This is a genomic window from Georgenia thermotolerans, assembly GCF_009193185.1.
Lineage (GTDB): Bacteria > Actinomycetota > Actinomycetes > Actinomycetales > Actinomycetaceae > Georgenia > Georgenia thermotolerans.
The window spans coordinates 1-114,237 of record NZ_VUKF01000004.1 but is presented as its reverse complement, the minus strand read 5'-3'; the positions used below and the strand labels follow the sequence as shown (position 1 = coordinate 114,237).

Sequence of the window (114,237 nt, the reverse complement as noted above, 5' to 3'; positions counted from 1 at the left end):
GGGACCGCGGGCGTGACGACGTACCTCGCCGCGATGACGATCGTCGGCCTCCTCGCCACGCTGCTGCTGCGTGACCGCTCGGGCATCCCGCTCGGGCCCGACCACGAGGCGGAGCAGCAGGTCAGCCCGATCCGCGGGCTCGCGCAGGCCTGATCCTCCGACGAACCGCGACAGGGGCGGGGCCGACGTCGGCCCCGCCCCTGTCGTTCGTCCGGCGCCGGATCGTGCCGGCGTGGCGCGCGCCCTGACTCTCGGGCCGGTCCCGGCCGCCGTCAGTCGCCCAGCGCCTCGCGGATCGACGTCGCGCTCGCCGCGAGCCGTGCCCCGATCGCCGCCGGCTCGGTGCCGCTGGCGACGTAGACGACCGCGACGGCGGAGGGGGAGCGCCCGCGCAGCCGCAGGGGCACCGCGACCGACTTCACGCTGGGGATGACCTCGTCGTGGCTCTGCGCGTAGCCCCGGGGGCCCGCCGCGGCCACCTCGGCGGCGAGCTGGGCGGAGACCCCGGACGGCCACTCGGACTGGGGGAGCGCCGCGAGGATCGCCTTGCCGGGCGCCCCGACGCTCACGGGGTGCCGCGTCCCCGGCCGCTGCGCCACCGAGGCCACCGCGTGCCGCGGCTCGACGCTGACGAGGGTGACGCACTCGTCGTGGTCGAGCACGGCCAGGAAGCACGTCATGCCGAGCTCGTTGGCGACCGCGGTGAGCTCGGGCAGGGCCTCGGCCTGGAGGTCGGGGGCCACCCCGGCGGCGAGCGACGCCATCCGCGCACCCAGCGCGACCCGACCCGCCTGGTCGCGGGTGACCAGGCCGTGGTCCTCGAGCGTGCGCACCAGCCGGTAGGCGATGGAGCGATGGACGCCCAGGCGCTCGGCGAGCTCGTCGATCGTCAGCGGCTCGCGCCCGTCGGCAAGCAGCTCGAGCACGCGGATGCCCCGGCTCAGCGTCTGCGACGCCGGCGCGCTCGCCTGGCGCACCTTTCCCGGCCCGGCGCTCATCCCCGGCCCCCAGGGCGGTTGCGCGCGTCACACATCATCGTATACGTTTCCGTTCGATAGTAGAGTTGCGTGTTCGACTATAGAACACAGTGGTTCGGTCCGACACACCTCGACACCGATGTCCGAGAGGGAATCGCCATGCAGTTCCACCACTACGGCTATGTCTCCGGCGAGCCGCGCGTCCAGCCCGCCGCGGGGGTCGGCCTCGACCGTCCCGACGAGCTGCCCGACGAGGTCGACGTCCTCATCGTCGGCACCGGCCCGGCCGGGATGATCGCGGCGGCCCAGCTCTCCCAGTTCCCGGACGTCACCACCCGGATCATCGATCGCCGGCCCGGCCGGCTGGAGATCGGGCAGGCCGACGGCATCCAGGCGCGCAGCGTGGAGACCTTCCAGGCCTTCGGGTTCGCCAACCGCATCATCGAGGAGGCGTACCGGATCACGGAGATGTGCTTCTGGCGGCCGGACCCGAGCGACCCCACCCGCATCGTCCGCGGCGACCGCCCCAAGGACGACCCGCACGGGATCAGCGAGTTCCCCCACCTCATCGTCAACCAGGCCCGCGTGCTGGACTACTTCGCGGAGTTCATGGTCAACTCGCCCAGCCGGATGAAGCCGGACTACGGGTACGAGTTCCGCGGCCTCGAGGTCACCGGCGAGGGCGAGTACCCCGTCGCCGTGACCCTCACCCACACCGCGGGCGAGCGACTGGGCCAGGACCGCGTCGTGCGGGCCAAGTACGTGGTCGGCGCGGACGGCGCCCACAGCGGCGTGCGCCAGTCCATCGGCTGCACGATGAAGGGCGACCAGGCCTTCCACGCCTGGGGCGTCATGGACGTCCTGGCGGTCACCGACTTCCCCGACATCCGCACCAAGTGCGCGATCCAGTCGCACACCGGCGGCAGCATCCTGCACATCCCCCGCGAGGGCGGGCACCTGTTCCGCATGTACGTCGACCTGGGCGAGGTGGACCCGAAGGACAACGGCGCCGTCCGCCGCACGACGATCGAGCAGATCATCGCCAAGGCCAACGAGATCCTGCACCCCTACACCCTCGACGTGCGCCACGTCGCCTGGCACAGCGTGTACGAGGTCGGCCACCGGGTCACCGACCGCTTCGACGACGTGCCCGCCGCGGAGGTCGGCACCCGCACGCCGCGGGTCTTCATCGCCGGCGACGCCTGCCACACCCACAGCGCCAAGGCCGGCCAGGGCATGAACGTCTCGATGCAGGACGGGTTCAACATCGGCTGGAAGCTCGGCTACGTGCTCTCGGGCCGCAGCCCGGAGAGCCTGCTGGCCACCTACTCGGCCGAGCGGCAGGTCATCGCGCAGAACCTCATCGACTTCGACAAGGAGTGGTCCACGCTCATGGCGAAGAAGCCCGAGGAGTTCGCCGACCCGGCCGAGCTCGCGGACTTCTACGTCCGGACCGCCGAGTTCCCTGCCGGCTTCATGACCCAGTACCCGCCGTCGATGCTCGTCGCCGAGCCGGTCCACCAGGACCTCGCCACCGGCTTCCCGGTCGGCAAGCGCTTCAAGTCCGCCCCGGTGACCCGGGTGGGCGACGCCAACTCCGTGCACCTGGGCCACCACCACCGGGCCGACGGCCGCTGGCGCGTCTACGCCTTCGCCGACGCCGCGGCCCCGGGCCAGGCCTCGGCCCTGACCGACTGGGCGGCCTGGATGGCCGGCGCGCCGGACTCCCCGGTCGTCACGCACACCCCCACGGGCGCCGACCTCGACAGCCTCTTCGACGTCAAGGTGGTCTACCAGCAGCCGCACACCGCCTTCGACATCACCGCGGTGCCCGACCTGTTCCTCCCGCGCAGCGGGCCGTTCCAGCTCGTCGACTACGAGAAGGTCTACGCCGCCGACCCCGAGCAGGACATCTTCGACCTGCGCGGCATCGACCGCGCCGGGTGCGTCGTCGTGGTCCGGCCCGACCAGTACGTCGCGGCCGTCCTCCCGCTCGACGCCACCGCCGAGCTCGCCGCCTTCTTCCGCCAGCACCTGCTCGTCCCGGCCCCGCAGCCGGTGGGCGCGTAAAGGAGTCCCATGACCGACAACCGCCAGACCCAGCTGCTCGACGCCCGCGAGGCCGAGCTCCTCGCGGGCGTGCCCGACGGCCTGTTCATCGCCGGCCAGTGGCGCGCCGGCGAGCGCGGCACGCTCGACGTCACCGACCCGGCGACCGGTCAGGTCGTCAAGACCATCGCCGACGCCTCGGCCGCCGACGGCCGCGCGGCGCTGGACGCCGCCTGCGACGCCTTCCCGGCCTGGGCCGCCACGCCGGCCCGGGAGCGGGGTGAGCTGCTGCGGCGGGCCTTCGACCTCCTCCAGGAGCGCAAGGAGGAGTTCGCGCTCCTCATGACCATCGAGATGGGCAAGCCGCTCGCCGAGGCACGCGGGGAGGTCGCCTACGGCGGGGAGTTCCTGCGCTGGTTCGGCGAGGAGGCCGCGCGCATCCAGGGCCGCTACGGGCCCAACCCGGAGGGCACCGGTCGCATGATCGTGTCCCAGCACCCGGTGGGCCCGTGCTTCCTCATCACGCCCTGGAACTTCCCCCTCGCGATGGCGACCCGCAAGATCGGCCCGGCCCTCGCCGCCGGCTGCACCGTGGTCGTCAAGCCCGCCGCGCTGACCCCGCTGACGACCCTGTACTTCGCCAAGCTGCTCGAGGACGCCGGGCTGCCGAAGGGCGTGGTCAACGTCGTGACCACCTCCAGCTCGGGCGCGGTGTCGGAGCCGATCATCCGCGACCCGCGGCTGCGCAAGCTCTCCTTCACCGGCTCGACGGGCGTGGGCCAGCGCCTCCTCGAGCAGGCGGCGCAGGGGGTCCTGCGCACGTCGATGGAGCTCGGCGGCAACGCGCCCTTCGTCGTCTTCGACGACGCGGACCTGGACAAGGCGGTCGACGGCGCGATCGCGGCGAAGTTCCGCAACATCGGCCAGGCGTGCACCGCCGCCAACCGGCTGATCGTGCACCGCGCCGTCGCCGAGGAGTTCGCCCGCCGGGTCACCGAGCGTGTCCAGGGCTTCGGCATCGGCCGCGGCACCGAGGACGGGGTGACGATCGGCCCGCTCATCAACCAGTCCGCCGTCGACAAGGCCGCCGCGCTGGTGGACGACGCCGTCGAGCGCGGCGCGAGCGTGCGCACCGGGGGCCGCCCGGTCGAGGGGCCCGGCACCTTCTACGAGCCCACCGTGCTCACCGACGTCCAGCCGGGCAGCGACATCCTGCGCGAGGAGATCTTCGGGCCGGTGCTCGCGATCGTGCCGTTCGACACCGAGGACGACGCCGTGCGCCTCGCCAACGACACCGAGTACGGCCTGGTCTCCTACGTCTACACCGAGAACCTCGCCCGCGGGCAGCGCATGATCGAGCGGCTCGAGACCGGGATGATGGGGCTCAACGTCGGCGTCGTCTCCAACGCCGCCGCCCCGTTCGGCGGGTGGAAGATGTCCGGGCTGGGCCGCGAGGGCGGCGCGGAGGGCATCCACGAGTACCTGCAGACGAAGTACACGCTGACGCCGAACCCGTTCTGAGGGGCCGCAGGGGCCGTCATCCGCGCCCCTGCGTGGCCGTCATCCGCGCCCGGCGCTCGCCGGCGCGGATGACGGCCACCCGGCGTCCGGCCGGTCGCGGGGTCAGGCGGGCGCGCTCTGGGCGGCCCGGGCGGCCAGGTACTCGTCCAGCGTGCGGAGCTTGTGCGCCCGGGCGGCGCGCTCGACCTGGTCGACCGGCGCGCCGGTGCTGATCAGCCGCAGGATCTCGTCGTGCTCGGCCACCGAGGCGTGGCTGCGGTTGGGCATGATGACGAAGCTCGAGCGGCGGATGAAGGACATCCGCTGCCACTCCCGCTGCAGCAGCTCGAGCAGGCGCCCGTTGGGGCATGCACCGCACAGCACCTGGTGGAACTGCTCGTTGAGCTCGGTGAAGCGCACCGGGTTGAAGTCGGCGCCGCGCAGGTCGCGCATCCGCTCGTTGAGCTCGCGCGCCCGCTCCAGCTCCTCCGTGCCCAGGTGCGGCGCGCCGACGCTGGTCGCGGCGCCCTCGAGGTAGGCGAGCACCTGCATGGTGTCCGCGTAGTCCTCGGTGTCGATGCCGGCGACCTCCGCGCCCACGTTCCGGGTGAAGGTCACCAGGCCCTCGGCCTCGAGGCGTCGGACCGCCTCGCGCACCGGCACCGGGCTGACACCGAGGTCACGGGCCACCTGGTCGAGCACGAGCCGGTATCCCGCGGAGTACTGCCCGGAGAGGATGTGGGAGCGCAGCTCCCGGTAGACCATCTCCGACTTCGACACGGTTCCCGGGGCAGTCGCCTGCGCCATGGTTCATTCCCATCTGGTCGTGCTCACAGCACCGGCCATCTCTGGTCGTGCTCACAGCACCGGCCATCGTATCCGACCGCGTCCGGGCGGGGACGGGCGGGGCCGGCGTCGTCCGGCTCGCCGCGCACCGCCCGCGAGGTGGCGCGGTGAGCGCCGGGGGAGAGGACACGCCCGGACGGCGGACCGGCCGCGGCGGGGCGACGTCGTCCGCCGCGGAACAGACGCCGTCCCTCCGGTGTTGGGATGGACACGGGGCGTCGCCACGATGGTGAGATCCGCGACCGCAGGCGGATCTGGCCGGTCGACGCGCTAGCATGGACGTGTCAAGGGCTTTCCGCCGTGCTCGTCTCTCGACGCCGTCGCGTGTCGAGGCCGGTGAGCGGCCCTTGGTCGGAGGAGCTGCGGCTCCGGGATGGCCGGCTCGGGTGTGCGGTGATCGCGCGTCGACGGTCGGTTCACGCTCCGGCGGACCCCGCGGGTCCCGCCGAGGGCCCCGCGCCGCTCGCTCCGGTGTGCGTCCGTGCCCCGCACGGGCGCCCGCGTCAACGTCTCTGGCGTCCGTCGCCAGACCTAGAGGAGGACCGTTTGGGTCGAGCAGCCCAGAAGGCAGGCACACGCCGCCCCGCCACACGTCAGCGGCGGGCACGTCACCACGACGAGGACGGCATCATGCCGGTGCTCGCGCGGGTCGTGCGCGAGGTCGAGGCGGCCGTGCAACGCCGCCGGGTGGCACCGTCGGTGCGCACCAAGTTCCAGGTGGTCGCGCTGCTCGTGCGCGAGGAGCGCGCCCGGGTGAAGGCGGACGACACCCTCACCGAGGCCCGACGCGCCGAGCAGCTCAAGCGCCTCGACGGCATCGCCGTCATCCTCGCCAAGACCGCGGCCCGCGACACGTCCCTGCTGGGGCTGCTCGACGACGACGCCGTCGTCTCCGAGCACGCCCGGGCGCTCAAGGTCGAGCTCCTGCACGACGCCGGGCTGGACCCGGCGCCCGAGGACGTCGCGCCGCCGGAGCCGGTGGAGACGGTCGAGACCACGGGGCGCCAGGTGGTGCCGCCGTCGGTGGTGTCCCGCCAGCTCGCCAACCCCTTCCTGGCCCCGGACTTCTCCGCCGTGCAGAAGCGGCTGAGCCGGCCCCGCCGCCTGGCCGGCTGGGAGCTGCTCGGGCCCCTGTTCCGGGCGTTCGAGCTGGGCGGGGCGTCGTCGTGCATGGACCTGCCCGAGCCCACCGCGGGCTTCGCGCCGGCCGGCCTGACGCTCATGCCGCACCAGGCGCGCCTGGTCGCGGCCGCCGCGGCGGGCCAGCGGACCTTCCTGCTCGCCGACGAGCCGGGTCTGGGCAAGACGGCGCAGGCGCTGCTGGCGGCCGAGGCGGCCCACGCCTACCCGCTGCTCGTCGTCGTCCCGAACGTCGTCAAGACCAGCTGGGCGCGCGAGGCCGGGCGCTGGACCCCCCAGCGCACCGCCAGCGTCATCGACGGCGACGGGGAGAACGTCGACGGCTTCGCCGACATCATCATCGTCAACTACGACGTGCTCGACCGGCACGCGGGCTGGCTCGGCGAGTTCGGGTTCCGCGGCATGGTGGTCGACGAGGCGCACTACATCAAGAACAAGAAGTCCCAGCGCTCCCAGCACGTGCTGCACATCGCCGACAACCTCCGCCTCCGCGCCGGCGACCCGCTGCTCATGGCCCTGACCGGCACCCCGCTGATCAACGACGTCGAGGACTTCCGCGCCATCTGGCAGTTCCTCGGCTGGATCGACGACACCAAGCCGGTCGGTGAGCTCATGGAGGCGCTGGAGGAGACCGGCCTGAGCCCCGCCGACCACGGCTTCTACGCCGCGGCCCGCACGTGCGTGATCGAGCGCGGCATCGTGCGCCGGCGCAAGATCGACGTCGCCGCCGACATCCCCGCCCGGCGCGTCGCCGACCTGCCCGTCGAGCTCGACGGCGAGGCCGGGCGCTCCGTCCGCGAGGCCGAGCGCAAGCTCACCCGGCGCCTGGTGTCGCGCTACGAGATGGCGCTCGAGGCCCGCCACCCCGGCGGCCTCGTCGACGGCATCGACCACGACCTCGTGCTCCAGGTCGCCCGGTGGGAGCGGGCCGGCAAGTCCGGCCCGGAGTCCGGCGAGAACGTCTTCAGCATGATGCGGCGCATCGGCCAGGCGAAGGCCGGCCTCGCCGCCGACTACGCCGCGGAGCTGGCGCACAACGTCGGCAAGGTGGTGTTCTTCGCCAAGCACGTCGACGTGATGGACGCCGCCGAGAAGGTCTTCGCCCGGCGCGGCCTGCGCTTCGCGTCGATCCGGGGCGACCAGACGCCGTCGGCCCGGCAGAAGAACATCGACGCCTTCACCAAGGACCCGGACGTCGCCGTCGCGGTGTGCTCGCTGACCGCCGCCGGGGTGGGGCTCAACCTGCAGGTCGCCTCCAACCTGGTGCTGGCCGAGCTGTCGTGGACCGACGCCGAGCAGACCCAGGCCATCGACCGCATCCACCGCATCGGGCAGGAGGAGCCGGTCACGGCCTGGCGCATCATCGCCGCGCAGACCCTCGACGCGCGCATCGCCGAGCTCATCGACAGCAAGGCCGGGCTCGCCGCCCGGGCGCTCGACGGGTCCGACGAGGAGGCGTCCGCCTCCGCCGACGTCCAGCTCGACGCGCTCGTCGCCCTGCTCACGGACGCGCTCACGGAGTCCGCGGCCCTGGTCGCGGTGTAGCCCGCGCCGCGGCGCGGGCGCAGGGCGACCGCCCGCATCGCGGTGCAGGCGCGTGGCAGGGGCGCCGCCGCGGCCGCCGCGGCCGCGCGTGATGTTGGCGACCTCCGCGTGCCCGGGCGCCGCCGACCGCGTCGGCATGTGGTGGTGTGTGAGGAGCTGAACGGTCGAGCGGTGAGGAGGCACGCCCATGGCGCACGTCGGCGACGTGGAGCTCGAGCAGGTCACGCGGGACGTCGAGCGGGCCCTCCGGGAGCCGGACCTCGGCCAGCTCACCCGGGTGCTCGCCCCGCTGCCGGTCCCGGAGGTCGTCGGCGTCCTGGAGCGGCTGGGCCGGCGGGACGGGGCGGTGGCCTACCGGCTGCTGCCCAAGGACGTGGCGCTGGAGGTCTTCGAGGGGCTGGACCCGGCGCTGCAGGGCGACCTCGTCCACGGGCTGCAGGACGAGGAGGTCGCCCAGGTCTTCGCGCGGCTGAGCCCGGACGACCGGGTCGGCCTCCTCGACGAGCTCCCGGCCTCGGTGGCCAGCCGGCTGCTGCGCGGGCTCGCCCCGCGCGAGCGCGAGCTGACCGCCGTCGTGCTGGGCTACCCCGCGGGCTCGCTCGGCCGGCGGATGAGCCCGGGCTACATCACCCTCCATCCGGAGATGTCCGTGTCCGCGGCCCTGCACCGCGTCCGCTCCCGCCTCGACGACGCGGAGACGGTGTACACCCTGCCTGTCGTCGACGACGAGCGACGGCTGGTCGGCGTCGTCAGCCTCCGCGACCTCATGCGGGCGGAGGGAACCGAGCGCGCGGTGGGCGAGCTCATGCAGCCGCCCTACGCCGCCCTCGCCACCGCCGACGCCGAGACCGCGGCGCGGCGCTGCGCGGACCTGAAGCTGCTCGCGCTCCTCGTCGTCGACGAGGAGGGCCGGCTGGTGGGCATCCTCACCGTGGACGACGCCCTGCGGATCCTCGAGGACGCCGAGAGCGAGGACCAGGCCCGCAGCGCCGGGTCCGAACCGCTGCGCCGCCCCTACCTGTCCACCCCGGTGCGCACCCTGGTGCGCTCCCGGGTGGTCTGGCTGCTCGTGCTGGCCGTCGGCGCGACGCTCACCGTCCAGGTGCTCGAGGTCTTCGAGGCCACGCTCTCGCAGATGGTGGTCCTGTCGGTGTTCATCCCGCTGCTGATCGGCACCGGCGGCAACACGGGCAACCAGGCGGCCGCGACCCTGACGCGGGCCCTGGCGCTGGACGACGTCTCCCCGCGCGACGCCCTGCGGGTCGTCGCCCGGGAGGTGCGGACCGGGCTGAGCCTCGGGCTCATCCTCGGCGGCGTCGGCTTCGCCGTGACGTCGCTGTTCTACGGCGCGTCGGTGGGCGCCGTCGTCGGGCTGACGCTGCTGGCCATCTGCACGCTGGCCGCCACGGTGGGAGGGGTGATGCCGCTGGTCGCCCGGACGCTGCACGTCGACCCGGCCGTGTTCTCCAACCCGTTCATCACCACCTTCGTCGACGCCACGGGGCTGATCATCTACTTCCTCATCGCCCGGGTCGTGCTCGGCCTCTAGGCCTCCCGACGGCGCCCGGCAGGCAGGCCGACGGCGCTCGGCACGCGGGCCACCGCGAGGCGCCCCGGCATGCAGGCCACCGGCGGGCGAGAGATGCTGTCGTCGCCGTCCCGCGCGGCCCTGCCCGGAACGCGGTCACGCGGTCGAGGTGTCGAGAGGATGTCGAATGAGTGCTGCGCCGACCGTCGAGACGGTTCTCCAGGGACAGGCGGACCTCAAGGAGTGGCAGGAGGGGGTGTACCGCGACCTGCACGCGCACCCTGAGCTTGGCCACCAGGAGACCCGGACCGCGGGGATGGTCGCCGCCGAGCTGCGCGAACGGGGCTTCGAGGTGCACGAGCGGGTCGGCGGCACCGGCGTCGTGGGCGTGCTGGCCAACGGCGACGGGCCGGTGGTGCTCATGCGCGCCGACATGGACGCCCTCCCCGTCGCCGAGGCGACCGGGCTGCCCTACGCCAGCACCGTGCGCACCACCGACGCCGACGGCCACGAGGTGCCGGTGATGCACGCGTGCGGGCACGACGTCCACGTCGCCTGCCTGCTCGGCGCGGCCCGCCTGCTCGCGGGGGCCCGGGACGGGTGGTCGGGCACCTTCATCGCGCTGTTCCAGCCGGCGGAGGAGCTCGCCGACGGCGCCGACCGCATGGTCGACGACGGGCTGGCGCGACTCGTCCCCAAGCCGGACGTGGCCTTCGCCCAGCACGTCCTGGCCTATCCCGCCGGCACCGTCGGCGCCCACCCCGGCCCGTTCCTCTCCCTCGCGGAGAGCATGCGCGTGACGGTCCACGGGCGCGGCAGCCACGGGTCGATGCCGCACCTGGCCGTCGACCCCGTCGTCCTCGCCGCGATGATCGTCGTCCGCCTGCAGGCGGTGGTCTCCCGCGAGCTGCCGCCGGGGGAGTTCGCCGTGCTGACCGTGGGCAGGGTCGCCGTCGGCTCGAAGAGCAACATCATCGGTGACCACGCCGTGCTCGAGCTGAACCTGCGGGCCTACAGCGAGGAGACGCGCTCCCGCATGGTCGCCGCCATCGAGCGGATCGTCCGGGCGGAGTGCCAGGCGTCGGGCTCGCCGAAGGAGCCGGAGTTCGAGACCTACGACCGCTACCCGCTGACCGACAACGACCCGGCGGTCACCGCCCGGGTCGCGGCGGCGTTCCGGGCGCACTTCGGGGACGCGGTGCAGGACTACGGGCGGCAGACCGCCAGCGAGGACTTCTCGGCCGTGCCCAACGCCCTCGGCGTGCCCTACCTGTACTGGGCGATCGGTGGCATCGACCCCGACCTCTACCGGGACGCGGCCGCCCGGGGGGCGCTGCTGGAGGAGATCCCGGGCAACCACTCGCCGAAGTTCGCGCCGGTGATCGAGCCGACGCTGGAGACGGGGACCGCCGCCGCCGTCGTGGCGGCCCTGGCCTGGCTGGCGCCGTCCGGCCAGGATGGAGACACGTCGTCAGCCGAGAGCTGAGCGGCGTCACCCACGGCGCCGGGCCGCGACGTGCCGCGAGATCGCGGCGGCTGCCTCGCCGGCGGTCCCACAGTTGTCGACGGCGGTCCCGCAGGGTCGTCGTCCCAGGAGATGGAGGTCGTGTGGTCCTGCACGTCGCTGAGGTCGCCCGGGCGCTGGACCTGCTCGGCGTCTTCGCCTTCGCCGTCAACGGCGCGTTCACCGCGGTGGAGAAGACCCGGGTCGACATCGTCGGCATCCTCAGCCTGGGCATCATCACCGCGCTGGGTGGTGGCATCATCCGCGACCTGTGCATCGGCTCCGTCCCACCGGCGGCGTTCACCGACCGCTACTACCTCGGCATCGCCGCCGGGGGCGCGCTGCTCGCCTTCTTCGTCAGCAGGCTGCCCCGGCTGCTGCAACGCCCCATGCTCGTGCTCGACGCCATCGGCCTGAGCGTGTTCGCCGTGTCGGGCGCCCAGAAGGCCCTCGCCTTCGGGCTCTCTCCGGCCCCCGCGATCCTCCTCGGTGCCGTGACGGCGGTGGGCGGAGGGACCATCCGCGACGTCCTCATCCGGGAGGTCCCGTCGGTGCTCAGCAGCGGCCTGTACGCGATCCCGGCCATCATCGGCGCCACCATCACCGTCCTGACCGTCGCGTACGACCCACGCCTGGCGGTCTGGGGCGCGGTCGTGGGGGCCGTGGTGTGCTTCGTGATCCGGATGCTCGGCCTGCGGTACAACGTCGACGCCCCCACCGGCCTGCGCCGCGGGGAGCGGCACGGCTGACCGGCGTCAGCGGGCCGGCCGGCGTCGAGGTCCGCGACACCCGCCGGCCGGCACCGGCGTCAGCGGGACCGGCCGGACACCACCGGGACCACGGCGCCGACGACGATGAGCCCGGCGCCGAGGACGGCGAGGAGGGAGAGCGGCTCGCCGAAGGCCGCCGTACCGATCATCATCGCCACGACCACCTCCCAGTACGACAGCCCCGAGAGCTCGGCGGCGCGCAGGTGCTTGCCGGCGACGACCAGCAGGGCCAGCGCCACCAGCCCGCACACGAGGAAGAACCCGACGGCCCACATCCAGTTGGCCGTCGTCATCCCGGACAGGTCGGGGCGGGCGAGGGCCACCATCGCCGCGGTGGCCAGCGTGCCGAAGGCGAAGTTCCAGAAGCTGCGCACGTCGGCCGGCATGTCCGTGCGGTAGCGGTAGCACAGCAGGGCCGCGCCGTAGAAGATCCCGGAGACGGTGCCGAGCACCACGCCGAGCGCGTACTGGTCGGAGACCACCGTCGGCTCCCCGCCGACGAGGCCGGCGGCGAACATCATGCCGAGGAAGCTGGCGCCCAGGGAGACGAGGTCGGGGCGCGAGACGCGCTCCTTGAGCAGGACCCGGGCGAGCAGCGTCGCGAGGACCGGGCCGATGTAGTGCAGGACGACGGCGAGCGAGAGATCGATGAGCACCGTCGCGGACAGGTACGTGGCGAGGGAGACGCCGAGGAAGACCCCGCCGAGCACGACCGACCAGGACAGGCGGGTGCGGCGCAGCAGGCCGAGGTGCCGCGACAGCGCGAGCATGACCAGCATGCCCAGCGCGCCGACGAGCATCCGGCCCAGCGTGAGGGCCTCGCCGAGCACCGCGCCGGGCGGGGTGGCCATCCGGCCGAAGAGCCCGGCGGCGCCCATGGCGGTCGCGGAGACGACGATGGCCACGACGCCGAGACGACGGCTGGTCCGCGGCGCGGCGGGGGCGGTGGAGACGGCACGAGGTGCGTGGACGCGCGCGGGCGCGTCGGTGGAGAGAGCCACAGAACTCCTCGGGACAGGGTGCGGCGAGCGCACCGGGGGATGGTGTCTCCCCGCTCTGTCATCGGACCTGAGAGCTTTCGCGGGCCGGACCCGCTTACACCGTCGGTGAACCCCGCAGGGTTGCTTTCCAGAGGAGCCTCGCCGGCGGCGGTCTGGGGGCCTGAGAGATTCCCGGGGAGGTTGCTCCTTCGGCGCCCGCTCGCGCGGGACTCTCCCGCCGCGGTTCGGTGGCATGTTCACTTGTCGCTCATCAGTATGCCTCATCGGACGGCATTGGTTCACAACGGTGCGGTCTCTCGGCCCGCGGCCCTCGGCGCTCGGCCCCTCGGCGCTCGCCTCGCCGGCCGGCGGCTCGCAGTCGGGAGGCCGGCCCGTCCTCGGTCGGGGACAATCGCGGCATGGCCACGGAGACCGACCACCTCGAACGCTGCATCGAGCTCGCCGCCGAGGCGGTCGCGGCCGGGGACGAGCCTTTCGGCTCCGTCCTGGTCGGCGGGGACGGCCAGGCCCTGGCCGAGGACCGCAACCGGGTGGTCACGCGGGCCGATCCCACGGCCCACCCCGAGCTGGCGCTGGCCCGGTGGGCCGCGATCCACCTCTCGCCCGCGGAGCGCGCCGCGGCGACGGTGTACACGTCGGGCGAGCACTGCCCCATGTGCTCGGCCGCGCACGGTCTGGTGGGCCTCGGGCCGATCGTCTACATCCACTCCTCGGCCCAGCTTGTCGAGTGGCGGCGGGCCTTCGACCTGCCGCAGCCGCGCGTGAACCCGCTGCCCATCCAGGAGGTCGCCCCGGGGGTCCCGGTCGAGGGGCCGATGGCCGGCCTGGACGACCGCATGCACCTCCTTCACGCGAAGTACCTGCGCGCCCTGCTCGACGAGGCGTGAGCACCGCTCACCGCCGCGGCAGCGCCACGGCCAGGGCGGCGGTGACCAGGGCGACCACCGCGGCGGCGGTGAAGGCGGCGGCGAACCCCGGCGCCGACAGGCCCGCCGCCGGGCCCGCCCCCACGCCCCCGGCCGCCGTGGCCACGGCCGTGAAGGCCGCCAGCCCCAGGGCGGCGCCCACCTGGGTGCCCGAGCCGGCCAGCCCGGAGGCCAGGCCAGTGTGCGGTGCCGGGACGCCGGCGGCGATCACCATGGTGGTCGGGGTGAAGCTCAGCGCCACACCGGTGGCCACGAGCAGCAGCGCGGGCAGCACGTCGACGGCGTACAGCGCCTCCACGGGCGAGCGGGCGAGCCACAGGTGGCCGGCGGCCAGCACCACCAGGCCGACAACCATGCTGCGCCGCGGCCCGAGCGCCCGGAGCACGCGGGGAAGGAGGGCGAGCGAGACCGCGAACCCGGCGAGGGAGGTCGGCACCATCGCCAGGCCCGCCACCGCGGGCGCCATGCCCAGCGCCTGCTGGAGGTAGAGGGCGACCAGCACGAACGTCGTGGCGCGCGCCGCCCCGCCAAGGACGCCGAGGGCGACGCCGAGGGAGACCGTGCGGGAGCGGAAGAGCTCCAGCGGCACGAGCGGGTCGGCGACGACCCGCTCGACGAGCACGAACGCCGCCAGCAGCACCGCGGCCAGGGCGGCGCTGGAGAGCACCGTCGTGGAGGCCCAGCCCTGCTCCGGGACGGCGAGCGCGGCGCGGATGAGGGCCAGCACGGCGCCGGTGATCGTGGCGGCGCCGAGGGCGTCGAAGCGGCGGCGGGCCCCGCCGCGGGTGCCGTCGAGCAGGCGGGGCGCCAGGACGAGGCCGGCCAGGGTCACGGGCACGGACACGAAGAACACCCACGACCAGCCCAGCGTCCCGGTCACCAGCCCGCCGGCGACGACGCCGGTGGCGCCGCCGAGCGTCGAGGCGGCCCCCCACGCGCTCATCGCCCGGGCGCGCTGCCCGCCGGGGAACATGACCAGGAGGAGGGACATCGCGGCGGGGCTGAGGGCCGCGGCGCCGGCGCCCTGGACCACCCGGGCCGCGACGAGCACGCCCTCGCCCGGCGCGAGGCCGGCCAGGAGGGTGCCTGCCGTGAACACGGCCGATCCGGCGAGGAACATGCGGCGCCGCCCCACCACGTCGGCGGCGCGGCCGGCGAGCAGCAGCAGGGCCCCGAAGGTGAGCACGTAGGCGTTGACCACCCACGCGAGCCCGGCGGCGCTCAGGCCCAGGTCGTGCTGGACCGAGGGAAGGGCGACGTTGACGATCGAGGTGTCGAGCATGACGACGAACTGGGCCGAGACGAGCACCGCCAGGGCCGCCCGGCGCCGCAGCGAGCCCCCGGTCGTGCCGGCGACGGCGGGGGCGGCGGGCCGCGCCGTCAGCGCGCTCACCGGGTCACCGCCGCCGGGGTGGCCAGGCAGCGCCGGTAGGCCGCGGGGGTCCAGCCGGCCAGGACCTTCGCCCGCAGGGTCGCCCCGAGGCGGGCGTAGAACCGCTGCGCGGCGGCGTTGTCCGGCTCGACGCCCCACGTGAGGGTCAGGCCGTCGGGGTCGGCCAGCCCGGCCATCGCGGTGAGCAGGCGGCGTCCCAGGCCGGCGTCGCGCTCGCCGGGTCGCACGTAGACGTCGTCGACGGCGAGCACGTCGCCCCCGGTCCACAGGTGCAGGCGCCGCACGGCCGAGGTGTACCCGAGCGCCCGGCCGGCGCGCTCGGCCAGCAGCACGACGACGTCGTCGCGCTCGAGCAGCTCGGTCCACCGCGCGGCGGTGACCCGCACGTGGTCCAGGGAGTCCTCGTGCGCGGCGATCTCCCGCACCAGCGTGTGGACGGTGGCGGCGTCGGCCGGGGTGGCGCGGCGGACGACGACCGGGTCGGCGGGCGGCTCGGGCGCCCGGCTGGGGGTGGTGGTCACGGTGGTCGCTCCTCGGGGTGGCGGTCGGTGATGGTGCCAGGCTCCCGTCGGTGCCACCGCCCTCGCGCCGGTGAAACCACCGGGATCCCGGGGTTGCGACCGCGAAACCTCCGGTACGTGGGACGGGCCGCCCCTAGGCTGGCGATGCCGTCCCCCGACCCACCGGAGGTCCGCGTGGTGTTCCGCCGGCTCGTCCTGCCGCTGCTGGCCGCCGTCCTGCTGGCCGGCTGCGGCGTGGCCACCAGCCCCGCCCAGGTGGCGCCCGCCCGCTACGTCGAGGACCCGCTCGTGCGCGGCGGGGCCGAGGAGGTCTTCGGGGCCGACCGGGTGGCCGCCGCGTGGGAGGAGGTCTCCGCCTTCACCCTGCGCGAGTCCTTCCGCGAGGACCTCATCGACCCGCAGCGGACGACGTACACGCGGCGGGACCTCACCGTGGGGGTGGTGGAGCGCATGACCGCCGCGGCGGCGCAGGCCTGGATGGCGCAGGTCGACGCGGCGCTCGGGGGAGACGCGGCGGCGCAAGACGCGGTGCGGCTGCTGCGGTTCTACGACATCGAGGCGCCCGCCTCCCGGCTGCCGGCCGCGGGGGAGGTCGTGACGAAGCAGCACCTCACCGAGGGCGAGATCCGGCTCCTGCCCGGGACCGAGGCGGTGCCCGACCGGCTGGAGGTGAGCTGCCGGCTGGACGCGACGCTGCGGTACGTCGAGGACGGCGTCTCCTACGAGATCAGGGCGGTCAAGCCGCTGACGTACCGGCTCCGCCCCGCGCCGGCGGGGTACGGGCCCAGCTGGCTCATCGCGGAGTACGACGGCTCGCTCGAGCTCAAGGTGGTGCCCTGACCCGGCACCCTCACTGCGGGAGGGCCCCGGCCGCGCGCAGCTCCTCCAGCACGGTGGGCAGGTGCCCGAACGCCCGCGCGAGGTCGTCGGGGGCGGCCACCCGGTGGCCGTTGTCCCGCAGGTAGACGCGCAGGGCGGCGTCGAACGGCTCCGCCCCGGCGCGCCGGCGCGCCCGCAGCAGTGCGTCGGCGCCCTCGACGTACACCGCTCGCACGTACGCGGCGGAGGGGTGGTCGAACTCGGTCCAGTGCGTCATGGGGCGACCGACCTGGGTCGCCAGCCGCCCCGGTTCCCCCGGGTCGGGGTCGCGGTCCGGGTCGTCGACCACCTGCTGGACGAACGAGGCGAGCGACTCGTCCAGCCACGGGTCGCGGGCCTGGTTGTTGCCGACCAGGCCGTAGAACCACATGTGGGCCAGCTCGTGGGTGACGAGCCAGGCGTCCTCCCGCGGGTCGGTGTCACCCATCTGCACCGCGCCGGGGAACTCCACCCCTTCCGTGGTGCCGGGCAGGACCGACACCCACAGGTCCGCGTACGGCAGCGGACCGAGCTGCGCGGTGAGTCGCGTCAGGGAGGCCTCGACCTGCTCCGCCCACGCCTCCGGCGAGGTGGTGGTGCCGGCCGGGGCGCCGACGTGGACCCGGACGCCGTCGACCTCACGGTGGACGACGGCGAGGCGCCCGACCGTCACGGTGAGGTCCCGCACCGCCGGGGCGGTGAAGCGGTGCACGACGTCCTCGCCGGCCGGCACCTGCCCGAGCGTCGCGCCGGCGGCCAGCACCTCCAGCCCCGCGGGCGCCCGCACCTCCAGCGACCGCAGGGCGAAGGTCTCCGAGGTGGCCATCTCGCCGGCCACGTCGACGGCCTCCTCCCGCGCCCAGCCCCGGCCCGCCTCCCAGGCGAGCAGCGGGAACGCGGAACCGAACCAGGCCACCTGCTCCTCGGCGGCGACCCCCACCCGCTCGTCCGTCTCCTCGGCGAGGTCCAGGGTGAAGGTGAGCGTGGTCTGCACCGGCGTGCCCGCCGGGACGCAGGACGCCAGCGGCACCTCCACGAGGGTGCCCGGCGCCCCGTCCGGCGCGCCGGACGCGGCGACGGTGAACGCCGACCGCTGGCCCTCCACGGTGACGGTCTCGACCTCCAGGCGGTTGCCCGCGCGGGCGGTGACGGGCTTGTTGGGCCAGGCGCGGAAGACCAGCTCGCAGACGGGCAGGTCGGGAGTGAAGACCACGTGCTCGGTGCCGGTCACGATCCGGAGGTCGTCGGCGACGTCGAGCTCGAGCTCGACCACCGGACGGTCGGGGCGCGGCTTCGGCCACGGCGCGGCGTCGATGTCGCCCGGGCCGTCGGCGGCGGTGCAGGCGGCCAGCACCGCGGCGAGGGCCGTCACCGCCGCCCGCCTCACGGGCGCCTCGCGCGCCTCGGCCGCCCGCACCGCGGTCCCCCTCCGACGGCCCGTCTCACCGCAGCCCGTCCCGCGGACGCCGGCCGGACGCCGGTCCCGTCCGCCGGGCGGCGGCGGCCGCCCGCAGCACCGGGCCGGCGTCGTGCTCGACCACGGAGACGTCCGCGGACCCGAGGACCGCCAGGGCCGCGGCGTACCCCGGTCCGGCGTCGAGGTCGACGAGCCGCACCCGCGGGGCGGGGCCGGGCCCGGACCAGCCGGTGAGGGCGGGCGGCGCCCCCGGGGCGCTGAGCTCGACCGCCGCCGGGTCGACGGCGAGCCCGTCGCCCGTGGCCTTGAGGATCGCCTCCTTGCGGGTCCACCAGCGCAGCAGGGCCCCGTGCCGCGACCTCTCGGGCAGCGCCTGGTACGCGGCGAGCTCGGCCGGGGCCAGCACGGCGGCGGTGGCGCCGTCGTCCACCGCCGCGGCCAGCACCCGCGCGGAGGCGAGGCGCTCGACGTCGACGCCCACGCCCGCGGCCTGGGCGAGTGCGACGACGACCCGCCGGCCGGAGGAGGAGATGCTGAAGGCCAGCCGCGGATGGTCCGGGAGCGCGGGCTTGCCGTGGGCGCCGCCGCACCGGGGGCAGCGGGCGACGAGGCGCACCGCGGCCGGGTGGAGCCCGGTCGGGCTCGCGAGCACGATCCGCGCGAGCGCGTGGGCGGTGACGAACCGGCGCCGGTCGGGGCTGTCCAGCCGGGCGGCGCGCGCCTGCTCGCCGCGGTCCAGCAGACCGCCGAGGGCGGGGGCCGTGGACGCGTCGGCCCACCACACGTGGCAGGTCGTCACGTCGACAGCACCGCCTCGAGGAGGTCGAGGCCGAGGTCGGTGGCCGGCGGGGGCACCGGCAGGCCGGCGTCGGTGAACCAGTCCGGCGTCGCCTCGGGATGCGGGCCGACGACGCCGACCACGCCCCGGCCGTACCGGGCCACGACGGCGGCGGGCCGCCCGTTGTCGTACTCGGCCAGCACGACGGCGTCCCCGCCCGGCGCGAGCAGGAAGCAGGGCCCGTCCTGGAAGAACACCTGACGGGGCCGCCCCCGCCACCGCACGGTCACGATCGTGTCGTCCGCGTGGCGCACCGTGGCGCCGTCGGAGGCGATGTACTGGTCGGCGTCGCCGGGCAGCAACCCGAAGCCGGGCCGCCCGGCCAGGTATGCCCCGAGGCAGAAGCCCAGGTACCGCCCGCCCGAGACGACGAAGTCCCGCACCGCGGCGGCGTGGCGGCGCAGCCGGCGGTACGCCGGGCGCAGGTCGCCGCCCCCGGGCTGGGCGTACAGGGTGGCCCCGCCGAGGACGGCGGCGCCCAGCGGCGTGGCGGCGTGCGGGCCCACGTACCGCACCCGGTCGAAGCGCCCGGAGCGCTCCAGGAGCTGGGCGACGGCCTCGGGGCAGCCCGGGAGCGAGGCGGGCCCGCGATAGACCAGGGCCAGTCCGCCGCTCATGTGCGCATCGCCACGTGCCTCCCGGGGGGCGGGCCGGCAGCGGCCAGGACGGACGCCCTGGTCCGGCTGGTCGCCCACCACACCAGGTGCTCCAGGGGGCCGCGGCTGAAGCGGCGGCGCCACAGGAGGGCGAACGTCACGAGGATCGCGACCTGGGCGGCGTAGTCGCCCACCGCGCTGCCGGTGGTCACCGGCGCGGCGACCATGAGCAGGTGGGCGACGTAGAGGGTGAGCGGCATGCTGCCCGCCCGGGTGAGCGGCGTCAGCGCCGTCGCCGCGACCCGGCCCAGCAGGATGGCCACGCCCAGCACCACCAGGGACGTGCCGATGGTGAACGCCAGGTCGGCGGGCGTGGAGGTGTGGGGGGCGAGCACGGCGAGCCACCAGAGGGTGTCGGTGGGCGTGGTGCCCTCCCCGCCCCACACGAGCAGGTCCGTGTACTCCCCGGCGGTCATCGACGTCAGCGCCACCGACTCCAGCTCCGGGCGACCGCCGAGGACGTCGAGCGCGAGGTACGAGGCGGTGCTGGCCGCCGCCGTCACGACCACCCCGGCGAGGGTGAGGCGGATGACGACGCCGCGGGAGGTCAGCCGCGAGCGGCCCACCGCCATGCCCACGCACAGGTACGCGAGCCACGGCAGCGCCGGGTACACCCCGGTGAGGGACAGCTCGGTGAGCAGGCCCACGCCGTCGTGCAGCACCCGGTCCAGCCCCGGGTTGGCCAGCGGCGGCACCGGCAGGTCGCGCCGCACCAGGTGGCTGACCAGCGGCATGACCACCACCGCGGCCGCCGCCAGCCAGGCCAGGGCGCCCGCCCGGAGGCGGAGCAGCGGGATCGCCAGCACGAACAGCACCGCGTAGTAGGGCAGGATCACGCGGGCGTCGTCGTAGAAGACCACCGGGCCCACCAGCAGGCCGACGGCGCCGATGAGGATCGCGCGCACCGCCAGGGACGCCGCCGCGGCCACATGCCCCCGACCGCGCAGCCGCTCGCGGCCGGCGCTGAAGGCGATGCCGACCCCGGCCAGCACCGCGAACAGGGCCGCGGCCTTGCCGGACGCCAGGATCCACGGCAGCGTCATGTCCCCCTTGGCGGTGGCCGGGGGGAGGATGTGCACCGTCATCATCCCGAGCAGCGCGACCCCGCGGGCCGCGTCCACGCCGATCAGCCGCCGCCCGCGCCCGACCGGTGGGGCGGCGACCGGCCGCAGCGTCGCCGGCTCGCACGCGTGCGGGAGGTCCACCGCCGGGACGGGCGCGGTCATCTGCCCCGCGGGCGCCGTCACGGTGTCACCAACGCCCGGTCCGCTCCCGGACGGAGGCGGGGCCGGCCGGGCTGGGCCGGGATGCCGCACCAGGCCGTCCGGGGCGGCAGCCGCTCGCCCTTCATCACCAGGGAGAGCGGGGCGAGCGTGGCGTCCACGCCGACCTCGGAGTCGTAGAGCACCACCGCGCGGCCGCCGACGCTGGCGCGGTCCCGCAGGGTGACCGTGGACATCTTCATGACACGGTCCTCGAAGAGGTGGGTCTGCAGGGAGGCGTGCGGGCCGACGACGACGTCGTCGCTGATGCGGACGAGGTCGAACTCCGAGAGGTAGGTGCTCTCCACCAGGGTGCGGCGTCCGACCTTCGTGCCGAACAGGCGCAGCAGCGGGCCCAGGACCGGCGTGCCGGTCAGGGCCTCCAGCAGCGCGGGCACGGCGGCCGCCTCGTAGATGCCGGTGACGAGCTCGGTGCGGCGCACGAACCCGCTCCACAGCGGCTCGACGCGGGGCCGGTACCGGCCCACGAGCAACCACTTGAGGGCGGCGACGAACAGCACGACGAGGAGGCTGAAGGTGAGCGCGACGAGCGGGGTCAGCAGCACGGTGGGCGGCGTCGTCAGGAAGGCGGCGACGAAGGTGAGCGTGTACAGGGTGCCGAACGTCGAGAGGGAGAGCACCGACGCGGGCACGACGACGCGGAAGAACTCGATGACGTACCGGCGGCGGACCTGGCGGCGCGAGGGCCGGTAGGTCTGGGCCTCGGTGAACTCGTCGTACATCTCCCGCCGCGGGAGGAAGAACGCGGGCGAGCCGAGCCAGCTCGTCCCGCGGGGCACCCCCGTGGCCGGCGGCACGCTCTGGACGCCGAGGAGCGAGCCCTCCTCCAGGTGCGTCCCGGACGGGACGAAGGACGCGTTGCCGACGAAGGCCCGGGCGCCGACCTCCGTGGCGCGCAGGGCCACGTGCCCGTTGCAGTAGGTCGCGCTGCCCACGCTCGCCATGTCCGCCACGAAGGTGCCGTCCTCGAGGGTGAGCAGGTCCGGGTCGATGTGGCCGATGGTCGAGACCTCTGCCCCCCGCCCCACCCGCGCCCCGAGCGCACGCAGCCACACGGGCGTGTAGAGCGTGGAGTACATGGTGTTGTTCAGGTCCACGCTCAGCTCCAGGAGCTTGTCGCCGAACCACTTCTCCAGGCCGAGCTGGGAGCGGAGGTGGTGCACGCCCACCGGCGTCGCGGGCAGCGCCAGGCGGCGCACGCCCAGGACCAGCACGCACGTGGTGACCACGAACACCGGCCCGGTCGCGGCCGTGACCGCCAGGCCGGCCAGCTGGCCGTGGGTCAGCAGGGCCCACCACACGAGGGCGACCACCGGGACGAGCGCCGCCAGCGGCATCAGCTCGAGGATGACCAGCCCGACGGCGAAGCCGGGCAGCAGCCGGGCCGGCCAGGTCCGCGGCGCGAGGGGGCAGCCGCGCATGAGCTCGAGCACCGGGTCCGCGGTGGTCCCGGCCGCCTTGGCCGGCGATCCCGCCCAGGTCTGCCCCTCGGGGACGTGCTGGCCGGCCTGGAGCAACGACTGCTCCCGCAGGCTCGCCCCGGCCCCGATCTCGCAGGGGCCCTGGAGGACGCTGTTGGCCCCGACCATCGCGCCGGCCCCGATGTCGATGTGGCCGAGGGTCAGGACCCCCTCGGCGAGGTCGTAGGCGTTGAGATGGACGGCGTAGCCGACGGTCGCGCCCTCGCCCAGCCGCACGAATCGCGGGAGCGGGACCTGGTCGGTGCCGATGTGGCAGGCGTCGCCCACGCGGGCGCCGACGGCGCGCAGGTAGGGCGCCGCCCACGGCGAGCCTGAGAGCATGTTGAGCGGCGCGAGCGACATGGCCTTCGACGCCGCCCACACGCGCAGGTGTACCTGGCCCCACAGCGGGTAGGTGCCTTCGCGCAGCCCGGCGGACAGCACCCGGACGGTGGCCAGCGGCAGCACCCAGCGCCCGACCAGGTAGCTGACCGGAAAGGTCAGCGCGAGCTGGGCGACCATGAGCAGCGAGGGCTGGCCCCCGTGGATGCTGTAGACGACGGCGATCGGCAGCATGAACACGACGAGCACCGTGTAGAGCCAGGCCACCTGGGTGGTGCCGAAGAGCGCGATGCGCCAGCCCCGCGGCGGCGCCGGTCGCGTCGGGGCCGCCGCGGTCACGGCACCGTCCGCGGCGTGCTCGCACAGGAGGTCGTCCTGGCGCCGGGCCAGCGTGCGGATGGTCGGGTGCGAGTAGAGGTCGACGATCGACAGGCCGGAGTCGCCGATCTCCGCCCGGAGCCGGGAGACGGCGGTGGCGGCGAGGAGGGAGTGGCCGCCGAGGTCGTCGAAGAAGTCCGCCGTGACGGAAACCGTGCCGGGCTCCAGGCGCAGCACCGTCTCCCACGCCGCGGCGACCCGTTCCTCGGTGGGGGTCGCCGGCGCGACGTACTCGACGCCGCCGCTCACGAGGCGGGGGCCGACGGGGTCGGGCAGGGCCTTCCGGTCGGCCTTGCCGCTGATCATCATCGGGATGCTGTCCACGACCTCGAGGTAGGCGGGCACCATGTACCCGGGCAGCTTGTCCCGCAGCGTGCCGTGCAGGCGCGGGACGAGGTCGTTCACGTCCGCGACCGAGGCGGCGGGCACCACGTATCCCGCCAGCTCCGCCGCGGCCCCGGGGGCGGTGAGCACCTTGACCACGGCGCCGACGACGTCCGGGTCCTCGAGGAGAACGCTCTCGATCTCCTGCAGGTCGATGCGGTGGCCGCGGACCTTCACCTCGCTGTCGGCCCGGCCGAGGTACTCGATCTGCCCGTCGGGCAGCACGCGCCCCAGGTCGCCGGTGCGGTAGATGCGCGCCCCGTCGGGCCGGTCCGGGTCGGGGATGAACCTCTCGGCGGTGAGGTCCGGACGGCCCACGTACCCGCGGGCGACGCCGACACCGCCCACGCAGATCTCGCCGACCTGGCCGTCCGGCACCGGTCGGCGTGCCTCGTCGAGCAGGATGACGCGGTAGGTGGGCAGCGGCCGCCCGATCGTCACGGGCTGGCCGGGCTCGAGCTCCGCCAATGTGCACGTCACCGTCGTCTCGGTGGGGCCGTAGGTGTTGAGGATGCGGCGGCCCGGTCCGGCCCACCGCTCGACGAGCTCGGGCGGGCACGCCTCGCCGCCCATGTTCACCGTGCGGATGGAGGGGATCGTGCGGTCCAGGGTGGCGAGCACCGTCGGGACGCAGAAGAGCATCGTGATCGCGGACTCCTCGAGGAAGTCCGCCAGCGCCGGGCCGATGCGCCGTCCGTCGGTGGGGCCGGCCACCACCGTGGCGCCCACTGCCCACGGGGTCCACATCTCTTCGATGGAGAAGTCGAAGGAGATGGTGATGCCCTGGTAGACGCGGTCGGTGGGCCGCACGTCGTACACGCTCGTGATCATGGGGACGTAGTTGCAGATGCTGGACTGGCAGACCTCCACGCCCTTGGGCCGCCCGCTCGACCCGGACGTGTAGATGATGTACGCGACCGGGTCGCCCTCGATCCTCACCTGTGGCCGCTGGGGCGAGGCCGCCCGGACCTGGGCGGCCGCACGGTCGACGTGCAGCGCCGGGCACGGCAGGTGGTCGCTCACGGCCGCGAGGTCGGACGTGGACAGGACGACGTCGAGGGCGGCGTCCTCCGCCATGTACGCCACGCGGTCGGCCGGCGCTCCGGGGTCGATCGGCACGAACGTCGCCCCGGTCTTGAGGGTCGCCAGGAGCGCCACGTACATGTCCACCGACCGGCCGATCATGACGCCCACGCGGGCTCCGGGCCGGAGCACGCGGGTCAGGAGGTGGTTGGCGAGGCGGTTGGCCTGCTCGTCGAGCTCGGCGTAGGTCAGGGCCCGGCCGTCGCACTCCAGGGCGATCGCGGCGGGAACGGCGTCGACGGTGCGCTCGAAGTAGTGGTGGAAGCGGGCGAGCCGCTCCGTGCCGGCGCCCGCGTGGGTGGCTCGGGCGACGGTTGGCGCGCGTTGCCGCTCGTCGTCGAGGATGCCCGACGCGTCGTGAAGGTCCGTCATGCCTTCCCCCCTGCGGAACAGCGCTTGGACCGAGTCCAACAGGGCTGCCACGGGACGGTGGACGGGCGTCCGGATGATCCTCGGTGGAAACTCCGGGGTGGTATGGGGTGAATCGGCAGGTCATCCTCGCCCACCCTCCAGACCTCTCCCTGCTCGTGGCGGGCGGTTCGCGATCGGCCCGTCCCTCGCGGACCGGATCACTCCAGCAGCTGACCGATCAAGCGCTCGAGGGTTTGACCGACGTGACGTCCGGTGGAGGGCGGTTGCGGCCCCGAGGACCGGCCGGACCACAGCCGGTCGGGCAAACCCCTTGTGGAACCCGGCGCGCGGCTCGACGCTGGTATCGGGCTCCATCTCGTGACCGCCAACGACGGCGGCCGGAGCAACAGGAGGGGAGAGCCGCCATGAATGATTTCGAGACCGTCCTGGCCGACCACGTCGCCCAGCTCGACGACCTCACCGACACCGGCGTCGACGCCATCCGCGCCGCGCACGCCGCCGCCACGCTGCGGATGGGGTCGGCCTTCCCCCAGGCGTTCAACGGCGGACGCCGCGCCCTGGTGGCCGGGCAGCACGGCGCAGCGCTCGCGGCGGCGGACGAGGCGGCACGCGGAGCCCGGCCGGACCTGCCCCAGGACGTGCGGGTCGCGTTCCGCTGGGCGGTCCTCGCCGAGGCCTTCCGCGAGGAGCTGACCGACGCCCAGCACGAGGCGCTCACCCTGGCGTGGGCGGCGGGCGTCTCGCCCGCCCGGGCCGCCTGAGCGGCGGCGCCGTCCCGCGGTCACGGCGGTCCCGAGTTTCCCCGCAGGAGAGGCTGGTGGGAGTGGGGAGGGGGACGGGGTGAGTGACCAGCACGGCGCCCAGTCGGCGTGGGTGCACCACGGCGACTTCGGGGGCACCGCCGCGGCCGACGGCGTCGACGCCCAGGATCCCGCGGGCATGTACGAGCTCGCGGGACTCGACCGGACACGGTGGGCGATCCTCGCCGTCGACCTCCGGCGGTGGAGGGGTGGCGACAGCGTCATCGTCTACGCCCTGGACCGGGCGAAGTACGGCGTGAGCGACCCCGACGAGCTCATGGCGCTCGCGGCTCGGCTCGGGCACCTGCCGGTCGTGCGCTTCCGGGTGCAGGTGGCCGATCTCCTCGCGTTCGTCGACGCGTCCTTCACCCGGTTCTCGGCCCGGCTGGTCCACCGCGGCGTGGAGGGGTACCCGCTGACGGTCGTCGGCGCGGAGGAGTCCGGCTCGGCATAGCGCGGGGGCACGGCGGCGCCGGCACAGGAAGGCGGCCGCGCACCGGAGGGGGGTCCGGTGTGCGGCCGCGGCTGTGGCCAGGTCCTGGCGGGTTAGCTCACAGCGTCCAGGGGAACCGGCACGGAGTCGGTGACGTCGGCTGTGTCGAGCGAGGCCGGGTCGACGGCGGCCTGGTCCATCACCGTGGTGGCGATGTCCGTCACCGCATCGACGGCGCCCTCGATGGCCGGGAAGGACAGGGTCGCGGTGACGATCTGGAGCAGGATGTTCTCGTCGGTCGCGGCATCGTCCGGCGTGGTGACGTCGTCACCCGGCACGGTCACCGGCGGCTCGTCGGCGACGGGCTCCTCCGTGGTCGGCTCGTCGGCGACGGGCTCCTCCGCGGTGGGCTCGTCCGTGACCGGCTCGTCGCCCGGGGTCAGCTCACCGGGCGGCTCCTCACCGACCGGCCAGTCCATGGGCGGCTCCTCACCGACCGGCCAGTCCATGGGCGGCTCGTCAGCCGGCGGCAGGTCCGCCGTGGGCTCCTCGGTGTCGGGCTGCTCGGCGTCAGGCTCGTCGGCCTCGGGCTCCTCGGCCGGGGGCTGCTCGTCGACCGGGGGCTCCTCGGCGTCAGGCTCGTCGGCCTCGGGCTCCTCGGCGTCAGGCTCGTCGGCGTCGGGCTCCTCGGCCGGGGGCTGCTCGTCGACCGGGGGCTCCTCGGCGTCGGGCTCCTCGGCCGGGGGCTGCTCGTCGACCGGCGGCTGGGTGATCGGGGCGTGCTGGTGGTTCAGGTGGCCGACGCCGTGGCTGAAGTGGTGCCCCAGCCCGCGCACGTGGCCGAGCTTGCGCCCCGGGCCGTCGTGCCCCTCGCCGTCGTCGTCCTGCTTGTCCGTGGGCGTCGCGTGGAACGCGCCGTGCTTGAAGTTCTCGTCGTGGGGGCCGTGCGCCGGCGAGGCCGCCGCACCGCTCGCGCCGCCGATGATGGTCGCGGCGGACAGACCACTGATGAGCCAGAGCTTCTTGCTGCTGTTCAAGGGTTGTTCTCCCTCTCTCAGTTCGGCCGGCCACGGTGACCGGCCGCGCAGCACGTTAGATACGGACGCGAGGCGGCGAAAGTGGAGATTTCGAGCGGGACGACTCGATCCGCGCGGTGACGCGGATCGCTCGGTGTGTCGTCTACGGGCGCTTCCGACACGGCCTTCCGAGCAGGCGAGAACGGCGGAACCGTGCCGATTTCTCAGGGCTCGCGGCTCTACCGGGCGTCCGCATGCTGAGATCGTGGACGTGGGTACTCAGAGGTCCACGCGTCGCCCGAAGGTGCGCGGCTTGCGTGGCGGCGGGGAGCAGGTGGCGGCCTCGCGCAGCCGCACGAGCTGGTGCGGCTGGATCTCGGCCGCGGCGGCGAAGGCCTCGAGCGAGGCGAAGCCACCGCGTCGGTTGCGCTCCTTGACCAGCCGCCGGGCACGGCTCTGGCTCAGGCTCGGCAACCGCGCCAGCTGGGCGGCCGAGGCGGTGTTGACGTCCACGGGCGCGTCGGCGAGGTAGTCGGAGCGGCTGGTGCCGGGCTGGTCGAGCAGCCCCTCGGCCCCGGCCGGCACGGTGGCCGCGGTCCGGGCGCGCGCGGGCGAGGCAACGGGCTCCGCCCCTGCCTGGTTCTGGCGCCGGGAGGTGCCGGCGCCGCCTCGCCCCTGGCGGCGCGAGCGTGGCCGGGCCTGCTTGCGCGCCTCGTCCGTCGCCCGGGCCTCGCGCCGGCCCCACATGATGGCCAGCCAGCGGCGGTTCACCACGAGGGCGTGCACGATCCCGATGAGGCAGAGGACGCCGCGGGCGACGATGCCCCAGGCGCCCAGCTCGCCGCTGCCGAGGACCAGCGTCGCGACGAGGTAGGCGACCGCCGCCACCACCCATCGTCCGCGGCGGGCGGCCAGCCCCACGATCCCGAACGCGACCCAGGTGGTGTGCCCGGCGAAGAACGTGAAGACGATCCACGAGCTCATCCACCACAGCCAGGCCCGTGGTGGCACCAGCTGCACGCTCACCGCACGCCGCCGGCGGTCATGCGTGGTCCTTCACGGTGAGCACCATGGTGAGGGTGTCGTCGCGCTCGACGTGCTCGGAGGTCAGCTCGAATCCGGCGGCGTCCGCCCGTTCCCGGATCTTGCGCGCGACCGCCTGCTGCACCATGGCGGCATAGGCGCCGTCGAGCTCCTGGACGAGCGCCGTGGCCTCTGCCTCGCTGACCTCCTGCCCGGCCGCGCCGGCCACGTGGGCCTCCCAGACCTCTGCCTCGGTCAGCCGCATCGTCACCACGGCGTCGCCCACCGTGCCGCTCACCTCCCCGTGGTCGGTGGTGACGTCGACCGCCCCGAGGGACCGCAGCGCCGCGGCGAGCAGCCCGACGTCCTTCATGCGCGTCCGCACGCGCACCGGCCGGTGCGCGGCGGCCTCGGCGTCCTCCACGGCCCGGGCGCCGGCCGCAGCGACCTCGGCCACGCCGCCGGCGGCCGCGGCCAGCAGGCCGATGGGCAGCAGGATCAGGGACACGCTCATCGCGGAGCTCCTTCCGTCGTCCGGGTGAGGTGAGGGCCGGTCGGACGGCGGAGCCGGGCGAGCCGGGCGCCGTCGAGCCCGTCGAGCAGCTCTTCCAGGGCGGCGACCTCCGCCCAGCCGTTGACCTCGATCCCGCCGTCGCGCGTCAGCCGCAGCTCGACGCGGTCGGCCCCGCCCTCCCGCTCGAGGCGGGCAACCTCCGCGGCGTAGGCGGGCGTCAGGGCCCGCAGGCCCTGGTTGGTCGAGCCGAGCCATGGGCGGCGCCGGTCGGGATGGTCGCGCAGGTACGGCCCGTCGACGAGCAGATCCGTGGCCGCGAGGAGCGCGGCCACGTCCTCGCGGCCGTCGTCGGCCCACGCGGTCAGCGAGGGGTGGCGGTACCCGGTGAAGGTCATCACCGTCAGCCCGGCCTCCCGGAAGGCGCGGGCGACGACGGCGAGCGCGGCGGCCTGGTCGAACGGCTCGCCGCCGAGCAGGGTGAGCCCCTCGACGCCGCCGTCCTGTGCCTGGGCGAGCAGCCGGGCGGCGAGCGCGGCGGGGTCGTCCACGCGCCCGCCCCGGGCTGCCCACAGCTCGGGGTTGAAGCAGCCGGGGCAGTGGATGCGACAGCCCTGGACCCACAGCGCGGCGCGGCGCCCGGGCCCCTCGGCCACGGTGGCGGGCAGGAACCGGGCCCAGCGCAGCCGCCCCGCCGGGGACGCCGGCGGAGGCGTGGCCGCGGCGGGCGGGGCGGCCGGCGCGAGCGGGGTCGTCGACGCGGCGCCGGGGGAGACGGGTGCCGGGGTGGCCGCGGGCACCGTCACGTGGTCTCCCACTGCCGGCCCTCGACGGACTGCTCCGCGGCCACCCGGTGGTAGTCGGCGGTGAAGGCCGACTCCGTCGTCTCGGCGTCGAGCAGGTCTTCGAGGGCGGTGATGTAGTCCAGGCACTCCTCCCCGGCCATGCCGACGGTCTCGGCCCGGACGGTCCCGTCCGGGCGCACCTGCACGATGAGCTGCTTGTCCATGGACCCTCCGCCTCTCAGAAGTCCACCGTGCGGCCGCCGCGGCCGGTCGACAGCGCCCGCCCGGCCGGCTCGCGCCGCTCGCCCACCTCGGTGGCGTCGAGGTCCTCCCCGCCGGTGGCGCGCACCGCGCGGGTGGCTGCCCAGTCACGGATCGCCTGGACGTCCTCGGCCTGGGTCACGGCGAGCGGGATCATGTCGGTCACCGCCTGCTCGAGGTCCCCCACCGTGACCGCCCGGCGGTCCGTAAAGGCCTCGTACAGGGCGACCACCACCGCCTGGGCGATCTCGGCGCCGGAGTAGTTCTCGCTGGCCGCCACGAGCCGGGCCAGCGCGTCGGGGTCTGCGGCCACCGCCTCCAGCCCGTTCTCGGCGGTGGCGCGCGAGCGCATCTGGATCGCCCAGATCGCCTCGCGCTCGGCGACGGTGGGCAGGTCGACGAAGAAGATCTCGTCGAAGCGGCCCTTGCGCAGGAACTCCGGGGGAAGGACGTCGATGGCGTTCGCCGTCGCGACGACGAACACGGACTTCTCCTTCTCCTGCAGCCAGGTGAGGAACGTGCCGAAGACGCGGGCGGTCGTGCCGGAGTCGCCGGTGCCGGTGGTGTTCGAGAAGCCCTTCTCGATCTCGTCGACCCACAGCACGCACGGCGCCACGGCCTCGGCGGTGGCGATGGCGGTGCGCAGGTTCTGCTCGCTGGAGCCGACCAGACCCTGGAACACCCGACCGATGTCGAGGCGCAGCAGCGGCAGGCCCCACGAGGCCGCGGTGGCCTTGGCCGTCAGCGACTTCCCGCACCCGGGCACGCCGGTGATGAGCACGCCGCGGGGGGCGGGCAGCCCGAACCGCTCGGCCTCGGAGCGCCAGGTGCCCTGGCGCCGGCCCAGCCACCGCTTGATGTTGTTGAGCCCGCCGACCTTGTCGAGGTCGAGGCCGGGGTCGAGGAACTCCAGCAGCCCGGACTTGCGCACCGCCTGCCGCTTCTCGTCGAGCACGACGTCGGCGTCGGCGCCGGTGAGGCGGCCGTCGTCGACCATGGCGCGCGCGAAGGCGTCCTCCGCCTCCGACATCGTCAGCCCGAGGGCCGCCTGCACGAGCGTCTCGAGCTCGGCGTCGTCCGCCCCGACGGTGATGCCGCCGTCGCCGGAGGTGTTGTTCTCGATCATGGCGCGCAGCAGGTCGCGCAGCTCGTCGCGGGTGGGCAGGGGGAAGTCGAGCAGGTGGACGAGCTTGTCCAGCTCGGGCGGGATGGCCCGGACCGGGGACGTGACGATCAGCGCTCGGGAGGCCTCGCCGTGCCGGAACTCCAGGGCGGTCTCGCGGACCTTGCGCACCACCGCCGGGTCGGCGGGGCGGTGCTCCGTGCCGAACCAGGCGTGCAGGTCGCAGAAGACGAAGACGGCGTTCTCCTGCACGCCGACCGCGTGCTCGAGGGCCCGGGCGGGCTGGGTGGTGCCCGCCTGGATCGTCCCGGCGGGGTCGGCCAGGCCGGTGGCCGCCGTCCAGGTCCACACCTGGCGGGGGCGGCGCAGCCCGGCGGCCGCCGCGGCGATGGCCTGCTGGACCCGCACCTCCTCGCTGGTCTCGACGTAGAGCAGGGGGAGCCGGGCCTTGAAGACCTGGTCGAGCGTGTGGGCGAACGGCGGCGCCGTCATGGGGCGGTTCCTTCCTCGGGGCTGCCGGCCGTCGCGGCCGGGGCGGCGGCGAGCTGGTCGACGGCGACGGTCCACGCGCCCTCGCCGGTGGACTCGATCGCGAAGAGCACGCTGGAGGACTCGTCCCACGACAGGCGCCGGTCGACGTCGCCGGACTCGATGATCGCGGTGTCGGCGCCGTCGTCGGTGTGGACCGTCACGGTGAAGACGCCGTTCCCCCGGTGGACGAACCGGGCGCTGAGGGAGTCCCCGGTGTACTGCAGGACGGCGTTGCCGGTGCCGTCGTGGGCGGTCTCGAGCGGCTGCGGGCGCAGGTCCTCGATGCTCAGCGCCCACTCGCCCTCGCCCTGGACCCACAGCTCGACACGCTCCTGGGCCGGCGGCACGACGATCGCCGGCCCGGCGCTGGGGGAGAGGTAGTCGACGTAGCGCGGCCACTCGCGGTCCCGGGCCGGGAGCGACAGCTGGGGCGCGGCCTTGGTGACGCTGAGGTTCACCCGGCCGTGCTCGACGGTGACCTCGCGCGGGACGACCTGGCCGGGCGGCTGGTCCAGCTGGATGAGCGCGCTCCCGGTGCCCGACCACGTCCCGTCCGCGGCGGTGACGACGGGCGGGTCCTCGAGCTTCCACGGATAGGTCTCGGCGGAGGAGCCGGGGTCGGCGACGAGCCGGCCGGTGGCGGCGTCGTAGCTCACCTGCCCGATGACGGCGAGGACGACGAGAACCATCGCGACGGCGCCCACGACCCATGGCCAGCGGGAGAAGCGACGGATCTCCTCGACGGCGGCGTCCGACGCCGCGTCGCTCCACTTCGCCACTGTTGACCTCCCCGTCCGATTCCTACCGCATCGGGCGGGCAGGTGTCGACGAGGCACGCGACGTGGGACGGCGGCTCGGCGTCCTCGAGCTCGCCGAGAGGTCGGGAACGCCCAGGAGGGAGGACGGGGGAGGCGAGGATGACCAAGCCGAAGAATTCGTGCGGGTAACCAGAGCCTCTTGGTTGTTATCCGTACGAAGTCTTCGGCTCGCAGGCGACCGGGCTGGCTGGGGGTGAGACGGCGTCGTGCCTCGGAGGCACTGCCGACGAGCGTGAGCTCAGAAGCTGCGGTGGTCCACGAGCTCGTAGACGTCGATCTGCGGCTGCGGGATGCCGCCCGCGGCGAAGGCCTGCTGGATGGCGGGCTCCGCCATCGCGCGCTGGAGGCCGTCCGGGGCGTCCCACACGTCGACCACGAGGACACCCTCGGACGTCTTGGACATGGTGTGCCACCGCACGCCGTGCGCGGGGGCGACCTCGAGCATCACCGGCTCCACATGCTCGTGGATCAGGCCGACGAGGCTGTCGGCATCTCCGGCGAACCGGGCGACGACCAGGACGGCCATGGGGATCACCCTCGACGGGACGGGGCTGCGGTCCGTCGAGCTTAACCCCGCCCGGGTCACGCCGGTACGGGCCACTTCCGGGGGCGCCGGCCGCACCCGCGCGCCGGCCGGGCGGCTCGGCATGGCTCGGTGGGACGCTCGCGAGCAGCGGTCCGCTATGTTCTCGGTCACACGACCCCCGAGCCCCGCCCACGCGCCGCCCCCAGGAGCAACGATGCCCGTCCTGCCCCCCGGCTCGTTTGACCCGGAGTTCCCCTGTCACGCCTTCCTGCTCGGCAACGGCAAGTACGGCCTCGCCCAGCTGCAGAACCTCGACCAGCTCCCGCCCACCGGCGCCGTCGTGGTCGCCGCCCCGCTGAAGATCGTCGGCGGCTCCGGCTCCCCGGCACGGGTGCTCGCCCTCGTCGAGGACTGATCGTGCGGGTCAGCCAGGCGGTCGGCCGCACGCTCGTCGAGCTCGGCGTCGACCACGTCTTCGGCGTCGTCGGCTCGGGCAACTTCCACGTCACCAACGCGATGGTGGCCGCCGGCGCCCGGTTCGTCGCCGCGCGCCACGAGGGTGGCGCGGCCACCATGGCCGACGCCTACGCCCGCACCGCCGGCGCGCCCGCCGCCCTCACCGTCCACCAGGGCTGCGGCCTGACCAACGCCATGACGGGGGTCGCCGAGGCCGCGAAGAGCCGCACCCCGCTGGTCGTCCTGGCCGCCGAGGCCACCTCGCCGACGTCGAACTTCGCCGTCGACCAGGACGCCCTCGCCCGCGCCGTCGGCGCCGTCCCCGCCCGCGTCACCGCGCCGGAGCGGGCCGTCGAGGAGACGACGGCGGCCGTGGCGACGGCGGTGCACCAGCGCCGCACGGTGCTGCTCAACCTCCCGCTCGACGTCCAGGACCTGCCCGCCCCGGCGCCCGAGCCGGTGCGCCTGCCCGCCCCGCCGGTCCCCGCCGAGCCGCCCGCCGAGGAGCTCGACCGCCTGGTGGACCTGCTCCGGGCGGCCCGCCGGCCGGTGTTCGTCGCCGGGCGCGGGGCCCGCTCTGCCCACGCCAAGGCCGCGCTGGGCGCCCTCGCGCACCGCTGCGGCGCGCTGCTGGCCACCTCCGCCGTCGCCAAGGGGCTCTTCCACGACGACGCCTGGGCGCTCGACGTCTCCGGCGGCTTCTCCACCCCGGTGGCGGCCGACCTCATCCGCGGCGCCGACCTCATCGTCGGCTGGGGCTGCTCGCTGAACATGTGGACCATGCGCCACGGCCGCCTCATCGGCGAGGGCGCCGCGGTCGTCCAGGTCGACGACACCCCCGAGGCGCTCGGCCGCCAGCGTCGGCTGGACCTGGCGGTGCTCGGGGACGTGCCGACGGCGGCGGACGCCGCGCTAGCCGTCCTGGGGGCACCGGTGACCGGCTACCGCACGCCCGAGGTGCTCGACCGCCTCGCGACCGGCGGGCGCTGGCGCGACGTGCCCGTCGAGGACCGCACCGGCGGCGGGCGCATCGACCCGCGCACCCTGACCACCGCGCTGGACGACCTGCTGCCGGCCGAGCGGGTCGTCGCCGTCGACTCGGGCAACTTCATGGGCTACCCGAGCATGTTCCTCTCCGTGCCCGACGAGCAGGGCTTCTGCTTCACCCAGGCGTTCCAGTCGATCGGGCTGGGTCTGGCCACCGCCGTCGGCGCCGCCCTGGCCCGGCCCGACCGGCTCCCGGTGGCGGCCCTCGGCGACGGCGGTGCGCTGATGGCGGCCGCGGAGCTGGAGACGGTGCGGCGCCTGGGCCTGCCGATGGTCGTCGTGGTCTACAACGACGACGCCTACGGCGCCGAGGTGCACCACTTCGCCGACGCCGGGGAGCCGCTGGACACGGTGACCTTCCCGCCCACCGACATCGCGGCCGTCGGCCGCGGGTACGGGTTCACCGCCGTCACCGTGCGCGGCCCGGGCGACCTCGCCGGAGTCCGGCAGTGGCTGGACGGCCCGCGCGCGACGCCGCTGCTCGTCGATGCCAAGGTGGTCGCCGACGAGCCGTCGTGGTGGCTCGCGGAGGCCTTCGGGCACTGACGAGCGGGGGAGGGGACGTGGACGAGTACGACCTGCAGCGCTTCGTCACCGCCCAGGACGGCGGCGGCACCTACGACCAGGCGCTGGCGGAGGTGCGGCGCGGGCGCAAGACCAGCCACTGGATGTGGTTCGTCTTCCCGCAGCTGGCCGGGCTGGGCCGCAGCCCGATGGCCCAGCGCTACGCCATCGCCTCCCTGGACGAGGCACGTGCCTACCTGCGTCACCCGGTCCTGGGCGCCCGGCTGCGCGAGTGCGCCGCCGTCGTCGCCGGGAGCGACGCGCCGTCGGCGGAGGAGGTCTTCGGCCCCACCGACGCGATGAAGCTGCGCTCGTCGATGACGCTGTTCGCCCGCGCCGCGCCCGACGAGCCGGTCTTCCAGGAGGTGCTCGAGAAGTACTACGGCGGCGCGGCCGACCCGGAGACCCTGCGCCGGCTCTGAGCCCGGCGCCGGCTCTCGCGGGCCACCGCCCGGCGCGCGGCCGGGCCGGTCGACGTGGTGCGGCTCACGCCCGCCGCCCCGGGCGGCGGCACTACGCTGGCCGGGCCATGCAGTGCTCCTACTTCGACGCCGCCCGCTGCCGTTCCTGCACCCTCATGGGCCAGCCGTACGCCGCGCAGCTTGCCGGCAAGGAGCGCCACTGCCGGGACCTGCTCGCGGACCACCGCGACATCGCGTGGCTGCCGCCCGTGGCCAGCCGGGAGTCCGGGTACCGCAACAAGGCCAAGATGGTGGTGGCCGGCACCGTCGACGCGCCCACGCTCGGCATCCTGGACCGGGACGGCCGCGGCGTGGACCTGCGCGCGTGCGGCCTGTGCACCCCTGGCCTCCAGGCGGTCCTGCCCACGCTCGCCGCATTCGTCACCCGGGCCAGGCTCACCCCCTACGACGTCCCGCGCCGCCGCGGCGAGCTGAAGTACCTGCTGGTCACCGAGTCGCCGGACGGCGAGCTCATGCTCCGGTTCGTGCTGCGCTCGGAGGAGCCCCTGGGGCGCCTGCGCAAGCACCTGCCGGCGCTGCGGCGCGAGCTGCCGCAGCTGCGGGTCGTCTCCGTCAACCTCCAGCCCGAGCACAAGGCCGTGCTCGAGGGGGAGCGCGAGATCGTCCTGACCGAGCAGGCCACCTTGCCCATGCGGGTCAACGGGATCGCCCTGCACCTGCGCCCGCAGAGCTTCTTCCAGACCAACACCGACGTCGCCGCGGCGCTGTACCGCCAGGGCCGGGAGTGGGTGGAGGAGCTGGCGCCGGCGTCGGTGTGGGACCTGTACTGCGGCGTCGGCGGCTTCGCCCTGCACGCCGCCGCCGGTGGCCGGGACGTGCTCGGCATCGAGACGAGCCGGGAGGCGGTGGCCAGCGGGCGGCTGAGCGCCCGCGAGGCCGGGCTGGACCGGGTGCGCTTCGAGGCCGGCGACGCCACCGCCTTCGCGCTCGGCGCGCAGGCCCCGCCCGAGCTGGTCATCGTCAACCCGCCCCGACGCGGCATCGGCCCCGAGCTGAGCGGGTGGCTCGAGGCCGCCCCGGTGCGGCACGTCGTCTACTCCAGCTGCAACGCCGCCTCGCTGGCGCGCGACCTGGCCGCGATACCCTCCCTGCGCCCCCTCCGGGCGCGGGTGCTGGACATGTTCCCGCAGACGTCGCACTACGAGGTCATGGTGCTGCTGGAGCGGGCCTGACGGGCGCCGCCGAGCCCCTTTTCGGTCCACAGCACAAGATCCGGCGGCGACACGTCGCAATTCAGGCTCCTCACAGCCGTTGCTGATCTACTCTCCACCCGACGAAAGGGCGGGGACATGACGCAACCACAGGCAGTTGCCGACGACGCGGCGCAGGCGGCCAAGCGGGGCCCGGGCCGCCCGCGACACGCCGACACCGAGGATCGCGCCTACCGGGCGGTCCTGGACCTCTTCGGCCAGCGCGGCTGGGCCGGCGTGAGCCTGGACGCCGTGGCCTCCCACGCGGGGATCGGCAAGTCCTCCATCTACCTGCGCTGGAAGGACAAGCACGCCCTGCTCCTCGACGCCGTCCGCCACCTCGAGGTCGGGCACGTCAACCCGGCCCCGGACCTGGGCATCCGCGACTACCTCATCGCCCACGCCCGCGGCCGGGCGGAGCTGATGCTCGGCCCGCACGGGCCGATGATCGCCAACGTCGTCTCCGCCGCCGTGGCCAACCCGGCCGAGTTCGCCGAGATCCGCGACGAGAGCATCACCCACGAGGTGCTCGCCCTGGTCGCCCGGGTCGACCGGGCCATCGCCGACGGCGAGCTGCCGCCGTCGACGTCGACCGCGCAGCTGGTGGACGCCATCGAGGGCACGGTGTACTTCCACTTCCTCATGGCCCGCGCGGGGGCGCCGCGCGAGGAGCTCGCCGCGGGCCTCGAGGAGTACGTCACCAGCCTCGTGGACCTCGTGCTGCGCGGCCTGGGGGCCTGACGCCGGGGGCGTGACGCCGTCGCCGGTCCCGGCGCGTCTACACTCCCGGTGCGGCCGCCGGCCGCGGACGGAGGGACACGTGGAGGGCACGACGACGGCGCCGGCCGCGCGCATGATCTTGTCCGGGCCGCTGGCGGCGCCGGTGGCGGAGCGGCTCGCCGAGCTGGCCCCCGACCTCGCCACCCGGGTGGTGCCCGCGGGCCCGCTCGCGGCCGAGGACCTGGCCTGGGCCGACAGCTGGTCCGGCAGCGCCCTGCCGGCCAACCTGCCCCGCTCCCGGGTGCGGTGGGTGCACAGCATGGCCGCCGGCGTGGACGCGATCGTCGGCGCCCTGGCCGACGCGCCCGGCCCGCTCGTGCTGACCCGCACCATCGGCGCCATGCCGGCCCGCATCGGTGCCTACGTCCTCGCGCACGTGCTCGACGACGTCCTGCGGCTGGGTGACTACCGCGCGCAGCAGGACCGGGGCGAGTGGCGCCAGCTGCCCGCGGACGACGTGCCCGGCCGCACCGCCGTCGTGCTCGGCACCGGCGCCATCGGCGCGGGGGTGGCCGCGGCGCTGCGCGCGGCGGGCCTGCGCGTGGTCGGCGCCAGCCGCAGCGGCACGCCCCGCCCGGCGTTCGACGACGTCGTCGGGCTCGCCGCGCTGCCCGCGGTGCTGCCGGCCTGCGACGTCCTCGTCTGCGCCCTGCCGCTGACCGCGGCGACCCGGGGCCTGGTGGGGGAGGCGCTGCTCCGGCGCCTGCGCGGCGCCCTGGTCGTCAACGTCGGGCGCGGCGCGTGCGTGGACCCGGTCGCCCTGCGCGGCGCGCTGGACGCCGGCCGGGTGCGCCGCGCCGTCCTCGACGTGGTCGAGACCGAGCCGCTGCCGGCGGGGGACTGGCGCTGGTCGCACCCCCGCGTGACCCTCACCCCGCACGTCTCCGGGCCCACGCTGCCCGACGACGTCGCCCCCGAGATCGTCCGCAACCGCGACCTGCTGGCCGCCGGTGTCGTGCCGGAGACCGCCGTGGACCTGGGCCGCGGCTACTGACGGTCGCCCGCCTCCCCGCGGCTGCTCACGCCCGCCCGCCGCGCAGCCGCTGCTGACGGCCGCCGGCTCGCCGCGACGGGACCCGGCCGGGTCCCTAGCCTGGGGACGTCCGGCGAATTTCACGGCTGCACCTCGAAGGAGTGGGAGATGCCCTCCGAGCAGAAGACGTACGACGTCCGGTCCGCGCTGCTGCGTGCGCTGATGGAGAAGGTCCACGACGACCCGTACCCCTCGGCGACCATGCTGGACATGATCGAGTCCCTGCTCGAGCCCCGAGAGGTGCCGATCTACGTCGAGGAGCTGCTCGACCGCGTCCGCGCGGACCGGTTCCCCAGCATCGACATGCTGCAGCGCATCGACCGGCTGGTGTAGCGACCGTGTGAAGGGCTCCGGCGGGTGTGACGCATCACCCGTCGGTGTGACGCGTTCGCATCCCCCAACCGCTGCCGCGAGGGGGCGGAGCGTACTTAGCCTGGTCCTGATGTCGCACGACCAGAACCGCCCTCGCCCCTCGTCCCCGCCGGAGCCCGACGGCGCCGTCACCGCGGCGACCGCCGTCAAGGAGACGCCGGAACCCGAGAAGAAGACATCGGACCGCCCTTCGGCCACGCAGCTCACCGCGGGTGCGCTGGCCGCGGTGACCACGACGTCCCTCGCCTCCTACCTCGGCGTGGCCGGGACGATCATCGGGGCCGCACTGTCGAGCATCGTCACGGTGCTGGGCAGCTACATCTACACGACCTCCCTGCGTCGCACGGCGGACAGGGTCAGCGCCGCGGCCCCGCTCGTGCGGGCGCGGGCGCTGGGCACCCGGACGACCACCGTGATGAGCACCCGCCGTCAGGGCGCCACCCACGGCCCCCGGCCCCGGTCGGAGACCGGAAGCCCCACCCGCGTCGACGACGGCGCCACCGTCGCCGCTGCGCAGGCGGGCGCCGCGGCGCAGCCCGAGGACGGGAAGTGGCGCGCCGCGTGGCGCGCCGTCGTCGAGCGCTACGGCTACCGTCGGCTGGTCGCGATGGTGCTCGGGGTCTTCGTCGTGATCATCGGGGCCGTCACGCTCGTCGAGGTCGCGGCCGGCAAGCCGCTGAGCGACGTCGTGCGGAACGAGCAGGGCAGCGGCACGACGATCGGGGTGAGCTCCGGGACCACCTCCCGCGAGACGCCCGCGGCGCCCGCCACCCCCGGCCAGGGCCCGTCCGAGGCGCCCAGCTCCACCCCGGGGCCCGGGAGCACGCCCACGCCGGCCCCGACGGCGACCACGGCGCCCGGGGAGCCCACGCCCGCGCCGACCCAGGCGCCCGAGCCGAGCCCGGCGCCCGGGGAGACTCCGGCGCCCGAGCAGAGCCCCGCGCCGCAGCAGCCGGCCCCGGCCCCGCAGCAGCAGGCGCCCCAGCAGGCGCCGACGGGCGGGGCGGGCCAGCCCGGTACCGCGGCCAACGGCCAGCCCGAGGCCGCCGGCGCGGCGCAGGGGACCACCAGCGCGGAGTGAGTCGCCCCTAGCCGGCGGTCGGGGCCGCGGTCGGCGCGCCGCCCTCCCCGTGCCAGGTGAGCAGCAGGACGCAGACGTCGTCGTGGCCGCGCTGGTCCTGCAGGAACCCGTCGGTGAGGGTCTGCACGGCCTCCGCGGGGGCGAGCGCGCCCGCGGCCGCAGCCCGGCCGACCAGCACGCCGAGCCCGTCGCGCAGGGACTGGTGCCGGCGCTCGACCAGCCCGTCGGTGTACAGCAGCACACGGTCGCCCGGCTCGAGCCGCAGCTCGGCCTCGCTGCGCCCGGACGGCAGGACCAGCCCGAGCGGCGTCGAGCGGCCCTCCCACACCAGCCCCGGGGCGCCGCGGGCCGGCAGCAGCACCGGCGGCAGGTGCCCGGCGCAGGCGAGCCGCACGTGCCCGGTGCTCAGCCGGACCTCGGCGTAGGCGAGGGTCGCCGACGCGGCCGCCGGCACCTGGTGGACGAACCGGTCCAGGCGGGAGACCAGCGCCGCCGGGCCGACGTCGGGCCCGGCGACGGCCCGCACCGCGCTGCGCAGCTGCCCCATCGCGCTGGCCGCCGGCAGGCCGCGCCCCACCACGTCGCCGACGACCACGGCGAGGACGTCGTCGTCGACGAGGAAGGCGTCGTAGAAGTCCCCGCCGACCTCGAGCGTCTCCACGCCCGGCCGGTAGGAGGTGGCGACGTCGAAGCGCGGGTCCTGCGGGACCGTGGTGGCCAGGAGCGAGCGCTGCAGCTCGTGCGCCACGGCGGCGTGACGCTCGAACATCTGCGCCCGGTCCAGGGCGAGGCCCGCCTGCTGGCCGACGGCGGTGAGGAAGTCCAGGTCCAGCGGGTCCATGCCGGGGTCCCGGCGCGGGGCGAGCGAGAGCAGCCCGCGCAGCCGCGACTGGCCGTGCGCGGGCACCACGACGCGCTCGCCGTCCGCCGTCGCCATCCGCAGACCCGGGTCGACCGCCGGGGGCGGCGCGTCCCCCGGCTCCTCGCCCGAGGTGGCGTAGGCCACCGGCCCGGCGCTGCGGTCCCAGCGCCAGAAGGTCGCGGCCGCGGCCCCCAGCCGGGTGGTGGCCGCGTCGAGCAGGGCCTGGACCACCCCGGCCACGCCGACGGCGCCCGACAGCGCCGAGGTGACCTCCTGCAGCACGCGGGTGCGGCCGGCCGCGTCCTCGGCGGCGCGGCGGGCGGCGAGCAGCTCGCGCTCGTACCGTGACCGCTCGCGGGCGCTGGACAGCGCGACCTGGACGACCGGGGCGGTGCCCGGCGGCGCGGGGAAGGGCGTGACGACCGCCGTGAGCAGCACCGGCAGGCGCCCGTCCGGGCCGCGCAGCTCGAGGGCCACCTCCTCGGCCCGGCCGTCGGCGTGCAGCATCGGCGCCAGGTGGGTCTCCCAGTAGATCCGGCCGCCCACCGACAGCAGCTGGCTCAGCCGGGCCCGGCCGACGACGTCGGCGCGTGCCCGGCCCACCCACTCCAGGAAGGTGGCGTTGGCGTCGACGACGGTGCCGTCGCGGTCCAGGGTGAGCAGCGCCGTCGGCGCCTCGTCCCAGGCGTGCTCGCGGTCGACGCTCACGCGGCGAGGTACTCGCGCATCGCCCGGGTCAGCTGGTCGGGCGCGCTGAGGTTGGGGCAGTGGCCGACCGCGTCGAGCATCACGAAGTCGCTCGCGGTGAGGTTCTCGTGGACGTAGGTGCCCACCTCGACCGGGGCGATGATGTCCTCGCGGCACTGGACCACGAGGGCGGGGGTCTGCACGTCGGGCAGGTCGCGGCGGTTGTCCGAGAGGAACGTGGTGCGCGCGAAGCGGCGGGCGATGGCCGGGTCCATGGCGCAGAAGCTCGACGTGAGCTCCTCGCCGAGGTCGGGCCGGTCCGGACGGCCCATGATCAGCGGGGCCACGTGGGCGGACCAGCCGAGGTAGTTGTCGTCCATCGTCTCGAGCAGCTCGTCGATCTCGGCCTGGGTGAACCCGCCGCGGTACCCGTCGTCGTCGATGTAGCGCGGGCTGGGGCCGACCAGCACGAGCCGGTCGAACAGTTCCGGGCGCTCGCGCGCCGCCAGCACGCCGATCATCGCGCTGACCGAGTGGCCCACGAAGGTCACCGGGCCGGCGTCGAGGGCGTCGAGGATCTCGACGACGTCGGCGGCGTACCCGTCCAGGCTGCTGTAGCGCACGGGGTCGAAGGCGGTGGCGTCGGAGCCGCCGGCGCCGACGTGGTCGAACAGCACCACCCGGTGGCTGGCCTCGAACTCCGGCGCGACGTAGCGCCACATGCCCTGGTCGCAGCCGAAGCCGTGGGCGAAGAGCATCGTCGGGCCGTCGGCCCGCCCGCTCGACCGGACGTTGTGGCGTGCCAGCGCGTTCATGGGGTGAGGTTACGGGACAAATCCGGCTCGGCTCGCGGCGGCCTGGCGAGCCGGGCGCGGCCCGGGGTGTGGTGCGGCCCCGGGGTGTGGTGCGGCGCCGCCGGTGCTGCGCCCTGCTCGTCAGCCGGGTGGGGACGCGCCGACCGGGGCACGCGCGGCCTCGAGCGCGGCGATGAGGGTCTGGGCGTCGTAGGGCCCCACGTGGCGCCGGTCACCGACGAAGAAGGTCGGGGTCCCGCGCGCGCCGCTCGCCTCCGCGCTGGCCACGTCCTCGCGGATCTGGGCGGCGTGGCGCTGCCCGTCCACGTCGCGGAGGAACGCCTCGACGTCGAGGCCCAGCTCGCCCGCGTACCCGGCGAGGTCGGCGAGCTCGAGCTCGTCCTGGTGGGCGAAGAGGAGGTCGTGCATCTCCCAGAACATCCCCTGGGCGCCGGCCGCCTCGGCCGCCGCGGCGGCTAGCTCGGCGTGCGGGTGGACGTCCGGCAGGGGCAGGTGCCGGAAGACGTAGCGCAGGTCGGCGCCGAAGTGGGCGCGCACCTCCCGGGCCGCGCCGGTGGCCTTGGCGCAGAACGGGCACTCGAAGTCGCCGTACTCGACGAGCGTGACCGGCGCGGCCGCCGGGCCGCGGACGTGGTCGCGGGCGGGGTCCACCGGCCGGTCGAGGGCCGTGGGCAGGTCCGCCGTCGTCTCCCCGTGGAGGACGGCCGCGAGCCTGAACACCAGCCAGCCCAGCCCGGTGGCCAGCGGCAGGGCGAGCAGGACGCCGACCGTGGCGTCGTCGCGCAGCGCGGTCCGGTCGAAGGCGAGGCCGGCGATGAGCAGGGCGACGGTGAACCCGATGCCGGACAGGGCCGCCCCGCCCAGCGCCTGGCCCGGCCCCACGCCCTGGGGCAGGCGCCCGAGGCCGAGGGCCGACCCGCCGAGCGTCGTCGCCCCGATGCCCACGAACTTGCCCACGACCAGCCCGACGACGACGGCCCACGTCAGGGCCGAGGTCAGCGCCGCACCGAGCACGCCGCCGCGCAGGTCCACCCCGGCGTTGGCCAGGGCGAAGAGCGGCACGACGACGTAGCTCGCCCACGGGTGCAGCACGAGCTGGAGCCGCTCGTTGACCGGCACGGCCCGGGCGAGGGCGACCTGGGCCGAGCGTCCGACGTCGGCCAGCGGGGACTGCCGGAAGGCCCGGAACCGCCCGGCCGCCGTCTCCACCTCGGCGCGGCGCGGCGGGTAGGCGGGGATGAGCAGCCCGGCGACCATGCCGGCGAGCGACCCGTGCACGCCCGCGGCCAGCGTGGCGCCCCACAGCGCCAGGGTGGCCAGGGCGTAGGGCCAGGTGCGCCAGACCCCGATCCGGGCCATGACCGCCAGGGCGACGACGCACGCGGCCGCCGCGGCGAGCCCGCCGACCTCCGGCGGGCCGGAGTAGGCCACGGCGATGACGGTCACCGCGACGATGTCGTCGACGACGGTGAGGGTCAGGAGGAAGACGCGCAGCTGGGTCGACGCGCTCGGGCCCACGAGGGCGAGCGTGCCGAGCAGGAAGGCGGTGTCGGTGCCGATGACGATGCCCCACCCGGCCGCCGCCTCCCCGCCGCGCACGACGAGCAGGTACAGCAGGGCGGGGACGACCATCCCGCCGATCCCGGCGACGAGCGGCAGGACGACCCGGCGGCGGTCCGTGAGCTCCCCGACGGCCAGGTCGCGGCGCACCTCCAGCCCGATGACGAGGAAGAACACCGCCATGAGGCCGTCGTTGACCCAGTGGCCCAGGTCCATCGCCAGCGTGGCCTCGCCCACCCGCAGCGCGACCGGGGTGGCCCACAGCCCCTCGTAGGCGCCGGACCAGGGCGAGTTGGCCCAGAGCAGGGCGACGACGGTGGCCCCCAGCAGCAGCGTGGCGCCGCCGGACTCGGTGCGCAGGTAGCGGCGCAGCGGTTCGGAGAGCTGGCCCAGGAGCTGCCGTCGGCGGGTCTGGCCGCCGCCGTCGCGGTTGCGCCTCACCCGGACAGGCTAGTCATCAGCGGGCCGCCCGGGCCCCTCCGGCTCGAGCACCACGAGCGCGATCTCGCGTGCCGTGCGCTCCTGGTACCCGCGGTAGCCCCGGTAGACCGCGGTGACCCGCGGCCACCAGGCGGCCCGCTCCGCCGCCGTCGCGACCCGGGCCCGCATCCGCCGCCCCTCACCGTCGCGCACGTGCGTGCCGCCGCCACCTCGTCCCGCGCCCTCGCCGCGTGGTGCCGTGCCGCCGTCTCCTCGTCCCGCGCCCTCGCCATGTCGCGCCGTGCCCTCACGCACACGCACGACGGGGTCGGCCTGAAGGTTGAGCAGCCAGTCGGGCGGGCGGTCGTCCCCGCCGCGGGAGGCGACGAGCACCGCGCGCCCGTCGACCCGCAGCGGGACGGTGAGCAGCACGGTGTGCGGCCGGCCCGAGCGCCGGCCGGTCGTGGTCAGCTCGACGACGTCCATCCGCGCCACCCGCCACCCGAGCCGCCCGCCACTGACGCGCTGCAACGCGCGGTGCACCCCGTTCAGGGCCGCGAAGGTGAGGCGGCTGGGCACGATGGGCGGCGCGTCGCCTACAGCCGGACGCTGATGTTGAGGATGTTGCCGTCCGGGTCGGCGAACCAGACGGACTTCATCTCGTCGCTCCGGGCGACGCCGTCCTCCCAGGTCGCCCCGGGCAGGTCGAACGTCTGGAAGTCGACCTTGCCGCGCAGGGCCGCGACCTCCTCGTCGAACTTCTCCGTGGGGACGTCGAAGGAGACGTAGGTGGCCTTGTTGCTGCCGGCGTAGGAGGAGGGGTAGACGAACACCCGTCCCGAGCCGGCGGTGTACATCACCCCGTCCGGCATCTCCTCCTCGGACGGGGTCAGACCCAGGGTGTCCTCGTAGAACTTCCGAGCGGCGTCCAGGTCCTTGACCGCGAGCGTGGGAACCGGGTTGTAGGCGGAGAGCATGGCGGCCTCCAGGGCATGATCGAACGACCCTCGGTCGATCAGCAGCACGACGGTAAGGCGGCTCCCAGGGACCGTCAAGGTCGCTGCCGCACAGCGGCGGGCCCCGCGGGCCGTGCCTTCCCACAGGCGCCGCGGCCGGGACGGGCCGTCCTCGCCCCACCCGGCTGCGGCAGACTGCGTGGCGTGCCCGACCCCCTCGCCCGCCTGCTCGCCGACCCGCCCGACCTGCCCGTCCGCGCGGGCCTGACCGACGTGGTGCGGGCCGTGCGCGACCACGGCGCGGCGGTGGTCCAGGCCCCGCCGGGCACCGGGAAGACCACCCTCGTCCCGCCGGCGCTCGCGGCCGCCGTGGGCGGCACCGTGGTGGTCACCCAGCCGCGGCGGCTGGCGGCGCGGGCGGCGGCCCGGCGCCTCGCGGCGCTGCTGGGGGAGCCGGTGGGGCGCACGGTCGGGTACGCGGTGCGCGGGGAACGACGGCGCAGCGCCGCCACCCGGGTGGAGGTCGTCACCACCGGGGTGCTGCTGCGCCGGCTCCAGCGCGACCCCGACCTGCCCGGGGTCGGCGCCGTCGTCCTCGACGAGGTCCACGAGCGCCACCTCGATGCCGACCTCGTCCTCGCCCTGCTCGTCGACGTGCGCACGAACCTGCGCGAGGACCTGCCGCTGGTGGCCATGTCGGCGACGGTGGCGGCCGAGCGGGTCGCGGCGCTGGTCGGCGGCCCGGCGCCGGCGCCGGTGGTCGAGATCCCCGGGGTGCTGCACCCGGTGGAGGCGGTCTGGTGCCCGGCGGCGTCGCCGCGCACCGACGCGCGCGGCGTCACGCCCGCCTTCCTCGACCACGTCGCGGCCACGACCCGCCGGGCCCTGGCCGAGCGCCCCGGCGACGTGCTCGTCTTCGTGCCCGGCGCCGGGGAGGTGGCCGCGGTCGCGCGCCGTCTCGCCGGGGTGGACGCCGACGTGCGGCCGCTGCACGGCCGGCTGCCGCACCCCGAGCAGGACCTGGCGCTGACCGAAGGCCCGCGGCGCCGCGTGGTCGTCGCGACGGCGGTGGCCGAGTCGTCCCTGACGGTGCCCGGCGTGCGGGTCGTCGTGGATGCCGGCTTCTCCCGCGAGCCCCGCACCGACCACCGCCGCGGCCTGGCCGGGCTGGTGACGGTGAGCGTGAGCCGGGCGGCGGCCGAGCAACGGGCGGGGCGGGCCGGCCGCGAGGGCCCCGGCGCGGTGTACCGGTGCTGGTCGGAGGCGGACCACGCCCATCTGCCCGGGCACGCCCAGCCCGAGATCGCCACCGCGGACCTCACCGCCTTCGCGCTCGAGCTGGCCTGCTGGGGCAGTCCCGGCGGCGCCGGCCTCACCCTGCCGGACCCGCCGCCCGCCGCCGCGATGGCCGCCGCCCACGAGACCCTCGCCGGCCTGGGGGCGGTGCGCCCCGACGGCACCGTCACCCCGCGCGGCCGCCGCATCTCCGCCGTCGGCGCCGACCCTCGCCTGGCACGCGCCCTGCTCGACGGCGTCGACGTCGTGGGGGCGCGCCGGGCGGCGGAGGTGGTCGCCCTGCTGTCCCTCGACGCCCGTGCGCCGGGCGCGGACCTGGTCGCGGGGCTGCGCGACCTGCGCCGCGGCGGCCCGGACGGCGCGGCGTGGGCCGCGGAGGCACGCCGGCTACGGGCGGCGCTGCCCGAGGGGGCCGGCGCGCCGGCCGGCGGGGCCGGCACCGACCTGCCCGAGGACCTCGCCGTCGGCGCCGTGGCCGCCCTGGCCCACCCCGACCGCATCGCCCGGCGCCGCCCGGGCGGCGGCACCTACCTCATGGCCTCGGGCACCGGCGCCGCGCTGCCGCCGGGCTCGCCGCTGGCCGGGATGCCCTGGCTCGCCGTCGCCGACGCCGACCGGGGCGCGGGCCGCCGCGACGCCACCATCCGCTCCGCCGCTCCCATCGACGAGACCGTCGCGGTGGAGTCGGCGCCCGCGCTGCTGCGGGAGGGGGAGAGCGTGACCTGGGCCGACGGCGCGGTGGTGGCCCGGCGGGGGCGGTGGCTCGGGGCGATCGAGCTGGCCTCCGCCCCGATCGCCGAGCCCGACCCGGCCCTCGTCGCGGCGGCGGTGCGCGAGGGCCTGGCCCAGGACGGCCTGGCCGCGCTGCCGTGGACGCCCGCCGCCACCGCGCTGCGCGAGCGGCTGGCCTTTCTCCACCGGGCGCTCGGCGGGCCGTGGCCGGAGGTGTCCGACGAGGCACTGCTCGCCGGCGTGGAGGCCTGGCTCGGCCCGGACCTGGCACGCGTGCGACGCGCGCAGGACCTCCGGCGCATCGACGTGCTCCAGGCACTGCGCCGGCTGCTGCCGTGGCCGGAGGCGACCCGCCTCGACGAGCTGGCCCCCGAGCGGGTGACCGTGCCCAGCGGGTCGCAGGTGCGCGTCGACTACGACGCGGAGGAGCCGGTGCTCGCCGTCCGCCTCCAGGAGGTGTTCGGGTGGCACGAGACCCCGCGGATCGCCGGCGGGCGGGTGCCGCTCGTGCTGCACCTGCTCTCGCCCGCGCGCCGCCCCGCCGCCGTGACCACCGATCTCGCGTCGTTCTGGCGCACCGGGTATCCGCAGGTGCGCGCGGAGCTGCGGGGGCGGTACCCCAAGCACGCGTGGCCCGAGGACCCGCTGACCGCCGAGGCGGTCCGCGGCACCGGGCGGGGCCGGCGGGGCTGAGACCGCGCGAGACCGGGCGGGCGGGGCTGAGACCGCGCGAGACCGGGCCGGCTCGTCGACGCTGCGCACCCGCGCGGGCGCCACGGCGGGCCGCACCCCTTCGTCGCGGCGGACCGTCGGGAGAGGGCGTCGTAGGGTCGTGGCGTGGTGGCGGTGACCGAGGCGCCGGAGGCGCGCGTGGACAGCTGGCTCTGGGCCGTGCGCCTGTTCAAGAGCCGGTCCCAGGCGACCTCGGCCTGCAAGGCGGGGCACGTGCGGGTCAACGGCGAACGGGCGAAGCCGGCCACCGCCGTCAGGGTCGGCGACCGGGTGGTCGTGCGGGGCGGGGAGCGCGAGCGGGTGGTCGTCGTCCGACGCATCCTGGTCAAGCGCGTCGGCGCGCCCGTGGCCGCCGAGGCGCTGCTCGACGAGAGCCCGCCGCCCCCGCCGCCCGTCGCGCGGGGGGTCGTCGCGCAGCGGGACCGGGGGACGGGGCGGCCCACCAAGCGCGAGCGGCGGGCGCTCGAGCGCCTGCGCGGATACTAGAGCGCTCCGCCAGGTAGGGGCGGGCGGTGGGGGTCAGGCGACGAGTTCGGCCAGCGTGGCGACGACGTCGACCAGCGCGCCGCGGCGATAGACCGTCACCGGGAACTGGCGCCCGACGGCGGTGCTGAGCATGAGGCGCTGGAGGTCCTGCGGCGAGCGCACCGGGGTCTCGCCCGAGGCGATGACGATGTCGCCCAGGAAGATCCCCGCGGCGGCGGCCGGGCTGCCCGGCACCACCTCGGCCACCCGCAGCCCGGTGCGCCGGCCCAGCCGCTCGGCCAGCGTGGGCGGGATCGCCATCGCCGCCCCGGCGATGCCCAGCCAGGCGCGCCGCACCTTCCCGGTGCTCACCAGCTCGGTGAGGATCCGGCGGGTGGTGGCGTTGACCGGCACGGCCAGCCCGAGCCCGATGCCGGCCACGGCGGTGTTCACCCCGACCACGGTGCCCGTGGCGTCGGCGAGCGCACCGCCGCTGTTGCCGGGGTTGAGCGCGGCGTCGGTCTGGATGACGTCGTCGATCGAGTGGGCGCCGAGGCTGGTGCGCACCGGCAGCGAGCGCCCCAGGGCGCTGACCACCCCGGCGGTCACCGAGCCGGCGAAGCCCATGGGGTTGCCGACGGCGACGACGAGCTGCCCGACCCGGAGGCGGTCCGCGTCGCCGAGCTGGGCGGCGGGGGCGAGGCGCCCGCGGGTGCGCAGGACGGCGAGCTCGGAGAGCCGGTCGGCGCCGAGGACCTCGAAGGGGGCCTCCTCGCCGTCGGCCCCGATGACGCCGCCGCCGCTGACGCCGTCGACGACGTGCGCGCTGGTGAGCAGGAGCCCGTCGTCGGTGAACGCGACGGCGGAGCCGGCGCCGCCGCCGCGCCGGCTGCGGACGAGAACCGACAGCACGGACGGCTGCAGGGCGGCGGCCACGGTGGTGACCACCTGGGAGTAGGCGTCGAGCGGATCGGCGCCGCGCGGATCGACCATGTTCCCTCAACGCTCGCGCCCGCCCTGGCATGCCCGCGCCCGCTGACGCCTGCCTACGCGGTCCAGCCCAGGAGGCTCTCGCCGGCGGCCAACGCGCTCAGCCACAGGGTGCCCGCGACGAAAGGCAGAACCAGCACCCGGAAGGGGTGGGTGCGGAACCACCACAGGCCGAGCGCGAAGAGCGCGAGCCAGCACGCGTCGAGCACGACGACCGCCCACAGCGGCGCCAGCAGGCCGGCGGAGAGGAAGAAGGGCAGCGCGACGAGCATGAGCACCATGCCCAGCACTGCCGCGACGCGGCCGACGGCGTCCTCGCGTGCCATGGAGCGAGCGTAGGGGAGGGACAACGACCGTCGACGGAGCTCGGTGCGGCGGCACGGGGGTAGCCTCTGCGATGACGGGCCGCGCCGGGTGCCTCCGCCCGGCCCGCGAAGGAGCGGCATGAGCGTGGACCTGCTCGACCAGGGGAGGACGTCCTTCGCGCAGCAGCGGTGGACGGAGGCCTACGCGCGCCTGGCCGCCGCCGACCAGGCCGGCGCGCTCGGTGCCGACGACCTCGCCCGGCTGGCCACCGCCGCCGTGCTGCTCGCCCGCGACGTCGAGGGCAGCGACCTGTTCGGGCGCGCGCACCACGCCTACCTCGAGCAGGGAGACGTCGAGAACGCCGCCCGGTGCGCCTTCTGGGCGGGGATGATCCTCGTCGGCCACGGCGGCCACGCCCAGGCCAACGGGTGGCTCGCCCGCGCCGCCCGGGCCGCTGAAGATGGCCCGGCGGACGCCGTCGTGCACGGATACCTGCGCATCCCGGCCGCCCTCCGGGCGATGCGCGCGGGCGACTACACCGCGGCGCTCGACGGCTTCACCGCGGCGCGCGAGGTCGGGGTGCGATGGCACGACCCCGACCTGCTGGCCCTGGCGCGCCTGGGGATCGGCGGCACCCGCGTGCTGCTCGGCCAGATGGCCGACGGCGCCACGCTGCTGGACGAGGTGATGGTGGACGTCACCGCGGGGCAGGTGTCCGAGATCCCCTCGGGCATCGTGTACTGCGCGGTCATCGGGGTGTGCCGGGAGACCTTCGACCTGCCCCGGGCCCGGGAGTGGACGGCGGCGCTGAGCCGGTGGTGCGAGCAGCAGCCGGACCTCGTGCCCTTCCGCGGCGAGTGCCTGGTCAACCGCGCCCACATCATGCTCGCCCACGGGGACTGGGCCGACGCCCTCGCCGAGGCCGAGCGCGCCGTCGAGCGCCTCACCGACCCGCCCGGCCAGCCCGAGCTCGGCCAGGCGGTGTACCAGCAGGCCGAGATCCTCCGCCTGCTCGGGCGCCCCGACGAGGCGGAGACCGCCTACCGCCGCGCCAACCAGCTGGGGGAGGAGCCGCAGCCCGGCCTGGCCCTGCTGCGGCTCGAGCAGGGCCGCGTGGAGGACGCGGCCGCCGCCGTCCGCCGCGTGCTCGACGGCGCACCGCACTCCCTGGCCCGGTGCCAGGTGCTGCCCGCCGTCGTCGAGGTGCTGGTCGCGGCCGGCGACGTCGCGCAGGCGCGGCGGGCCGCTGCCGAGCTCGCCGACATGGCGTCCCGCCGCGACAACCCCTGGCTGCACGCCGTCGCCGCCGGGGCGCACGGGGCGGTGCTGCTCGCCGAGGGCCGCCCCGACGCGGCGCTGGCGGTGCTGCGCCGTGCCTGGGGACTGTGGCAGGAGCTGGGCGTGCCGTACGAGGCGGCCCGGACCCGGGCGGCCATGGGCGCGGCGTACCGGGCCGCCGGGGACGAGGACGCCGCCCAGCTCGAGCTCGACGCCGCCCGGTGGGCGTTCACCCAGCTCGGCGCCCGCCAGGACCTCGCCCGGGTGGAGGCGCTGAGCCGCCGGGCGCCCGTCGCGCCCGGCGGGCTGACGCCCCGCGAGGTCGAGGTGCTGCGGCTGGTGGCGACCGGGCGGACCAACCGGGCCATCGCCGCCGAGCTCTTCCTCAGCGAGAAGACGGTGGCGCGGCACCTGAGCAACATCTTCACCAAGCTCGACCTGCCCTCACGGGCCGCCGCCACGGCGTACGCCTACGAGCACCACCTGGTGTGAGGGCCTGGCGGGCGCGGCTGCCCGCCTGCACAGAACTACCCATGGCGCTCGCGGCCGGATGGGTAGGCCGCCCGACGTCGTCCCGCCGGCCCGAACCTAGCGTCGTGGGTGAAGGCCCCGACCGGGGGCCGGGAGGGACAGCCATGAGCGAGCAGGTCGAGACCGTCATCATCGGCGCCGGGCAGGCCGGCCTGGCCACGGCGTACCACCTGCGCCGGCGGGGCGTGCCGGTGCTGGTGCTCGAGGGCCGCGCCCGGGTGGGCGACGTGTGGCGGGAGCGGTACGACTCGCTCCAGCTCTTCTCGCCCGCCCAGGGCGACGGGCTGCCGGGGATGGCCTTCCCGGCGCCGCGCGGCACCTATCCCACCGGCGCCGCGATGGGCGACTTCCTCGCGGGCTACGCCGCCGCCATGGACCTGCCGGTCCGCCTCGGCGTGCACGTCGAGCGCGTCCTGGCCCGTCAGGGCGGGTTCGTGGTGATCACCGACGACGGCGGGTCGATCGACGCCGCGCAGGTGGTGGTGGCCACCGGCGCGCACAAGCGCCCGCACGTCCCGGGCTTCGCCGCCGACCTCGACCCGGGCATCGTGCAGATCCATTCCGCCGGATACCGCAACCCCGCCCAGCTGCAGGACGGCCCGGTGCTCGTCGTCGGCGCCTCCCACTCCGGCGCGGACCTCGCCCTCGAGGTGGCGGCCACCCACCGCACCGTGCTGTCGGGGCGGATCCGTGGGGAGGTGCCGTACACCCTCGGCCGCCCGTCGGCCCGGGTGGCCAACGTCGTCGTCCCGATCGTGTTCCAGCACCTCCTGACGCTGCGCACCCCGATCGGGCGGAAGATCGCGCCCGCGGTGCGCCGCGGCGGCGCCGCGCCGCTGATCCGCGTCAAGCGCCGGCATCTCGCCGAGGCGGGCGTGGAGCTGACGCCGGCGCGCACGGTCGGCACCCGCGACGGGCTGCCGCTGCTGGACGACGGGCGGGTCCTCGACGTCCGCAACGTGCTGTGGTGCACCGGGTACCGGGAGGACTTCCGGTGGGTGGAGCCGGCGCCGCTCGACGAGACGGGCTACCCGTGCCACCACCGCGGTGTGGTCGACGGCGTGCCCGGTCTGTACTTCGCCGGGCTGCCCTTCCAGTTCGCCTACGCCTCGATGCTCATCCTCGGCGCCGGGCGCGACGCGGAGCACGTGGCCCGGCACATCGCCGCGCACCGGCGGACCACCGCGGAAACGGCTCCGGTGCTCCGCTGATCGCGCTACCGCCCCTCACCGGAGCCCCTGCCCGGAACAAGTCCCGATCCGGCGGCGTTGAGGAGGGTTCGGGCGGGGCCCGGCCCGCCATCGCCGAGAGGAGAAACCGTTGCCGCTCGTCACCGTCGAGACCGCCGACACCCTGCCCACGCTCGCCCCGAGCTCGCCGGCGACCGCCGCGTTCGACCCCGGGGCGGCCGCCCACGACGAGCTGCGGCGTCAGGTGCAGGTCTACGTGGACATGGGGCTGCCCGAGCTCCTCGGGACGGAGGAGAGCGCGTTCCGGGAGGTGCTCGCACCGCTCGCGACCCGGCTGCCGGACCTCGACCTTGCCCGCCCGGGGGACGTGCCCGCGGACGACCACGTCCCCTTCGTCCTCGTGCTCGCGTCGGACGCGCTGCGGGTCAACGACCTCGTGCCGGCGATGCGGCGCGGCACCCGGCCCGGGGTGAGCGTGATCGACGAGGACGAGGCCCGCACCTACCGTCCCCTCGACGCCGTCACGGTGCCGCCGGGGTTCGCCTACCTCCTCGGCGGCGTCGAGGTCGGGGCGCGCTACGTCAACGTCACGCCGGAGGACGCCTTGGCGGACCTCGCCGGCCGCGGTCGCACGCCGCTGACCATCGCCGAGGGGCTGGCGCTGGTGATCACCCGGCCGGACATGCTGCGGCCCAACCGGTGCTTCTCGCTCGCCGGCTCGCGGACCGGCACCAACCAGCGGGTGCCCGCCATCTGGATCAGCCAGCGCCGCCCGAAGCTGGGCTGGTGCTGGGACCGGAATCCGCACACCTGGCTCGGCACCGCCTCCGCGCTCGTCCGGGCGGGCGCCGGGGGCTGACGACGCCGCCCGCGCCCGTTCACAAGGGCCGGGAGAAGGGCACTGCGACGCCCATCCCTGCGCCCTGACGCCCCTCCGTCCGCCTTGGGCGGAAGAGGCGGCGCGGCCGCGCGCACTCCGCGACGCTGTCCCCATGGTCACGATCACCGTCCAGGCGCTCCCGAAGGATGCCGCCTCCTGGCTCGAGCTGGCCCGCGAGGTCGAGTCCCGTGGTTTCGACGCCCTGTCGACGGCGGACCACCCGGGGTCCGTCCCGGCGCCCTTTGTCGCGCTGGCGGCGGCGGGGGCGGTGACGTCGCGCATCGGGCTCGGTTCCTACGTCACCAACGGCGGGGTGCGCGAGCCGCTCCACATCGCCACCGACGTGGCCACCCTCGACGTCGTCTCGGGTGGTCGGGCCCGCCTCGGGCTCGGCGCAGGGCACACGCCGGCCGAGTGGCGGGCCGTGGGCCGCGAGCGCCCCGGGGTCGCGGCGCGCGTGGAGCGTGCCATGGCCGTCGTCCGCGCGGTGCAGGACCTGCTGGCCGGCGAGGAGGTCACCGTCGACTCCCCGCAGCTGGCCCTTCACGGGGCCCGGCTGGACGCGCCCCGGCCGGTGCAGGACCGCATCCCGCTCACGATCGGCACGTCGAACTCGCGCCTGCTGAGGTTCGCCGGGAAGCACGCGGACGTGGTCGGGCTCAGCGGGCTGGGACGCACGCTGCCGGACGGCCACATGCACGAGGTCCGGTGGACCCCCGACGTCGTGGACCAGCAGGTCGCACTTGCCGCCGAGGGAGCGGCGGGGCGCTCCGAGCCCCCGGTGCTCGAGGCACTCGTGCAGCAGGTGACCGTGACCGATGACGCCGAGGGGGCGGTCGCGGAGATGGCCGCTCACGCCGGCGTGAGCGTGAGTGAGCTGCTCACCGTCCCCTACGTGCTGGTGGGCACCGCGGACGAGATCGTGGACGCCGTCACCGCGCATCGCCGCCGCTGGGGCATCACCCGGTACGTCGTGCGTGCCGACGCCATGGAGGCGATGACGCCGCTGCTGCCGCGGCTGGCCCAGATCGGCTGAGCCGCTGCTTCGTGCTCAGGACGGCGGGGGATCAGAACGGCGGGGGATCGTCGTCCGGATCGTCTCTGGGGACCGGACCAGCGGGGTTCACCGCACCCACCGGCGTGGGCGGCGCCCGGGTGTAGGTGTGGCCGCTGGGCGCGGTCCAGTGGATCGCGCCGGTCGTCTCGTCGCGGGTCGCCGACCAGAACTTCGTCGTCTTGAGGTTGTGGTGGCGTCGACACAGGGCCTGGAGGCGGATCCTGGTCGTCTGCTCGAGCAGCTCCGCGACCGCGGGGTCGTAGGAGGCGATGTGGTCGAGGTCGGCCTTCCAGGCCGGCTGGCGGCAGCCGGGGAACGTGCACGTGACGTCGCGGGCGATCACCTGACGTGACAGGTCGGCCCCCGGCCGGTAGCGGGTGGTGCCGAGCGCATTGAAGCAGCCCGTCGCGTCGGTGAACAGCCCGCGCCACGTGCCGTCGGCGGCGATCTCACGGGCCAGCTCCGCCGGGATGGGGCCGTAGCCACCGAGCTCCGCCGGGGCGTCGGACAGGCCGAGGAGCGTGCCGGCGGGGATGGTCACCTGGATGTGGGGCTTGTTCCCGTGGAAGGTCGGCAGCTCGGCGCCGGTCAGGTCGACCCCGCGACGCAGGATGGTGGTGAACACGTCGGTGAAGACGTCGGCGCGGCGCTGGTCGATGTTCCGGCGGTCGACGCCGGTGGGGCCCTTGGCCGCGGCCGCGAGGGCGTCCAGGCACACCCGGGTGGCCTCGGCGTCGTCGGCGCGGATCAGGGCGGAGACCCACGCCATCGCGTCGCCGGCGGGCTCGACGAGGACATGGCGGTCGGCGAAGGCCTTCTCCCGGCGCTTGCGGCCGGCGTCGGCGCCCGCGGTGACCGCCGCCGCGCGCAGGTGAGCCCGCAGCTGCGTGCCGGTGAGGTCCTCCACCAGGGGCAGCTTGACCGAAACGGTGTCCGACACGTCGGCCCCGCCGGGATGCTGGTCGGGCGTCGGGCCGGCGTCCGCGCCCGCGGCGGCGTCATCCGGGGCAGCGTCCGCACCTGCAGCGGCGTCATCCGGGACGGCGTCCATGCCTGAGCCCGCCTCGATGGCAGGTGTTCCACCGTCCGTCGCCGCGGGATCGGGTGCGGCTTGCGGTTGGGGCGTGAGCAGGTCGGCCACGACTCGGCGCTGCTCCGGCATGGTGAGGCCCGGCTCCAGGGTCATGAGGATCTCCGCCTTGCGCCGGTCGATCCGCCCGGCGGTCAGGGCGTCGGCGATCTCTGGGAAGTTGTCCAGGCCGAAGGCGAAGTTGAGCTTCATCTCTCCGGCGTACTGGGTGAGGCCGAGGCGGGCGGCGATCTCCGCCGCGGTCGAGGTCGCCCCGGCCGTGGAGCTCCCACGCCGGTTGGCCAGCTCCATCACCGCACGGGCCTGCTGCGACAGAGCCCAGGAGGCCAGGCGTTCCCACCCGGCGATGGTCTCGACGATGGTGGCGTCGTCCGCGCGGTCCAGGGCGGTGCCCGCCAGGCGGCGCGCCAGGGCGGGGGAGGGGGCCTGCCGCTCCAGGAAGCTGGCCGCCGGGGACGTCAGCCCGTATCGCGAGACCCCGTACCGTTCGACGTCGCAGTCGTGGGGACCGGGGCCCGCGCCGGCGCGCGAGGCGTCGAGGAGCTCCTCGACCGACCGTCCCGGCTCGTCGGCGTAGCTGGCCCGGGCCGCCTGGGCGTACTGGTCGAACCAGGGGACCGAGCCCTCGAGCTTCGCCATCTCCAGCGCGACCTCAGCGGCCACCGTGCCCCAGGCGTCCAGCGGCACCGAGACACGGAAGCCCACACGCCCCTCGGCCTCGACGACCGACACCGAGGGCACCGGCACGCCCGGCCCACCCTCGGCGAATGCGTCGTCATCGACCATGGAAGGACGCTATCGGCGACCACTGACATCGCCCGGTCCGCGCGGGCGAGGTGGCTCAGCCTCGGGCGGCTCAGTCCTCCGGCAGCCGGAACGTGGTGCCGTAGACCTCCCACTCCATGGGCAGGTTCATGGCGAGGTTGCCGGAGTCCACCAGCGAGCGGAGCGCGTCGATGCGCGACTGGGAGGAGGCGTCGGCGTCGTTCTCGGCGTCCCGGTAGGCGCGATCAAGGTGGTGGAGGCGCGCGTCGAGGAAGGCGTCGAGCCAGGCTGCCTCGTCGCCGTCGACCGGCCCGACCTCGTCGAGCGTGTCCTGGATGATCGCCTCCGTGCCGTTCCGACCGCCGGAGCCGTGCTGGATCATCGTGTCCCACAAGATCGCCTGCCCGAGCGGGGTGCGGATCCCCAGCTCCTCGGCCATGCGCATCGCCGGCCGGAAGTAGAGCTCGTCGACGACGTCGTCCTGCAGCCTGCGCTGGGCCGGATCCTTCGCGGCCTGCGCCCAGGCGGCGGTGAAGCCGTCCAGGCCCGCCGTGGAGTCGGATCCGTCGACCTTCTCCAGCGCCGGGATGTACTTGGCGAGCACGTTGCCGGGCTCGAGCTCGGTGTACCGCCGCACCATGAGCAGGAGGTCGCCGGTGCCGGACGTGAACCCGGCGCGTCCGGCGGTGATGCCGCGGCCGTCGCCGATGTCCTCGGCGAAGCCGTACTGCAGGTCCAGGGTGGAGTTCTCGAAGGTGGAGGTGATCTGGGCGGCGCGTTCCTTGCGGGCGGCGTCCACCGTCAGCGACAGGGACGGGTCGCGCGGGTCGACGGACGCGCTCGACCCACCGGGCGACGTCGCCGTCGGTGCCCCTGCCTCCCGGGCGGCCCGGTGCCCCAGCAGGAGCGCCACGCCGCCGACCACCACGAGCACGGCCGCGATGACGACGACGAGGAGGACGCGCGCCGGCCGGTCGTGCTGCGACAACCGCGGTGCGCGATCCATGTTGGCTCCTTCGCGTGTCCCCTCATCATGCGGCACGTGACCTGCTCGCGCAGCGGACGGAGTCACACAGGTTCCGTCCAGGTTCGACGGCGCAGCCTCGGCAGCAGGCGCGGTGTGCCCGCCGCGTAGGCGCGGTACCGGGCGCCGAAGCGCTGCTCCAGCGCCGCCTCCTCGAGCCGTGCCTTGCGCGTCAGCACCCCGGCGAGGATCGCCGCCCACAGCAGCGGGGCGGCCCGACGGCGCAGCACGGCGAACCCGAGGGTGGCCGCCGTCAGGCCGGTGTAGATCGGGTTGCGGGTGAGGGCGTAGGCGCCGGTGGTCACCAGCTCGGCGGTCGGCGGCGGGGCGACGCGCGGGCTGAGGTGCCGGCCGTGGGGCAGGGCACCGGCGACGGCGAGGCCGCCCCCGCCCAGCACGAGCAACCCTGCCGTCGCCGTGAGCGCCGGCGGCAGGGACCACCGCGGCCGTCCCGGCCACGCCGCGCCCCCGAGGGCGACCACCTGGGCGGCGACGAGGGCGTCGGAGCGGTCCATGACCGGTGCCTTTCAGTCCAGCGGGCGACGGCGGAGCTGCTTGACCTGGCTGCGCCGCTGCTTGGCCTCCGCCCGCCGCCGCACCGCCGAGCGCGAGGGGCGCGTGGCCCGCCGCGGCCGCGGCGGCGGGGCGAGCGCCTCGCGCAACAGCTCGACGAGACGGTCGACGGCGGCGCGCCGGTTCTGCAGCTGGGACCGCTGCTCGGCCGCGACCACGGTGAGCACGCCATCGGTGAGGCGGCCGGCCAGGGCGTGCAGCGCGCGTTCCCGCTGCTCGGGGCTCAGCGCCGTCGTCGTCGCGAGGTCCAGGCTCAGCTCGACCCGCGAGTCGGTGGTGTTCACGCCCTGCCCGCCCGGGCCGCCGGCGCGGGAGAAGCGCCAGCGCAGCTCGCGCGGGTCGAGGGTGACGGAGCCGGTGACCCGCAGCCGCCGGTCGGTCACCGCTCAGTCCTGCCCGCGGCGCCGGCCGGCCACCAGGGGCACCACGGCCCAGCCGACGGCGATGAGCACCAGCATCGCGCCGGCGGCGATGAGCGCGGCCTCGCGGCTGAGGACGACGTCGAAGATGAGCAGGACCGTGCCGGTCACGACCAGGGCGAGGCACACGAGCCCGCCGAGCGCCGCGCGGTGCCCGGCCCGGACGAGCTCGGGCTTGAGCCGGCGCTGGAAGAGCAGGCGGTGGGCGCTCACCGGGCTGACGACGAGGATCGTGGTGGCCGCCGCGAGGATGACGAGCACCAGGTAGATGGTCAGCTGGGTGCCGTCGAGCTGCGAGAAGCTCTGCTGGAACGGCAGCGTCAGGAGGAAGCCGGTGAGGATCTGCGCGCCGGTCTGCGTCACGCGCAGCTCCTGGAGCAGCTCGTTCCAGTTCCGGTCGGAGCGTTCCTCCGGGGTCTCGTTGCGACCCTTCGTCGATGCGCCCGGACTCTGCTGCGCCGCCGTCACATCGCCTCCCAGGTCCCGTCCGCTCCCGCCGGTGCAGTCAGGATAGGGGGCCGGAACGGGCGACACCGGTGCTGGCGGCATGGCACGCCGAAGGTCCCTCAGCCGCGCCCGCGGCCTCGCGGCCGGACGACGGCGACCACCGGCGCCTCGTGCAGCACACCGCGCGCGACCGAGCCGAGCCGCACGCCCGCCAGCCCGCGCCGCCCGCGAGCGCCGACCACGAGCAGGCTCGCCGTGGGCGCCTCGGCGGCGAGGACCTCGGCGGGTCGCCCGCTCGCGGTGTGCACCTCCACCGGCACGCCCGGGTGCCGCGTGGCCCACTCGTCACCGAGCGCCACGACCAGCTGCCTCACCCGCTCGGCCTCCCGGTCGAACACCTCCTGGACGCGGGGGTCGGCGAACTCCGGCTGTATCGGCTCGCGCGCCCACGCGTGCACGAGCCGGACGCCCACCCCGCGGGCGGCGGCCTGGGAGAAGGCGAACTCGAGCACCTCGGGGAAGTCCTGCTCGGGGTCGACGCCGGCGACCACCGGGCCGTCGAGCTTCTGCGCCCCCTCCCGGACGATGACCACCGGCCCGTGCGCGTGCGCCGCGACCTTCTGGGACACCGACCCCAGGAGCCGGCTGGCGATGGGGCCGAGCCCACGCGCCCCCATCACCACCACGGACGCCGACTCGGACGCGTCGACCAGCGCGACCGCGGGCTCCTCGAGCAGCACCTCCGTCGTCACCGCCAGGTCGGGGTGCGCGTCGAGCACCACCTTCCGCGCCACGCCGGTGATCTTCTCCCCGGCCTCGACGACGTCGCCGGCCGGCATGAGCTCGTAGGCGCGCGCCGAGGTGATCCACGGGAAGGCGTACAGGATGTGCACCGGCGCGCCCCGTCGGGCCGCCTCGTTGCCCGCCCACACCAGCGCCCGCTCCGCCTTGCCGGTGCCGTCCACGCCGACGACCACCGCGCCGTCGGGAACCGTCGGGGCCATGCCCCACCTCCTCGGTGCCGGACGTCGGAGCCCATGTCGCCACGCGTCCGTGGCCCCAGCGTGGCACCGTCCCGCCGTGGGCGCACCGACTTCGGCGTCACGCCGCGCCACGCCCCGGGCCTGGCTGGTGGGCCGGGGCCGGCAGGTGGTTGAGTGCCCGGGTGAGCACGACGGCGAACCTGACCCGCACCGAGGCGCGCGAGCGCTCGGCCCACCTGCAGCTGAGCGAGTACCGCGTCCGGCTGGACCTCACCGGCGCCACCGACCCCGCGCGCGCGACGTTCCCCTCCACCACCCGGGTGCGGTTCACCGCCACCACCCCGACCACGTTCCTCGACTTCCTCGGCGAGGTGAGCGCCGTCGTCGTCAACGACCGCCCGGTCGACGCCGCCAGCGTCTACGACGGCGCCCGGGTGCGGCTCGAGGGGCTGCGCACCGACGGCTCCGAGAACGTCGTCATCATCGAGGGGGCGGGCCACTACTCGCGCACGGGCGAGGGGCTGCACCGCTTCGTCGACCCCGTGGACGGGCAGACCTACCTCTACACCCAGTACGAGCCGGCGGACGCCCGCCGCGTCTTCGCCACCTTCGAGCAGCCCGACCTCAAGGCGAGCTTCGTCTTCGAGGTGCTCGCGCCCGCCGGCTGGGAGGTGCTGTCGAACCGGGCGCCCGAGCAGGTGGCCGACGTCGCCGTGCAGGGCCCGGCGGTGCGCCGCTGGCGGTTCGCGCCCACCGAGCGGATGTCCACCTACCTCACCGCCGTCGTCGCCGGTCCCTACCACCAGGCGGCGGGGGAGTGGGCGGCCCCGCTGCCCGACGGCGAGACGCTCACCGTGCCGCTGCGGGTGTGGTGCCGCGCCTCCCTGGCCGAGCACCTCGACGCCGAGCGGCTCCTCGAGGTGACCGCGCAGGGGCTGGACTTCTTCCACCGCGAGTTCGCCTTCCCCTACCCCTGGGGCAAGTACGACCAGGTGTTCGTGCCCGAGTACAACCTCGGCGCGATGGAGAACCCCGGCTGCGTGACGTTCACGGAGAGCTACGTCTTCCGCTCCGCGGCCACCCGCGCCCAGTACCAGGCGCGCGCCAACACGATTCTCCACGAGATGGCGCACATGTGGTTCGGCGACCTCGTCACCCCCCGCTGGTGGGACGACCTGTGGCTGAAGGAGTCCTTCGCCGACTACATGGGCGCCCACGCCTCCGTCGCCGCCACCGAGTTCACCGACGCGTGGACCGCCTTCGCCAACCGCCGCAAGGCCTGGGCCTACACCCAGGACCAGCTGCCCACCACGCACCCGATCGTGGCCGACATCCCCGACCTCGAGGCCGCCAAGCAGAACTTCGACGGGATCACGTACGCCAAGGGCGCCTCGGTGCTCAAGCAGCTGGTCGCCTACGTGGGCACCGAGGCCTTCTTCGCCGGCGCCCGGGCCTACTTCGCCGAGCACGCCTACGGCTCGACCACCCTGACCGACCTGCTCGCCGCGCTGGAGGCCACCTCCGGGCGCGACCTGACGACGTGGGCCCGGCTGTGGCTGCAGACGGCGGGCACCGCCACCCTCGCCGCGCGGTGCAGCGTGCAGGACGGGGAGGTGGTCGAGCTCGTCGTCACCCAGGACGGCGCGGACCCGGTCACCGGGGAGCAGGTGCTGCGCCCGCACCGTCTCGCCGTCGGCCTCTACCACCTCCAGGACGACGGCGAGGGGCCCGCCCTGGTGCGCACGCACCGCCTCGAGGCCGACGTCGCCCACGCCGCCACCGGGCTCACCGCGGCCGCCGGGCTGCCCGCCCCCGACCTCGTGCTCGTCAACGACGACGACCTCACCTACGCCAAGGTCCGCCTCGACGCGGGCGGGCTGGAGACGGTGCGGGAGCACCTGGGCGCCCTGCGCGACAGCCTCGCCCGCTCGCTGGTGTGGTCGGCGCTGTGGAACGCCACCCGCGACGCATTGCTGCCGGCCGCGGAGTACGTCGACCTGGTGCTGCGCCACGGCCCGGCGGAGACCGACAGCGCTGTGCTCACCGGGCTGCTCGCGAACGCGCGGACCGCCGTCGAGGACTACGCCCCGGCCACCGAGCGCGGCGCACGGCGCGCCGAGCTGGCGGAGGGCGCCTGGCAGCGGCTCACCGGGACCGAGCCCGGCTCGGACGCGCAGCTGGTCTGGGCCCGCGCCTTCGCGGCCGCGGCCGCCACCGAGCCCGCGGTCGCCGACCGGGCCCGCGGGCTGCTCGACGGGTCGGAACGCCTCGACGGTCTGCCCCTCGGCCCCGAGCTGCGCTGGGCGTTGTGGCGGGCGCTCGCGGCCACCGGGTCGGCGAGCCGCGCGGAGCTGGACGCCGAGCTCGAGCGCGACCCCACGGCCGACGGCGTGACGCAGCACCTCGCCGCGGCCAGCAGCCTGCCCACCCCGGCGGTCAAGTCCGCCGACTGGGACACCCTGCTGCGCCCGGGCGGGCTGACGAACGACCACGTCGACGCCACCATCGCCGGCTTCGTCCAGCCCGCGCACCGGGACCTGACCGCGTCGTACGCCGAGCCCTACTTCGCGGCGCTGCGCCGCATCTGGGCCGAGCACTCCATCGAGATCGCCGGGCGCCTGGTGCGCGGGCTGTACCCGCACCACCAGGACGCCGCCGACGGCGTGGCGCCCGAGGAGCACCCGGTGGTCCGGCGCACCACCGCGTGGCTGGAGGCGAACGAGGACGCGCCGGCGGCGTTGCGCCGCCTCGTCGTCGAGGCACGCGACCACCTGCTGCGGTCCCTCCGGGCCCAGCTCGCCGGGACGCGCGCGTTCCACTGACACCGGTTCGCCGGGAGTCGCCGCCGGGCCTAGCACGTCAGGCGGCCGACCGGATCCTGACAGCAGGCTGACAGTTCGGGCATTCCTGACAGCGCGCTGACAGCCTCGCGCGCCGACGCTGGTTTCGGCCGGACGGCACCGGTGGGGGCAGTAGGGGTTCGGCGTCGTGCGACAGCGCGCCGGGCGGCGACGTCGGTCGGCGCGGGGCCCCGGGGCGGCGTGCGGGAAGCCGGTGCGCCGACCGCCGTCGGTCCCGTGCCGCGGGGTGAACGTCTGCGGCGGGCGGGCCGTTTCTCGGCGCTCGGCGCGGCGGATCCCCTCCCGGAACGCGGAAAACCCCGGCATCAGGCGGGGTGGCCCGGCCCGGGGCCCGCCGTGCCGGCCGTCGGCGCGCGTCCGCCGCACCTGCCCCGGGGCGCGGGCGGGCGCCGTGCTCCCTGCGCGCACGACCTGCGCCGACGTCGCCCTCACGGCCGGGGTCTCCACCAGGCACCGCCCGCGGTCGCCCCGGCCGTCCCGGCGCGCCGGGCGCCGGCAGGGCCGCGGCGGGTCTGCGCCAGGCCGCGCTTTCCCACAGCACGCGGCCCCGGCCCGGCGGTCGTCCTCCCGCCAGCCCCCCTTCACCCGGCCCCACCCTCCACCCTCACCCCCGAACGTTGGCGCGCCTCGGGGCGCGTGACCCACCCCACCGAACCGCCGTGCGCCTCCCGTCCCCCGCCAGGCAGGGCTGGGAGTCGGCACCGATGTGGGTCCCGGGAACCGCTCCTTACGTTCGCCTACAGGTGTGGCGGACGGACCGCCGCTCGCCGGAGAGGGCATCCGTGATGAGCGTTGCGCAAACACTCGGGAGACTGGTCAGGGGACGCAGGGGCGACGCGGTCGCCCCCGTCCCGGAGGCTCCTGGTGCCGGCGTCCCGACCGACGAGGTCGGCGACGTCAACCACATCGAACCGGACCTCCCGGGGCCGGGGGTCCGGACTCACGACGACTCGAGGAGCGCCGGCGGACAGCCGCCGGTGCAGGACGCCCCCGTTTCCCGGCCGCCCACGGACGGCGCCCCCGCGCACCGCATGCCCGGGGAGGCGGACCCGCCGTCGTCCCGGCGCGGTCGCCGCGCCCCCCGGCACGCCGCCGGGCAGGCCGGGCAGGCCGGGCCGCCGTCGTCCCGGCCCATCTTCTTCGACGCCAGTGGGCACCGCTGGCAGCGGGTGCGGGCGTCGGTGGGCATCGTCACCGTGCTGCTGGCCGGGCTGACGGCCTGGACGGCGCCGGGGGCCTTCGCGCCGACCTGGTGGCCGAGTGAGAACAAGGGCCCCGGGTACCCGCGCCAGCTCGAGGCGGAGGGCAAGCTCGACGAGCTGCCGGTCCTCAGCGCCGACGGCGGGGACGCCTTCAACCGGGTCGCCGCGGTGGACACCAGCGCGGACCCCGTCGTCCTCAAGGACCCGTTCAGCGGCGAGGTGCTCCGCGAGCTCGACGACGACGAGATCGCCGAGGTCGGCGACAACGAGTTCGTCATCGACGAGTTCGGCAAGGTGCCCGACCACCAGCTCATGCTCACCTTCGACGACGGCCCGGACGCCACCTACACCCCCGAGGTGCTCAACCTGCTCTCACACGAGGGCGTGCCGGCCACCTTCTTCGTGCTCGGGCAGAACGTGGTCAAGAACCAGGAGATCCTGCGCCGGATCGTGCGCGAGGGGCACATGGTGGGCAACCACACCATGCGCCACATCGACTTCTCGAAGAACTCCGACGTGCGCGACCGCGAGGAGCTGGTCGGGACGGACCGGACGCTGCGCGCCACCGCCGGGTACGGCTCCCCGCTCTTCCGCATCCCGCGTGGGGACCCCTACGCCAACGCCACGGCGGTGCTGCAGGCCCAGCAGCTCGGGTACGTCCACGTCAACTACGACCTGGACACCCTCGACTGGGACTACGGACCCGGCGAGGAGATCCCCGTGCCCGAGCTCGACGGCGAGGGCCACGTCGTCCTCATGCACGACGCCGGCGGCGACCGGGCCGGGACCCTGCAGATGCTCCAGAAGTTCATCGACGAGGCGAAGGCCCAGGGCTACACCTTCGCGACCATGGCACCGATCCTCCCGCCGGAGTACGTCCCGGCGCACGACGTCCGCCCGACGGTCGCCGACCGGGCCACCCTCGCGGCGCTGACCGCGGTGTGGGTCGCCCCGGGCTACCTGGTCGGGTGGCTGTTCTGGTTCGGCATCGTCTCGCTGACCGTGATGTCACTGCTCTACGTGGTCCTGGCGCTGCTCAACCACCGCCGGCAGCGCCGCCGGGGCGCCGTCGCCCCGGACGGGCCGTGGCCGTTCGTCAGCGTCGTCCTGCCGGTCTTCAACGAGGAGCCGGTGGTGGCGAAGACCCTCGCGGCCCTGCGGGCGAGCGACTACCCCGCCTTCGAGGTCATCGTCGTCAACGACGGCTCGACCGACAACACGCTCCAGGTGCTGCGTGAGGCGGCGAGCGACTGGCCGCAGCTGCGCGTGGTCGACCAGCCCAACGCCGGCAAGTCCGCGGCGAGCAACCATGGCTTCGCGCTCGCCCGGGGCGAGGTCGTCGTCACGCTCGACGGCGACACGCTCTTCGAGCCCGGCACCATCCGCATGCTCGCCCGGCACTTCCTCGGCCCCGACGGCGCTCGGGTGGGCGCCGTGGCCGGGCACGTCAAGGTCGGCAACCGGCGCAACCTGCTCACCGCGTGGCAGAGCCTGGAGTACATCTCGGGCATCTGCGTGACCCGGATGGCCGAGGGACTGGTCGGCGCGATCTCCATCGTGCCCGGGGCGTGCGCCGGGTGGCGCCGCGACGCGGTCCTGCGCGCGGGCGGGTACTCGCACGACACCATGGCCGAGGACGCCGACCTCACCCTGTCCATCCATCAGCTCGGCTACCAGGTGATGCAGGAGAACGCGGCCGTCGCGTGGACCGAGGCGCCACACACCGTGCGCAGCCTGGCGCGTCAGCGACTGCGCTGGACGTACGGGAACATCCAGACGCTCACCAAGCACCGCAGCATGCTCCTGCGCCCCCGCTACGGCGTGCTCGGCATGGTGACGATGCCGTACACGCTGCTGTCGGTGCTCATCCCGCTGCTGTTCGGGCCGTTCACCATCCTCGTGGCCGCGCTGAGCATCTCCAGCGGCAACTGGCAGAGCATCGCCGCCTTCGCGGCGTTCGTCACGGGCATGCACCTGCTGATCTCGATCGTCGCGCTGGCGCTGGTGCGCGAGAAGACCTGGCACCTGGCGATCGTGCCGATCTACCGCCTGATCTACGAGCCGCTGCGCTTCTACCTGCTGTACGCCTCGCTCGTCCGGGCGCTCAAGGGGCGGGTGATGGGCTGGTACAAGCCCGAGCGGATGAACACCGTCAACCTCCCGTCCCTCGCCCTCGCGCCGGCGCGGCAGGGGGTCGCGGGTGCCTGACCTGGTGACGGCGCCCCAGGGACCCCCGGCACCCGGTGCCGCCGCCCCGTTCCCGTTCACGACCGGCGCTGCGCGCGCACAATGGGCGGGGCGAACCGACGGCAGCGGTCCCACGTCGAGGGAGGACCAGATGGTGAGTGCGGGTTCGGGCGCGGCCGCCCGGCGAGGAACCCGGTGACCGGCGAGAACCAGGTACCGGCCGAGGTCGCTCACGGCAGGCCCGGGGCGACGCTCGCCGCCGCGCCGACGGCCCCCGGTCGTGCGGGGCCGGACGCCGCATCCCGCGCGCCGCGGCCACCGCGGGACCGGTACCTCGACCTGCTGCGTGCCTTCGCCCTCTTCCGCGTGGTGACCTACCACACCTTCGACCTCGCCTGGCTGAGCCTGGCCTTCCCCGCGCTCGGGGTGATGTTCATGATGGCGGGCTCGCTCATGGCCCGCTCCCTCGACCGCCCGGCGGTCTCGGTGGTGCGCGGGCGCCTGCGCCGGCTGCTGCCGCCGTTCTGGTTCTTCGGGCTGTGCATCGTGCCGGCGATGCTGGTGCACGGCTTCGGGCCGCCGTCCTCCGGCGCCGCCGCGTGGTGGGCTCAGCTCTCCTTCTGGGTCATGCCGGTGGGCGACCTGCCGCGCAACGCCTGGGGCGAGCAGCTCGTCGAGCCGCTGTGGTACATCCGGGCCTACCTGTGGTTCGTGCTGCTCTCGCCGCTGCTGCTGCGGGTCTTCCGGCGCTACCCCCTCCCGACGCTGGCGCTCTCCCTCGCGCCGGTGGTGGTGCTGACCGCCTGGCAGCCGGACAACCCCGTCGCGGCGGTCGCCGTCGAGCTGGCGACCTTCCTCACGTGCTGGCTCCTCGGTTTCGCCCACCGGGACGGCGTCCTCGACGCCGTGCGGGGCCTGCCGATCATCGGCGTCGCCGTGGTGCTCATGGCGATCGGCGCCTGGTGGGCCTTCACCCATCCCGACCCGGCCGTCGGGTACGACCTCAACGAGATCCCGCTGGGGCAGGCCCTGTGGTCGGCCGGCTTCGTGCTGGCGCTGCTCCGCTTCCGCCCGACGGTCGGCTGGCTCGCCCGCGTGCGCCCGCTGGACCGGGCGGTGACGGTGCTCAACTCCCGCGCCGTGACGGTCTACCTGTGGCACGAGGTGGCGCTCATGCTCGGCGTCCTCGTCCTCGACGACCTGTGGGACGTCCCCCTCGTGGCCGACCACGTGCCGCTGGGCAACCAGGGGGTGTTGTTCCTCGTGGCCTGGGTGCTCATCGCGGCCGCGATCGTCCTGTTCGGATGGGTCGAGGACCTCGCCGCGCGGCGCCGACCGCGACTGTGGCCCTGACCACGCCCCGCGCCGCATCCTGACCCGGGCGCGCGTCGATCCTGGCCGCGCTCGCGGCGTCCGGGCTCGGCGCTCGCGGTCTCCTGGCTCATCGCTCCGGGGACCGGGACGGCGGCGCTCGCGGCGCTCGCACCGCGGCCCTCCCGCTCGTGGCGGAGGGACGCCGTCCGGTCGCTTAGCCTGGGTGCCGACCCGCTCGCCCCCGCCGGCGAGCCCACCCGCGACGGAGGTTCCATTGGCCGCGACCCGGACGCTGCTCATCGTGCTCGCCGGTGGTGCCGGTCCCGGCCTGGAGACGCTGACGGAGGCCCGGGCCGTCCCGGCGCTACGCTTCGCCGGCAGCCACCGCCTCATCGACTTCCCCCTGTCGAACGCCCGCAACAGCGGCCTGTCGGACGTCTGGGTGCTCGCGCAGCACCACCCCGGGTCGCTCGCGCAGCACCTGGGCGGCGGGCGGCCCTGGGACCTCGACCGCACGCGCGGAGGGCTGCGGGTGCTGACGCCCCAGCCGGGCGGGCGCCGCGCGGGCAGCGCCGACGCGCTGTGGCGGGTCGCGGAGGCGATCGAGGCCGCGCTGCCGGAGGTGGTGCTCGTCGCCGGCGCGGACGCGGTCTGCCGGATGGACTACGCCGACGTCGTCGCCCACCACGTGGGCTCCGGCGCCGAGCTCACCCTCGTGACCACCCGCTACGACGGCGACCGCTCGCGCCTGGGCGTCGTCACCGCCCGCGACGGCGTCGTCACCGACTACGCCTACCGCCCGGCCGAGCCGGCCGGCGAGCTCGTCACCACCGGCGTCCTCGCCTTCGACCCCCGCGCGCTCCTCGCCGGCCTGGAGCAGGCCCGCCACGACCGCGGCACCCGCGGCCTGGGCGACGTCGGCGAGCACCTGCTGCCCGCGATGGTGCGCCGCGGCGTCGTGGGGGAGTACCGGCATACCGCCTCCTGGCAGCCGATCGCCACCGTGGAGGCGTACTGGCGGGCGCACCTGGACCTGCTCGTCAAGCCGCCCTTCGGCCTGGACGACCCCTCCTGGCCCATCTCCACCTGCGACCTGCGCCAGGCGGCGGTGCGGGTGCAGCCGGGGGCGGAACTGGAGTCGGTCGTGCTGGCCCCCGGCGTCGTCGTCCAGGGCACGGTGCGGCGCAGCGTGCTGGGCCCCGGCGTGCACATCGCCCCCGGCGCGGTGGTGGAGGACGCGGTCCTGCTCGACGACGTCCGGGTGGGCCCGGCGGCGCGGGTGAGCCGCGCCGTCGTCGACGAGGGCGCCCGGGTGCGCGGCCGCGCCGAGGTGGGCGGCGAGGCGGCGGACGACGACGTCGCCCTGGTGGGCGCGCACGCCGTCGTCCACCCGCGCAAGCGGGTGCCCGCCGGCGGGCGTTACCCGGAAGGGGCGTAACGCCCCCGCTCAGCGCGCGGCGCCCGCCTTGGTGGCGGCGGCGAGGTTCTCCGGCACCGGCTCGTAGCGGTCCGGCACGGCGCGGTAGCGCCCGCGCCCGGCGGTGATCGCCCGCAGGTCGACGGCGTAGCGGCGCAGCTCGGCCATCGGCACGAGCGCCTCGATGACCTCGTCGCCGTTGATCCCGCCGCCGGTGTCGACGACGCGACCGCGGCGCGTGGCCAGGTCGGCCAGCACGTCGCCCTGGCTGCCGCTCGGCACGGTCACGCTCACCGACCACACCGGCTCCAGCGCCACCGTCCCCGCCTGCGCGAGCGCCTGGGACAGGCCGAGGGCGGCCGCGGTGCGGAAGGCCATGTCCGAGGAGTCGACCGAGTGGTACTTGCCGTCCACGCACTCCACCACCAGGTCGGTGACGCGGTGCCCCAGCGGGCCGCCCTGCGCCATCGCATCCTCGATGCCCCGCTCCACAGCGGGCAGGTAGTGGCGGGGGATGGCGCCGCCGACGATGGAGTCGACGAACTCCAGCCCGGCCCCGCGCGGGGCGGGGCTCACCTTGAGCTGGACCACGGCGAACTGCCCGTGCCCGCCCGACTGCTTCTTGACCTTGCCCTCGACCTCCACCGGCCGGGCGATCGTCTCCCGGTAGGGCACCCGCACGTCCTCGGTCTCGACCCGGACGCCGAACTTGCGCTCGAGACGTTCCAGCGCCACCGCCAGGTGGGTGTCGCCCACGGCGGTGACGAGCACCTGCCCGGCCTCTTCGTCCTGGACGACGACGAGCCCCGGGTCCTCGGCGCACAGCTTGCGCAGCGCCTCGGGCAGCTTGTCGTCGTCGGACTGGGTCACCGGCCGCACCGCCCGGGTGAACCCGGCGGCCGGGGCGGGCAGCGCGGCCAGGGCCACCGGCCGCCCGGGCAGGGCCAGCAGGGACCGGGTGGGGGAGCCGGACAGCTTGGCGACGCCGGCGAGGTCGCCGGCGACCACCTCCTCGGCCGGCAGGTGCTCCTTGCCGCGCAGGAAGAACAGCCCGTGCAACCGCTCGTCGGTCCCGGTGCTGGTGTTCGTCAGGTGCTCGTCGCCCTGCAGGGTGCCGGAGAGGACCTTGAGCAGCGAGACCTGGCCGACGAACTGGTCGGCCACGGTGCGGAAGACCTGCACGAGCGGCTCGCCGGCCGGGTCGGCGGGCACCTCGGTGTCGGCGCCGTCGACGAGCACGTGCGCGGGCCGCTGGGCGGGGGACGGGCCGAGCTCGCAGACGAAGTCGGCGAGGCGGTCGACGCCGACCCCGCTCGCCGCGGACCCGAGCAGCACCGGGAACACCATGGCGGCGGCCACCTCGGTGGCGAGGGTCCGCTCGACGTCCTCGGCGGAGATGGCCTCGCCGGCGAGGTAGCGCTCGAGCTGCTCGTCGTCGCCGCTGACCACCTCCTCGACGAGCTCGTCGTGGCGGCGCCGCTCCTCGTCGAGCTGGTCGGCGGGCACGTCCACGTCGGTGCCGCGGCCCTCGCCGTCGTACTCCCGGGCGCGGTCGAAGAGCACGTCCGTCACGCCGTGAAAGCTCTGCTGGCTCCCGACGGGCAGCTCGAGGGGGAGCACCGCCGCCCCGAAGGCGTCGCGCAGCTGGGCGAGCGTGCCCTCGAAGTCGGCGCCGGCCTTGTCCTCCTTGCTGACGAAGAGCAGGCGCGGCAGGCCGAGCTCCTCGCAGCGCGCCCACGCCCGCTCGGTCCCGGCCTGGACGCCGTCGACGGCGCTGACGACGACGACCGCGAGATCGGCCACCGACAGGGCGGCGTCGACGACCTGGCCGAAGTCGTCGTGCCCGGGCGTGTCGAGGAGGTTGACCTTGAACCGCTCCCCGCCCGGGGAGGTCCAGTCGAGGGCCGCGACGGCGAGGGTGAGGGTGGTGCGTCGCTTGATCGACTCGGGGTCGACGTCGAGCACGGAGGTGCCCTCGTCGACCCGGCCCAGCCGGCTGGTCGCGCCCGCTCTGTGCAGGAGCACCTCCGCCAGCGAGGTCTTGCCGCTGCCGGCGTGGCCGAGCAGCACGACGTTGCGGACGGCGGTGGTGGCGACGTTGCCCATGGCTCACTCCCGAACGAGCGCGGTCCGGGTCCCGGGGCGGCGGGCCCGGCTCTCCGACCGATCCTAATTCGGTGGGGGCCGCCCGGGGAGCGGGTCGGCGAGCGAGGATGACGGCGCTGCCGCGCAACACGACGACGGTGCCTCGGGAAGCCACGACGGCGGCGCGTGCTCCGGCGTGTGGGCCAGCGCACGACGGCGATGGGCGTGTCCGCGCCCGGCGCGCCCCGCGCGGCGTAGGAAGGTAGTCCGGGCCCGACGCGACCGGGTGTCGGACGCGGCCCACGAACAGGAGGAAGACGGTGGCAGGAAAGACCTGGTCGACCCAGACGGAGCTCGGCGCGATGTTCGCCCTGACCGCGCGGCAGGTCGGCACGCACCTGACCGCCCTGGGCCTCAAGGACGGGTCGAGCGCCACCGACCGCGCCGTCGCCGACGGCATCGCCAAGGACGCCAAGCTCCGCGACGGCACCGTCTTCTACGTCTGGCACACCGAGCGGGTGGCCGCGCTGCTGGAGGGGCGGGGGCTCAGCCGGCAGGAGGTGCCGGCCGCGCCGGCGCGGCGTGCGCGCGCCAAGGCCGCCGCCCCCGCGCCGCGGCCGACCGACGGGTACGGCAAGGTGGTGGCCACCGACGGGTCCGCGCTGGGCAACCCCGGCCCGACGGGCTGGGCGTGGGTGGACCAGACCACGGGGGAGACCGGGTCGGGCGGGCTCGCGCACGGGACGAACAACATCGGCGAGCTGCTCGCCCTGCTCGAGGCGCTGCGTCACGCCGGCCCCGCGGTCGACCTGCTCGTGCGGGCCGACTCCCAGTACGTCATCAACATCGCCACCAAGTGGGCGAAGGGCTGGAAGAGCCGGGGCTGGCGCAAGGGCGACGGCAAGGTGCCCGAGAACCTCGAGCTCGTGCAGGCCATCGACGCCGAGCTGGAGGCCCGCACCGGCCGCACCGACTTCGAGTGGGTGCGCGGCCACGCCGGCGACGAGCACAACGAGCGCGCCGACGCCCTCGCGGTGGCCGCGGCCAAGGCGGCCACGCAGGCGCCGGTGCGCTGACACCGTGTGCCTGCCGCGGCGGCACCAGCCCCCGGACCGCTAGCGCGGCGGCACGTGAGTCCACCGCCGGAGCACGTGCTCCGGCGGTGGACTCGTGCTCGGGCGGTGAACTCGTACTTCCGGGAGTACGAGTTCACCGCGACCCCGCGTGTCGGCGCTCCGCGGAGGTGGCGGGCAGGCCCGCGGCCGCGACGAGCGCGCACACCGGCTCACATCAGCGCGGGGATGACCTCGCGCTCGAACAGCTCGATGCTCTCCGTGTCGTAGGCGGCGTCGGGGAAGTAGAAGATCCCGTACGTCATGCCCGCCTCCCGGAGGGCCGTGAGCTTCTCGACGATCTGCTCGGGCGTGCCGTAGGCGGGCAGGTCCTTGAAGCCGCGGATCTGCCGCTCGACGTCGTCCTCGCCCATGAAGGCGCTGAGCCGGGCGCGGAGGCGCTCGAGCCGGTCGGCGACCTCCGCCTCGTCCCGGCCGATGGTGACGTTGTAGTTGGCCGAGCGGGTGATCTGGTCGAAGTCGGTGCCGACCTCCGCGCAGTGCTGGCGCAGGATCTCGCTCTTGCGGATGAAGCCCTCGAGGGTGCCGTCGAAGTTGGTGTACCGGGCGTGCTTGGCGGCGATCCGCAGCGTGACCTTCTCCCCGCCGCCGGCCACCCAGATGGGCACCCCGCCGGGCTGGAGGGGCAGCGGCCGGCAGATGGCGCCGTCGACGTCGTAGTGCTCGCCGTGGAAGGTGGCCTCGCCCTCGCGCCAGGCCTGCTCGAAGATCTCCAGCCCCTCGCGCAGCCGCGCCAGCCGCTCCCCGGCCCGGGGGAAGCCGTAGCCGTAGGCGCGCCACTCGTGCTCGTACCAGCCCGCGCCGATGCCCATCTCCAGCCGGCCGCCGCTGATGTGGTCCACCGTGGCGGCGACCTTCGCGAGGTACATGGGGTTGCGGTAGCTCATGCACGTGCACATCTGGCCCAGCCGCACCCGGTCGGTGCTGGCGCCCAGCGCCGCCATGAGCGACCACGCCTCGTGGGTGGCCTCCTCGGTCGCCACCGGCGTGGTGTGGAAGTGGTCGTAGACCCACACCGACTCCCACAGGTCCCCGGCGTCGGCCCGCCGGGCGAGAGAGCGCATGGTGGGCCAGTGCTGGGAGTCGTCGATGCCGACGAGGTCGAGCCGCCACCCTTGGGGAAGGAAGAGTCCGAAACGCATCTGTGTCATGGGTCGCAACCCTATGGCGCCGCCGCGAGCCGCTCTCGCCGGCGCGTCAGCCCACGTCGCACGGCCAGCACGAGGAGCGCCAGGACGGCCACGGCCAGCACGGCGACGGCGACCGGCAGCAGCACCGAGACGAGGACGAGGGCCACGGCGGAGACGTCCTCGAGCGTCGAGACCACCGGCGCCCCGGCGCCGGCGGTGGTGGCGTTCACCGCCGGGCGCGCCAGCGCCTTCGTGCCGTGGGTGACCAGCGCGAGCAGCACCCCGAGCACGACCGGCACCCAGCGCCACCCCTCCATCGCCGCGGGGTCGGTGACGGTCAGCGTCTGGGAGGCCGAGCCGGCCGCCAGCACCAGCCCGCCGGAGGCCGGGCGCACCACCGTCTGCAGGACGTCGTTGACGCTGTCGACCGCCGGGACCTTGTCCGCGACGACCTCCACGAGGAGGAGGACGCCGAGCACGACGAGGGCGACGTCGCTCTGCAGCCACTGCCACCCCTCGGGCAGGGCGAGCAGCCCGGTGAACCGGGAGAGCAGCCCCAGGGCCAGGAGGGGCACGTAGGCGTTGAGACCGGCGGCCATCGCCAGGCCGGACCCGGTGAGCAGCTCGAGCACGACCCAAGAGTGGCACGTGCGATGTGGCGGGGCGTCGTGGCCGCTCCGGGCCGCCGGCAGGACGGCGTGGCGCATGTCGCGCCCGGACGCTGCACTCAGGGCGGGCGGGGCCTGCGTACCCTGGGGCGGTGAGCACGCAGGCAGAGGACCCCACCGCGCCGACGGCGCCCTCGGGGCGGATCTGGACCCTGCCTAACGTGATCTCCGGCACCCGCCTGCTGCTCGTGCCCGTGTTCGGCGTCCTGATCTTCACCGAGCGCGACCTCGCGGCGCTCATCGTGCTCGTCGTCGCCGGCGCCAGCGACTGGCTCGACGGCGTCATCGCCCGCCGCTTCCACCAGACCAGCCGGCTGGGCCAGCTGCTCGACCCCGCCGCCGACCGGCTGTACATCTTCGTCACCCTGGTCGGGCTGGGCTGGCGGGACCTCGTCCCGTGGTGGCTCGTCGTCGTCATCGCCGCCCGCGAGCTCGTGCTGGCCGGCACCCTGCCGATCCTCGTGCGTCACGGCTACGGCCCCCTCCCGGTGCACCTGGCCGGCAAGGCGGGCACCTTCGCGCTCATGTACGCCTTCCCGCTGCTCCTCCTCGCCAACGTCCCCGGCGTCGTCGGCACGGTGGCGTGGACGTTCGGATGGGCCAGCGCCCTGTGGGGGGTCGGGCTGTACTGGTTCGCCGCCGTGCTGTACGTCGAGCAGGTGGTGCGCATCGTGCGGGCGGACCGGCAGGAGGAAGCCGCCCGATGACCCGGACGAACGACGGCGCCCGCACCCCCGGCGGCGCCAGCGCACAGGACGACGCGCGGGGAATCGGCGCGCCGACGCCCGCCGCCGCGCGCCCCCGCCGGCCCGACGAGTCCATGTCCCTGTTGCGTGAGGTGCTCGACAACCCCCTCGACGCCGGCTACCGCCAGTGGGCGGAGAGGGCCAAGGGCAGCCAGCAGAGTGCCCCGTCGAGCGGGTGGCGGCGCGTCGCGGTGGTGGCGGCGTGCGCCGTCATCGGCGCGGGCGCGGTCTGGTCGGCCCGGGAGCTGCGGCCGCAGGTCCAGACCGACAGCGCGCGCAGCCTGCTCGTCGAGGAGATCGGGCAGCGCCGGGCGGAGGGCGACGCGCTGAGCGCGGAGAACGACCGGGCGCTCGCCGAGGTCGAACGGCTCCAGCGCGACGCGCTGGCCGGGGTCGACGAGGCCGTGCTCGAGCATGCCGAGGAGCTGGGGATCGTCTCGGGCCAGACGCCGGTGCACGGGGAGGGCATCGTCGTCGAGCTCACCGACTCGGCCGCCGCGCAGCGGGACGAGCCAGGCAGCGACGACCAGCGCGTGAAGGACATCGACCTGCAGGTGGTCGTCAACGCGCTGTGGGCCTCCGGCGCCGAGGCCATCGCCATCAACGGCCAGCGGCTGGGCATGACGAGTGCCGTCCGGATGGCGGGGCAGGCGGTCCTGGTCAACCTCGAGCCGATCGTGTCGCCGTACCGCATCGAGGTCATCGGCGACCCCAACGCCCTGCAGACCAAGCTGTCTCGCACGTCGGCGGCCACGCACCTGAGCGTGCTGCGCGAGACGTACGACATCAGCGTCGAGATCCGGCGGGCCAAGGACCTCGAGCTCGCCGGCCGCCAGGCCCGCTCCCTCCACGCCGCTGTTCCGGTCGAGGACCGAGCGAAAGTCGCACCGGCGGGCCCCGGTGTGCCAGGGTTCGACGGCGAGCACGGCACCGGGCCGGCGCCGCAGGAAGAGGTGAGCTGATGCTGGCCGTCATCGGTCTCGTGATCGGAGTCGTTGCGGGGATCCTGCTCGAGCCGACCGTGCCCGTGGGCCTGCAGCCCTACCTGCCCATCGCCCTCATCGCCGCGCTCGACGCGCTGTTCGGCGCCGTCCGCGCCCGCCTCGACGGCGTCTTCGACGACCGCGTCTTCGTCGTCTCGTTCGTCTTCAACGTGCTCATCGCCGCGTTCATCGTCTTCCTCGGCGACCAGCTGGGCGTGGGCACGCAGCTGTCGACGGCGGTCGTGGTCGTCCTCGGCATCCGGATCTTCTCCAACGCCGCCTCCATCCGCCGGCACATCTTCCGGGCGTGAGCATGACCCCTTCCGAGCAGAACGGCACCACCCGCCCGTCCGCCTCCGCCAGCTCGCCACGTCCGGCGGGCAAGGCGGCATCCGCGGGAAAGGCGTCGGGTGGCAAGAAGCCCGCGCAGCCCAAGAAGCGGCCGGCGCGAGGCAAGGGCGCGTCCCCGGCGCGCGACAAGGGCGCCGGGACCACGAAGGAGGCCCCCGAAGCGGTCACGGCGCCGCCCGCTGCTGCTAGGAACGCCACCGAGCCGCCCGAGGAGGCGCTCTCCCGCGGCACGGAGGCGCTCGCGCCCGACGGCAAGGCCACCGAGCCGCCCGAGACCGCAGTCCCGGCGACCAAGGAGGCGGGCCCCGTCGGCGAGGAGACGCCCCCGGTGCGCGAGGAGGCGCCGCCGGCAGGCGAGCAGGCGCCCCCGGGCAAGAAAACGCCCCCCGTGGCCACCCAGAAGCCTGCGGCGCGCGAGCAGGCGCCGGCGAACGGCACCCAGAAGACGCCGGCCCGCGCCGAGGCGCCGGAGGCGGGCACGCCCGCGCCCGCTCCTCGCGAGGAGGCGGCGCCGTCGGCGGGCCCGACGAGGCCCGGGTCCGGCTGGCGCGACCTGCTCCGGCCCCGGGCGAGCGCCAGGCACCTGCTCGTGGCCGTGCTCTGCGCGGCGCTGGGCTTCGGTGTCGTGACCCAGATCCGCCAGACCCACGACGACGCGCTGTCCGGCATGCGCCAGGACGACCTCGTCCGGCTCCTCGACGAGCTCACCCGCCGCAACCACGAGCTCGACCAGGAGCAGGAGCAGCTGCGGTCCGACCTCGCCGAGCTCCGCTCCAGCACCAGCTCGCGCGAGGCCGCGGCGAAGGCGGCGGCCGAGCAGGCGCGGGTGCAGGGCGTCCTCGCCGGCACCCTGCCCGTCCAGGGGCCGGGGGTGCGGGTGACGATCCAGGACCCCGCGGGCGAGGTCCGCGCCCAGACGCTCGTGAAGATCCTCGAGGAGCTGCGCAACGCCGGCGCCGAGGCGGTGGAGCTGTCCGGGCAGCGGCTGACGGCCAGCAGCTGGATCCTCGACGCCTCGGGCGAGGGCGTCGTCGTCGACGGCACCACGGTGCGCCCGCCCTACGAGTGGACCGCCATCGGCGACCCCCACACCATCTCGGTCGCCCTCGACATCCCGGGCGGCGCCCTCGCCTCCGTGCGCAACGCCGGCGGCCGGGCCCAGATGACCGAGTCGGACGATCTTCAGATCACCGCCGTGCGCGAGCTCGAGGCCCCCAAGCACGCCACGCCGGCCCCGTCGAAGGACAACGGCTGAGGTCGCGGTGCCGTCAGCGGCGCCTTGACCTCTAGAGTGGACACCAGCAACAGCGGGCGTGACCGAGTGCGCCCCTTCCGCGCGACCCCAGGAGGCAGGCAGATGACCAGCACCCCGGAGCAGCCCGACCGCCCGGATGTCACCAGCACCGCCCGCTTCGGCGCGGTGGGCTACGAGGCCGACACCGAGCTGACGGCTCAGGGGATGGGCGTCGACGACGCCGCCGCCGTCGAGGCCCTGCCGCCGGCGTCGGCGCTGCTGATCGTCCAGCGCGGCCCGAACGCCGGCGCGCGCTTCCTCCTCGACGCCGAGCGCACCACCGCCGGCCGGCACCCCAGCTCGGACATCTTCCTCGACGACGTCACCGTCTCGCGCAAGCACGCCGAGTTCCTCGCGGTCGAGGGCGGCGGGTTCGCCGTGCGCGACGTCGGCAGCCTCAACGGCACCTACGTCAACCGGGAGCGGATCGACTCCGTCACCCTGCGCGCCGGCGACGAGGTGCAGATCGGCAAGTACCGCCTCACCTACCACCCGAGTCCCAAGCGGGGCGCGAGGCCGGCGGCGGGCGCGGACGCCAGGTGAGCCCCGCCGCGCAGCGCCGCCAGGCGCGCGAGCCCGACGACGCGGCGGAGCAGGGCACGAGCGAGGGGCACGACGGCCCGGTCTCCTGGCCGCCCGGGGTCTCCCACGAGCCGTCCATGAGCATCGGCGGCGTGCTGGCCGCGCTCAAGCCGGAGTTCCCGGCGGTGACCATCTCCAAGCTGCGATTCCTGGAGGAGCAGGGGCTGGTCACGCCGCAGCGCAGCGGGTCCGGCTACCGGATGTACTCCCGGGCGGACACCGAGCGGATCCGCTACGCCCTGACCGCCCAGCGCGACAGCTACCTGCCCCTGCGCGTCATCCGCGAGCAGCTCGCCGACCTCGACGCCGGCCGCACGGTCGAGCAGCCCGGCCGGGCGCGCGTGGTCACGCGCGACGGCGAGCTCGTCGCCCCGGCCCCGGGGGCCCGGGTGAGCGTCGCGGAGATCTGCGAGCTGACCGGCGCCACCGAGAGCGAGGTCGACGAGATGGCGCAGGCCGGGCTCGTCCTCGCCGACACCCGCGGCCGCTTTCCGGGCCGGGCAGTGCAGGTCGTCCAGGCCGTGCTGGCCCTCGCCCGGTACGGCTTCAGCCCCCGCCACCTGCGCACCGTGCGCACCAGCGCCGAGCGGGAGGCCGACCTCATCGACCAGGTGGTCGCCCCGCTGCGGGCCCAGCGCTCCGGCGCGGCGCGCGAGCGCAGCGCCGCCCAGGCCGCCGAGCTCGCCGAGCTCTACGCCCGCCTGCACGCCGAGCTGCTGCGCACCGCGGTGGACCAGCTGGGCTGACCCTCCGGGCCCTGCGGTTCCGGGCGCGGCCCGACCCGGGGCGACGTACCGTTGCCGCATGCGCGAGATGGTGGTCCTCGGCGTGCGAGTGAGCGTGCCCGGCAACGAGGTGGTCGTCGTGCTCGGCGAGCCGGGAGGCGACCTCGTCCTGCCCATCGTCATCGGGCCGCGGGAGGGCGCCGCGATCGCCTCGGCCCAGGCCGGGCTCGTCCCGCCGCGCCCGCTGACCCACGACCTGCTCGTGTCCATCCTCGACAAGCTCGGCGTGCGCGTCGTGGAGGTGCGCGTCACTCACGTGCTGCACGGCATCTTCCACGCCGAGCTGGTGCTGGGGAACGGGGCCGTCGTCGACGCGCGCCCGTCCGACGCCATCGCGATCGCGCTGCGCGCCCACTGCCCGGTGCTGTGCGAGGAGAGCCTGCTGGCCCTGGCCGGGGTGCCGGTGGAGGACGCCGGCCTGGACGCCTCCGAGACCCGCGAGGCCGGGGCCGCCTCCGGCACGCCGCCTGCGGCCGCCGAGGCCTCGCCGGAGGTCCTCGAGGAGTTCCGCGCCTTCCTCGAAGGCGTCGAGCCCGAGGACTTCCAGAGCCCCGGGGGCCCGGCCGAGCCGGGCGGGCCGGCCGGTGGCCCGGAGAAGGGCCCCCGCCACCGGGCGCCCGACGCGTCCGAGGGTGCCGGCTCGGGCGAGGACACCGCCGGGCCGGAAGACCCCGGCGAGGGCCCCGAGGAAACCTGAGGAAAGGGGTCCGCAGCGATGCGGCTCAACCTGAGGTCGAGGTCCAGACACGCCGGGTCCGACACACCGACTCTCCGTCGGGCGAGCCTCGTTGACCTGCCCAGGGGCGGGCCCTAGCGTGGGGCTCGTCGGAAAGCCGGGCACGAGTATCCTCAATGGGGGGCGGGGTTCCGGTGAATGACGACGGACAGCGACGAATGGAGATCCCTGTGAGCGGCACTGATGCGACGGCCGACGCCGTCCCCGGCGTCCCCCAGCGCGCCCAGGGCATGCTGTTCGGCGACACGCTGCCGGACCTCGACCAGGACACCGGCTACCGGGGCCCGACCGCCTGTCGCGCCGCCGGCATCACCTACCGCCAGCTCGACTACTGGGCGCGCACCGGCCTGGTCGAGCCGAGCATCCGCGGCGCGAAGGGCTCGGGCAGCCAGCGCCTCTACAGCTTCCGGGACATCCTCGTCCTGAAGGTCGTCAAGCGGCTCCTCGACACCGGGGTCTCGCTGCAGCAGATCCGCACGGCCATCACGCACCTGCACGAGCGCGGCGTCGACGACCTCGCGCAGATCACCCTCATGAGCGACGGCGCCTCCGTGTACGAGTGCACCTCCGCCGACGAGGTCATCGACCTCGTCCAGGGCGGCCAGGGCGTCTTCGGCATCGCGGTCGGCCGCGTGTGGCGCGAGGTCGAGGGGGAGCTGGCCCAGCTGCCCACCGAGCGCGCGCACGACGAGCCCCTGCCAGGTGTCGAGGACGAGCTCGCCCGCCGCCGCGCCGCCCGCAACGCCGGCTGAGCGGCGCGCAGGCCACCCCGGCCGAAGGTTTCGCAGCACCGGCACGAGGGCCCGTTCCGCCACCAGGCGGGCGGGCCTTGTCGCTGCCCTGCCGCGGCGGGCTGCTTCGTTGCGGGGCCCGTGCCGCGACCCGGACGCCCCGGCGTGCGCGGGGCGGGCGCCGGTAGGCTCGCGGCGTGTACCCCCTCCTCTTCCGCGCGGTCGCCGTGCGCCTGGACCCTGAGACCGCCCACCGGCTGGCGATGGGCCTGATCCGCACCGTGAGCCGCGTGCCGGTGCTGTCCGACGCGGTGCGCGCCACCCTCGGCCGGCGCCCGGCCGCGCCGGTCGCGGCGCAGGCGGACGGCGGCCCCTTCGCCCGGCCCGTCCCCGGCCGCCTCGGCCTCGCCGCGGGCATGGACAAGGACGCCGACACGGTCCTGGGGATGGACATGCTCGGGTTCGGCTTCGTCGAGGTGGGCACCGTCACCGCTCGGGCGCAGCCGGGCAACGAGCGCCCGCGGCTGTGGCGCCACGTGGACCTGCGCGCGCTGCGCAACCGCATGGGCTTCAACAACCGGGGCGCCGCGGCGGCGGGGGAGGAGCTGCGCCGCCTGCGGGCCACGCGCCGCGGCCGCGCCGTGGTGGTGGGCGCGAACATCGGCAAGAGCAAGGTCACCCCGCTGGCCGAGGCGGTGGACGACTACGTCACCAGCGCCCGCGCCGTGGCGCGCTGGGCGGACTACCTCGTCGTCAACGTCTCCTCGCCCAACACCCCGGGCCTGCGTGACCTCCAGGCCGTCGACGCGCTGCGCCCGATCCTCGCCGCCGTGCGGGCGGCGGCCGACGAGGCGGCCGGCCGGCACGTCCCGCTGCTGGTCAAGATCGCCCCCGACCTGGCCGACGGCGACCTCGACGCCGTCGCCGACCTCGCCGTCGAGCTGGGGCTGGACGGGGTGGTGGCCACCAACACCACGATCGCGCACGACCTCGGCCCCGGCGGGCTGTCCGGCGAGCCGCTGCGTGACCGGGCCCTCGCCGTCGTGCGCCGGCTGCGCGAGCGCCTGGGGCAGGGGCCGGTGATCATCGGCGTCGGCGGCATCTCCTCGGTGGCCGACGCCGAGGCGATGCTCGACGCCGGCGCCGACCTGCTGCAGGGCTACTCGGCGTTCGTCTACCAGGGCCCGGCCTGGCCCGGCCGCATCAACCGCGCCCTGGCCGCGAGCCGGTAGGCCGCGGCTACCGCGCGCTGGCGGCGAGCCGGTAGGCCGCACCGGACGGCGGCACCGTCACGTGGGACGGCGATGCGGGGCGTTCTCCCACGTCAGCCGCGGGTCGCGGACCACCTTGTCGCCCAGCACCTCGTCGATGCGGGTCATGACCTCGTCCGGGATCGTCACCCCGGCCGCCGCGGCGTTCTCCGCGACCTGCTCGGGGCGCGAGGCGCCGATGATCGCCGCGGTGACGTTCTCGCGCTGGAGCACCCAGGCGACGGCGAGCTGCGCCATGGTCAGGCCCAGCTCCTCGGCGATGGGCCGCAGGCCCTGGACCCGGGTGACGAGCTCCTCGTCGTCGAGGAAGCGGGAGATGAACCGCGCCCCACCCTTGTGGTCCGTGGCCCGCGACCCCTCCGGGGGCGCCTGCCCGGGCCGGTACTTGCCGCTGAGCACGCCCTGGGCGACGGGGGAGAAGACGATCTGGGACATGCCCAGGTCCCGGGCGGTCGGGACGACCTCCGCCTCGATGACGCGCCAGAGCATCGAGTACTGGGGCTGGGAGGAGATGACCTGGAAGCCGAGCTCGCGCGAGAGGTCGTGGGCGTAGCGCAGCTGCTCGGCCGTCCACTCCGAGACCCCGATGTACAGCGCCTTGCCCTGCCGCACGACGTCGGCGAAGGCCTGCATGGTCTCCTCGATGGGCGTCTCGACGTCGTAGCGGTGCGCCTGGTAGACGTCCACGTGGTCGGTGCCCAGCCGCTTCAGCGAGGCGTCGATGGACTCGAGGATGTGCTTGCGGGACAGGCCGGAGTCGTTCGGGCCGCCGGGCCCGGTGGGCCAGTAGACCTTGGTGAGGATCTCGAGGGACTCCCGGCGCTGCCCCTTGAGGGCCTCGGCCAGCACCGTCTCGGCCTTGCCGTTCGCGTAGGTGTCGGCGGTGTCGAAGGTGGTGATGCCGGCGTCGAGGGCGGCGTGGACGCACGCGGTGGCGGCGTCCTGGTCGACCTGTGAGCCGTGCGTGAGCCAGTTGCCGTAGATGATCTCGGAGACCTTCAGGCCCGAGCGTCCCAGGAATCGGTGGCTGACCATGCCGGCGATGCTAGGGGAGGGCCGGACCGGGCGCCGGTCAGGAGGGGTACTGCCCCCGCTTGACCTGCGGCTTGGGCTGGCGCAGCCGACGCCAGTAGAAGCTGCGCCCGAAGGCGTAGAACCCCGTCCACGGCGCGATGGCCTTGTCGCCGAACTTGGCGCGGAGCCGGCGCTTGAGGAAGAACACCATGATCAGCGAGTCGGCGATGGCGACGAGCAGCACGGCGTACATGCCCAGGACCATGATCTCGGCGAACTGCGGGAAGCGTCCGGCGAACATCATCGCGACGATCATCAGCAGGGCGAAGGGCATGAAGAACTCCGCGATGGACCACCGCGCGTCGACGTAGTCGCGGGCGTAGCGGCGCACCGGGCCCTTGTCCCGCACCGGCAGGTAGCGCTCGTCGCCGGTGATCATCGCCTGGCGCTGGCGCATGTAGGCCTCGTTGCGCACCTCGCGGGCGCGACGCTTGGCCTCCTTGCGGTCGTTCACCACGAGGGGACGGCGGTTCTGCGCCTCGGCCTCCTTGCGCTTCGGCGTGGGGCGACCCTTGCCGGTCCGCACCTCCTCGACGGAGGGCTCGGGCTCGGTGGGGGTGCTCTTGCGTCGTCCGATCACCCCAGCAGGATAGGCGAGCGCGGCCGTTCCTCGGGCCACGGACGGCCCGCCCGCACCGCCGTGACCGCGGCCGGGCGCCCGGCCCCGGGTAACCTCGGCGCCGTGACCACCGTCGACGAGCTTGCCCGGCGCACCCGCGAGGCCTTCCCCCAGGTGCGCGCCGACCTCGAGGACCTCGTGCGCATCCCGAGCGTGTCCTCGCCCGCCTTCGACCAGGCGCACGTGCGCGCCAGCGCCGAGCGGGTCGCCCACCTGCTGCGCGACGCCGGCATGTCCCAGGTGGACGTCCTGGAGGTCGAGCTCCCCGACGGCCGGCGCGGCCGCCCCGCCGTCGTCGCCCACCGGCCGGGCCCCGACGGCGCCCCCACCGTCCTGCTCTACGCCCACCACGACGTCCAGCCGCCGGGGGCGGCCGAGGGCTGGACGTCCGACCCCTTCGAGCCGGTCCAGCGCGGCGAGCGCCTGTACGGCCGCGGCGCCGCGGACGACAAGGCCGGGATCATGGCCCACGTCGGCGCGCTGCGCGTGCTCGGCGAGGACCTCGGCGTCGGCGTGACCGTCTTCGTCGAGGGCGAGGAGGAGATCGGCTCGCCGACCTTCACCCCGTTCCTCCACGCCTACCGCGACCGGCTGGCCGCCGACGTCATCGTCGTCGCCGACTCCAACAACTGGAAGGTCGGCGTCCCGGCGCTGACCACCTCCCTGCGCGGGCTGGTGGACTGCGAGGTCGAGGTCCGCGTGCTCGGCCACGCCGTCCACTCCGGCATGTACGGCGGCCCGGTCCTCGACGCCGTCACCCTCATGAGCCGCCTGGTCGCCAGCCTGCACGACGACGACGGCAACGTCGCCGTGGCGGGCCTGGTCGCGCGCGAGCACGCCGACGTGGACTACCCGGAGGAGGAGCTGCGCGCCGACGCCTCGGTCGTCGAGGGCTACCGGCTGGCCGGCACCGGCCCGCTCGCGGCCCGGATGTGGACCAAGCCGGCCATCTCCGTGATCGGCCTCGACGCCACCTCCGTGGCGCACTCCTCGAACACCATCGCCCCGGTGTGCCGCGCCAAGCTGTCCATGCGCATCGCCCCGGGGCAGGACCCGGCCGAGGCCGAGCGGCTGCTGCACGACCACCTCGTCGCGCACGCCCCGTTCGGCGCCCAGGTGTCCGTGACGCCGGGGGAGCGGGGCCAGGCCTTCGACGCCGCGGAGGACACCGAGGAGATGCGCAGCGCCCGGTGGGCCTTCCACCAGGCCTGGGGCCGCGAGCCGGTGGACATCGGCGTCGGCGGGTCCATCCCGTTCATCTCCGAGCTCCAGGAGGTCTTCCCCGAGGCGAAGATCCTCGTCACCGGGGTGGAGGACCCCGACTCCCGCGCGCACAGCGAGGACGAGTCCGTGCACCTGGGCGAGCTGGAGAAGGTCGTGCTGGCCGAGGCGCTCCTGCTGGCCAAGCTGGGCCACCAGGTCTGAGCGTGCGGGTGCTCCTGGCGCCGGACCGCCTCTCCGGCGCCCTGACGGCGGTCGCCGCGGCGCGGGCGCTGGCACGTGGGTGGGCCGAGGGGGCGCCGGACGTCGACCTCGCCGAGGCACCGATGTCCGACGGCGCCGCCGGGCTCCTCGACGTCGTCGCGGCCGCGCGCGGGGGCACGCTCGTGCCCGCGACCGTGCCGGGCCCGCTCGGTGAGCCGGTGCCCGCCGCCGTGCTGCACGTGCCCGGCGCCGGCGGCGGGACGGCCTACGTCGAGGCCGACCAGGTGCTCGGCCGCCACCTCGTGGCCGAGCCGGACCGCCGCGCCGCGGCCACCGCCGGCACGTCCGCCGGACTGGGGGAGCTGCTGGCCGCCGCGGTGCGCACCGGCGCCGGCCGCGTCGTCGTGGGCCTCGGCGGTGCCGCCGTGCACGACGCCGGCGCCGGGCTGCTCGCCGCCCTGGCCCGGGCGCTCGGCACGGGCCCGGCCCCCGCGGGGCTGGAGCGGGGCGGGGCGGCGCTGGCGACCCTCGCGCCGCTGCCCGCCGCGACGTTGTCCGGCGTCCGCGCGGGCCTCGGCGGCGCGGACCTCGTCCTCGCGCTGGCCGACGACGCCCCCCTCCTCGGCCTGCACGGGGCCGGTGCCCTGCTCGGTCAGGACCCGGCGGTGGGACCGGCGACGGCCCAGGAGCTCGAGCGCGCGATCGGGCACGGCGCCGCCGTGCTCGAGAAGGCCGCCGCCGGACTCGCCCGCCGTCCCGCCCTCGCCGTCGTCGGCGGGACGGACGAGGCGACGACGCGCACCCGGCTCGCCCGCCAGGAGGGCACCGGCGCGGGGGGCGGCGCGGCGTTCGCGCTGCGGCTGCTCGGCGCCCGGGCGCTGCCCGGAGCGGAGGTCGTCGCCGACGCCGTCGGGCTCGCGAAGCACGTGGCCGAGGCGGACCTGGTCGTCACCGGGACCACGGTGCTCGACGCCGCCGCCCTGACCGCCTCGGTCCCGGCGACGGTCGGCCGGCTGGCGATGGCCCGGGGCGTGCCCGTGGTCGTCGTCGCCGAGGAGGTCGTGACGAGCCGCCACGAGGTCGCCCAGATCGGCGTGAACGGGACGTACGAGCTGGTCGAGCGACGGCGCGGCCGGCCCGCTCCCGGCCCGGCGACGCCGGTGGCCCGGCTCGAGGCGCGCGCCACGCGCCTCGCGCGGACGTGGTCGGTGTGATGCGAGGGCGCGCACTTGCCGGGGCCGAGGGCGGTGTGACGCGGGGGCGCGCCCATGCCGGGCCGAGGCCTCCGCACGGGCCCTCGCCGCCCTGCCGTCCGCGCGCCCGGCGTGGCTCCTACCACCGCAGGGGCCCGTGCACGAACGGGGCCGGAGGACGTACATTGCTGACAAGGACGTACGCTGGCGGAACAAGGCCGTCACGGGCATGGTTCGACTTGTCGAGACGTCCATCGACGAAGCGGAGAGACGAATGAGCGAGACCACCGAGGTCACCACCCACGGCGTGGAGCTGACCGACGTCGCTGCGAACAAGGTGAAGACCCTGCTCGAGCAGGAAGGCCGCGACGACCTTCGCCTGCGGGTGGCCGTGCAGCCCGGCGGCTGCTCGGGCCTGATCTACCAACTGTACTTCGACGAGCGCCTCCTCGACGGGGACGCCGTCCGGGACTTCGGCGGCGTGGAGGTCGTCGTGGACCGCATGAGCGTGCCCTACCTCGACGGCGCGACGATCGACTTCGCGGACACGATCGAGAAGCAGGGCTTCACGATCGACAACCCGAACGCCGGGGGCTCCTGCGCCTGCGGCGACTCCTTCCACTGATCGGCTGATCGGCGTCAGCCGACCCGCGGCCCCGTGCCGGACCACCGGCGCGGGGCCGCAGCCATGCCCGGGGACACCCGGGAGCACCACCCGAACCCCACTGGAGAACTTGTGCGCCGTAGCCCCGCCGTCCTGACCTCTCTCGCCGTCGCCGCGGCGCTCACGCTGGCCGGCTGTTCCGGCGGCTCGACGCCCGAGCCGAGCGCCTCGGCCTCGGAGAGCGCCTCCGCGACGGCGACGCCGGCCGGCACCGAGATGCCCACGGTGGAGGGGGCGTTCGGCGAGGACCCGAAGATCACCTTCCCCGGCACCGGTGCCCCGGCCGACCTCAAGGTCGAGGTGCTCCACGCCGGCGACGGCGCCGAGGTCGGCGCCGACGACTTCGTGGTGGCGCACTACAAGGGCCAGGTCTGGGACGTCGACAAGGCCTTCGACAGCTCCTTCGACCGCGGCGCGCCCACCGGGTTCAGCCTCAACGCGGTCATCAAGGGCTGGAAGCAGGGCCTGACCGGGACGCACGTGGGCGACCGGGTGCTGCTGTCCATCCCGCCGGACCTCGGCTACGGCGAGCAGGGCGCCGGCCAGGACATCCCCGGTGGCTCGAGCCTCGTCTTCGTCGTCGACGTCGTCGACGCCTACGGCAAGGGCGCGGCGGGCCAGGCCGACGCCAAGCCGGTCGAGCCGGCGCCGGACCTGCCCGTGGAGGTCACGGGCGACCTGGGCGCGCCCGCGGAGGTCAAGGTGAAGGAGGGCGCGGCCGAGCCGACCAAGCCCACCGCCACGGTCATCGCCACGGGCACCGGCGAGGCCGTCCCGGAGACGCCGGGCACCACGCTGATCCTCCAGCTCGCCGAGAACGTCTGGGACAACAGCCAGGCGAACTCGACGTGGCAGACCTCGGGGCCCACGTCGGTCCAGGTGGGGCAGGGCGGCATCTTCGACCAGCTGGTTGGCGTGCCCGTGGGCTCCCGGGCGGTGCTGCAGCTGCCCGCCAACGAGAACTCCGGCAACGGCACGCCGTCCCCGGCGATCGCCGGCGTCGTCGACATCGTCGGCATGGTGCCCGCCCCCGCCACCAAGTAGCCCTCCACCGCCTTACCGCGCCGGGCGTGCACCGACACGCCCGGCCCCACCGGCCCCGTCCCCGCCCCGGAGACGGGGCCGACGTGTCCCGTCGACCCGGAACCGGACAATCGGGGACGAACCGGCCGGATCGATCTGACGATTCGTCAACACCGCCGTCCCATCCGCGCCGTGGCGGGCGCGACCAGCCGCGAATCCCCGGTAGTGTGAGCCCGAAGGACGTTGGTCCCGGGACATTGCCGCGCGCGGAGACGCGCGCCGGGTCCCGGAGACCGACCCACCAGTAGCACAGCACCGCGTCGGAAGGTCAGATCCCGTGCGATCACCGTCTCTCAACCAGGGCAAGCGCCTCGGGCGCTCCCTGGTCCTCGCCGTAGGGGTGGCGCTCGTAGCCGCCGCCTGCGCCCCTGCGGACCAGTTCCCGAGCGAACCGGGCAAGGGCGTCGATGTCGGCTTCCTGCCCAGCGAGCGGGGCCTGACCGACCACACCTCCAAGGTCATCGACCTGTGGAACGGGTCCTGGATCGCCGCCCTCGCCGTCGGCGTCCTCGTGTGGGGCCTGACGATCTGGTGCATCGTCGCCTACCGCAAGCGCAAGAACGACAACGAGCTGCCCGTGCAGCTGCGCTACCACGTGCCGCTGGAGCTGATGTACACGGTGGTGCCGATCCTCATGATCGGCGTCCTGTTCTTCTTCTCCAGCCGGGCGCAGGGGCCCATCACGGACGTCAGCGCCACGCCGGACCAGAAGATCGAGGTCTACGGCAAGCAGTGGAGCTGGGACTTCAACTACCTCACCGAGGACGTGCACTACTCCGGCGACCGGGTCAGCCTGACCGGCAAGCCGGGCGTCGAGGAGACGCTGCCCACGCTCTACCTGCCGGTCAACGAGCGCGTCGAGTTCACGATCAAGTCCCGCGACGTCGCCCACTCGTTCTGGATCCCCGCGTTCCTCTACAAGCTCGACGCCATCCCGGGCCGGGAGAACCACTTCCAGGTGACCCCGGAGAAGGAGGGCACCTACTCGGGCAAGTGCGCCGAGCTCTGCGGTGAGTTCCACTCCGAGATGCTGTTCAACGTCGAGGTGGTCGACCGCGCGACCTTCGACCAGAAGATGAACGAGCTGCGGCAGGCGGGCCAGACCGGCCGCCTGGGCGACGAGCTCAACCGCCAGTACAACGTTGCCGGGGCGACCTCCGGTGAAGGGAGTCAGCACTGATGGCGGCCACCATCGAGGCCCGCCCGGAGATCGTGCCGGGGCTTCGCCCCCAGAAGCAGAGCCTGGGCAAGATCCTGGTCTCGTGGATGACCTCCACGGACCACAAGACGATCGGGTACATGTACCTGATCACGTCGTTCGTCTTCTTCATGATCGGCGGCGTGCTGGCCCTGCTCATCAGGGCCGAGCTGTTCGAGCCGGGCATGCTCCTGCAGTCCAAGGAGCAGTACAACCAGCTGTTCACCATGCACGGCACGATCATGATGCTGCTGTTCGCGACGCCGCTGTTCGTGGCGTTCGGCAACATCCTCGTGCCGGTGCAGATCGGCGCGCCGGACGTGGCGTTCCCCCGGCTGAACATGTTCGCCTACTGGCTGTACTCGCTCGGCGGGCTCATCACCGTCGGCGGGTTCCTTACCCCCAAGGGCGCGGCGTCCTTCGGCTGGACCGCCTACACCCCGCTGTCGCTCGAGACCTTCTCCCCGGGCCTGGGCAGTGACCTGTGGGTCATGGGCCTGGCGATGACCGGGTTCGGCACGATCTTCGGCTCGGTGAACTTCATCGCCACGATCATCACCATGCGCGCCCCGGGCATGACGATGTTCCGGATGCCGATCTTCACCTGGAACATCCTCATCACGTCGATCCTGGCGCTCATGGCGTTCCCGGTGCTGGCCGCCGCCCTGTTCGGCATGGCATTCGACCGCGTGCTGGGCGGGCAGATCTACAACCCCGACGCCGGCGGCTCGATGCTCTTCCAGCACCTGTTCTGGTTCTTCGGCCACCCCGAGGTGTACATCATCGCGCTGCCGTTCTTCGGCATCGTCTCCGAGATCATCCCGGTCTTCTCCCGCAAGCCGATCTTCGGCTACAAGGGCCTCGTCTACGCCACGATCTCCATCGCGGCGCTGTCGGTGACCGTGTGGGCGCACCACATGTTCACCACCGGCGGCGTCATGCTGAGCTTCTTCTCCCTGATGACCATGCTCATCGCGGTGCCCACGGGCGTGAAGTTCTTCAACTGGGTGGGCACCATGTGGCGCGGCAAGCTCACGTTCGAGACCCCGATGCTGTACTCGCTCGGCTTCCTGGTGACCTTCCTCTTCGGCGGTCTCACCGGCATCATCCTGTCCAGCCCCGTGATGGACTTCCAGGTCCAGGACAGCTACTTCGTCGTCGCGCACTTCCACTACGTCGTGTTCGGCACCGTGGTGTTCGCGATGTACGCCGGCTTCTTCTTCTGGTGGCCCAAGTTCACCGGCCGGATGCTCGACGAGAAGCTGGGCAAGATCCAGTTCTGGCTGCTGTTCATCGGCTTCCACGCCACGTTCCTCGTCCAGCACTGGCTGGGCGTCCAGGGCATGCCGCGGCGGTACGCCGACTACATGACCGAGGACGGGTTCACCCTCTACCACCAGATCTCCACGGTGGGCTCGGTCGTCCTCGCGGCGTCGACGCTGCCGTTCCTGTGGAACGTCTACAAGACCCAGCGCGGCCCGCGCACGGTCTTCGTCAACGACCCCTGGGGCTTCGGCCAGTCGCTCGAGTGGGCGACCGCCTCGCCGTTCCCGCGGCACAACTTCACCTCGCTGCCGCGCATCCGCTCCGAGCGGCCGGCGTTCGACCTGCACCACCCGGAGGTCGCGGCGCTGGACCACGCGGAGCCGAACCGCGACGTGCTCGACTCCGTCTACGCGGGCGCCGAGCGTGAGGGCCGTGGCACAGTGATCGAGGAGCGCGTCCAGCGCCGTCAGGGCGACGAGGGAGAGGTCCGATGAGCAAGGAGCACGCGGGCGGCCACGTCCAGCAGGAGCAGGCCAAGCCCATGCGGGTGGAGGCCTGGCTGCTGAGCGCCGGAGTCCTCTTCTTCGTCCCGCTCGGGATCATCTACGGGTACGTCGCCGAGTGGGAGCCGGTCGGGACCGTCGGCTTCTTCCTCCTCGGCGGCATGTTCTCCCTGGCGGGCGGCTACATGTGGCTGACGGCGCGCCGCGTCTCCCCGCGCCCGGAGGACAACCCCACCGCGGACATCGAGGAGCGGGCCGGCGACGTCGGCACCTTCTCCCCGCACAGCTGGTGGCCGTTCGTCATGGGCCTGGGTGTCGCCGTGGCATTCCTCGGCGTGGCGGTCGGCTGGTGGCTCACCGGCATCGGCGCCGTCGTCGCGCTGGTGGCCCTGGCCGGCCAGCTCACCGAGTTCTCCCGCGGCCTGCACGCGCACTGACGCGTCGGCCGCACCACCAAGAAGGCCCCCGGGCGTGATGCCCGGGGGCCTTCTGGCACTCCAGGGGGCGGCCGGCGCCCGGCGCCCGGCGGCCGGTGGCCGGCGGCCGCCGGGCGGGACGCCACAGGTCCGAGGGGACGGGGAGCGCTCGGGGCGGCGCACGGCAGGGGGTGCGGGGCCGCGCGAGCCCCTGTGCGGGACGACCCGGCGGGCACCGGCGACCTCTGTACCGCTTCTCCGCCCGGGCGGCCGGGGAGGGGCGTTCCAGGCCGTTCTGCCGGCACTGCCGCAGGCAGGGGCGGGCCCGGGACACCGTTGTGCAGGGGCGCCGTTCGAGGTCGGTGCGGGCGCTGCCGGCGGGAGCCGGCAGCGTGGCGCGCGGGAGCGAGGCCGCAGGCGTCGCTGGGAGCGACGGACCACGCCCCGGGCGGTCGGCTCTCCCGTGGGACACAGCAAGGCCCCCAGGATCGCTCCTGGGGGCCTTCCTGGCCGTGCCGTGTCCGAGCGGCGCCACCGTGTGCGTCGCCCGGTCGCTCCGGCTCGGTCAGGCGGGGACGATGAGGCCGGAAGCCTGCGTCGTGGCCTTGCTCAGCCGGGCCGCGACGTCCTGCCAGTTGACGATGTTCCAGAACGCCTTGACGTAGTCGGCCTTGACGTTGAGGTAGTCCAGGTAGAACGCGTGCTCCCACATGTCCAGCTGCAGCAGCGGGATGGTGCCGACCGGCACGTTGTTCTGCTGGTCGAACATCTGGAAGATGACGAGCCGCCCGGACACCGAGTCGTAGGCCAGCACGGACCAGCCCGAGCCCTGGATGGCGGTGGCGTTGGCGCTGAAGTGGTTCTTGAACTTCTCGAAGTCGCCGAAGGAGTCCTTGATGGCCTCGGCAACCTCGCCCTCGGGCTCGCCGCCACCGTTGGGGGAGAGGTTGTTCCAGAAGATCGTGTGGTTGATGTGCCCGCCGAGGTTGAACGCCAGGTTCTTCTCGTGCAGGTTCACGGCGGCCATGTCGCCGGACTCGCGCGCCTCGGCGAGCTTCTCCAGCGCCGTGTTCGCGCCGGCGACGTAGGTCGCGTGGTGCTTGTCGTGGTGCAGCTCCATGATCTTGCCGCTGATGTGCGGCTCGAGGGCGCTGTAGTCATAGGGGAGGTCGGGAAGGGTGTAGACAGCCATGAATCTCCTCCTGGTAGGTGCCCGCGCCGAGATGGCGCCGGCAGGGGTGTGTCGTCCCGGGATGAACCCGGTCACAAGGGACAACCTATGCCGTCGCGGCCTGTTCCCGCGTGTTCGCTAGGTGAGACCGGCGACGGCCGTCGCCGGCCGGGCGGACAGGAGCGGCGGGAACGACGACGGCGGCCGGCCCCCTGAGGGAGCCGGCCGCCGTCGTCGTCAGCGAGACGCTCAGTCGTCCTGGCTGGACCGCGCCAGGACCGCGACCGAGCTGCTGGCGGGGATGCCGGGGTCGTGGTGCTCGCGGGGCGCCTCGAGCTCGACCTGCACGCCGCCGCCGCGCACCTGGTGCACGGGGCCGTCGTCGCCCTCGATCTCGCCGCCGTGGTGCACGGCGGCCAGCTCGGACGGCGTCACGGGCTCGACCCGGTCCTCGTAGAAGAAGCGGGAGAGCTTGTGCCGGCGCAAGTCCTTCTTGTACCCGGGCCGGTCGACGCCGTTGCGGTCCGTGGCCGGCTCGATCTCGATCGGGCGGCGCGGCTCGTGCGCGACGAGGATCCACCGCTCGTAGTCGTCGAGCGGCTTGTGGACCTCCATGAACGCGCCGTTGGGGAGCTGGACGACGCGGCCGGTCTCGTACCCGTGCAGGGCGAGCTCGCGGTCGCGGCGCTGCAGCGCCAGGCAGGCGCGCTTGGTGATGATGAACGCGATCACCGGGCCGACGAAGAACAGCACGCGGAAGAACCACGTGATGTCGTTGATCGACAGGTGGAAGTGCGTGGCGATGAGGTCGTTCGACCCGGCCGCCACGAGGATGAGGAACTCGGTGATGATCGCGACGCCGATGCCGGTGCGGACCGGGACGTTGCGCGGCCGGTCGAGCACGTGGTGCTCGCGCTTGTCGTGCGTGGCGGCGGCCTCGATGAACGGGTACACCGCGAGCAGGCCGAACAGGATGCCCGGCACGATGACACCCGGGATGAGGATGTTCAGCGACAGCGTGTAGCCGCCGATGACGACCTCCCAGCCGGGCATGAGCCGCAGCGAGCCCTCCAGGAAGAGCATGTACCAGTCGGGCTGGGCGCCGGCGGAGACGGGGGAGGGGTCGTACGGGCCGTAGTTCCACACGTTGTTGATGGACATGAACGTGCCCATCAGCGCCAGGAAGCCGAAGACGATGAAGAAGAAGCCGGCCATCTTGGCGACGTAGACCGGGAAGGCGGGGTAGCCGACGACGTTGTTGTCGGAGCGGCCCGGCCCGGGGTACTGGGTGTGCTTGTGCACCACCATGAGGATCAGGTGGACCGTCACCAGGGCGATGATCAGGCCCGGGATGAGCAGGATGTGCACGGTGAACAGCCGCGGGATGATGTCGTGGCCCGGGAACTCGCCGCCGAACAGGCCGTAGCTGACGTAGGTGCCGATGATCGGGATCGCGAGGGCCACGCCGTCGGCGATGCGCAGGCCGTTGCCGGAGAGCACGTCGTCGGGCAGGGAGTAGCCGGAGAAGCCGGCGAGCAGGCCCAGGATCAGCAGCGTGAAACCGACGAGCCAGTTCACCTGGCGCGGCTTGCGGAACGCCCCGGTGAAGAACACGCGGAACATGTGCACGACGATGCCGCCCATGAACAGCAGGGCTGCCCAGTGGTGCATCTGCCGCATGAGCAGGCCGCCCTTGACCTCGAAGGACAGGTGCAGCGTCGAGGCGAAGGCCGCGGACATGCCCACGCCCTGCATCGACGCGGGCAGGGCGTCCTCGGGGTAGGTGACGTGCTGCATCGACGGCTCGAAGAACATCGTCAGGAAGATGCCGGTGAGCACCAGCACGACGAAGCTCCAGAGCGCGATCTCACCGAGCAGGAAGGACCAGTGCTCGGGGAAGATCTTGCGGGCGATGAACTTGACGGCCTTGCCGGCGCCGACGTTGTTGTCGAGGTAGTCGGCGGTCGCCCTCATCGGCTTGGACGGCTTGTACCCGCCGGTGCCGGCGCGGGTGGCGGTGGTGCTCACTTGAGACGCTCCCAGAAGCTCGGGCCGATCGGCTCGTTGAAGTCGCTGCGTGCGACGAGGTAGCCCTCGGTGTCGACGGCGATGGGCAGCTGCGGCAGCGGCCGCTTGGCCGGGCCGAAGACCACCTTGGCCTCGTCGGCGACGTCGAACGTGGACTGGTGGCACGGGCACAGCAGGTGGTGGGTCTGCTGCTCGTAGAGCGCCACCGGGCAACCGACGTGCGTGCAGATCTTGGAGTAGGCGACGATGCCGTCGTAGGACCAGTCCGCCCGCTCCGGGCGCTCCTTGAGGACGCGCGGGTCGAGCCGGATCAGCAGGGCGACGGCCTTGGCCTTCTCCTCGTAGTAGTCCGGCTGTCCCTCGGTCAGCCCCTGGGGGATGACGTGGAAGACGGACCCGATGGTGACGTCCGAGGCCTTGATGGGCGTGTCCTCGGGGTCACGGGCGAGCCGGCGGCCCTTGGAGCCGTCGGGGAGGGTGCCGTAGGTGCCTTCGGGGGTGTCCCCCCAGATGGTGTGGCGGAACTTCGAGACGTTCCAGTCCCCGCCGAGGTTGCCCACGAGCGGAACCAGGATCGGCAGCGGGGCCAGGGCCGCGGCGCCGGCCAGGGCGCCCTTGAGCACCGGGCGGCGGGCGATGCCGGCGTCGTTGACGCCGTCGACCATCATCTGCGCGGCGACCTCGCGGGTCTCGTCGTCGGAGCGCTGCGGGTGACGCAGCTCGACCCGCTCGACGTTGTTCATCAGCGCCTTGGCCCAGTGGATGGCGGCGACGCCGATGCCGAGCATGCCGAGGCCGATGCCGGTGCCCAGCACGATCGTCGAGATCCGCACGCTGCCCACGGTGTTGTCGAGCGGGAGGGCGAAGTAGCCCACGAGCGCGCCGATGGAGGCGAGGATCGACAGCGTGAAGAGCAGGACGACGATGCGCTCGGCCCGCTTGTTGGCCGCCGGGTCGACGTCGGTCAGCCGGGGGAGGTGCTCCTCGAGCCCGGGGTTCTCGAACCGGTCCGGGACCTCCGGCGCCCGGGTGGCGTTGTACTGGTTGATGCTCACGACGACCTCGCTCCGATCCACACGGCCATGCCGATGAGGCCGCCGATGCCGATGACAAACGCCCAGATGAACTCGGACACCGGTCCGAGCGACCCGAGGTTCGCGCCACCCGGGGAGGGCTCACGCTGCTCCACCAGGTAGGCGATGATGTCCTGCTTGCCCTGCGGGCTGATGTTCGCCTCGTTGAACACGGGCATGGACTGCGGGCCGGTGAGCATGGCCTCGTAGATCTGGGTCGGCGTCGACTCGTAGAGGGCCGGGGCGTACTTGCCCTCGCTCAGCGCGCCACCGGCGCCGACGGCGTTGTGGCACATCGCGCAGTTGGTGCGGAACAGGGCCATGCCCTTCGCCGGGTCGCCGCCGGCGGGGTCCACCCGGTCCGCGCTGGGCACCGCGGGCCCGGGGGCGAGCGAAGCCACGTAGGCCGCGAGCTGGGCCGTCTGCTCCTCGTTGAACTGCGGCGTCTTCTTCTCGGCCTGCGGCGAGTTGTTCGCCATCGGCATGCGGCCGGTCGACACCTGGAAGTCGACCGACGCCGCGCCCACGCCGATGAGCGAGGGGGCCACGTCGGTGCCCTCGGCGTTCAGGCCGTGGCAGGTGGAGCAGTTGGCCTGGAACAGGGCCCTGCCCTGCTGGATGTCCTGCGCGTTGGCCGTGGGCTGCGCCTCCGCGGGGCGGGGGGCGAGCACGGCGTAGAGCGCGCCGGTCAGGATCAGGGCGAGCAGCACAAGGACAGCCGGTGCGTACCGGCTCCTTCTGCTGGCGGCGAGTGCCTTCACGATGGTGGTTCCTCGTTCGGGTTGGGTGGGGCGGGCGGATGGCGGTGAGCCCTGTGACGGGCCCGCCCGCTATCGCAGGACGTAGATGATGAAGAACAGGGCGATCCAGACGACGTCGACGAAGTGCCAGTAGTACGACGTGACGACCGCGCTGCCCGCCTCGAGGTGGCCGAAGCGCCGGGCGGTGAAGGCCCGACCGAGGACGAACAGGAAGGCGATGAGCCCGCCGATGACGTGCAGGGCGTGGAAGCCGGTGGTGATGTAGAAGACCGAGCCGTAGGAGCTCGACGCGATGGTGACCCCGTGCTCGACCAGCTCGGTGTACTCCGTCACCTGACCGGCGACGAAGATCGCGCCCATGACGAAGGTGAGCGTGTACCACTCGATCATTCCCCAACGGGCCACGTTGAGGAGCGAGCCGGTCCGCGAGGCCTGGAAGCGCTCGGCGGCGAAGACGCCCATCTGGCAGGTGACCGAGCTGAGCACCAGGATCGTGGTGTTCGTGGCCGAGAACGGGAAGTTCAGCACGCTCGAGGCCTCGGCCCACGCCTCCGGGCCGGCGACAGATCGGTGCGTGAAGTACATGGCGAACAGGCCCGCGAAGAACATCAGCTCGCTGGAGAGCCAGACGATGACACCGACCGACAAGACGTTCGGTCTCGTCACCGAGACGTGGGCAGCACTCGGGGCAGCAGCAGTGGTTGACGACACGCTGTCATTATGGCCCAGGTCGAAGGTCGAATCGCCAGTTGTCCGGCCCTGCGCGTCGCCGGATCGCCCGTGATGAGCCTAGTTCCGGGAAAAGGTCATCCATCCGCGACGTTGGTCCCGCCCCGACGGTGTCCGGTTCGTCCGGTCCGAGCGGCGTGGTGCGGGCCGATGAGGGGTGCGGCGGGCGCGGCGGCCGGGGCGTTGGGGACCCGCGCGGTGGCGGCGGCCGGGGTCCGAGGCTGTGACCACTACCATGGCCCTCAGGACGGTGACGTGCGCGCCTGCCGCCCGTGACCACACATGCCGGCGGCCCCCGGGGCCCGCCGCGGACCCTGCCTGGAGGACGAGGATGACCAGCATCGAGACCGCATCTGCCCGAACGGCGGAGGAGACGGCGACGGTCGACCTGCTGATCTACAGCGACGACGTCGACACCCGCCGGGCGGTGATCGAGGGCGTGGGCCGGCGCGCCGCCAAGGGGCTGCCCCGCATCCGCTGGACCGAGGCCGCCACGCACGCGGGCGTGCTGCAGAAGGTGGCGGAGCACGACTTCGCCCTCCTCGTGCTCGACGGCGAGGCCGCCAAGGTCGGCGGCATGGCGGTGAGCCGCCAGCTGAAGAGCGAGGTCTACAACTGCCCGCCGGTCCTCATCCTCACCGGGCGGCCGCAGGACGCGTGGCTGGCCACCTGGGCGGAGGCCGACGCCATCGTGCCGGCCCCGCTCGACCCGATCGAGCTTCAGGAGGCGGTGGCCCGCCTGCTGCGCGAGCAGGTCGCCAAGTGAGTGCGGGACTGCACCGTCCCGAACCGACCTGGCCGGGGCTGCTGGTGCAGCTCGTCAACCGGCACGACCTGTCCACCGCGGAGACGGCCTGGGCGATGGACCAGGTCATGGAGGGCCTCACCTCCCCGACGGTGCTGGCGGGGTTCCTCGCCGCGCTGGCGACCAAGGGCATGACGGTGGAGGAGCTGCGCGGCCTGGCCGACGCGATGCTCGACCACGCCCTGCCGATCGACGTGCCCTCCGACGTGGTCGACATCGTCGGCACCGGCGGGGACCGCCTCCACACCGTGAACATCTCCACCATGGCCTCGCTGGTCATCGCCGGCGCGGGCGTGGGCGTGGTCAAGCACGGCAACCGCGCGTCGAGCTCCTCCTCCGGCTCGGCGGACGTGCTCGAGGCCCTCGGCGTGGACCTCAACCTCGAGATCCCGCGCGTGGAGCAGGTCTTCGCCGAGCTCGGCATCACCTTCTGCTTCGCGAACCTCTTCCACCCCTCGATGCGGCACGCCGCCGTCACCCGCAAGGAGCTGGCGATCGGCACCGCGTTCAACCTGCTCGGCCCGTTGACCAACCCCGCCCGCCCGCGCGCGGGCGCGATCGGCGTCTCCGACGCGACCGCGGCGCCCCTGGTGGCCGGCGTGCTCGCGGAGCGGGGGGCCAGCGCGCTGGTCTTCCGGGGCCAGAACGGGCTCGACGAGCTGAGCACGACCGCGCTCAACGAGGTCTGGGAGGTCCGGGACGGAACCGTCACCGCGCACACGCTGGACGCCGTGGCCGAGCTCGGCCTCGCGCCGGCGACGGTGGCGGACCTGCGCGGCAAGGACGCGGCGTACAACGCCGGCGTGGCCCGCGAGGTCCTGGCCGGCCGGGGCGGCCCCGTCCGCGAGGCCGTCATGCTCAACGCCGCCGCCGCGTTCGTGGCCGAGGGCTCCCTGCCGGGAACCTCCGGCGACGCGCCGCTGAACGCGCGCCTCGCCGCCGGCCTCGAGCACGCCGCCCGGTCGCTGGACTCCGGCGCCGCCGCCGACGTGCTGCAGCGCTGGGTCGCGCTGACCCAGCCCGCCACGCGCTGACCCAGCCGGCCACCCGCGGACGCGCCAGTGCCCCGGCTCCGAGGGCCGGGGCACTGGCGCGTCCGGGGCCCGGCGGCCGGGAATCAGTCCAGGCCGATGTGGAACGCCTGCTCGAGGTCGTGCTGGGAGTAGGCCTGGAAGGCGATGTAGGTCTTCATGCCGCGCACGCCCTCGACCTTGCCGACGTGGTCGGCCACGACCCGGGCGAGGTCCTCGTGCTCGCGCACCCGGGCGATGGCGATGAGGTCGACGTCACCGGTGACCGAGTACACCTCGCTGATGCCCTCGAGGTCCGCCACCTCCTGGGCGACCTCGGGGATGCGGGCGACGTCGGCGTCGATGAGCACGATGGCGGTCAGCATGTTCGCTCCTTGAGTGTTCGGAAATCTCGCCCCCATCATCCTCTGGCCGGCAGGGGGTGTCGTGCCGCCCCGCGCACCGGGCACGCCAGCGGCACCTCGCCCTCCTCCAGATGGACCAGGCGCACCCCGGGCTGCTCCAGCCACCCGGCGACCAGCTCGCTCTCCTCGACCGGGGCCGCCCCGCAGGCGGTCTCGGGGGCGGGCACCGCCTCGCCGCTGGCCCGCAGCGCCGCCACCACCGGCATGGGGTCCGCACCACGCGGGGCCACCGCGGTGCCGGCCAGGCGACCGTGGCGCACCAGCACCAGCTCCCACCCCCCGGCGTCCCGGCGCCGGGCGGCGACGAGCTCCGGGGTGGTCACCAGCGGGCGCAGCCGCTCGCTGCGACGGGCGCCGGCGAGCAGCGCGTGGAGCCGGTCGCGCTGGGTCGCCGCCTCCTCGTAGCGCTCCTGGGCGGCGAGCTGGCGGATCTTGCCGTGCAGCACGGCGACGACATGGTCGACGTCCGCGCCGAGCGTGGCCCGGGCGCCGGCGACGACGGCGGCGTAGGCCGCGACGTCCTGCCCGCCGGTGCACGGGGCCCCGCACCGCCCCATCTCCGCCAGCGCGCAGGCGGTGGCGGCCGGGCGAGGCACGAGGGGCAGCCGGGTGCCGCACCGGCGCACCGCCACCGCCTCCTGGACCGCCTCCAGCGCCTCGGTCGCGGCCCGCTGGGAGGTGAAGGGCCCCAGCGCCTGCCCGAGGTGGCCCGCGGGCAGGCGGCGCACCACGCTCAGCCGCGGGTACGGCTCGTCCGTGAGCCGCAGCCACGGGCGCCGCTCCGGGCGGCGCGAGCGGCGGTTGTACGGCGGGTCGAGCTCGGCGATGAGCCGGACCTCGCGCACCTGGGCCTCGAGCACCGTGGCGCAGGGGACCGTGCGCACGCCGGTGGCGATGTCGAGCATCTCGCCGATGCGGGCCCGCTTCTCCGCGGCGGTGAAGTAGCTGCGCACCCGGCGGTGCAGGTCGACCGCGGTGCCCACGTAGAGCACCTTCCCGTCCGGGCCGACGAACTGGTACACGCCCGGGGTGCGGGGGAGCCCGTCGGCCATCGTCGCCTTGCGCCGGCGCCCGTGGGGCACCGGGTCGGCGGCGGTGCGCAGGTCCTCCAGGTGCGTGACGCCCAGCGGCGCGAGCCGGCCGAGCAGGGCGTGCAGGACGTCGACGGTGGCCCGCGCGTCGTGCAGCGCCCGGTGGTCCGGGGTCACCGCGGTGGAGAACAGCGCCGCCAGCGTGCCGAGCTTGTGGTTGGGCGCCTCGTCCTTGGTGACGATCCGCCGGGCGAGCTTGACGGTGTCGACGATCGGGGGGCGCGGCCAGGTCAGCCCCATCCGCTCGGTGGCGTGGCGCAGGAAGCCCGCGTCGAAGCCGGCGTTGTGCGCGACGAAGACGGTGCCGCGGTCCAGGCCGGCGAACTCCAGGAACGCCGGCAGCACCTCGGTGATCGGCGGCGCCTGGATGACCATGGCGTTGGTGATGCCGGTGAGCACGGTGATGGTCGGCGGGATCGGCACGCCGGGGTTGACCAGGGTCTGGAACTCGCCGAGCACCTCCCCGCCGCGCACCTTCACCGCCCCGATCTCGGTGATCTCCGCGCCGGCCGGCGAGCCGCCGGTGGTCTCGAGGTCGACGACGACGAAGGTCACCTCGTGCAGCGGGGTGCCCAGGTCGTCCAGGCCGAGCTGGACCGGGGTGCCGCGCCCGGTGGCCGCGCGGGTGGCGTCGTCGAGCGGGAGACGGCCGCCGGGGGCCACGTCGAGGAGCGAGCGCTGCATGGGCGGCACGCTACGTCCGGGCACCGACATCGCCGGTGAGGCGGCCCCGGCGTGGCCGGCCCGCCGCGCGCCGGCATGCGTGACGAGCCGGCCGGGGCGTGGCCATCGTGCGCCGCCGGCGCGACCCGACGAGACGGGCCCGGGACGGAACGCCCCGGGCCCGTGCGGCGCCTACCGGCTCAGCTGGCCGCCTCGGCCGCGCGCTGCGCCGCCGCGCCGGCGTACAGGTCGTCCACGGTGTCGGCGTGGTCGGCGAGCACCGTGTCGCGCTTCACCTTGAGCGAGGGGGTGAGGTAGCCGTTCTCGACGGTGAAGTCGGTGGTGAGGACCTGGAACTGACGGATGGACTCGGCCCGGGAGACCTTGGCGTTGGCCCGGTCGATGGCGAGCTGGATGTGCTCGCGGACGAACGGGTCGACCGCGGCCTGCTCGACGGTGAGCGCCGGGCGGCCGTGGTTGGCCAGCCACCCGGGCAGCATCTCGGCGTCGAGGGTGAGCAGGGCGGCGATGAAGGGGCGGTGGTCGCCGACCACGACGCACTGGGAGACGATCGGGTGGGCCCGGATGGAGTCCTCCAGCGGGGCCGGCGCGACGTTCTTGCCGGCGGCGGTGACGATGATCTCCTTCTTCCGGCCGGTGATCCGCAGGTACCCGTCCTCGTCCATCGAGCCCAGGTCCCCGGTGTGGAACCAGCCGTCCGCGATCGCCGCCGCGGTGCCCTCGGGGTTGTTGTGGTACCCGCGGAAGACGGGGACGCCCCGGACCAGGATCTCGCCGTCGTCGGCGATCCGGACCTCCGTGCCGGGCAGGGGCGGGCCGACGGTGCCGATCTTGATCTTCTCGGGCCGGTTGACGTTGGTGGGCGCGGTGGTCTCGGTCAGCCCGTACCCCTCGAGGACGGTGAGGCCGAGGCCGCGGTAGAAGTGGCCCAGCCGCTCCCCGAGCGGGGCGCCGCCGGAGACGGCGTAGGTCGCCTGCCCGCCCATGGCCGCCCGGATCTTGCTGAGCACGAGCTTGTCGGCCAGGCGGTGCTGCAGGGCCAGGGCCGGGCGCGGGCCGCCGGCGTCGAGCGCGCGGGAGTAGGCGATGGCCACCCGGGCGGCCCAGCGGAAGATCCGCAGCTTCAGGCCCCCGCCGGTCTTCTGCTCGGCGCCGTTGTAGACCTTCTCCCACACCCGCGGCACGGACAGGATGAAGGTCGGGCGGAAGGTCGCGAAGTCCGCCACGGCCTGCTTGGTGTCCGGGGTGTGGCCCAGCGGCTTGCCGGCGAGGAGGACGAGGACCTCGACGAACCGGGCGAAGACGTGAGCCAGCGGCAGGAAGAGCAGCGAGCGGGCGCCCGGCTGCTCGAAGACCTCGCGGATGGCCTCGATGGCCTCCAGCCCGAGGACGACGAAGTTGCCGTGCGTGAGCTCGGCGCCCTTGGGCCGCCCGGTGGTGCCGGAGGTGTAGATGATCGTGGCGAGGTCGTCGAGGCCGACCCCGGCCCGCCGGGCCTCGAGGGCGGCGTCGGGCACGTCGCGGCCGAGCTCGGTGAGGGTGGCCAGGGCGCCGTCGTCGATGCGCCAGACCGGGCCGAGGCGGGGCAGGCCGCCGTCGACCTCCCGGGCCGCCTCGACCGTGGCGGCGTTGTCGGCGTTCTCGACGACGACGGCGCGGGCGCCGGAGTCGGAGAGGATCCAGTGCGCCTGCTCGGGGGAGCTGGACTCGTAGATCGGGACCGGCACGGCGCCGGCGTGCCAGGCGGCCAGGTCGAGCAGCGTCCACTCCAGGCGCGTGCGGGACATGATCGCCACGGTGTCCCCGGCCTCGATGCCGGCCGCCATGAGCCCCTTCGCGAGCTCCTCGACCCGGGCGAGGGTCCATGCCGCGTCGTGCGCCACCCAGGCCCCGTCGACCTGCTCCTCGTAGAGCACCTGCTGCGGCCGGAGCCGGGCGTGGTCGACGAGGTAGTCGGTGATGCTGCGCCCGGGGTCGACCTCGACCCGGCGCGGCATGCGGAACTCGTCCATGCTGTCTCCATCGGCAGGCGGATCAGTGCAGGTCGCGACAGCGTACCGGCCCGATCCGGTGACCTGGCGCGGGTTGGGGACGCCCGGCGTGGCGATACCCCCCAGGGCGGCCGGACCCGGGAGCATCGGGGCAGCAGGAATTCGACGAGAGGGTGGGGCATGGACGCCATCGGCGTGGACATCGGCGGCACGAAGATCGCGGCAGGGGTGGTGGACGACGCCGGGGTCGTGCGCGCGCAGCGGCGCTACGACACCGACCCGACCGACCCGGTCGCCATCGAGAGCGCCGTGATCCGCGCCGTGAACGAGCTGCGCGCCGAGCACCAGGTCGCCGCCGTCGGCGTGGCCGCCGCCGGCTACGTCAGCCCGCAGCGGGACGGGATGGTGTTCGCGCCGAACATCGCCTGGCGCGACTACCCGCTGCGCGAGCGGCTCGCCCCCGGCATCGACCTGCCCATCGTCATCGAGAACGACGCCAACGCCGCCGGCTGGGCCGAGTTCCGCTTCGGCCGCGGCCGCCACGCCGAGAGCATGGTCATGCTCACCGTGGGCACCGGGCTCGGCGGCGCGATCATCGTCGACGGCCGGCTCCTGCGAGGGGCGTTCGGGGCCGCCGGGGAGATCGGCCACATGCAGATGGTGCCCAGCGGCCGCTACTGCGGCTGCGGGCACGAGGGCTGCTGGGAGATGTACGGCTCGGGCCGGGCGCTGACCCGCGCCGCCCGGGCGGCCGCCGTCGCCTACCCCGACCGCGCCCGGGCGATCATCGAGCTCGCCGGCGGGCCCGGGCAGAAGATCAAGGGCCCGCACGTCACGCAGGCCGCGCAGGCGGGCGACCCGCTGGCGATCGAGCTGCTCGCGGAGCTGGGCGCCTGGCTCGGCGCCGGCATCTCCGACCTCGCCGCGATCGTCGACCCGGAGATGGCGGTCATCGGCGGCGGCGTCGCCGAGGCCGGGGCCCTCCTCCTCGAACCGGCGCGGGAGTCCTTCAACCGCCACCTCACCGCCCGCGGCTTCCGGGGCGAGCTGACGATCCACCTGGCCGAGCTGGGCAACGAGGCGGGGATCGTGGGGGCCGCGGACCTCGCGCGCACCTGACCGGCCCCCGGCGAGCGGGGCGTCAGACGACCGCGCCGCCGGAGGGGTCGTGGTCGTCGTCGCGCCCGTCGGGCATGCGCCACAGCAGCAGCCCGACCCCGCCGAGCAGCGTCAGGCCGAGGACGGCGAGCATGCCGGTGGGCACCGGGCGCCACACGAGCGACAGCACGATGCCGACCAGCACCGAGCCCAGCGCGGCGACCCAGCCGAGGGTCAGGGCCGGGTCGGCGTGCGTGAGCGGCTCGGGGTCGGGCGGCTCGTAGCCCTCGTCGTCCTCCTCGGCGGGGGAGTAGTCACGCGGGCCGGGCGGCTGGGCCGACGGCGGCCCGCTCGGGCCCGTCGAGAGCGCGGGGGGCGCGTCGGGTGCGCCGTCGCCGGCGTCCCGGTCCGCGCCCGCCGGACGGGCACCGGCGCCGTCGTCGCCCGTGCCCGGGAACCCGCTGCCCGGGCGGTTCTGGGGCGCCCCGCCGGCGGTGTCCGGGCTGGTGCCGACGGGCCCGGCGCGCCCGTCGTCGTCCATCTCCGCGGGTACGTGGAGCTCCCCGAGCGAGGCCGTGAGCTCGGCCCAGCGCGCGGCGACCGTGTCGTCGTCGAGCGAGTTCGAGTCGCCGTCACGGGTAGGTCCTGCCATAACGAGCACTCTAGAGTGAGGACGGATGCCGCAGGCAGTGCGGTCGGCGGCTTGCGGCCCAGTGCGGAGGGTGACCAGAAGTGTTCTACCGGTTCATGAAGGCGACGCTGGGCACGATCCTGCGGGTCTTCTACCAGCCGTGGATCCGCGGCGCGGAGAACATTCCCGGCTCGGGCCCGGCCATCCTGGCCTCGAACCACCTCGCGGTCATCGACTCCTTCTTCCTGCCGCTGATGATCAGCCGGGAGGTCGTCTTCCTCGGCAAGCAGGACTACTTCACCGGCCGGGGCCTCAAGGGCCGGTTCGTCGCCGCGTTCATGCGCGGGGTGGGCACCATCCCGGTGGACCGCTCCGGCGGCAAGGCCTCCGAGGCCGCGCTGCACACCGGGCTGCGCCGGCTGCGTCAGGGCGGCCTGTTCGGGATCTACCCCGAGGGCACCCGCAGCCCCGACGGGCGGCTCTACCGCGGCAAGACGGGGGTGGCCCGCCTGGCCCTGGAGTCCGGTGCCCCCGTCATCCCGGTGGCGATGATCGACACCAACGTCGCCCAGCCCATCGGCAAGCGCATCCCCAAGCTGCACCGCATCGGCATCGTCGTCGGCCAGCCGCTGGACTTCAGCCGCTACCGCGGGCTGGAGAACGACCGCTTCGTGCTGCGCGCCATCACCGACGAGATCATGTACGAGCTCATGCGCCTGTCGGGGCAGGAGTACGTCGACATCTACGCGGCGACGATGAAGACGCGCCTGGCGGCGGCGAAGAAGGAGCCGGGCAAGAAGCAGGACGCCGTGGCCGCGGCGGCCGCGGCCGCGCCGGTCGGCGCCCCCGGCGGGCGGCCGGTGCCCGAGGTCACAGTGCCCGTCCCGGCGGACGGCGAGCTCGGCGCCGAGGCCGGGACGACGCCGGAGCCCGGCGCGACAGCGCCGGCGGAACGCCCCGCCGCCCAGGACAGCACGGACGCCCGGCTGAGCACCGGCCCGGACGTCCCGGCGGGCGCCCCATAGGATGGAGGCAGGTCGGGCAGCGGCCCGATCAGGCCGCGGCCGGACGCCGCGGCGACGCCCCTTGCCATGAACGAGAGGTTCTCGATGTCGGTCCGTCGTGTCGCCCTGCTCACCGCGGGAGGCTTCGCCCCCTGCCTGTCCTCCGCCGTCGGCGGCCTCATCGAGCGCTACACGGCGATCGCCCCCGAGGTCGAGATCATCGCCTACCAGCACGGCTACCACGGCCTGCTCACGGGCACCTCCGTCGTCGTCGACGACGAGGCGCGCCGCCACGCGGGGATCCTGCACCGGTTCGGCGGCAGCCCCATCGGCAACTCCCGCGTCAAGCTCACCAACGCCAAGGACCTGGTCGAGCGCGGGCTCGTCAAGGAGGGCGAGGACCCGCTCAAGGTCGCGGCCGACCAGCTGCGCGCCGACGGCGTCGACGTGCTGCACACCATCGGCGGCGACGACACCAACACGACCGCGGCGGACCTGGCCGCCTACCTCGAGGACAACGGCTACCACCTCACCGTGGTCGGCCTGCCCAAGACCATCGACAACGACATCATCCCCATCCGCCAGTCCCTCGGCGCCTGGACCGCGGCGGAGGAGGCCAGCGAGTTCGCGCAGAACATCATCGGCGAGCACCGGGTCAACCCGCGCATGCTCATCGTCCACGAGGTGATGGGCCGGCACTGCGGGTGGCTGACGGCGGCCGCCGCGCGCGCCTACCGCCGCTGGCTCGACACCCAGGAGTGGGTGCCCAGCATCGGGCTGAGCCGGGAGCGCTGGGACATCCACGCGGTGTTCCTGCCCGAGATGACCATCGGCATCGACGGCGAGGCCGACCGGCTGCGCAGCGTCATGGACCGCCAGGGCAACGTCAACATCTTCCTGTCCGAGGGCGCCGGCGTGCCGGAGATCGTCGCCGAGCTCGAGGCCAAGGGGGAGGACGTCCAGCGCGACCCGTTCGGCCACGTGAAGCTCGACACCATCAACCCCGGCGCCTGGTTCGCCAAGCAGTTCGCCGAGAAGATCGGCGCCGAGAAGGTCATGGTGCAGAAGTCCGGGTACTTCTCCCGCTCCTCGCGCGCCAACGCCGAGGACCTGCGCCTCATCCAGTCCATGACGGACCTGGCCGTCGAGTGCGCGCTGCGCGGCGAGTCCGGCGTCATCGGTCACGACGAGGAGGACGGCGACCGCCTCAAGGCCGTTCCGTTCCCGCGCATCGCCGGCGGCAAGGCGTTCGACATCGACCAGGACTGGTTCCGCGACCTCATGGGCAGCATCGGCCAGGACGTCCGGGCGGCGGCCGCCGCGCACTGACGCCCCCCGCCCCCGCCCGACGGCGCCCCACCCGAGACGGGTGGGGCGCCGTCGTTCCCGGGGGATGGACGCGGTCCGGGGCACGCCCGCGGGCGACCTATCCTTGCCCGGTGAGCATCGAGGCAACTGACGAGGTTCTGGCCGGGCTGGAGCACTGGCGCGCGATGCCGGCGGCGCACCAGCCGACCTGGCCCGACGCCGACGCGCTGGAGGCCGTCACCAGCGAGCTGCGCGAGTGGCCCCCGCTCGTCTTCGCCGGCGAGGCGGACAGCCTGCGCCAGAAGATGGCCGCCGCGGCCCGCGGCGAGGCGTTCGTCCTCCAGGGCGGCGACTGCGCCGAGACCTTCGCGGAGTCCACCGCGGACCGGATCCGCAACAAGATCCGCACCATCCTGCAGATGGCCGCCGTGCTCACCTACGGGGCGTCGGTGCCCGTGGTCAAGCTGGGCCGGATGGCCGGGCAGTACGCCAAGCCCCGCAGCAGCGACCTCGAGACCCGCGACGGGGTGACGCTGCCGGTCTACCGCGGCGACGCGGTCAACGGCCACGCCTTCACCGCCGCCTCGCGCACCCCGGACCCCGAGCGGCTGCTGCGCGCGTACCACCACTCCGCCACCACCATCAACCTCATCCGGGCCTTCACCCAGGGCGGGTACGCCGACCTGCGGCTGGTGCACGACTGGAACCGCGGGTTCATGTCCAACCCCGCCTACGCCCGCTACGAGGTGCTCGCCGCGGAGATCGACCGCGCGATGCGGTTCATGGACGCCGCGGGGGTGGACTTCGAGGCCCTCAAGACGGTGGACTTCTACTCCTCCCACGAGGCGCTGCTGCTCGACTACGAGGCCGCCCTCACCCGGATCGACTCGCGCACCGGCGACCCGTACAACACCTCGGCGCACTTCCTGTGGATCGGGGAGCGCACCCGCCAGGCCGACGGCGCCCACGTGGACCTGCTCTCCCGCGTGCGCAACCCCATCGGTGTCAAGCTCGGCCCCACCACCAGCGGGGACGACGCGCTGGCCCTCATGGACAAGCTCAACCCCGAGGGCGAGCCCGGCCGGCTGACGTTCATCACCCGCATGGGCGCCGGCAGGATCCGCGACGTGCTGCCGGGCCTGGTCGAGCGGGTCACCGCCGACGGCCGCCCGGTGACCTGGGTGTGCGACCCGATGCACGGCAACACCATCACCTCCCCGTCGGGGTACAAGACCCGCGAGCTCGCCACGATCCTCGACGAGGTGCGCGGGTTCTTCGAGGTCCACCAGGCGCTGGGCACCGTGCCGGGCGGGCTGCACGTCGAGCTGACCGGCGACGACGTCACCGAGGTGCTCGGCGGCAGCGAGGAGGTCGACGACGCCGCCCTGGCCAGCCGGTACGAGACCCTCGTGGACCCGCGGCTCAACCACCAGCAGTCGCTGGAGATGGCCTTCGACGTCGCCGAGATGCTCCGCGGCCACTAGGTAGCCGTGCGCGACGACGACGTCACGTCCCTGCCCGCCGACCGGCACCTGCCGCCGGGGCAGCGGCCCGTGTCGCCCGCCCCGGTGATGCACTACGGGCCGGTGCCGCGGCGGCGGCCCGAGCGGTGGCGCTTCACGGTGGGCGGGGCCAGCGAGGACGGCGCCGAGCAGGTCTTCACCTTCGCGGAGGTCACCGCCCTGCCGCGGCACGAGGTGGTCGCCGACCTGCACTGCGCCACCGGCTGGTCGTCGGTGGACGAGCGGTGGTCGGGGATCCTCGCCCGCGACGTCGTCGAGCTCGCGCCCCCGCGCCCCGACGTCGAGCACGTCCTCGTGTTCGCCGAGTACGGCTACAGCGCCACGGTGCGCCTGGAGGACCTCGTCTCGGCCCGCACGCTGCTGGCCACCCACCGCGACGGCGCCGAGCTGAGCGACGAGCGCGGCGGGCCGCTGCGCCTGATCGTCCCGCACCTGTACTCCTGGAAGGGCCCGAAGTGGCTGCGGGGGTGGAACTACCTCACCGAGGTTGAGCGCGGGTTCTGGGAGGAGCGGGGCTACCACCTGCGCGGCGACGCCTGGCGCGAGGAGCGCTACTCCTACCAGGAGTGACGCCGCCGCCGGCTCACGTCACGGCGCCGGCCTCGCCACCGGGACCGGCCTCGCCACCGGGACCGGCCTCGCCACCGGGACCGGCCTCGCCACCGGGACCGGCCTCGCCACCGGGACCGGCCTCGCCACCGGGACCGTGAACCGGTCAGGGCCTACACGACGGTGAGCTTGACGAGCCCTCCGCGGGGGAGCATGGTCCCGGCGGCCGGGTCCTGCGCCCGGACCGTGCCGAAGAAGCCACCGAGCACCTCGTGGACCTCGACCGTGAACCCGGCGCCCTCGAGCGCTGACCGGGCCTCGCGCACCTGCTGGCCGACGACGTCGGGGACCGCGAAGAGCTCGGGCCCCTTGGAGACCACCAGGGCGACGGCGTCGCCGCGGTAGAGCTGGGCGCTGCCTGCCGTCGGCGCCTGGCTGATGACCGTGCCCGCGGGGACGCTGTCGGAGAACTGCTCGGTGACGTCCCCGACCGTCAGGCCGGCGCCCTCGAGGGCGGCCGCGGCCTCGTCGCGGGTACTGCCGGTGACGTCGGGCAGGTCGACGGGCTGGCGCCCGGCGGAGACGACGAGGTCGACCGCGGTGGTGTGCGGCACCACCTCGCCGGCGCCGGGGGAGGAGGAGATGACGGTGCCCTTGGCGACGGTGTCGTGGTACTCCTCGCGTACCTCGCCGAGCGGCAGCCCGGCCTTGTCGAGCGCGGCCTGGGCGTCGGCCTGGGACTTGCCGGCGACCTCGGGCACCTCGAGGGTGAGGATGCCCTCGGACACCGAGATGTTCACCTCGCCGCCCTTGCGCACCTGGTCGCCGGCGCGGGGGTCGGTGCTGATGACCTGCCCCTCGGGAACGGTGTCGTGGTGCGTGCGGGCCACGACCGGGACGAGCTCGGCGTCCTTGATCGCGGCGACCGCCTGGTCCTCGCTGCGGCCGACGACGTCGGGGGCGGGCACGGTGGCCCCGGGCCCGACCTGGAACCACCACAGCGCCCCGGCGCCGGCGGCGAGGAGCAGGACCAGCAGCGCGACGAGCAGGCGCGGCCACGCGCGCCGGCGCCGGCGCTCCGGCGCCGCGGTGGGCTCCGGAGCGGGGCCGATCGCACCGATCGGCAGGGCGACCGTGCCGTGTCCGGGGCGCACCTCGGTGGCGCGGGTGGCGTCGGGGTCGGCGGAGGCCGGCGCGCCGGCCGGGGCGTCCGCCCGGCGGGCGAGGACGGCGGGGTCGAGCGCGTCGAGCGTGCGGCGCGCGAGCGCCAGCGCGGCGCCGGCGTCCTGCGGGCGCTCGTCGGCGTCGCGCGCGGTCAGCGCGGCGACCAGCTCGTCGACCTCGACCGGCAGCCAGGGCACCGCCGTCGACGGGGCGGGCACGGCCGAGTTGACGTGCTGGAAGGCCACCTGGATGGGGGCCTCGCCGGTGAAGGGCTGGGTCCCCGTGATGAGCTCGTAGAGCAGCACGCCGACGGCGTAGACGTCGGCACGCAGGTCCGCGCGCCCGTCGGTGACGATCTCGGGGGCGAGGTAGGCGACGGTGCCCAGCACGGTGCCGGTGGTGGCCGCCGTCGCCTCGGTCACGGCCCGCGCCAGGCCGAAGTCGGCCACCTTGGCGCGGCCCTCCGGGGTGAGCAGGACGTTCTCGGGCTTGATGTCGCGGTGCACGAGCCCCGCGCGGTGGGCGCTGGCCAGGGCGTCGAGGACCTGCTCGACGAGGCGGAGCGCCTCGCCCAGCGGCAGCGGGCCCCGCTCGCGCAGCACGGTGCGCAGGTTGGGGCCGTCGACGTACTCCATCGTCAGGTAGCTGGCCTCGCCCGCCAGGCCCTGGTCGTGCACGGCCACGACGCCGGGGTGGCTCAGCCGGGCCGCGGCGCGGGCCTCGCGGCGGAAGCGGGCCACGAAGTCGGGGCTCTCGGCCAGGTGGGGGTGCATGACCTTCACCGCCACGGTCCGCTCCAGCCGGCGGTCCACCGCGCGGTAGACGGTCGCCATGCCACCGCGGGCGATGCGTGCGGTCACCTCGTACCGGTCGTCGACCAGCTGGCCGATCATCGGATCGAGGGCGGTGGTATCCACAGGCGAAGCCTACTTGGCCGGGTCGGGCGATCTCCGGCGCCGGGCCGTGTCGTTGCCAACAGGCGCCGGGGGCATCGGCGCCGCGACCGGCCGCCGCGGGGTGCCCCGGCGGCCGTCAGAACCGGGCCATGTGGGCGCGCACCGCCGCGACGTAACGCTGGGTGTCGGGGTACATCCCGTTGCGCTTCACCGACGCCGCGCCCTGGTAGTAGCCGGCGATCGCCGCATCCGTGTCCGGGCTGATCCGCCCGAGCTGGCGGATGATCGCCACCCCGGCGACGACGTTGTCGTAGGGGTCGAGCAGGTCGAGCGGGCGACCGACCAGCTGGGAGGCCCAGGCGCCGGCGGAGGGGATGACCTGCATCGTCCCGACCGCGTTGGCGGGGGAGACCGCGGTGTGGTTGAAGCCGGACTCCTGGAAGGCGTGCGCCTGGGCCAGGGCGGGGTCGACCCCCATGGCCCGCGCCACCTGGGCCACGGTCGCCTGCATCGTGGCCCGCGAGGGCACCCCGCGCGCCAGGAGCGCCGCCTTGTTGGCGTTCGCGGCGTTCACGGTCGCGTCCGGGTAGGTGCGCCCGGCGAACGTGCTCCCCACCAGCCGCGCGCTGGGGGCGGCGCCGCCCGGGACCTTCAGCGTCTGCCCCGCGTAGATGCGCCCGTCGGCACCCAGCCCGTTGGCTGCGACGACGGCGCCCACGGTGGTGCCCCAGCTCCGGGCCAGGGCGGTGACGGTGTCCCCGGCGCGCACCCGGTAGCTGCCCGAGGACGTGGCGGGCGTGGCGGCGGACGCCGCGCCACCGGGGATCTGCAGGGTCTGGCCGATGTAGATGAGGCCGCGCCGGTCGAGGCCGTTGGCCTGGATCAGCGCGGCCACCGTGGTGCCGTAGCGCTTGGCCACGCCGGACGCGGTCTCCCCGGCGGCGACCCGGTGGGTGCCGGCCGTGGCGCCCGCGGGGGTGCCCGTCGACGACGCCGCGGAGGGGATCCGCAGCATCTGGCCGGCGCGGATGCGCGCCGTGGCGTCGAGGCCGTTGGCGGCGACGATCGCGGCCACCGACGTGCCGGTGCGCCGCGCGATGTGCGTCACGGTGTCGCCGGGGCGGACCTGGTAGGTCATCTGCGGAGCCGCGGCGGGCAGGCTCGTCCCGAGGGCCGCCGGGAGACCGGCGGCCGGGGCGGTGGCCCGTGCGAGCGCCCCGGGGCCGGTCGTGGGCAGTGCCGCGCCGCGGTGCAACGGGGCGGGCGCGGGTGCGGCGTGCGCGTGCCCGGCCGGCACGGCGACGCCGACGGCCGTGGCGGCGGCGAGGGCCAGGCCCATGCCTGCGCGGCTCGCCCGGGCGGGGGCCTTGCGGGTTCTCTCGGCCTTCGACATCGAGCCTCCATGGGACGTGCGGGACGGAGCCGGCGCGCGGCCCAGCCTGGACGGGCGGTACGGGCGATGTTGCTGGTGTGGCGGAAGTGACGGTAGCGACACCAGTGGCCCGCGACAACCGGTTCAGCGGCGCAACGTCTTAGGCTGGACAGATGTCTGCTGCCCCTCACGAGCCCGCGGCCTGGTACTCGGTGCCGGAGGTCGCCGAGCTGCTCGGCCTCCGCCAGCGCGACGTGCGAGCCATGCTCAAGGAGCGGCGCCTGCTCGCCGTCCCGCACGGTCCCAACGCGGCCGCCTCGATACCGGCGGAGCTGCTCGTCCGGTCCGGCGAGGGCGACCGCCCGGCGGTGCTCGCGTCCCTGCAGGGCACCCTCACGCTCCTCGCCGACTCCGGGTACGACGACGTCGAGTCGCTGCGCTGGCTCTACGCGCCCAACGACGAGCTCGGCACGACGCCGATCCACGCCCTGCGCGAGGGCAACACCCACGCGGTGCGCCGGGCGGCGCTGTCGCTGGCGTTCTGAGCGAGCAGGCGCACTCGCCGGCGTTCTGAGGAAGCCGGCGCTCCCGCCGCCGTGGTGCGTCAGGCGGCGCGCGTCGTCAGCGCGTCGGCGAGCTCCTCGAGCCGGGCGGTCGCGGCGGCCGGGAGCGCGGCGGCGTGCAGGGCGGCGATCCCCGCCTCGCGCCGCTGGGCGATGAGCGCCTCGTGCGCGTCGAGGGCGCCGGTGGCGCGCATGACCTGCTGGAACTCCGCCACCTCCGCCGCCGTGAGGTCCGGCCGGCCCACCCGGGCGCGCAGCCGCTCCCGCTCGGCGTGGTCGGCGCGGCCCATCGTCATGGCCAGCAGCACGGTCCGCTTGCCCTCCCGCAGGTCGTCCCCGGCGGGCTTGCCGGTCACCGCCGGGTCGCCGAAGACGCCCAGCTCGTCGTCGCGCAGCTGGAAGGCCTCGCCCAGGGGCAGCCCGACGGCGCTGAGCGCGGCCAGCAGGGTGTCGTCCGCGCCGCCGAGCGCCGCGCCGAGGAGCAGGGGGTGCTCCACCGAGTAGCGGGCGGACTTGTGGCGGACCACCTGCAGCGCCCGCTGGACCGCGGCGTCGGCGTCGTTGCCCCAGGGCATGTCCTGGGAGCGGATGTCGAGGTACTGGCCCAGCGCCACCTCCGCCGTCATGACGTCGTAGATCTCCCGGGCCCGCAGACCCGCCGCGGGGGCGACCAGTGCGCGCGCCCGCTCGAACTCCATCGCGGAGACCGCGAGGAGCAGGTCACCGAGCACGATGGCCGCGGCCTGGCCGTAGTCGTCGGGGCTGCCGAGCCAGTCCTGGGCGGCGTGCTCGGCGGCGAAGGTGCGGTGGGCCGCCGGCAGGCCGCGGCGGGTCAGGGAGCCGTCGATGACGTCGTCGTGCACGAGGGCGGTGGCCTGGAACAGCTCGATCGCGGACCCGGCCAGCACGACGGGCCGCAGGGCGGTGGCGTCCGCGGCGCCCCCGGCCGCCAGCCACCCCGCCGCGCACAGCTGCGCGCGGAGCCGCTTGCCCCCGCCCAGCAGGCTGCGCGCCGGGGCCAGGAAGTCGAGCAGCGGGGCGCCGGCCTCGGCGAAGTGGGCGGTGTGCTCGTCCAGGGCGGCGACCACCCGCTCGGAGACGCGGTCGCGGACGTCGGCGGGGGAGGCAGGCATGGCACGAGCCTACGGGCGCGGCACCGCGGGGCCAGAATCCGCGAGGCCTGTCCACAGGCCGCCAGCGGGCGGCGGGACGGACGCGGTGCGATGAGACATGGACAAGACCAGGATCCGCCTGCGCGAGCCGCGTGACCTCATCGCCTACGTGCCCTACCGGCTCGGCTTCCACCCCGAGCGCTCGGTCGTGCTTCTCGGCCTGACCCCCAACGCCGCCGGGCGCGGTGAGACCGGCCTGATCGCGCGGGCCGACATCGCCCACCTCGCCCATCCCCACGCCGGCCCGGCCGTCGCCGCCACCATCGCCGACGCCATGCGGCGCGACGGCGCCCGCGACGTCGCGGCCGTGGTCTACACCGACCTGCCCCAGGCCGCGCGGGCGGACGACGCCGCGCTCGGCGCCGCCCTCGCCACCATCGAGGCGGCGCTGGACTGGGTGCGCCTCGCCCCCTGGGTCGTCGGCCCGGACGGCTGGGGACATCTCGACTGCGGCTGCTGCCCGCCCGGGGGCCGGCCGCTGGCCGAGCTCGAGGCCTCGGCGGCGGCCGCCGCCCTCGTCCTCGAGGGCCTGGCCGCGGCGCCGCGGCGCGCGGACCTGGGCGTCTCCCGGCTGCCGGACGGGCCCGCCCGGCGCACCGCGGCCCGCGCGG

Annotated in this window: 102 protein-coding genes, 1 pseudogene and 1 riboswitch (1 of these 104 only partly in view); of the genes and pseudogenes, 55 read left to right on the top strand and 48 right to left on the bottom strand. The window is 74.8% G+C overall.

Going from position 1 to position 114,237, the window contains the following annotated elements:
* Positions 1-153 carry the final stretch of an MFS transporter gene (locus tag GD970_RS03140; protein ID WP_152200631.1) on the top strand. It extends 1,248 nt beyond the left edge of the window, so the window shows 153 of its 1,401 coding nt (coding positions 1,249-1,401); its start codon lies off the left edge, out of view; its stop codon occupies positions 151-153.
* Positions 154-272: 119 nt separating this feature from the next.
* Here the strand turns inward: GD970_RS03140 and GD970_RS03135 are convergent, their stop codons facing one another.
* Positions 273-998 (bottom strand): IclR family transcriptional regulator, encoded by a 726-nt coding sequence (locus GD970_RS03135; RefSeq protein WP_152200629.1) that lies wholly within the window; start codon positions 996-998, stop codon positions 273-275.
* A gap of 138 nt (positions 999-1,136) precedes the next feature.
* On the opposite strand from GD970_RS03135, the gene GD970_RS03130 reads away from it, so the two are divergent.
* Positions 1,137-3,047, top strand: a complete 1,911-nt coding sequence (locus GD970_RS03130; RefSeq protein WP_152200626.1) for an FAD-binding monooxygenase — start codon at positions 1,137-1,139, stop codon at positions 3,045-3,047.
* A 9-nt stretch (positions 3,048-3,056) separates the two neighbouring features.
* On the top strand, positions 3,057-4,547 hold the full coding sequence (locus GD970_RS03125; RefSeq protein WP_152200624.1) for an NAD-dependent succinate-semialdehyde dehydrogenase: 1,491 nt from the start codon (positions 3,057-3,059) through the stop codon (positions 4,545-4,547).
* A 102-nt stretch (positions 4,548-4,649) separates the two neighbouring features.
* Here GD970_RS03125 and GD970_RS03120 read toward each other — a convergent pair whose 3' ends face one another.
* Positions 4,650-5,333, bottom strand: a complete 684-nt coding sequence (locus GD970_RS03120; protein WP_152200622.1) for a GntR family transcriptional regulator — start codon at positions 5,331-5,333, stop codon at positions 4,650-4,652.
* Positions 5,334-6,002: 669 nt separating this feature from the next.
* On the opposite strand from GD970_RS03120, the gene GD970_RS03115 reads away from it, so the two are divergent.
* From GD970_RS03115 to GD970_RS03100, 4 genes are all read left to right on the top strand, one after another.
* A complete protein-coding gene (locus tag GD970_RS03115) occupies positions 6,003-8,057 on the top strand; it encodes a DEAD/DEAH box helicase (RefSeq protein WP_211489669.1) in 2,055 nt (684 codons plus the stop codon).
* A 187-nt stretch (positions 8,058-8,244) separates the two neighbouring features.
* Positions 8,245-9,606 carry a magnesium transporter gene (gene mgtE, locus GD970_RS03110; RefSeq protein WP_152200618.1) on the top strand — a complete coding sequence of 454 codons (1,362 nt, stop codon included), beginning with the start codon at positions 8,245-8,247 and terminating at the stop codon, positions 9,604-9,606.
* 166 nt (positions 9,607-9,772) lie between these two features.
* Positions 9,773-11,071 (top strand): amidohydrolase, encoded by a 1,299-nt coding sequence (locus GD970_RS03105; protein ID WP_152200615.1) that lies wholly within the window; start codon positions 9,773-9,775, stop codon positions 11,069-11,071.
* Between the two features lie 128 nt (positions 11,072-11,199).
* The gene (locus GD970_RS03100; RefSeq protein ID WP_152200758.1) at positions 11,200-11,838 is read left to right on the top strand and encodes a trimeric intracellular cation channel family protein; all 639 of its coding nucleotides are present in this window, start codon (positions 11,200-11,202) and stop codon (positions 11,836-11,838) included.
* A 59-nt stretch (positions 11,839-11,897) separates the two neighbouring features.
* On the opposite strand, the gene GD970_RS03095 is transcribed toward GD970_RS03100, so the two are convergent.
* Complete coding sequence (locus tag GD970_RS03095) at positions 11,898-12,860, bottom strand: DMT family transporter (RefSeq protein WP_211489668.1); 963 nt, start codon at positions 12,858-12,860, stop codon at positions 11,898-11,900.
* Between the two features lie 138 nt (positions 12,861-12,998).
* Positions 12,999-13,087, bottom strand: a riboswitch (glycine riboswitch).
* 171 nt (positions 13,088-13,258) lie between these two features.
* On the opposite strand from GD970_RS03095, the gene GD970_RS03090 reads away from it, so the two are divergent.
* Positions 13,259-13,747 (top strand): nucleoside deaminase, encoded by a 489-nt coding sequence (locus GD970_RS03090; protein WP_152200612.1) that lies wholly within the window; start codon positions 13,259-13,261, stop codon positions 13,745-13,747.
* A gap of 7 nt (positions 13,748-13,754) precedes the next feature.
* On the opposite strand, the gene GD970_RS03085 is transcribed toward GD970_RS03090, so the two are convergent.
* Together GD970_RS03085 and GD970_RS03080 are read right to left on the bottom strand one after the other, a co-directional pair.
* Positions 13,755-15,179 (bottom strand): MFS transporter, encoded by a 1,425-nt coding sequence (locus GD970_RS03085; protein WP_152200610.1) that lies wholly within the window; start codon positions 15,177-15,179, stop codon positions 13,755-13,757.
* Entirely contained in the window at positions 15,176-15,700 is a 525-nt protein-coding gene (locus GD970_RS03080) for a GNAT family N-acetyltransferase (protein ID WP_152200607.1), read from the bottom strand. The genes GD970_RS03085 and GD970_RS03080 overlap by 4 nt, the downstream gene beginning before the upstream one ends.
* 144 nt (positions 15,701-15,844) lie before the next feature.
* Here GD970_RS03080 and GD970_RS03075 point away from each other — a divergent pair, with 144 nt between their 5' ends.
* The gene (locus tag GD970_RS03075; protein WP_152200605.1) at positions 15,845-16,540 is read left to right on the top strand and encodes a hypothetical protein; all 696 of its coding nucleotides are present in this window, start codon (positions 15,845-15,847) and stop codon (positions 16,538-16,540) included.
* Between the two features lie 10 nt (positions 16,541-16,550).
* Here GD970_RS03075 and GD970_RS03070 read toward each other — a convergent pair whose 3' ends face one another.
* The 5 genes from GD970_RS03070 to GD970_RS03050 form a co-directional block, all read right to left on the bottom strand.
* Positions 16,551-17,930 carry a M1 family aminopeptidase gene (locus GD970_RS03070; protein ID WP_152200602.1) on the bottom strand — a complete coding sequence of 460 codons (1,380 nt, stop codon included), beginning with the start codon at positions 17,928-17,930 and terminating at the stop codon, positions 16,551-16,553.
* 70 nt (positions 17,931-18,000) lie between these two features.
* A complete protein-coding gene (locus GD970_RS03065) occupies positions 18,001-18,774 on the bottom strand; it encodes a 4'-phosphopantetheinyl transferase family protein (RefSeq protein WP_170297165.1) in 774 nt (257 codons plus the stop codon).
* A complete protein-coding gene (locus tag GD970_RS03060; RefSeq protein ID WP_152200598.1) occupies positions 18,771-19,430 on the bottom strand; it encodes a BPL-N domain-containing protein in 660 nt (219 codons plus the stop codon). Before GD970_RS03060 ends, GD970_RS03065 begins: the two co-directional genes overlap by 4 nt.
* Positions 19,427-20,716, bottom strand: coding sequence for a heparan-alpha-glucosaminide N-acetyltransferase domain-containing protein (locus tag GD970_RS03055; RefSeq protein WP_152200596.1), 1,290 nt, complete (start codon positions 20,714-20,716; stop codon positions 19,427-19,429). The genes GD970_RS03060 and GD970_RS03055 overlap by 4 nt, the downstream gene beginning before the upstream one ends.
* Positions 20,713-24,771, bottom strand: a complete 4,059-nt coding sequence (locus GD970_RS03050; RefSeq protein WP_152200594.1) for a Pls/PosA family non-ribosomal peptide synthetase — start codon at positions 24,769-24,771, stop codon at positions 20,713-20,715. Before GD970_RS03050 ends, GD970_RS03055 begins: the two co-directional genes overlap by 4 nt.
* 404 nt (positions 24,772-25,175) lie before the next feature.
* Between GD970_RS03050 and GD970_RS03045 the strand changes: the two genes are divergently transcribed.
* Positions 25,176-25,532, top strand: coding sequence for a hypothetical protein (locus tag GD970_RS03045; protein ID WP_152200592.1), 357 nt, complete (start codon positions 25,176-25,178; stop codon positions 25,530-25,532).
* Between the two features lie 79 nt (positions 25,533-25,611).
* Positions 25,612-26,025 carry a hypothetical protein gene (locus tag GD970_RS03040; protein WP_152200589.1) on the top strand — a complete coding sequence of 138 codons (414 nt, stop codon included), beginning with the start codon at positions 25,612-25,614 and terminating at the stop codon, positions 26,023-26,025.
* A gap of 92 nt (positions 26,026-26,117) precedes the next feature.
* Here GD970_RS03040 and GD970_RS03035 read toward each other — a convergent pair whose 3' ends face one another.
* From GD970_RS03035 to GD970_RS03000, 8 genes are all read right to left on the bottom strand, one after another.
* Positions 26,118-27,041 carry a hypothetical protein gene (locus GD970_RS03035; protein ID WP_152200587.1) on the bottom strand — a complete coding sequence of 308 codons (924 nt, stop codon included), beginning with the start codon at positions 27,039-27,041 and terminating at the stop codon, positions 26,118-26,120.
* Between the two features lie 258 nt (positions 27,042-27,299).
* Positions 27,300-28,046 carry a ComEA family DNA-binding protein gene (locus GD970_RS03030; protein WP_152200585.1) on the bottom strand — a complete coding sequence of 249 codons (747 nt, stop codon included), beginning with the start codon at positions 28,044-28,046 and terminating at the stop codon, positions 27,300-27,302.
* Between the two features lie 16 nt (positions 28,047-28,062).
* Positions 28,063-28,557, bottom strand: a complete 495-nt coding sequence (locus GD970_RS03025; RefSeq protein ID WP_152200583.1) for a hypothetical protein — start codon at positions 28,555-28,557, stop codon at positions 28,063-28,065.
* Positions 28,554-29,240 (bottom strand): 4Fe-4S single cluster domain-containing protein, encoded by a 687-nt coding sequence (locus GD970_RS03020; RefSeq protein ID WP_193314874.1) that lies wholly within the window; start codon positions 29,238-29,240, stop codon positions 28,554-28,556. The genes GD970_RS03025 and GD970_RS03020 overlap by 4 nt, the downstream gene beginning before the upstream one ends.
* A gap of 116 nt (positions 29,241-29,356) precedes the next feature.
* On the bottom strand, positions 29,357-29,563 hold the full coding sequence (locus GD970_RS03015) for a DUF2997 domain-containing protein (protein WP_152200581.1): 207 nt from the start codon (positions 29,561-29,563) through the stop codon (positions 29,357-29,359).
* 14 nt (positions 29,564-29,577) lie between these two features.
* A complete protein-coding gene (locus tag GD970_RS22445; RefSeq protein WP_152200578.1) occupies positions 29,578-31,215 on the bottom strand; it encodes an AAA family ATPase in 1,638 nt (545 codons plus the stop codon).
* Entirely contained in the window at positions 31,212-32,033 is an 822-nt protein-coding gene (locus tag GD970_RS03005) for a hypothetical protein (RefSeq protein ID WP_152200576.1), read from the bottom strand. Before GD970_RS03005 ends, GD970_RS22445 begins: the two co-directional genes overlap by 4 nt.
* 277 nt (positions 32,034-32,310) lie before the next feature.
* On the bottom strand, positions 32,311-32,598 hold the full coding sequence (locus GD970_RS03000) for a hypothetical protein (protein WP_152200574.1): 288 nt from the start codon (positions 32,596-32,598) through the stop codon (positions 32,311-32,313).
* A gap of 238 nt (positions 32,599-32,836) precedes the next feature.
* Here GD970_RS03000 and GD970_RS02995 point away from each other — a divergent pair.
* The 8 genes and pseudogenes from GD970_RS02995 to GD970_RS02960 all read left to right on the top strand — a co-directional run.
* Positions 32,837-33,013, top strand: a pseudogene (locus GD970_RS02995) (cyclase family protein); the annotation flags it as partial.
* Positions 33,014-33,015: 2 nt separating this feature from the next.
* Positions 33,016-34,647, top strand: a complete 1,632-nt coding sequence (locus tag GD970_RS02990; RefSeq protein ID WP_152200572.1) for a thiamine pyrophosphate-binding protein — start codon at positions 33,016-33,018, stop codon at positions 34,645-34,647.
* A 17-nt stretch (positions 34,648-34,664) separates the two neighbouring features.
* Positions 34,665-35,087: a DUF1810 domain-containing protein gene (locus GD970_RS02985; RefSeq protein WP_152200569.1), complete on the top strand. Its 423-nt coding sequence runs from the start codon at positions 34,665-34,667 to the stop codon at positions 35,085-35,087.
* A gap of 107 nt (positions 35,088-35,194) precedes the next feature.
* Positions 35,195-36,319 (top strand): 23S rRNA (uracil(747)-C(5))-methyltransferase RlmC, encoded by a 1,125-nt coding sequence (rlmC, locus tag GD970_RS02980; RefSeq protein WP_152200567.1) that lies wholly within the window; start codon positions 35,195-35,197, stop codon positions 36,317-36,319.
* A 117-nt stretch (positions 36,320-36,436) separates the two neighbouring features.
* Positions 36,437-37,078: a TetR/AcrR family transcriptional regulator gene (locus GD970_RS02975; protein WP_152200565.1), complete on the top strand. Its 642-nt coding sequence runs from the start codon at positions 36,437-36,439 to the stop codon at positions 37,076-37,078.
* A gap of 79 nt (positions 37,079-37,157) precedes the next feature.
* Positions 37,158-38,111 (top strand): NAD(P)-dependent oxidoreductase, encoded by a 954-nt coding sequence (locus GD970_RS02970; protein WP_152200563.1) that lies wholly within the window; start codon positions 37,158-37,160, stop codon positions 38,109-38,111.
* Between the two features lie 147 nt (positions 38,112-38,258).
* Positions 38,259-38,483, top strand: a complete 225-nt coding sequence (locus tag GD970_RS02965) for a hypothetical protein (protein WP_152200561.1) — start codon at positions 38,259-38,261, stop codon at positions 38,481-38,483.
* Positions 38,484-38,592: 109 nt separating this feature from the next.
* Entirely contained in the window at positions 38,593-39,603 is a 1,011-nt protein-coding gene (locus GD970_RS02960) for a hypothetical protein (protein WP_152200559.1), read from the top strand.
* 7 nt (positions 39,604-39,610) lie between these two features.
* Here the strand turns inward: GD970_RS02960 and GD970_RS02955 are convergent, their stop codons facing one another.
* The 5 genes from GD970_RS02955 to GD970_RS02935 all read right to left on the bottom strand — a co-directional run bounded on the left by GD970_RS02955 (position 39,611) and on the right by GD970_RS02935 (position 44,972).
* Complete coding sequence (locus tag GD970_RS02955) at positions 39,611-41,173, bottom strand: SpoIIE family protein phosphatase (protein WP_152200557.1); 1,563 nt, start codon at positions 41,171-41,173, stop codon at positions 39,611-39,613.
* Positions 41,170-41,967 (bottom strand): alpha/beta fold hydrolase, encoded by a 798-nt coding sequence (locus GD970_RS02950; RefSeq protein ID WP_152200554.1) that lies wholly within the window; start codon positions 41,965-41,967, stop codon positions 41,170-41,172. Before GD970_RS02950 ends, GD970_RS02955 begins: the two co-directional genes overlap by 4 nt.
* 120 nt (positions 41,968-42,087) lie before the next feature.
* Positions 42,088-43,968, bottom strand: coding sequence for a Na+/H+ antiporter NhaA (gene nhaA / locus GD970_RS02945; RefSeq protein ID WP_226925112.1), 1,881 nt, complete (start codon positions 43,966-43,968; stop codon positions 42,088-42,090).
* Positions 43,969-43,977: 9 nt separating this feature from the next.
* Positions 43,978-44,526, bottom strand: coding sequence for a nitroreductase/quinone reductase family protein (locus GD970_RS02940; RefSeq protein WP_211489666.1), 549 nt, complete (start codon positions 44,524-44,526; stop codon positions 43,978-43,980).
* Between the two features lie 17 nt (positions 44,527-44,543).
* Positions 44,544-44,972 carry a VOC family protein gene (locus tag GD970_RS02935; RefSeq protein ID WP_226925111.1) on the bottom strand — a complete coding sequence of 143 codons (429 nt, stop codon included), beginning with the start codon at positions 44,970-44,972 and terminating at the stop codon, positions 44,544-44,546.
* 156 nt (positions 44,973-45,128) lie between these two features.
* On the opposite strand from GD970_RS02935, the gene hrpB reads away from it, so the two are divergent.
* Both hrpB and GD970_RS02925 read left to right on the top strand, forming a co-directional pair.
* Complete coding sequence (gene hrpB, locus GD970_RS02930) at positions 45,129-47,624, top strand: ATP-dependent helicase HrpB (RefSeq protein ID WP_152200746.1); 2,496 nt, start codon at positions 45,129-45,131, stop codon at positions 47,622-47,624.
* A gap of 153 nt (positions 47,625-47,777) precedes the next feature.
* Positions 47,778-48,149, top strand: coding sequence for a S4 domain-containing protein (locus tag GD970_RS02925; protein ID WP_152200744.1), 372 nt, complete (start codon positions 47,778-47,780; stop codon positions 48,147-48,149).
* Positions 48,150-48,182: 33 nt separating this feature from the next.
* On the opposite strand, the gene GD970_RS02920 is transcribed toward GD970_RS02925, so the two are convergent.
* Entirely contained in the window at positions 48,183-49,121 is a 939-nt protein-coding gene (locus tag GD970_RS02920) for a S1C family serine protease (RefSeq protein WP_152200552.1), read from the bottom strand.
* Between the two features lie 53 nt (positions 49,122-49,174).
* Positions 49,175-49,444 carry a hypothetical protein gene (locus GD970_RS02915; protein WP_152200549.1) on the bottom strand — a complete coding sequence of 90 codons (270 nt, stop codon included), beginning with the start codon at positions 49,442-49,444 and terminating at the stop codon, positions 49,175-49,177.
* A gap of 118 nt (positions 49,445-49,562) precedes the next feature.
* Between GD970_RS02915 and GD970_RS02910 the strand changes: the two genes are divergently transcribed.
* From GD970_RS02910 to GD970_RS02895, 4 genes are all read left to right on the top strand, one after another.
* Positions 49,563-51,194 carry a helix-turn-helix transcriptional regulator gene (locus GD970_RS02910; RefSeq protein ID WP_152200547.1) on the top strand — a complete coding sequence of 544 codons (1,632 nt, stop codon included), beginning with the start codon at positions 49,563-49,565 and terminating at the stop codon, positions 51,192-51,194.
* Between the two features lie 143 nt (positions 51,195-51,337).
* The gene (locus GD970_RS02905) at positions 51,338-52,444 is read left to right on the top strand and encodes a flavin-containing monooxygenase (protein ID WP_152200545.1); all 1,107 of its coding nucleotides are present in this window, start codon (positions 51,338-51,340) and stop codon (positions 52,442-52,444) included.
* A 109-nt stretch (positions 52,445-52,553) separates the two neighbouring features.
* Positions 52,554-53,282: a DUF5701 family protein gene (locus tag GD970_RS22000; RefSeq protein WP_211489786.1), complete on the top strand. Its 729-nt coding sequence runs from the start codon at positions 52,554-52,556 to the stop codon at positions 53,280-53,282.
* Positions 53,283-53,415: 133 nt separating this feature from the next.
* A complete protein-coding gene (locus tag GD970_RS02895; protein ID WP_152200543.1) occupies positions 53,416-54,339 on the top strand; it encodes an LLM class flavin-dependent oxidoreductase in 924 nt (307 codons plus the stop codon).
* Between the two features lie 31 nt (positions 54,340-54,370).
* Here the strand turns inward: GD970_RS02895 and GD970_RS02890 are convergent, their stop codons facing one another.
* The 6 genes from GD970_RS02890 to GD970_RS02865 all read right to left on the bottom strand — a co-directional run bounded on the left by GD970_RS02890 (position 54,371) and on the right by GD970_RS02865 (position 59,682).
* Positions 54,371-56,236 (bottom strand): HNH endonuclease signature motif containing protein, encoded by a 1,866-nt coding sequence (locus GD970_RS02890; protein WP_152200541.1) that lies wholly within the window; start codon positions 56,234-56,236, stop codon positions 54,371-54,373.
* A gap of 70 nt (positions 56,237-56,306) precedes the next feature.
* On the bottom strand, positions 56,307-57,221 hold the full coding sequence (locus tag GD970_RS02885; RefSeq protein ID WP_152200539.1) for a chitosanase: 915 nt from the start codon (positions 57,219-57,221) through the stop codon (positions 56,307-56,309).
* Positions 57,222-57,283: 62 nt separating this feature from the next.
* On the bottom strand, positions 57,284-57,754 hold the full coding sequence (locus tag GD970_RS02880; protein WP_152200536.1) for a methyltransferase family protein: 471 nt from the start codon (positions 57,752-57,754) through the stop codon (positions 57,284-57,286).
* A 12-nt stretch (positions 57,755-57,766) separates the two neighbouring features.
* Positions 57,767-58,195: an alternative ribosome rescue aminoacyl-tRNA hydrolase ArfB gene (arfB, locus tag GD970_RS02875; RefSeq protein WP_152200533.1), complete on the bottom strand. Its 429-nt coding sequence runs from the start codon at positions 58,193-58,195 to the stop codon at positions 57,767-57,769.
* Between the two features lie 3 nt (positions 58,196-58,198).
* The gene (locus tag GD970_RS02870) at positions 58,199-58,699 is read right to left on the bottom strand and encodes a DUF6328 family protein (protein WP_152200531.1); all 501 of its coding nucleotides are present in this window, start codon (positions 58,697-58,699) and stop codon (positions 58,199-58,201) included.
* A gap of 98 nt (positions 58,700-58,797) precedes the next feature.
* Entirely contained in the window at positions 58,798-59,682 is an 885-nt protein-coding gene (locus GD970_RS02865; RefSeq protein WP_152200529.1) for a universal stress protein, read from the bottom strand.
* Positions 59,683-59,843: 161 nt separating this feature from the next.
* Here GD970_RS02865 and pepN point away from each other — a divergent pair, with 161 nt between their 5' ends.
* The 4 genes from pepN to GD970_RS02845 all read left to right on the top strand — a co-directional run bounded on the left by pepN (position 59,844) and on the right by GD970_RS02845 (position 68,663).
* Positions 59,844-62,483, top strand: a complete 2,640-nt coding sequence (pepN, locus tag GD970_RS02860) for an aminopeptidase N (RefSeq protein WP_152200526.1) — start codon at positions 59,844-59,846, stop codon at positions 62,481-62,483.
* Positions 62,484-63,499: 1,016 nt separating this feature from the next.
* The gene (locus GD970_RS02855) at positions 63,500-65,932 is read left to right on the top strand and encodes a bifunctional polysaccharide deacetylase/glycosyltransferase family 2 protein (protein ID WP_226925109.1); all 2,433 of its coding nucleotides are present in this window, start codon (positions 63,500-63,502) and stop codon (positions 65,930-65,932) included.
* A 174-nt stretch (positions 65,933-66,106) separates the two neighbouring features.
* Positions 66,107-67,264: an acyltransferase family protein gene (locus GD970_RS02850; RefSeq protein WP_211489785.1), complete on the top strand. Its 1,158-nt coding sequence runs from the start codon at positions 66,107-66,109 to the stop codon at positions 67,262-67,264.
* Between the two features lie 235 nt (positions 67,265-67,499).
* Positions 67,500-68,663, top strand: coding sequence for a glucose-1-phosphate adenylyltransferase family protein (locus GD970_RS02845; protein ID WP_152200522.1), 1,164 nt, complete (start codon positions 67,500-67,502; stop codon positions 68,661-68,663).
* Between the two features lie 9 nt (positions 68,664-68,672).
* Here GD970_RS02845 and GD970_RS02840 read toward each other — a convergent pair whose 3' ends face one another.
* Entirely contained in the window at positions 68,673-70,748 is a 2,076-nt protein-coding gene (locus tag GD970_RS02840) for an elongation factor G (RefSeq protein ID WP_152200519.1), read from the bottom strand.
* Between the two features lie 299 nt (positions 70,749-71,047).
* Here GD970_RS02840 and GD970_RS02835 point away from each other — a divergent pair, with 299 nt between their 5' ends.
* A complete protein-coding gene (locus GD970_RS02835) occupies positions 71,048-71,803 on the top strand; it encodes a ribonuclease H family protein (RefSeq protein ID WP_226925108.1) in 756 nt (251 codons plus the stop codon).
* Between the two features lie 209 nt (positions 71,804-72,012).
* On the opposite strand, the gene GD970_RS02830 is transcribed toward GD970_RS02835, so the two are convergent.
* Both GD970_RS02830 and GD970_RS02825 read right to left on the bottom strand, forming a co-directional pair.
* Positions 72,013-73,002: an LLM class F420-dependent oxidoreductase gene (locus GD970_RS02830; protein WP_152200738.1), complete on the bottom strand. Its 990-nt coding sequence runs from the start codon at positions 73,000-73,002 to the stop codon at positions 72,013-72,015.
* A 20-nt stretch (positions 73,003-73,022) separates the two neighbouring features.
* Positions 73,023-73,622, bottom strand: a complete 600-nt coding sequence (locus GD970_RS02825; protein ID WP_152200517.1) for a DUF4126 domain-containing protein — start codon at positions 73,620-73,622, stop codon at positions 73,023-73,025.
* A 128-nt stretch (positions 73,623-73,750) separates the two neighbouring features.
* Here GD970_RS02825 and GD970_RS02820 point away from each other — a divergent pair, with 128 nt between their 5' ends.
* The 9 genes from GD970_RS02820 (at position 73,751) to GD970_RS02780 (ending at position 81,098) form a co-directional block, all read left to right on the top strand.
* On the top strand, positions 73,751-74,365 hold the full coding sequence (locus GD970_RS02820; RefSeq protein WP_226925107.1) for a CDP-alcohol phosphatidyltransferase family protein: 615 nt from the start codon (positions 73,751-73,753) through the stop codon (positions 74,363-74,365).
* Positions 74,362-75,366 carry a DUF881 domain-containing protein gene (locus GD970_RS02815; protein WP_170297243.1) on the top strand — a complete coding sequence of 335 codons (1,005 nt, stop codon included), beginning with the start codon at positions 74,362-74,364 and terminating at the stop codon, positions 75,364-75,366. The genes GD970_RS02820 and GD970_RS02815 overlap by 4 nt, the downstream gene beginning before the upstream one ends.
* The gene (locus GD970_RS02810) at positions 75,366-75,698 is read left to right on the top strand and encodes a small basic family protein (RefSeq protein WP_152200512.1); all 333 of its coding nucleotides are present in this window, start codon (positions 75,366-75,368) and stop codon (positions 75,696-75,698) included. Before GD970_RS02815 ends, GD970_RS02810 begins: the two co-directional genes overlap by 1 nt.
* Positions 75,699-75,700: 2 nt before the next feature.
* On the top strand, positions 75,701-76,993 hold the full coding sequence (locus GD970_RS02805; RefSeq protein ID WP_226925118.1) for a DUF881 domain-containing protein: 1,293 nt from the start codon (positions 75,701-75,703) through the stop codon (positions 76,991-76,993).
* 102 nt (positions 76,994-77,095) lie between these two features.
* Entirely contained in the window at positions 77,096-77,575 is a 480-nt protein-coding gene (locus GD970_RS02800) for an FHA domain-containing protein (protein WP_152200508.1), read from the top strand.
* Positions 77,572-78,360, top strand: coding sequence for a transcriptional regulator FtsR (gene ftsR / locus GD970_RS02795; protein WP_226925106.1), 789 nt, complete (start codon positions 77,572-77,574; stop codon positions 78,358-78,360). The genes GD970_RS02800 and ftsR overlap by 4 nt, the downstream gene beginning before the upstream one ends.
* 58 nt (positions 78,361-78,418) lie before the next feature.
* Positions 78,419-79,096, top strand: coding sequence for a bifunctional nuclease family protein (locus GD970_RS02790; protein ID WP_152200506.1), 678 nt, complete (start codon positions 78,419-78,421; stop codon positions 79,094-79,096).
* A 197-nt stretch (positions 79,097-79,293) separates the two neighbouring features.
* Complete coding sequence (locus GD970_RS02785; RefSeq protein WP_193314869.1) at positions 79,294-79,887, top strand: MerR family transcriptional regulator; 594 nt, start codon at positions 79,294-79,296, stop codon at positions 79,885-79,887.
* A gap of 176 nt (positions 79,888-80,063) precedes the next feature.
* Positions 80,064-81,098, top strand: a complete 1,035-nt coding sequence (locus GD970_RS02780) for a quinone-dependent dihydroorotate dehydrogenase (protein ID WP_152200501.1) — start codon at positions 80,064-80,066, stop codon at positions 81,096-81,098.
* A 57-nt stretch (positions 81,099-81,155) separates the two neighbouring features.
* Here GD970_RS02780 and GD970_RS02775 read toward each other — a convergent pair whose 3' ends face one another.
* Both GD970_RS02775 and GD970_RS02770 read right to left on the bottom strand, forming a co-directional pair.
* Positions 81,156-82,172, bottom strand: coding sequence for an aldo/keto reductase family protein (locus GD970_RS02775; RefSeq protein ID WP_152200499.1), 1,017 nt, complete (start codon positions 82,170-82,172; stop codon positions 81,156-81,158).
* A 37-nt stretch (positions 82,173-82,209) separates the two neighbouring features.
* Positions 82,210-82,791 (bottom strand): DUF3043 domain-containing protein, encoded by a 582-nt coding sequence (locus GD970_RS02770; RefSeq protein ID WP_211489784.1) that lies wholly within the window; start codon positions 82,789-82,791, stop codon positions 82,210-82,212.
* 102 nt (positions 82,792-82,893) lie between these two features.
* Here GD970_RS02770 and GD970_RS02765 point away from each other — a divergent pair, with 102 nt between their 5' ends.
* The 7 genes from GD970_RS02765 to GD970_RS02735 all read left to right on the top strand — a co-directional run bounded on the left by GD970_RS02765 (position 82,894) and on the right by GD970_RS02735 (position 90,599).
* On the top strand, positions 82,894-84,255 hold the full coding sequence (locus tag GD970_RS02765) for a dipeptidase (RefSeq protein ID WP_152200494.1): 1,362 nt from the start codon (positions 82,894-82,896) through the stop codon (positions 84,253-84,255).
* Positions 84,256-84,257: 2 nt separating this feature from the next.
* Complete coding sequence (locus GD970_RS02760; RefSeq protein ID WP_193314868.1) at positions 84,258-85,469, top strand: glycerate kinase; 1,212 nt, start codon at positions 84,258-84,260, stop codon at positions 85,467-85,469.
* 253 nt (positions 85,470-85,722) lie between these two features.
* Positions 85,723-86,073: a HesB/IscA family protein gene (locus tag GD970_RS02755; protein WP_152200489.1), complete on the top strand. Its 351-nt coding sequence runs from the start codon at positions 85,723-85,725 to the stop codon at positions 86,071-86,073.
* 63 nt (positions 86,074-86,136) lie between these two features.
* Positions 86,137-87,156, top strand: coding sequence for an FKBP-type peptidyl-prolyl cis-trans isomerase (locus tag GD970_RS22570; RefSeq protein ID WP_152200487.1), 1,020 nt, complete (start codon positions 86,137-86,139; stop codon positions 87,154-87,156).
* 316 nt (positions 87,157-87,472) lie between these two features.
* Positions 87,473-88,375 (top strand): aa3-type cytochrome oxidase subunit II, encoded by a 903-nt coding sequence (gene ctaC, locus GD970_RS02745; protein WP_226925105.1) that lies wholly within the window; start codon positions 87,473-87,475, stop codon positions 88,373-88,375.
* Complete coding sequence (gene ctaD / locus GD970_RS02740; RefSeq protein ID WP_152200485.1) at positions 88,375-90,153, top strand: aa3-type cytochrome oxidase subunit I; 1,779 nt, start codon at positions 88,375-88,377, stop codon at positions 90,151-90,153. The genes ctaC and ctaD overlap by 1 nt, the downstream gene beginning before the upstream one ends.
* Complete coding sequence (locus tag GD970_RS02735; protein WP_405002556.1) at positions 90,150-90,599, top strand: cytochrome c oxidase subunit 4; 450 nt, start codon at positions 90,150-90,152, stop codon at positions 90,597-90,599. Before ctaD ends, GD970_RS02735 begins: the two co-directional genes overlap by 4 nt.
* A 544-nt stretch (positions 90,600-91,143) precedes the next feature.
* Here the strand turns inward: GD970_RS02735 and GD970_RS02730 are convergent.
* From GD970_RS02730 to ctaE, 5 genes are all read right to left on the bottom strand, one after another.
* Entirely contained in the window at positions 91,144-91,770 is a 627-nt protein-coding gene (locus GD970_RS02730; RefSeq protein ID WP_152200483.1) for a superoxide dismutase, read from the bottom strand.
* Positions 91,771-91,998: 228 nt separating this feature from the next.
* Positions 91,999-93,723, bottom strand: coding sequence for a cytochrome bc1 complex cytochrome b subunit (gene qcrB, locus GD970_RS02725; protein WP_152200725.1), 1,725 nt, complete (start codon positions 93,721-93,723; stop codon positions 91,999-92,001).
* Between the two features lie 50 nt (positions 93,724-93,773).
* On the bottom strand, positions 93,774-94,832 hold the full coding sequence (gene qcrA, locus GD970_RS02720; protein ID WP_152200481.1) for a cytochrome bc1 complex Rieske iron-sulfur subunit: 1,059 nt from the start codon (positions 94,830-94,832) through the stop codon (positions 93,774-93,776).
* Positions 94,829-95,611 (bottom strand): cytochrome bc1 complex diheme cytochrome c subunit, encoded by a 783-nt coding sequence (gene qcrC / locus GD970_RS02715; protein WP_152200478.1) that lies wholly within the window; start codon positions 95,609-95,611, stop codon positions 94,829-94,831. Before qcrC ends, qcrA begins: the two co-directional genes overlap by 4 nt.
* Positions 95,612-95,680: 69 nt before the next feature.
* A complete protein-coding gene (gene ctaE, locus GD970_RS02710; RefSeq protein ID WP_152200476.1) occupies positions 95,681-96,322 on the bottom strand; it encodes an aa3-type cytochrome oxidase subunit III in 642 nt (213 codons plus the stop codon).
* 349 nt (positions 96,323-96,671) lie between these two features.
* Here ctaE and GD970_RS02705 point away from each other — a divergent pair, with 349 nt between their 5' ends.
* Both GD970_RS02705 and trpD read left to right on the top strand, forming a co-directional pair.
* Positions 96,672-97,106, top strand: a complete 435-nt coding sequence (locus tag GD970_RS02705; protein ID WP_152200474.1) for a response regulator transcription factor — start codon at positions 96,672-96,674, stop codon at positions 97,104-97,106.
* A complete protein-coding gene (trpD, locus tag GD970_RS02700; protein WP_226925104.1) occupies positions 97,103-98,179 on the top strand; it encodes an anthranilate phosphoribosyltransferase in 1,077 nt (358 codons plus the stop codon). The genes GD970_RS02705 and trpD overlap by 4 nt, the downstream gene beginning before the upstream one ends.
* Positions 98,180-98,262: 83 nt before the next feature.
* Here the strand turns inward: trpD and GD970_RS02695 are convergent, their stop codons facing one another.
* The 3 genes from GD970_RS02695 to GD970_RS02685 all read right to left on the bottom strand — a co-directional run bounded on the left by GD970_RS02695 (position 98,263) and on the right by GD970_RS02685 (position 102,367).
* Positions 98,263-98,541 carry an Lrp/AsnC family transcriptional regulator gene (locus GD970_RS02695; protein ID WP_152200471.1) on the bottom strand — a complete coding sequence of 93 codons (279 nt, stop codon included), beginning with the start codon at positions 98,539-98,541 and terminating at the stop codon, positions 98,263-98,265.
* A gap of 35 nt (positions 98,542-98,576) precedes the next feature.
* Entirely contained in the window at positions 98,577-100,355 is a 1,779-nt protein-coding gene (locus tag GD970_RS02690) for a DEDD exonuclease domain-containing protein (protein ID WP_152200468.1), read from the bottom strand.
* A 179-nt stretch (positions 100,356-100,534) separates the two neighbouring features.
* Positions 100,535-102,367, bottom strand: a complete 1,833-nt coding sequence (locus GD970_RS02685; protein WP_152200466.1) for an AMP-dependent synthetase/ligase — start codon at positions 102,365-102,367, stop codon at positions 100,535-100,537.
* Between the two features lie 159 nt (positions 102,368-102,526).
* Between GD970_RS02685 and GD970_RS02680 the strand changes: the two genes are divergently transcribed.
* Entirely contained in the window at positions 102,527-103,465 is a 939-nt protein-coding gene (locus GD970_RS02680; protein WP_152200464.1) for an ROK family glucokinase, read from the top strand.
* A gap of 22 nt (positions 103,466-103,487) precedes the next feature.
* Here GD970_RS02680 and GD970_RS02675 read toward each other — a convergent pair whose 3' ends face one another.
* Positions 103,488-104,096: a hypothetical protein gene (locus GD970_RS02675; RefSeq protein WP_152200462.1), complete on the bottom strand. Its 609-nt coding sequence runs from the start codon at positions 104,094-104,096 to the stop codon at positions 103,488-103,490.
* 95 nt (positions 104,097-104,191) lie between these two features.
* Here GD970_RS02675 and GD970_RS02670 point away from each other — a divergent pair, with 95 nt between their 5' ends.
* From GD970_RS02670 to GD970_RS02655, 4 genes are all read left to right on the top strand, one after another.
* Positions 104,192-105,100 carry a lysophospholipid acyltransferase family protein gene (locus GD970_RS02670; RefSeq protein WP_193314872.1) on the top strand — a complete coding sequence of 303 codons (909 nt, stop codon included), beginning with the start codon at positions 104,192-104,194 and terminating at the stop codon, positions 105,098-105,100.
* A gap of 84 nt (positions 105,101-105,184) precedes the next feature.
* A complete protein-coding gene (locus tag GD970_RS02665; protein WP_152200458.1) occupies positions 105,185-106,408 on the top strand; it encodes a pyrophosphate--fructose-6-phosphate 1-phosphotransferase in 1,224 nt (407 codons plus the stop codon).
* Between the two features lie 110 nt (positions 106,409-106,518).
* Positions 106,519-107,871, top strand: a complete 1,353-nt coding sequence (locus GD970_RS02660; protein WP_152200456.1) for a class II 3-deoxy-7-phosphoheptulonate synthase — start codon at positions 106,519-106,521, stop codon at positions 107,869-107,871.
* A gap of 87 nt (positions 107,872-107,958) precedes the next feature.
* Positions 107,959-108,480: a molybdopterin-dependent oxidoreductase gene (locus tag GD970_RS02655; protein WP_152200719.1), complete on the top strand. Its 522-nt coding sequence runs from the start codon at positions 107,959-107,961 to the stop codon at positions 108,478-108,480.
* Between the two features lie 152 nt (positions 108,481-108,632).
* Here the strand turns inward: GD970_RS02655 and pknB are convergent, their stop codons facing one another.
* A complete protein-coding gene (gene pknB / locus GD970_RS02650; protein WP_152200717.1) occupies positions 108,633-110,516 on the bottom strand; it encodes a Stk1 family PASTA domain-containing Ser/Thr kinase in 1,884 nt (627 codons plus the stop codon).
* A 139-nt stretch (positions 110,517-110,655) separates the two neighbouring features.
* Positions 110,656-111,912 (bottom strand): lytic transglycosylase, encoded by a 1,257-nt coding sequence (locus GD970_RS02645; protein WP_226925102.1) that lies wholly within the window; start codon positions 111,910-111,912, stop codon positions 110,656-110,658.
* A 152-nt stretch (positions 111,913-112,064) separates the two neighbouring features.
* On the opposite strand from GD970_RS02645, the gene GD970_RS02640 reads away from it, so the two are divergent.
* Entirely contained in the window at positions 112,065-112,436 is a 372-nt protein-coding gene (locus GD970_RS02640) for an Rv2175c family DNA-binding protein (RefSeq protein ID WP_152200454.1), read from the top strand.
* A 59-nt stretch (positions 112,437-112,495) separates the two neighbouring features.
* Here the strand turns inward: GD970_RS02640 and GD970_RS02635 are convergent, their stop codons facing one another.
* The gene (locus GD970_RS02635; RefSeq protein WP_152200451.1) at positions 112,496-113,587 is read right to left on the bottom strand and encodes a polyprenyl synthetase family protein; all 1,092 of its coding nucleotides are present in this window, start codon (positions 113,585-113,587) and stop codon (positions 112,496-112,498) included.
* 97 nt (positions 113,588-113,684) lie between these two features.
* Between GD970_RS02635 and GD970_RS02630 the strand changes: the two genes are divergently transcribed.
* The coding region (locus GD970_RS02630) for a DUF4192 family protein (protein ID WP_152200448.1) at positions 113,685-114,237 on the top strand (553 nt) is incomplete at its 3' end.

What these genes read in the sequence shown, in the direction of transcription:
- GD970_RS03115 (WP_211489669.1), top strand. Translation starts at nt 6,003, where the DNA reads ATGCCGGTGCTCGCGCGGGTCGTGCGCGAGGTCGAGGCGGCCGTGCAA.
- GD970_RS02865 (WP_152200529.1), bottom strand. Translation starts at nt 59,682, where the DNA reads ATGGCCCCGACGGTTCCCGACGGCGCGGTGGTCGTCGGCGTGGACGGC.
- GD970_RS02680 (WP_152200464.1), top strand. Translation starts at nt 102,527, where the DNA reads ATGGACGCCATCGGCGTGGACATCGGCGGCACGAAGATCGCGGCAGGG.
- GD970_RS02965 (WP_152200561.1), top strand. Translation starts at nt 38,259, where the DNA reads ATGCCCTCCGAGCAGAAGACGTACGACGTCCGGTCCGCGCTGCTGCGT.
- GD970_RS03130 (WP_152200626.1), top strand. Translation starts at nt 1,137, where the DNA reads ATGCAGTTCCACCACTACGGCTATGTCTCCGGCGAGCCGCGCGTCCAG.
- GD970_RS02785 (WP_193314869.1), top strand. Translation starts at nt 79,294, where the DNA reads ATGGAGATCCCTGTGAGCGGCACTGATGCGACGGCCGACGCCGTCCCC.
- pknB (WP_152200717.1), bottom strand. Translation starts at nt 110,516, where the DNA reads ATGATCGGCCAGCTGGTCGACGACCGGTACGAGGTGACCGCACGCATC.
- GD970_RS03045 (WP_152200592.1), top strand. Translation starts at nt 25,176, where the DNA reads ATGAATGATTTCGAGACCGTCCTGGCCGACCACGTCGCCCAGCTCGAC.
- GD970_RS03060 (WP_152200598.1), bottom strand. Translation starts at nt 19,430, where the DNA reads ATGAGCGGCGGACTGGCCCTGGTCTATCGCGGGCCCGCCTCGCTCCCG.
- GD970_RS02790 (WP_152200506.1), top strand. Translation starts at nt 78,419, where the DNA reads ATGCGCGAGATGGTGGTCCTCGGCGTGCGAGTGAGCGTGCCCGGCAAC.
- GD970_RS02705 (WP_152200474.1), top strand. Translation starts at nt 96,672, where the DNA reads ATGACCAGCATCGAGACCGCATCTGCCCGAACGGCGGAGGAGACGGCG.
- ctaD (WP_152200485.1), top strand. Translation starts at nt 88,375, where the DNA reads ATGGCGGCCACCATCGAGGCCCGCCCGGAGATCGTGCCGGGGCTTCGC.
- GD970_RS02950 (WP_152200554.1), bottom strand. Translation starts at nt 41,967, where the DNA reads ATGAACGCGCTGGCACGCCACAACGTCCGGTCGAGCGGGCGGGCCGAC.
- GD970_RS02670 (WP_193314872.1), top strand. Translation starts at nt 104,192, where the DNA reads ATGAAGGCGACGCTGGGCACGATCCTGCGGGTCTTCTACCAGCCGTGG.
- GD970_RS03000 (WP_152200574.1), bottom strand. Translation starts at nt 32,598, where the DNA reads ATGGCCGTCCTGGTCGTCGCCCGGTTCGCCGGAGATGCCGACAGCCTC.
- GD970_RS03135 (WP_152200629.1), bottom strand. Translation starts at nt 998, where the DNA reads ATGAGCGCCGGGCCGGGAAAGGTGCGCCAGGCGAGCGCGCCGGCGTCG.
- GD970_RS02655 (WP_152200719.1), top strand. Translation starts at nt 107,959, where the DNA reads ATGCACTACGGGCCGGTGCCGCGGCGGCGGCCCGAGCGGTGGCGCTTC.
- GD970_RS02775 (WP_152200499.1), bottom strand. Translation starts at nt 82,172, where the DNA reads ATGGTCAGCCACCGATTCCTGGGACGCTCGGGCCTGAAGGTCTCCGAG.
- GD970_RS02915 (WP_152200549.1), bottom strand. Translation starts at nt 49,444, where the DNA reads ATGGCACGCGAGGACGCCGTCGGCCGCGTCGCGGCAGTGCTGGGCATG.
- GD970_RS02880 (WP_152200536.1), bottom strand. Translation starts at nt 57,754, where the DNA reads ATGGACCGCTCCGACGCCCTCGTCGCCGCCCAGGTGGTCGCCCTCGGG.
- GD970_RS02885 (WP_152200539.1), bottom strand. Translation starts at nt 57,221, where the DNA reads ATGGATCGCGCACCGCGGTTGTCGCAGCACGACCGGCCGGCGCGCGTC.
- GD970_RS02695 (WP_152200471.1), bottom strand. Translation starts at nt 98,541, where the DNA reads ATGCTGACCGCCATCGTGCTCATCGACGCCGACGTCGCCCGCATCCCC.
- GD970_RS03090 (WP_152200612.1), top strand. Translation starts at nt 13,259, where the DNA reads ATGGCCACGGAGACCGACCACCTCGAACGCTGCATCGAGCTCGCCGCC.
- GD970_RS02665 (WP_152200458.1), top strand. Translation starts at nt 105,185, where the DNA reads ATGTCGGTCCGTCGTGTCGCCCTGCTCACCGCGGGAGGCTTCGCCCCC.
- GD970_RS02890 (WP_152200541.1), bottom strand. Translation starts at nt 56,236, where the DNA reads ATGGTCGATGACGACGCATTCGCCGAGGGTGGGCCGGGCGTGCCGGTG.
- GD970_RS02755 (WP_152200489.1), top strand. Translation starts at nt 85,723, where the DNA reads ATGAGCGAGACCACCGAGGTCACCACCCACGGCGTGGAGCTGACCGAC.
- GD970_RS03120 (WP_152200622.1), bottom strand. Translation starts at nt 5,333, where the DNA reads ATGGCGCAGGCGACTGCCCCGGGAACCGTGTCGAAGTCGGAGATGGTC.
- GD970_RS03105 (WP_152200615.1), top strand. Translation starts at nt 9,773, where the DNA reads ATGAGTGCTGCGCCGACCGTCGAGACGGTTCTCCAGGGACAGGCGGAC.
- GD970_RS22570 (WP_152200487.1), top strand. Translation starts at nt 86,137, where the DNA reads ATGCCCGGGGACACCCGGGAGCACCACCCGAACCCCACTGGAGAACTT.
- GD970_RS02830 (WP_152200738.1), bottom strand. Translation starts at nt 73,002, where the DNA reads ATGCGTTTCGGACTCTTCCTTCCCCAAGGGTGGCGGCTCGACCTCGTC.
- GD970_RS02975 (WP_152200565.1), top strand. Translation starts at nt 36,437, where the DNA reads ATGACGCAACCACAGGCAGTTGCCGACGACGCGGCGCAGGCGGCCAAG.
- qcrB (WP_152200725.1), bottom strand. Translation starts at nt 93,723, where the DNA reads ATGAGGGCGACCGCCGACTACCTCGACAACAACGTCGGCGCCGGCAAG.
- GD970_RS02690 (WP_152200468.1), bottom strand. Translation starts at nt 100,355, where the DNA reads ATGCAGCGCTCGCTCCTCGACGTGGCCCCCGGCGGCCGTCTCCCGCTC.
- GD970_RS22445 (WP_152200578.1), bottom strand. Translation starts at nt 31,215, where the DNA reads ATGACGGCGCCGCCGTTCGCCCACACGCTCGACCAGGTCTTCAAGGCC.
- GD970_RS02840 (WP_152200519.1), bottom strand. Translation starts at nt 70,748, where the DNA reads ATGGGCAACGTCGCCACCACCGCCGTCCGCAACGTCGTGCTGCTCGGC.
- GD970_RS02800 (WP_152200508.1), top strand. Translation starts at nt 77,096, where the DNA reads ATGACCAGCACCCCGGAGCAGCCCGACCGCCCGGATGTCACCAGCACC.
- GD970_RS02675 (WP_152200462.1), bottom strand. Translation starts at nt 104,096, where the DNA reads ATGGCAGGACCTACCCGTGACGGCGACTCGAACTCGCTCGACGACGAC.
- GD970_RS02640 (WP_152200454.1), top strand. Translation starts at nt 112,065, where the DNA reads ATGTCTGCTGCCCCTCACGAGCCCGCGGCCTGGTACTCGGTGCCGGAG.
- GD970_RS02920 (WP_152200552.1), bottom strand. Translation starts at nt 49,121, where the DNA reads ATGGTCGATCCGCGCGGCGCCGATCCGCTCGACGCCTACTCCCAGGTG.
- GD970_RS03015 (WP_152200581.1), bottom strand. Translation starts at nt 29,563, where the DNA reads ATGGACAAGCAGCTCATCGTGCAGGTGCGCCCGGACGGGACCGTCCGG.
- GD970_RS02905 (WP_152200545.1), top strand. Translation starts at nt 51,338, where the DNA reads ATGAGCGAGCAGGTCGAGACCGTCATCATCGGCGCCGGGCAGGCCGGC.
- GD970_RS03125 (WP_152200624.1), top strand. Translation starts at nt 3,057, where the DNA reads ATGACCGACAACCGCCAGACCCAGCTGCTCGACGCCCGCGAGGCCGAG.
- GD970_RS02805 (WP_226925118.1), top strand. Translation starts at nt 75,701, where the DNA reads ATGACCCCTTCCGAGCAGAACGGCACCACCCGCCCGTCCGCCTCCGCC.
- GD970_RS02960 (WP_152200559.1), top strand. Translation starts at nt 38,593, where the DNA reads ATGTCGCACGACCAGAACCGCCCTCGCCCCTCGTCCCCGCCGGAGCCC.
- GD970_RS03075 (WP_152200605.1), top strand. Translation starts at nt 15,845, where the DNA reads ATGCCGTCCCCCGACCCACCGGAGGTCCGCGTGGTGTTCCGCCGGCTC.
- GD970_RS02815 (WP_170297243.1), top strand. Translation starts at nt 74,362, where the DNA reads ATGACCCGGACGAACGACGGCGCCCGCACCCCCGGCGGCGCCAGCGCA.
- rlmC (WP_152200567.1), top strand. Translation starts at nt 35,195, where the DNA reads ATGCAGTGCTCCTACTTCGACGCCGCCCGCTGCCGTTCCTGCACCCTC.
- GD970_RS02645 (WP_226925102.1), bottom strand. Translation starts at nt 111,912, where the DNA reads ATGTCGAAGGCCGAGAGAACCCGCAAGGCCCCCGCCCGGGCGAGCCGC.
- GD970_RS02735 (WP_405002556.1), top strand. Translation starts at nt 90,150, where the DNA reads ATGAGCAAGGAGCACGCGGGCGGCCACGTCCAGCAGGAGCAGGCCAAG.
- GD970_RS02730 (WP_152200483.1), bottom strand. Translation starts at nt 91,770, where the DNA reads ATGGCTGTCTACACCCTTCCCGACCTCCCCTATGACTACAGCGCCCTC.
- GD970_RS03050 (WP_152200594.1), bottom strand. Translation starts at nt 24,771, where the DNA reads ATGACGGACCTTCACGACGCGTCGGGCATCCTCGACGACGAGCGGCAA.
- GD970_RS03025 (WP_152200583.1), bottom strand. Translation starts at nt 28,557, where the DNA reads ATGAGCGTGTCCCTGATCCTGCTGCCCATCGGCCTGCTGGCCGCGGCC.
- GD970_RS02685 (WP_152200466.1), bottom strand. Translation starts at nt 102,367, where the DNA reads ATGGACGAGTTCCGCATGCCGCGCCGGGTCGAGGTCGACCCCGGGCGC.
- GD970_RS02810 (WP_152200512.1), top strand. Translation starts at nt 75,366, where the DNA reads ATGCTGGCCGTCATCGGTCTCGTGATCGGAGTCGTTGCGGGGATCCTG.
- mgtE (WP_152200618.1), top strand. Translation starts at nt 8,245, where the DNA reads ATGGCGCACGTCGGCGACGTGGAGCTCGAGCAGGTCACGCGGGACGTC.
- GD970_RS02910 (WP_152200547.1), top strand. Translation starts at nt 49,563, where the DNA reads ATGAGCGTGGACCTGCTCGACCAGGGGAGGACGTCCTTCGCGCAGCAG.
- GD970_RS02895 (WP_152200543.1), top strand. Translation starts at nt 53,416, where the DNA reads ATGGTCACGATCACCGTCCAGGCGCTCCCGAAGGATGCCGCCTCCTGG.
- GD970_RS02635 (WP_152200451.1), bottom strand. Translation starts at nt 113,587, where the DNA reads ATGCCTGCCTCCCCCGCCGACGTCCGCGACCGCGTCTCCGAGCGGGTG.